The organism is Streptomyces sp. LBL, assembly GCF_029893585.1.
Taxonomy (GTDB): domain Bacteria; phylum Actinomycetota; class Actinomycetes; order Streptomycetales; family Streptomycetaceae; genus Streptomyces.
Window position 1 is genome coordinate 1 of sequence record NZ_JARXYX010000039.1, and the last position, 92,564, is coordinate 92,564.

Genomic DNA, 92,564 nt, shown 5'->3' on the forward strand with positions numbered 1-92,564 from the left:
AAGCCCGCCAAGCCGTCGGTCAAGTAGACGCCATCGGCGCCCGGGGCTGGGGAATTACGTGAACTCAGCCCCGGGGAAATACGTGAACGTCCACAGGACGGGCATCCCTGAAGGAGGGTGCTGGTTGAAAGAGCACTTACGGTTCTCGCTTCTGGGACCGGTCAGGGCATGGCGCGGCCCGGACGAGATCGCGCTCGGCCCGCCCCAACAGCGGGCGGTGCTGGCTGTGCTGCTGCTGGCCGAAGGCTCGCAGGTGTCGGTGGGCAGGCTCGTCGACGCGGTGTGGGGGACCGAAGCACCGGCCTCCGCTCGTGGCATTCTGCGTACCTACATCCACCGGCTCCGTAAGGTGTTGGAGCCCGCCGGGGACACCGCATCGTCCGTGATCCGTGCCGCGGCCGACGGCTATCAACTCACCTCGCCGGGCGAGCTGGATCTGAGCCACTTCCGGGAGCTGTTCGCCCAGGCCGAGCGGGCACGAGGTGCGGGAGACGCCCGAGGCGCGGCGAGGTGCCTGGGTGATGCGCTCGGTCTGTGGCGGGGAACGGCGTTGGCCGGTGTCCGGGGCGAGTACGCGGACAGCCAGCGGCAACGGCTTGACGAGTTGCGTCTGTCGGCGGAGGCGGTCCGGCTGACGGTCGAACTCGACCTGGGTAGCCATGAGAAGGCGGCCTCGGAGCTGACCGGTCTGGTCGCCGAGCATCCGCTGGACGAGCGGTTCCGGGAGATGCTGATGCTCGCCCTGTACCGCTCGGGGCGGCAAGCGGCGGCCCTCGCCACCTACCGCGAGGCGCAGACGCTGCTCGCGGACGAGCTGGGCGTCGATCCCGGGCCGGCGCTTCAGGCGACGTACCAGCGGGTTTTGCAGGCCGACGCCGGGCTCCTCACTCCGGCGGTCCCGGTCAAGCCCGCCCCCGTGCCCGCCTCGGTCCCGGTCGTTTCGGCCCAGCTGCCCGCCTCGGTGCCGGTCGTTCCGGCCCAGCTGCCCGCCTCGGTTGCTGCCGAGCCCGCCCCCATATCCCCCTCGGTCCCCTCCGTCGCGGCCCAACTGCCCTCCGGTCCTCTGGTGTTCGTTGGCCGGGACGCCTTTGGAGAGGAGGCCGGAGGTCCGGATACCCGTACCCGCCGGCTCCGCTGGACGCTGCTGGCCGGCTCCGGCCTGGCGATAGCCCTGCTCGCGTGCGTCTCCTTCCTCGTACCGGGCTCGGACTCCGACGAGGGCGGTACGACAGCGGATCCTTCGGCAGCGGGTCCTTCGGCAGCGGGCCTTTCCCCCTCCAAGCCTGCTTCAGGCGTGGCAATACAAAGTCACGCCTCCGACAGGTGTATTGACGGCGGCCCCCTTGGAGACGCGCCGCTGCAGATCCGGGACTGCTCGAGCAGCGACAGACAGTTCTGGCAGATCGTTTCGGAGGACAGGATCATCCGGATCTCGGGCAAGTGCCTGGACGTCGCGGGCGGTTCGACAGACAACGGCGCGGCCATCCATTTGGCCGACTGCAACGGCAGTGGCTCCCAGAGGTTCCGGCTCAACCCCGCACACGACCTGGTCAACCTTCAGGCTCACAAATGCGTGGAGGCCACGGATCCGCGTGGAAGCAACCGCACACCGCTCCGGCTCTGGACCTGCACGGGCGCCCAGAACCAGAAGTGGAGCGCGGTCACCTGATCCATCGGTCGTTCAGGTCACGTGTACGTGGTCGCGTATTGCCATGTCGGGGTCCCCTCGCGCCGTCCCGGGAAACAGGTACTGGAGCCCCGGTGAACCGACGCGAGTACCCAGGCCACGGCCGCCTGCGTGACTCGCTCACCGATCCACTCCGCCGCCGAAGCCGCCGTCCGCTTGGCGTCGAACGCACCCTTATGCTCGGCGCGGAGTCGCTTCTCGACCTCCGGGAGCACACCGAGTTGTGCGTGGAGATCGGCTTCGACCTGGGTGACCTGCGCTTGCAGGTCGGCGAGCAGCCGCGCGCGGTTGATCACTGAGCCACCAACATCTTGGTTGTTTGGTCACGGGAGGCGCCCGACGACACATAGGCGTCCATTTCACCACGAGGAAGCCCCGCCTCTCAGGTGAGTGACGGGGCTGGGGGTGCACGTGAGATTCAGAGGGCTTCGGTCTTGACCGCAGTCACGAAGGGTACCCATGCCTCGACAGCGATGGCGACCACAGGGCCATCGGCGCTTTTGCTGTCACGGACGGGTATAAAACCGGGGAAGCTGTCTGCGACCTCGACGCAAGCCCCACCCTCGCCGTTGCTGTAGGACGACTTGCGCCATACAGCCATGCTCAGAGCGTGTGCGGTGATCATGGTGTCGTGTAGTCCTTCGCCGCCGAATCGATCAGAGACAGGGACGCCTTCGGCGACAGAGCGGCGGCCCTGACGAGATCGTATGACCTCTGGAACTTCGCTACCAGCGCCGGGTCATCGATGAGTTGGCCCGTGTGGGCGCCCTCGGTGTATGCGACGGGCGGGGCATCCGTAAAGGTCATCAAGATGGCCGTGCCGTACATGAGGGGGTGCGGACCCGCAGCGAAGGGCAGTACCTGAACCATGACGCGATGGTGACCCCTCGCCGTTGCTGCCAGCTGTTCCAGTTGGTCCTGCATCACCTTGGGATCATCAACTGGCATCCGTAGCGCAGCTTCGTGGACGATTGCCCACAACTCCGGGCCGGTTGGGTTGTCGAGGCGTCGTGATCGTTCAAGCCGCGCAGCAACATGCTGCTCCACTACCTCGTCCGGAGCGAACGGGAGCGTCGCACGCGTGAGACCTCGTGCGTATGCCTCGGTCTGGAGCAGACCGGGGATCAGCATGGGTGTGTACTCGCTGATCGTCTGCGCCTGCTTCTCCAGTTCGGCCGCGTCCGCAAAATAGTCTGGATGCTTGGACTTCCGGGCGAGCTCGCACAGCCGCTGCAGATGCTCCCCCGACCCCAGCACCCCGTCCAGCTGCTTCGACAGATCCGGCTGTGGCCGTCTCGTCGCCGACTCGAACTGCCCGATGTATGTACCCGAGCAGAAAACGCGCTCGCCGAGCTGCTCCTGGGACCAGGTCGCTTCCTCCCGCAGGCGGCGCAGTTCCGCGCCGTAGAACGTCCTCGGTGAGGTGTACGGGTCCAGGTGCTTGGGCTGGGTCATGGCCAAACGCTCCCTCGGCGCAAAGGCGTTGCTGGGTGGATCTCTCTGGCGAGCCTAGCTCCGTACGGTCACGCTTTGGATGCGAACAGTGACATTCGCTCCGGTTGAAGCGAAGGCCGAAAGAAAGGCACCGTCCCTTATGAGCACATCGCAGGATCAAGACGAGCATCGAGAGCAGAGCCAGTGCCCGCGCCCGCCCCAGGCTCTTGACCCGCTCACCGCCGCCACCGAAGTCGTACGCGAGCTGAAACAAGCCCTTGCCGCCCTCGGGATCTCCTTGCCTTCCCTCGGTGTCGACCTCGCGTCCTGCACGGTCACGACGTCCACGCCTCGCCCGCTCGTCGAGCTGGGTCGCTGCAACCTGGAAACGGCTCAGCAGCTCACCGTCGCCTTCCGGAAAGTGACGGCGCCGTGAACGACGTACACCCGAACCCGGACGCGAATCCGGACCCGCACACACACCTCAGCCCTGGCACCGTCGTCCGCGACGAGCAGCGGGACCGTATCGGCGAAGTGATGGGATCCGAAGGGCCGTACCTGCAACTGCGCCCCCTCGGCGGTGGCCGGGAGTGGGACGCGGAGCCCACCCGGGTTCGGCCGGCCACGGTCGCCGAGCGGCTCAGCGCCGCGGTGGCCGCCGCCAATGCGGTGAGCCGGGGCGAGCGGGCGTAGCCACTGACCCCCGCCCGGAACCGCATGACCGTGCACCTGACCGGGACCAGCCGGCCACGCAACCGCGCAATCGAGCCTCCGACTACGCCGCCCGCCCGGCGCCATCCCGGTCGGCCCGGTGCTGGTTGGTGACCCAGGCGTCCACGACGCCTGACCCACTCCTCCGGGTCCTGCAGCGGGACAGCCGTACCGTCCAGCTTGGGTGCCGCGGTCGGGTCGACCACCGAGCACAGCAGCCACAGGCCCCGCTGTCCCGGCCCGCCGGCCCTCGCGGCGTCCGAGAGTCGTTGCAGGACGCCCATGCCGCCGTACCGAGCCATGACCGCGGCATCGTGGAGCAGCATCGGACGGCGCTCGCCGGAAGCGAGATCGGAAGAAGCATCAGCCTGGCCGGAGGTGAGCGCAGCCGTCAGCTGCTGCTCGACCGTCCCCCACGCCGCCGCCGTGTACTCGGCGAACTTCAGCGCCCCCCTTGAACCGGGCTCGGCAACGTCCGCCTTGAGCAGGGTTTCCCACGTCGGCTTCGGACGGGCGGACACCAGACGATGCAGCGAGCGCAGGTACAAAGCGCTCACATTCACGCCTTCGGCGACGAAGCGGCCCCGCTGGTCCTTCGTCCGTACCAACTCGTCCAGTGCCACCTGGTAGCGGTCCATACTCGCCGTCAATACCCGGAAGCCGGGCCGCTCCTTGGCGAGAAGCAGCTGATCCTCGGCACGGTGCGCGGCCTGCAGCTCAGGTGTCTGGTCAGCCCGTCGGGCCGCCCGAGTGCCTCGAGTGGGACTGCGCTGCGTAACGACGGACGTCTGGTTCGCCGAGCCCGTTTCGCGTTTCGGATAGAACTTCCCGCGCTTGGTCTTCGGATCCGTACGCCACTCCACATCGAAACCGGCCTGGCGCAGAAGCTTGCTCAGCGGGTTGTAGTGACCGGGAAGCGGTGTGCGGAGCTCCGGAAAGCGGGCCTTGACCCTTGCCTGGACGTTCTCGATGGTCAGGCCGTGCTGTTGGTCGTCGGTGGCGCCTGCCAGAGGCTGGATGAGTCCGGCCTGGGTCAGGCGCAGAGCCCGTACAGGTGGCAGGTCTCGCGAGTAGATCTCAAGCCGCGCGTTGGCGGCCGCGTTGCGGGCAGCGGCGGCGCCCAGGGTGACCATGCGGGCCTCGTCCAGCACGATACGCAGCTCGGGATTCCGGGCGTGGAACCCATCGCTCGCAGCCATCACCTGTTCCAGTACGGTGCTGGGACTGGCCAGGGTCCCGCGGCCCGCCAGGCTCTCCGCGGCCTTGCCGAGCCGGTCAGCGTAGTTGAGGAGGGAGGGTCCAGAGGGAGTGTCCGGGCTGTCGGTGTCCTCGTCGACCTCCAACGCGATGAGCATCACGTTGTCGCCGGAATCGCCGTGACGTCGCCCGCGCAGTCGTCGCGGGGTCAGAGCCCAGTCCACCTCGTACGCCGCACGTGCGGCGGCCATGCCCAGAGCCGTACGCACCACAGGGTCGGCCTGCATGGTGCCGCGCTTGGCAACCAGGGTCTCGGCCAGCTCGGCGGCGGATGCGACCCGGCCGAACTCGGCGAGCACCTCGATGACCTCATTGCGCAGCTCCACCAGCGCCTGGTCCCTGACCCAGCGTTTGCGCTGGTCGCCCAGGATCTGGGCGATTCGGCCCTCCGTGACCTGTTCGCTGGTGAGTGGGGCGACCGACGTGTTCAGGGGCCAGCTCGGCAGCCTGTCCGGAAGATTGCCTTGTTCGTCAGGGAGTCGTAGCAGCAGCCTGATGGCCTCTACCTCGGTCGCGTTGCGCCCCTTGGGGGCGGACTTCGGCACAAGCAGAGCGACCAGGGCGTCCAGGCTGAGGCGGCGCAATGGGAGGGTGCTACCGGCCTCCTGCTGCTCGGCCTTGGCCTCTGCGACCTCGTCCGCCGAGTCACTGCGCTCGGTCGACGAAAGCGGCGAAGGCTGCCTTGCGTTGAAGGCGATGCGCCACTGTTTCAGGCGGGCGTTGATCTCGTCGCGGGTCCGAGCACCCAGGCCCGGCTGGTTGACCAGCCGTCGGGTCGAGTAGTCGAGCAGATCGCCGACGGTGTTGAGGCTCAGATTGTTGAGGAAGGAGACGGCTCGCTGGGAGAGACCGGAAACAGCGAGACTGGTCTCCGGCTTCGCCTGTGCGGCGGCTTCCTCCCGTTGGGCGGCTTCGTCGACACCTTCGTCGGCAGGAAGCTCCCCGATCGCCTCAGGGTGCTTCGAAGGGCGGCCGACCGCAGGCTGATCCGCAAGGAGAAGGACCCGCTGCCACTCCTTCTGCATTTCCTGCAGATCGGGAAAGCGCTGCTGCACGTCCCGGTGCAGAGCCCGCTTGAAGAACTTGACCAGACCGTCACGCAGAGAGGGGTCGAAGGCCTCTGCGGCGACCAACGGGCAGGGCCACTCCTTGGCATCTGTCTGGCGCGGGATGCTCTTGCCGTCGCCCCACACGGGCAGCTCGCCCGAGGCCATCTCATGAAGTGTGACGGCGAGTGCGTATCGCTCGGCGTGAGCGTCGTAGCGGCCGCGCGTGATGATGCCGACGAAGGGGTCGAGATAGCCGTCGGTGCCTGAAGTGATCTGATCGACAGGGGCGTTGGCCAGCGAATAGTCGAAGAGGACCAGCTGCTTGGTGCCATTGGGGCGGACGCGGATGGCGATGTTGTCCGGCTTGAGGTCACGATGCCAGACACCCTCGCCGTCGAGGAAGTCGACGGCGGCGAACAGATAGGTGGAGTACGTCCTCAGCTGGTCCGGCAGCAGCCGGCCTTCCTCACGGAGCTGACGGGCCACCGTGCGGTCGCCCGCGTGATCGAGCACCAGCACCGTGCGCGGACCGATGACCACGGGCTCGGGCAGGGCGAGCCGGATCACCTTGGAGTCATTGCGTAGCTGGGCCAGGATACCGGCCTCACGCCGCAACACCTGGGCGTAGTCGTCCTTGCGAGCGATCTTCAGGACGACCAGGGCACTGTCACGTTCGGTGTCCTCGGCGAGCAGGGCACGGCTGGTCGAACCCGGGTGTGAGTAGTTGCGGTACAGGAAGTGCCGTTGAGAACGATCATGGTCAGGGCGTGAGTGTGCTGACCCGGTTCTCGTACTCTCGGCGGGCCTTGCGCTGGGCCGGGACTGCGGGGAGACCCTGGCCGCCGTCGAGCGGCTGGCAGCGGGCGAGGAGTTGGCGGTGTAAGGCGGGGACGGCGCTGACGCGCAGGGTGTAGCCCTGGCCGCGCCGTACGGTCGTCCCATGGTCGAGCGCGGCGCGCTCGGCGGGCTCCAGCTCGGTGGTCCGGAGGTAGTCCGCGACCTTGCCCGGCATGTCGAGGGTGACCGGCAGCTCCGGGGCGGAGGCGTCTTCCTCCATGGCGGTGCGATCGGGCAGGAGGTCGGCGACGGCGGTACGGATTGCACCGCGGCTGACGCCATGGCCACGGGCGAGGGCGGCGATGGAGCGGCCTTCCAGGTACGCGGTGCGCACCTCGGCGGTCTTCGCGGCCGCCACGGCGGGGCGGCGTCCGCCCTTGCTGCCCTTGGCTTCGGCGGCGCGCAGTCCGTCGTAGGTCAGCTCGCGCTGGAGGTCGCGTTGGAGTTCGCCAGCGGCAGCGAGGGTCTGCACCATGAACTTCACGGTGGACAGCAGCTCGCCGGTGCGCGGGTGGCGGGCGGTGAGGTCCATCGCGGAGAACGCGCCGTCGTGGATGCGCAGGGCGACCTGGTCGCGGTGGAGGACGTCGAGCACGTCGAGGATGTGGCCGGTGCCGCGTACGAGGCGGAACATCTCGGAGATGTGCACGGTGTCGCCCGGCCTCGCGTAGGTGAGCAGTTCGCGGAACTTCGGGCGCTGGAGCGGGTGGAGGCGGCTGGAGGTGCCCGGGTCCTCCTCGAAGACGACCGGGTCCTCGATGCCGGCTTCGTCGAGGACGAGGTTCTGCCGGGCAGTGGACTGCTGGTCGGTTGAGACCCGCTTGTAGACCAGGTTCGCCACCGAGGGCGCCTTCCGTACGGAGGAGTCGAACCCTATCTGTCGTCAAACCCTGTCAGCAATCACCATCGGATCTGATTGGATTCGCGCCGCCTCGAACCTCCGGATTGCACGGGGTCATTGGACGCCGCGCCCGCCTGTCGTCAAACGATCGTTTGACGACAGGCGCGCGCCGCCCCAGACTTCCCAATCTCGGTGTCAAGCCGCCTGTGAGCCTGTGGCGCCGTCCGCAGGCGGCGCCGAAGCTCGGGAGGGCTGGACGATGCCCTGGCCCGCGAGATGCACCGGAGAGGGGGGTCGGCCGTCTCCCTTGAGAAGCGCAGTTGCCTGCTCCGACGCGCTAGGATCACTCTTTGCAACAATCCCATTACTGCATGTCAAGGCAACCGAGGTGCCTGAGTATGACTGTCCGTGCCATCACGAGCCTCGACGAGTTCAAGACGATCGTTAACAGCGGCACACCGTGTGTCATCGACTTCTGGGCAACCTGGTCCGGTCCATCCAAGACGATCAGTCCCGTGTTCGAAAAGTTTTCGAACGATGAGGCGAATGGAGCTGTTGAGTTCTACACGGTTAACGTCGACGATCAGCCGGCTATCGCGGAGGAGGTAGGCATCAGGTCCATGCCGACCTTCATGCTCTACAAGGACGGGGAGAAGGTCGACACGGTGGTCGGAGCCAGCCCGACCAAGATCCAAGGTCTTATCACGAAGGCCGTGAACTTCGTCTGAGGGCAAACGCCGACTGTCAAGCAGCCCGAACGAGAGCGGGGGCGGTCTGGAAGGGGGTGTGGTCGCGGGTCATGGCCCACAGGATGTTGACGCGTCGGCGGGCAAGGGCGAGGACGGCTTGCTTGTGGCCCTTGCCCTCTTTCCTCTTCCGGTCGTAGTACGCCTTCGAGATGGGGCACCAGAACACGCTGACCTGGGCGGATAGGTAGAGGGCGCGTTGGAGGCCGCGGTGGTAGCGGCGGGGCCGGCGATGGTTGCCGCTGACTTTCCCGGAGTCCCAGGGAGATTCAGCCCTGCAGACAGTCGAACCGGCAACGCAGGCATGCCACGAGCGAGGCCAGGCAGTGCCGTTCCCGGCAAGGCCCAGCCTCCTCACAGGGCCTACAGGACGACGAGGTGGAAGGGGTTGTCGGTGGCGGCGCCGTTGGTGCCTGTCAGGACTTGCACCGTGTGGTTGTTGTTCGTGGTGTCGACGCTGTAGTACACCTCGGTGTTCCAGTTCGCGCCGCGGTCTGCGGTCACCTGGCAGATGGCGGTGGTCGTGTCGATGTGCGACGCCAGGATCACGGTGTACCTGCCCGGGCCGGTCCTGGTGACGTTGGTGACGTTCTTCCAGCGCAGGGGAGTCCCGTTCCCCTGAGCGTGGACGGCAGCACGGGCGTAGGGGGCGACGAGGTCAGTGGGCATTGCAGTCCTCTGCTGTTGGGTGCAGCGGGTTGGCTGCGTGGAGACGGGACGGGCAGCGTCGCGATGGCGTGATGATGCTGCCGTGCAGTGTCAGGGCACGATGACGTGGAACGCGGTGTCCTGGGCCCCCTTGGTGGGGTGCTGGCACATCACGGCGAAGGTGTTGCTGTTGTCCGAGTGGACGTAGAAGATGGCCGGCGGCAGCGGGGTCTCCGCCCTCATGACAGCGATCGGCACGGCATTCGCCATGTCGATGCTGGCGTCGACCTCGATCGAGTACGAGCCGAGGGCATACCGCTCCACATTGATCACACCGTGCGAGCGCATCACTGTGCCGTCGCTGTTCACCACGGCTGCGGCCTGTGCGTAAGGGGCAATGGCAGTGTTAGCCATATGTCCTCCGTAGATCCATGGCCGACCCCTCGGCGGGGCCAGCAGACCAGGACCATACGGTCCGCCGTACGCCCTCCGGAGTGAAGAAACGTCACCGCTCATCCCATGGTGTGAGAAAGCTGTCGGGGTGCATGGGAGGCACAGCAACCGGGAATTCCAGCGCGGGGATTGAGCCTGCGCAAGCACTCCGGAGGCTGTGCCGAAGCCGGAGACGGGCGGCTCCTGTTGGCGGAGCTGGGTGAAGTCGACGTTCAGCTTCGGGTCCTACGGTCTGGGCTAGGCGCCGGGCACGGGCCTCGGGTGCGCCCGGCCAGCCGTTAGTCGTCCTCGGTGGCGTCGGGGTTACGGAAGGGTCGCAAGCCCTGACCAGGGCCGTTGGCGGTGATGTTGAACAGGTAGCGGCCCAGGAAGTTGATGTGGCGCTCCTTGAGCGGGGAGAGGCGGGCGACGTCCTCGTCCTTGATGTCGTGGCCCCCTGCGCGGAGCCGGGTCACGGCGGCGTCCAGGTAGCGGGTGTTCCACAGCACGACGGCGTTCAGGACCAGACCCAGGGCAGCCAACTGGTCCTCCTGGCCCTCGCGGTACGCCTGTCGGATCTGGCCACGGCCGCCGTGGCAGATCGCGCGGGCGAGCCGGTGGCGGGACTCCTGGACGGTGAGCTGCCGGTTCATCAGCCGCCGGTAGGTGTCGTCCACGGGGTCGACCAGGGCGAGCAGGTGCATGGTCTTGTCGATCCGCCCGTACTCGGCGAACGCCGCCCCCAGCGGGGTCGGGTGCCCTTCGCGGCCGAACATCCGCAGCAGGTCGTAGGCCCGCACCTGGTTGGTGATGAGCGACCCTGCCACCCGCAGCATGTCCGGCCAGTGGGTGACGATCTTCTTGCAGTTGACCTTGTTGCAGGCCACGTCTTCCAGCGGGCCGTACCCGTCGGCCGGCTTCTCGCCGTCGGGCAGGTCGGCTCGCCAGAACCGCTGATCGTTCAGGTCGCGGAAGCGCGGGGCGAAGCGGAAGCCGAGCATCTTGTACAGACCGAAGGCCATGTCGGAGTAGGAAGCGTTGTCGGTCGCCACCATCTCCGGCTTCACCCCGCCATCCAGGTTCAGCAGGGTGTCCAGGGTGTAGAGGCTGTCGCGCGGGGTGTCGCGTACGACCGTCGCACCGATCCCGGCGACCTGGTCGTTGACGGCGTTGAGCCAGGTCACACCGCGTTTATAGCCGTAGTACTTGGGCGAGGGCCCCGTGTTGATACTCCGGACGGGGACGACGAAGCGCAGGCCGTCAACGGAGGCGAGCAGCCCGCCGCCCCGCATCTGGGCCAGCTCGATACGGGACTGCGCGCCGATCAGCGCGGCGTTCGCCGCGGCGATGGTGTCGGCGCGCACATAGTTCTGGTCGACGTGTGAGAGCCGCGAGCGGGTCAGCGCCTTGTTGTTCGGGTCGATTACCGGGGTCAGCCCGATGTTGCAGCTCTGGGAGACCAGCAGGGCGACCAGGGAGACGAGCAGCCCGTCCATGCGGGTGCGCCGGTCGGAGACATGCCCGAAGGAGTCGAGGAACCCGGTCCAGGAGTGGACCTCGAACAGCAGGTCCGGCAGGTCGATCCTGGGCAGCATGGCCTCCGTGGTGGCCTTCAGCCAGGTCAGCGACTCCGGCTCGCCCACCGCGCCGAGCTTGTCCACGCTCAGCCGGGCACGTCCCCCGCCCTCGGGCACGACGATCTCCACCTTCGCGTCGGCGCCGGCCTCCTCCAGGCGGTCGGCCATCTGCCGCCATGCCGCATCCAGCCCGCGGGTGAGGGCATACACCTGACTGGCCTGATCAGCGCCCCAGCGTAACCGCATCTACGGACAGGAGACTCGTAGCCGGCTGCTCCTGTGGACAGTGGGGGAGAAGGAAGGCAACAGGCCGGTTGCTGTCATGGTCTGAGGAGCTGGCCTGAGCGCGGCGCATAGGGTGAGGACATGCGTTTCAAGCTCTCTGAGGTGTTCATCGAAGGGTTCGCCTCGATCCGCTCCAGCGCGCTCACCCTCGGTGACGTGACTGTGCTGGTCGGCGCCAACGGTGCGGGCAAGAGCAATGTGGTCGGGGCCTTGGAACTTCTCGGACGAATGGCGGACGAGCAACTGGCACTGGAAGTCGGTCTGCGGGGAGGAGCAGGGGCCATGCAGTACGCAGGGCCGCGGGCCGGAGAAGGCATCCGCCTCAGGGTGACTGCGCCTCCCTACCGCTACGAGGCGCACCTCGTACCCGCCGCCAATGACTCCTTTGTCTTCGCCGAGGAGAAGGGGCACTTCCACGAGCCCGGCCATGGCAGGCCGCTGAACGAAGGCTTCGGGCAAGGACACCGAGAGTCACTCCTGCGGGAGAAGGAGATCGAACAGCTTTCGCGACTCGCAGGGCCGATGCGCGCGATCCTCGCCGGCTGCCGAGTCTTCCACTTCCAGGACACGAGCAGCAACGCGCCCGTCAAGAAACTCGGATACACCGCGGACAACGAGGCACTGCGACCCGACGCGAAGAACCTCTCGGCGTTCCTCCTGCGTCTGCATGACAGTGAGCCGAAGGCGTACCGCAGGATCGTGCGGGCCGTGAGGACTGTGGCGCCGTTCTTCCGGGATTTTCTGCTGGCAGAGGAGCCGGGGGGGAACATCCGCCTGCGCTGGCTGCAAGAAGGCGTCGACGCAATCTTCCCGGCAGAGGCCCTTTCGGACGGAACACTCCGTTACATCTGCCTCTGCGTGCTGCTCCTCCAGCCAGATCCGCCTGCTCTGCTCACCCTGGACGAGCCGGAGCTGGGATTGCATCCCTACGCCATCGTGCAACTGGCGGACATGCTGCGTTCCGCGGCGACGCGCAGCCAAGTTGTCATTGCCACCCAGTCGGTGACTCTGCTCAACCAGTTCTCACTGGACGACATCGTTGTGGTGGAACGGGAGGACGGGGCGACAACCCTGCACCGTCCCAAGCGCGAGGAACTCCGGGACTGGCTGGAGGACTACTCGCTCGGCGAGCTGTGGGAAAAGAATGTTCTTGGCGGTCGCCCGGTGCCCGAGCTGCCGTTGCGAGGGCGCACAGCATGATCACGGTGGGGGTGCTGTGCGAAGGGCAGACGGAAGAGACCATGGTCAGGGACTTCCTGGCCCCCGAACTCTTCAACGCCGGAATCATCCTCGTACCGACCATCCTGTTGACCGGGACGACCGCAGGCGGGGCATCCGGACGGGGTGGTGTCAGCAAATGGTCGAAGATCGAGAAAGACCTGCGAAACCGGCTGTCCAGCACACCACACTGGGCTGCGGTGACCATGCTGCTCGACTACTACGGACTGCCGCCGGACAGCCCTGGCATGGCGGACCGGCCGAACGGATCAGCCATCCGAGGTTCATCCCCTATCTCGTGCTTCATGAGACTGAGACATGGGTTTTCGCGGCGGCCGAGCAGCTGGCGGACTGGTACGACGATGCCGCGCTGGGCGGCGAGCTCAAAAGGCAGGTCGATGCAGCGGGGGGTCCCGAAGGCGTAAACGACGGGGCGGACACAGCTCCGTCGAAACGACTCCTACGTTTGCGTCCCGGGTACCTCAAGACCCAGGACGGACCAGTGGCAGTTACTGACCTCGGGCTGCCTTCCTTGCGTGCGGCATGCCCTCATTTCGACACCTGGATCGGCAAACTACTGGCCCTCACGAGCCTGTGAGCATGGCGTCTCCCCTCATGACATGCCGTGACTCCCACAACAAGCCGCCCGGCAGGATCCCGCTCGCCACCCTTGCGATCTTTTGTACAGAGCCCCCTAGAACTCCCGCTTGCGGGCCGTTCATGAATGAGGGCACACCTCTGGCACCCTCGGCTCGCAGGTACATCGCGTGCGCAATCGCGCGGAAACTCCCAGGCACAGCCGCAGGTAGCGGCAGACGAGTCGGGCTGTACGCCGGGGAGAATCACCGCAACGCTATGATCTGCGCAAACATGCAGGATGGCCCCCTCCATGGCTACCTTGGTGGCTACCTTGACGGCTTAGGCTTCCCGCCCCGTTCCATGCCTGCCTAGTAGCAACCCCGGCACAGCACCAACGAGGACCCGAGTATGCCAGGGAACCAGACACACGGGCGCCGTCATGCAGGCACGTCAGCCCGACACTAGGACGTCCAACATGTGGACACGGCCCGTGACGTGCATCACGCAGTCGCGGCAATCGGTGCCACAGGTGGGCATTTCGAGGGCGGGGCGCTCCAAAACCGAGAGCCCCAATCTGCGTCAGCCCACAATTCCCCTCAGACGAGCTACCGCCTAACAGTGACTCGCGCTGGCCAAAACACAGGCGGATCGGTTCCAACTCGCCCCCTGATGGACGCCAGCAGGTCTGCTCTGGGGGCATGTCCGACAACACGGCCCGACCCCAACTCCCGAGCTTGCGAACGGTCTCGGAGCCCGGACGCTCACCCCTCCTGAAAATGGCAAGTGGGCAGAAACGCCGGGCAACAAAGGACTAACGAGCCTTCGATCGAACCGGCACGGAAGCCCAGGTCGCATACCCGGCATCGTTACCGCGGTACTGCCCGATCTCGTCGGTGAGGCGGTGCACGATGTACAAGCCCGGCTCCTCCTCCGAGGAGGGCAACGCTCGATCCATCTCCCCGACGGTGATCAGGACATGATCCCCGTCGTACGACACCCGGCCGCTCAGATCGACACTGACGCGGTGCCGGGCGGTGACGTCGACGAGTTCGGTCAGCACAGCAAGCGTCGCCTCCTCGACGACTTTCACATTGGGCGCGCCAGCGAGCAGCGCCGGCAACACCTTCGCAACGAATCCGCGGGCGCGGCGCAGGCTCTGGACCGGGGTGCCCTCCGGACCGAGAAGGAACTCGATCGAGTTCTCAATGTCCGGCATCCCTTGCGGCGCGCCAGCACCTTGCCCGACTGCGGCGTTGTGCAGGCTGGAGACCCAAAGCGGAGACATGGCGTCGGAGATCGTCACTAGCTTTCCGTCTCGTCGAATGGCCGAAGTCGAATGTCAGTTCGATAATGATCAACGGGGCGAGCGTACGTCAGCAGACCCGGGGTGCCGACGGATTTACGCAAGCGGTTACCGGGCGGGCATGTTGGGGCATGGTGCACCTCTCACGCCGCCCGCGTGCGGGCATAGTTGGGCAGAGCGGACAGTGATGGCCTAACACCGGACGGTGTCGCTCCAAGGTCAATCAAAGAACGTCAACACCGCACACGTCAAACGATCTGGGTGGCCAATCGGAGTCGACCCCCCGATAGTTGGGTTCTGGGTATGGTGATCCCCTCACCACCCCGGCCAAGAGAGATCCGCCCGACGTGACGCCACCACATGCCCCAGCGCAGTCCTTCAAGGACCGCCTGAACCTCCTGTTCGCGGCCAGTGCCAGAGAGAACCCTGGCAAACCAGGCACGTACACCGAGTACACCCCCTCCCAGGTGGCCGAAGAGATCAACAAGAAATTCGGCCCCGGCAGCATCAGCGACGAGTACGTCCGCAAGCTCCGCCGTGGGGACATCAAGAGTCCAAGTGTGCTCATGGCGTCGTACCTGGCGTGGTTCTTCAAGATGCCGCTTGACGTCTTCCAGACGGCAACCGACGACGAGTCGAACGAGCCGAGTGAGATCGCTAACAAGGTGATGGCCGAGCTACAACGAATCGCGGCCGACAAGAGTCGTCAACACCAGGAACCAGAACCCAACGAGACCGTCCAGGTCCTCGCCCGGTCCGCTGGCCGTCTCTCGCAAGAGGGGCTCAGGCGCGCAGCCAAGTATGTCCAACAGCTCGAACAGCTCGAACAGATGGAAGGCCAGCTCCAGACAGACGGCCCGCCAGAGAACCACTGACCACTCCCACCCCCACAAGGTGCGCAACGCTGGTGATCCACCGCCCTGACAAACACGTCCAACAGGCGCTTCACGGCTTCCAGATACCTGTTCCTCTCACCCTCGAAGCCCTGTTCGCCGCCATCCAGGAGCACTACCCCCGCCCCCTGGAGCTGCTCCGCGGGGAGTCACCTCTCCCCGCAGTGCCGGCCAGTGGCCTCTGGCTCACACGCCCCGACCAGGAATCGGATGCTATGTGGGTTGACCCGGGCCTAAACGGGGCGGCCGCTGTGCACGTTCTCGCCCACGAGGGCGGCCACTTCTTCCTTGGCCACCAACCCGTCGAGCTTCCGGCGGCCCGGCAGACGGAGCCGTACGAGTTCATCACCGCTGACTTCCTCGACGGCTGTCTCCTCGGGCGAACTCGCTCACAAGAAGGTCCGCACGACGCGGAGTACGCGGAGATCGAGAGCCAGGCCGAAGCCTTCGCTTTCCTCCTGCGCAAGAGGGCCGACCAGCGCGCACGCGACACCCGCTACAAGTCCGACCCGCTGCTGGACCGACTCCACCGCGCCCTGTAGCCCTTCCACTTCCTGCTAGGAGCCTCGTTTCACCGTGCCCACAGACGATGTCATAGACCTCCTCACCACCGTCCCTCTATGGGCGGTGGTGGCCTTCCGCCTCTACGCCCGTCCCACGACCAGCGGCCAGTGGGCCATCATGTGGACGTTCGCGACACTCGCCGTCGGCGCCACCCTGCGCCTGACAGTCATCGAACACGCTCTGACCGACAGTACCGGCATCGATGACCTTGCGATTCTGCCCAAACACCTGCTGGTGATGCTGTCCTGCATACTGCTACTCGGCTGGGTTGAGTCGATCGTCCCGCCCCGCGACCCGGAGCCGGCCTGGCGCCGGTGGACGCAGTTACGCCCCCGCATGATCGTCTTCGCCGTCACCGGGGTTGCCGCCACCGTGGCGTTCCCCTTCGCCGCGCACTCGGTCACCGCCCCAGACGGCTCCACCGACTTCGCCACCCCGCAGTACGGCGACCTCGCCGGAACCCTCCATCTGACCCTGTATCTGCTGCCCATGGGCCTCGCGTTGACCGCGTCGGCCGCCCTCTGCTTCACGGCCGCCCGGCGCACACAGGCGCGCCTGTTCCGGCTGTGCATGGGGCTGATGGGCTCGGGGGCCGCATTGGGCACGCTGTACCCGGTCTACCGGTTCAGCTACCTCCTCTGCGGGCTGACCGACTGGAACTACCCACTCACTGAGCTGCAGTTCCAGCGCGGCGGCAGCCTAATCCAGTTCATGACGATTCTGATGACCATCGCCGGAAGCTCCGTGCGTGCGGCCGAGGTGGTCATCCGAGGTGTCCGCCATCGCCGCAGCCTGATCGCCCTGCGTCCTCTGTGGGAGGAACTCGTCTCGGTCCTCCCTCCGAACACCATCCTGCGACACCTCCAGACCGGCACGTCCCCCGCGGAAGACCGTCGCCGACTGCGCGACCTGTACGGACGCCTCGACGAACGTGTCGTGGAGATCGTCGACGCCTCCGTCACACTCCGCCCCTGGATCGACAAGACCCTCCCGGCCCGCGCTCTCGCAGCCACCCGCGCCACCGGCCTGCACGGCTCCGAAGCCCGCGCTGCCTGCGAAGCCCTCTGCCTGCACGTCGCCCGTACGAAGGCCGTTGAGGGCGAACCGTACGAGCGCAGCCCCGCTCTGGCCTTCACCCTCTCGATGCGGGATGACCTTGAGAGCAGCGCTGCCGGGCTGACCCGCGTGGCAAGCCACTACGCCTCGACCAGCATCGGCACTGCCCGCGCCCTCGCCAACCAGAACTCTCTTGAGGAAGTCTCGGCATGACCGTCACGGCCCTTCCCCACACTGAAAACGCCCTCGCTCGCCGGATCACCGACTGGATGGAGCCGAGCAACGTCATCATCTTGGTAAGCCTCGGCGTTGGCGTTGCCCAGGACAACCCGCTCACCGGTCTGGCATGGGCGCTGGAGGCCATCGCGTTCGCCGCCGCAATACCCATGGCCTACATCAAGTTCGGTATGCGGCGCGGCATGTGGGCTGACCGCCACGTGGGCCAGCGGCAGCGCCGCATGTTGCTCATACCCGTCATCATGGCGTCGGTCGCCATCGGCATCGGCCTCATGGCCTGGCTCGACGCGCCGAAGGCTATGGTCGCCCTCGTCTTCGCGATGCTCGCCACCCTCGCCGTGCTGCTTCCGGTCACTGCGTTCTGGAAGATTTCTGTGCACACCGCCGTCGCTGGTGGCGCCCTGGCGATGCTCGCCCTCACCTGGGGCCCGCGCGTCTGGATCGCCTACCCGGTCATCGCAATAATCGCCTGGTCCCGCATCTCCTTGCGCGACCACACCCTCGGCCAGACCATCGCGGGTGCGGTCGCTGGCACCGTGACAGCGGGTCTGGTCTTCGCCGCCCTCGGCGGAAGATGACGTAAGCCTCCCGGCCCGTGCACCTTCCGCCAATGACGATGACCACGGCTTCCACAGACCTGTTCTCCGCGCTCCCGCGGCACATCGCGTTCATCGCCGACGGCAATCGGCGTTGGGCCAAGGCGCACAGCACGACGGCCGAAGAGGGATTCCGCCAGGGCGCGGTTGCCGTACACCGCGTCCTGGCGCACTGCCGCAGCCTCGGGGTCGAGACCGCGAGCGTCTTCCTCATGTCTGACCGGAACTTCGAGCGTGACCCGGAAGAGGTCGCCGTCCTGGTCGACGTGATCGCGGACCTGGTCGACACCGAGGCAGCGGCCTCGACCGGCCCGGTCCGCATTCTGTCCAGCGGTGCAACCATGCCGGCGCGCGCCCCACAGTTCCTGAAGGACTCGATGCGCCGCGCCGAGGACCGGACGAGGCACCGCACTGGCATGACCGTCTGCTTCGGGATCGGCTACGACGGCCACGCCGACATCACCCAGGCCATGTACCAGGCCGCAGCCACCCCAGGTGACGGGCGCAAGATGCCGTCGATAGACGACTACCTGTGTACGGCAGGGCTTCCCGACCCGGACCTGATCATCCGCACGTCCGGCGAGCGCCGTCTATCCGGGTTCCTGTTGTGGCAGGCCGCGGACTCGACCTTGCATTTCGACGACCGGCTGTGGCCTGACTACGACGTAACTGCCCTCGTTGAGGCGCTGGCAGTCCACTCGACACAGATCCGCACGTACGGTGGCTGACGACTCACCACAGCGCGGGTTCGGGCGTAGCCACGGGCCAGCCTTGAGGCCACCGCGGAATAGGTTGGTGGACTCGTCCCTCCGGAGCCAAGACCACCGGCACGAACGGAAAGCTGCTGTGGTCTCAGTTCAGTCGGTAGCCGAGAACGGCGAGGCCGGCGGCGGCCGCGCGGTGTTGGTAGGCGCGCAGTCCGGGGGCGCCGGGCGGCGCGGGCTTGCGGGCGTTGCGGTGCCAGTGGCCGGTGAGCGCGGCGAGGAACGCCGTGGTGGTCTCGGGGCCGCTGGCGGTGGCGGGGTGGTCTTGGAGTAGGCGGGCGATGTCTGCGGGGCTGTGTCCGGCGAGGACGAGTTGTGGGGCGAGCGAGGCGGCGTCGATGCAGGCCGGGCCGGTGGTGGCGTGGGCCCAGTCCACGAAGGTGACGCCACGGTGGTGGTCGCGGACCATGTTGTCGGCCCGCAGGTCGCCGTGGACGACCCGGTCTCCGTGGGCGAGGGCGGGCCAGGCGGCTTCCAGCTCGGCGAGCTGCGGCAGGCGGTCACAGGCGGCGGGGACGAGGTCGTCCGGCGGGGCGGAGAGCAGTTCGTCCCAGCCGTGCAGGGCCGCCGCTGTGGAGGGCACGGTGCTCACTGCCGCGGCGTACGACGCCGGGGCGGGGCTGGAGGTGAGCTTGTCCAGGAGCGCCCAGGTCTGTTCGGCGTCGTTGGAGGCCGAGGAGAGGTCGGGATGGGGGCCGTCAAGGTGGGCGATGACGACGGCTGTCCAGTCGGCAGCGCGGTGGATGCCTAGCAGTTCCGGGGCCGAGGCACCGGATGGCAGTGCGGCGAGGACGGCGGCCTCATGAATGTTGGCGGCGGTCAGCGGGTCGCCGTCGGGGGCCGCTTTGACGAAGACCCGTCGGCCGTCGGCCAGGCGGAGCGCGGCGGCAAGCTGGTGGCCGAAGCCGCCGCCGGGGGTGACTGCGTCGGTGACGGGCGCGCCCAGGGCGTCTTCGAGGCGGGAGCGCAGGGGCAGGGGGACGTCGGTCCATTGCAGACGGCCGCTGGTGGGCAGTACAGACATCGGGGCAGCTCTCAGAGATCCAGGATACGAGATACGAGTGGCGGGGTGATGGGGTGCGCGCCGAGCCGGACCGCGAGTCGGGCTGAGGAACGAGGTCCTGAGTGCTCCAGCTCGCCGCCGGGTGCTCGACGCCGCATCACGCGCATTCGCCTGTGTCCTCTGAGTGCAGAAGTGCAAAGGGGCGCCCGCAGGGGCGCCCCTCCACTGTAGTCGGGCGTGGGGTTGATGCGGCTTCGTGAATTTCCCCAGGGCTGCTCTTCATTCCCCACTCGGTTGCCGTGGGCGACGGGGGCCGGGGCCGCCCGCTCGTGGAGTGTGCGGGCCGTGTCGGCCGGTCAAGGGCGCCTGCGGCGGCGCTACGCGCTGGGCTTCGCCCACCCTGGACAGTCCGCCCCGCCCCTGGACCTGGCTGGCTATCGGCCGGCCCCTCCCTTGTGGCGTCCGTCCGCAGGTCAGCGCGCCGGGGGTGGGGAATCTCGGTGAGCAGGTCCGTCCCATCCCCGAGCACGGGGTGGGGAATTTCAACGAGCCCCATCAGGCACGCACTGTCGATTAGGGGCAGGTGGCGCAGCAGGGACGGCCCAATGCTGATGGGCCCGGGTAGGAGGCGCGCTCCAGGTGGGACTGACTCCGCCGCCACTCCCTGCACCCGTGCCCCGGCAGGCTGGCCGCGGGGACCTCCCCTTCGGATTCCCGCGGTAGCCGCTGGCCTCAGCTCAGAACAGACCGAACTGGCCGACGCGTTCGCGGGACTGCCGCTCCTCCTCGGCCCGCTGCTGCGCCTCGCCCTGCCGCAAGCGGGCCTTGAGCGGGGCCTGACGCGCTTCCTGGGCCGCTTTGCGGGCCTGTAGCTCCGCAGACGTCGCCCACCGCACCAACAGCTCGTTGTCGGCGAGTCCGGGTGCCTCGCCGTCGACGTGGCACTTCACGTACGGCTGCTCCAGCCGGTGACGGACCTCGCGCATGGTGGTGAACCAGTCCGGGCCGTACGCGCCGACGATGACGAGCAGCGTGCGGGTGTCGTCGATGTGCTGTCGGGCGGAGAACCCGTCGGTCTCGTGCTGGGCGGGGTGGCCGGCCTTCTGCGTGGCCTCGCCGAGTTCGAGGTCGACGAGCCCACCTTCGACGAGGTGACGGCGGATCGTGCTGACGCGGGTGGGACGGGACATGGGGCGGTTCCTTCCTTCGGGACGGGGCCGGTGCTCTCCGGCCCCAGGTACAGACGGGCGCGCCGCCCACGACGCCGCTCCCGGGGGTTGGGGCGGGCCGTGGACGGCGCGGCGGTGCCTACTTTTGTGCGCGGGCCTCAAGGACGGCGGGAGCCCGCCGCACGGCCTCCTGCGCCATGGCCCGCACCATGCGGATGCCAAGGACGTCAGCGACCTGGCGAATGGTGGAGTCGGCGAACATGCCCAGCTCCGGCCAGTCGGCCTTGCACGCGGCGATCTGCTCGTCGGTGAGGCGGTCGATGGTCCACGCCGACGGGGCGGCGTTGTCGATGATCCGGCGCTTGGACAGCTCGGCGTCGATCGTGCCGAAGTACTCCACGATCTTCGCGGCGAGGTCGTCCCGCTCCTCCATCAGCTCGACGTCCCACGAGAGGCCCTTGCCCATGCGCTCGTCGGAGGCGTGCCGCGCGACGCTGGTCTTCCACGCCTCGGTGTTCGTCCGCAGGTTGGCGAGCGGGGTGTCCAGGTCGGGCTTCTGGTACATGGTGGTGTCCCTTCGTTCGGGTCGGTGGCGGGGTGCTCTCCCCGCCGGTGGGCCCGGGGCGCCCGTGGTGGACGCCCCGGAAGACTGGAGGATCAGGCGGTCAGCGTCAGGAGCTGCCGGTGATCGGGGAGGGAGTTCAGCAGGCGGTTCCGCCACGCCAGGGCGTACCGCGGGCAGTTGCCGCAGTGCTTGTGCGTGCACCCGGGCATCGGGGCCCGCTTGGTCGCGTTGAGGCTCCACGCGAGGGAGTCTGAGGAGTAGAGCAGGTGGGCGGCCTCACGGAGACCGGTGACCTTGAAGCCGAACCCGTGGAGGCGGATGCCCATGCTCCACAGGGTCTCGATGATCCGTACCGCTTCGTCCGTGGTCTGCCGACGGCACACGGAGCCGATGCCGACGACCGTCTCAAGGGTGAGGTCCACACCGGCCCGCTCGTACAGGTCCATGCAGCGCAGGTAGTCGTCGAGGGTGAAGCCCTGGAGGACGGGCATCCACGGGAGATCCGCGTCCAGCGTCATGAGATTGAGGAAGGACGCCACGGTCTTGTACTGGTGGAGCTCCACCGTCAGGCCGGTCTTCGCCAGGATCTCGTCCTCGCACATCCAGTCCTGGATGGCACAGACGTCCATCATGGAAATCTCGTCGTAGTACCGGCGCGCGGCCGCGGCGTACTCGTACGGGGTGACGGTCCACTGGCCGTACTTCGACAGCTCCGTGAAGCCGCCGGAGTCCAGCATCCACGGGGTGACAGCGCGCGGCAGGGTCTTGCGGCCGGAGAGACGGTGATTCGAGACGCAGAGCGGGACGCAGTCCTCGCCGAACTCCGGGCGGGCGAGCCACGACGGCTGATGCGTGCCCAGGTAGGTCACGCGGTCGACGTCGTCGAACGAGCGGCATCCGGGGTTCTTCGGGGCGGCTGGTCGCATGGCTGCACTGTTCTCGGCGGGTGCCGGAAGGTCGAAGAGGACGGCAGAAGACACGCGAGTTTCCTTCGTTCGGGACTCGTTGGCGGTGCTCTCCGCCAACACCTCAGATAGTACAGCAATGAGACGCGCATGGAAGGGGGACCCGCAGAAAAGCGGGGACCACCCGACCGGGCGGCCCCCGCAGCACTCCCACGGCGCTCAGCTCTCCTCGGCGCCGACCTGCTGGTGCGCCTGCACCTTGCGGACCAGGTTGGCCATCTGCCACGGCGCCAGCCCCAGCTGGGCCAGGGTCGCCATGAACCCGCCGAGGGCTTGCAGCTCGGGTCTCTTCTCCAGCTCCGCCGCGATCTGCTCCTCGGACAGCTCCCGGCTGATCCCCCACTCCCTCGGTGCACGACGGTCGGCCGTCGCCCGCTCGTCGAACTCGGTGAACCGCTCTGCCAGTTCGTAGCCCGCGGTCGCGCGCTCCTCGATGGCCTTCACCTGCTCCCAGGTCTCCGCGCGGGGCGTCATCGGCTTCACCACTGCGGCGGCGAGCCCGCGCAGCGCCGCAAGCCCGTCGTCCAGGGTTGGCTCGGGCGTCCTGTCGGTCATCGTCTTCCTTCGGTCGTCGGATCGGTCGGGCACGGTGGCCATGGGGACTTGGGGCGCGGGCCGGATCTGCTCGGCCGGCGCGGGCCGCTCCGCGCTCTCGGCGTAGCTCAGGCGAGCGCCCCTCGGCAGCACACGCACGGTGCCGTCGGCGAGCGGCCAGCCGAGGATCTGCACCGGCCGGGCGGTCTCCCCCTCCCGCTTCCACATCGCCCACGAGCCGACAGGGTGGCGCTTGGCGAACTCGGGAGCTGTCAGCGGCATGCCGACCAGTCTCCGGCCGCGCTCGGTGATGCGCAGGGAGTTTCCGCGCTCCCAGCGGTCAGCGACGGGCAGGGGGCGGCCGTCACTGTCCTGGAGGACGGCAAGACCGTCGCGGACCAGGGCGAGCATGTCGCTGTGCCCGGTCGTGCCCGGCAAGCGGCCCGTCTCGGGGTTGGCCCGCGCCAGGAGGGAGAACCGGCCCAGCGGGGCAACGGCGGCACGCCCCTCGGCGGTGAGGAACCGGCCCCCGGCCGCCACGTCGGTGCGGGCCCAGGACTCCGAGATGCCGTTGAGCACGCGCTGATTGGCGACATCAGGCAGTCGGCCGTCCGCGTCGACGGCGGCAAGCATGACGCGGCGCTGCCCCAGCGTGAGCTTGTCGGTGGTGTAGGCAGTGGTGGTGAACACGGACACGGGATCTTCTCCGGAAGTCGGTGGGTGTGCAGGGGGTCAGGACGCGAGGGCCAGGCGCTCGCGGAGGAGGTCACGGCGGCCCAGGTACATGGCGGTCGTCGACTTGCCGACGAAGCCGGCCATCGCCGTCCCGGCCGGCGGCCGCCGCACGGGTCCCAACTCCTTCTCCAGCTCGGCGGCGCGGCGGATGATCTCGGCCATGGACAAGCCGTGCTTGAAGTCGGCGCCGACTTGGACTTCCATGTCCGCGTACTCGGCGGCTTCTTCGGGCGCAGCCGCGCGGCGAGCACCACGTCGGCCTCACACCCGAGGACACAGAAACTGCAGCTCAGGCGGTGCATGCCCCAGTCGTACGCCTCGTGGTACGGCAGGCCGGAGCGGGCGATCTCCCGCCAGACCGCGGCGTCGCTCCATCCGTGGATCGGGCGCCAGACGGTGACGTGACGCTTGCCGTTGCTCGCGGAGCGGTCGATCTCCACCTCGGCGTGCTGGCGGCGAGCAATACTCGATTCCGCCAAATGCCTTCAGCGCATGAGTACAGACAGTGACCGCCGTGGGGATTGCCATCAGGCCTTGCCGATCTGCGCAGACTGGTGATCACGCCTAGCGTGGAGGTGTAGGGGATAGCGCAAGAGGCGCGAGCGGTGGTGTGTTGCGTAGTACTGCCGAAGGGTGCCGATTTTCGCCCCGAGGCCGAGGTGGTCGCGCGCTTCAGCCGCTCTCTCGCCGACCCGTCCGACCGACTAATCCTCGATGGAAGAGACGTTCTGATGGACACCGTCACCACCGTCACCATGCAAGCCGCACACTCCATCACAGCTGGCCAGGCGGTCCGCACCACAGGATCGCGCACCGTCACCCCTGCCGTCCAGAGCACCTCCGAAGTCGGGACGGTGCATACCCTTCCGTTCTTTGGGGTTGCTCTGCAGACGGTGGGTGTTGGGAACAAGGTCGACGTTCAAATAGGCGGTGTTCTCAGCGGCCTAGGCTCCGAAAAGCCTGGCGCGGTTGGCGTCAACAGTGCGGGAAAACTCGTCCGCGCTAAGGATAAAGCCTGCATCAGCGCTCCGAACTGGATCGGTGACTGTGATGCTTCGGGCACGGTGACAATTCGGCCCCGCCGCGACACGCGGCTGAACGTGCTCGACTTCGGAGCGGCAGGGGACGGCAAGGTCGACGACACGGACGCGCTCCAAGCTGCCCTGGACTGCGCAACGCGATTTGAAGCGGGCGAGCCGGTGCTCGAGGGTAAAGTGGTCTACCTTCCTCCGGGAGACTATCTGATTAGGAAACCTCTTGTCGTCAAGCACCATTGCATTCTGGAGGGAGCAGGGGGAACTGGGCTGGGCGTAACTGAAAATACTCGCATACTCGCAGATGTTGAAGCCGGAAATTTCGACCTCTCCGCTATCGGTCCAGTCGCAGGGGAGACCGTCTATTGCGCAATTGCCCTGGTGGGCGCTTGGACCTCCGGATCGGCTGTAGTGCCCTCTCGTGCTCGTGCGGACTATGCTGTGCTTCGCCAGTTCACCCTTGAGTCGTTCCCCGATCAAGGGATATTTGCCCCCGCCTTCTATCAGGCCCCGCAGATGGATGGCGTACGAATTCTGGCGCACGGCCCATTGATCGAGACGGTGGGTGTTTCTGGCTTCAGGCGTAACGGACTATCAGTAGATGGCCCTTTTGGGCAAGCCAATGCCAACCTCACGCAGATACGTGACTGCGTTCTCGATAACAATGGCCAACACGGGCTCGACATCGGCAGCCATGGCAACAGCGATGCCAATACCATGCTGATTATGAACGTTTCTGCCTCGACTAATGGCCGCGATGGAATTAATGACCATTCATTCTTGGGCTGCACCTTCGTCTCGTGTCATACTGCATCAAACCATCACCGAAACTACAGCTGCGATAACGTCGCTCCGAATTTCGCCACGTACATCGGCTGCTACGGCGAAGGCGATGCGCCATCGGTGTTCAATGGCAATGACAATATCGCTGTCATCGGAGGGGATATAGCCATTACTCCGGACTCGAAATATTGGGGTTTCGCCCCTGCCAGTAGTGGACCTTCTAGCCTTCGTGTGACAAACCACTATTCTGAAGTGCACCTGTATCCAGGCACGGGTGCGGGGCTCGGAATTCATATCGACAAGGGCGAGCTGCAGACGCCCGGGAACGGATTCAAATATAGAGCAATTCACGCCGGGCGCACTTATGGAGAACATCGCAGTCCCGTCGAGAGTCCGCCTAAAAGGTGGCCGGAAAAGGTCGGGGAGACGATGGAGGAGTTCGAGGGTTTGATATGGAGCTGTGAGGGTAAATATGAACGTCCAGTCTCAGCGTTCAATTACCTCGGAAGTTATGTGGATTCTATGATCATTCAGGATTACGGCTATGACAAGCCGGATATGGCAGACCAGAATCCCTTCTTCCGCACCCAGGTCTCGCCCACTACCGAGGTCAAGGGCAGGATTGAAACGTCCCTCACGAGCGGGACGGATCGCCACACGTACTATCAGAACTCGTACGAAAACGGGCCGGTTCCTGGTACGCTGCTGCTTCCGGATGCCTGGATCGGCGACTACTACTTCGGCGAGCGGCGAATCGGTGTTGTCTATAACGAATCTCCCTTCAAAGTGCCGCATAGCGACAGGAGCGTCGATTTCTACAGCCCGGGTGATCTGCTTCTCAATGCCACCGGAAGACCAACGGAGGAGCGCCAAGGTGGAGTCGGGTGGGCGGTGAAGGCCCTTTGTGGAAGGCGGCCAAAGGCTGATGGCTCTGACTGGGTTCCCAATCAGCACTACCGCATTGGGGAAGTTGTCAGGCCGGCGCAACCTAATGGCAGAGGCCACCTGTATCGGCTGACCGCCTACATCGGTGGCCCGACTTACCCGCTGCAGAAGGTCTCCGGTGAGCACGAGCCGGACTGGAGCAAGTCGGTTGGAGGCGTGACTTCCGACAACCACCTAAAATGGCAGACGCTCTATGACTTGGATGTTCCCGCAAATGCGTGGGTCATTGAACCGCTTCCTCAGCGCGCGAAAGGTCAGCCGGACTCGGCAGCGACGGACATTGCCGGGCTGAGGGAAGAGTTCAACGCACTTCTTGCCAAGATGAGAAAGGCGAATCTACTGGAATAAGCGGAGGCATGGTCGACGTGGCGACGGTGTCCGCCAGCATCGCCGACCACCGATCAAACAGCTGCCTGTTCCAGGCCGGTTCCCAGGGATACCCGCCGGCCATTGCCTGGACCTGGCGAGCGATCCGCGCTCTGGTGTTGACGGTGTCCCAGGACAGTCGGCGGGCCCGCTGGTGATCCGCAAATCCCTGCAGCGTCTTCTCGAAGACGGCCGCCTCGGGGAGGAGCATCGCCACGCCGGGCAGCACGTGCAGGGTCGCGACGCCGGGAACCGCCACCGATCTTCCCGAAGCTCCTCGACTCATCCATCACCCTCTGTGTCCGGCGCAGGGCCTCACCTTCGACGCGATGATGCGCTGCACGCAACACCGGTGCACTGAACACACCACTTTTGAGGGGATCGCAGGCCAAACCGCACACGACCCCAGCGGAGCGTGATAGAACTCGGCTCCAACGGGCACTGGCCGTCTTACTGGCCAGGAGGAACGCCGCAGAACTTTTGGTGCGCGCACCGCAACATTACTCGAAGAGCTTGGCCCGCGGCGCGGACTCGGCTGCCCGCTGCCCCATGCAGTTGAGGATGCGCACTGGGCGGCCCAGGTGCGACAGCTCCGCGGCGAGCTTGGTGAGCAGGGTCCAGATCGGCCCTCGCTTCACGTCACTCGTGCACCAGCGTGCTGCACTCGAAGGCCAAGCGGGCGCGACCTTGACCGTGGACGGGTCGAGGCCCGCCTCGGTCGCCTCGCGCTCCGCCTTCGCCTTCAACTTGCCGAAGCGGATCAGCACGCGCCCGAGGAGATCGGCGCCCTTGGCCTTCACCACCTCGAACCGGTGGACCCCGGCGAGACGGGCCTGCTCCTCGGCGAGGGCCTTCGTGCCGGCCCACTCGATGTCCCCCAGGTCCGCGGCAGCCAGGCGATGGTCTCGTACGTCGTCGGCCGCGCGAAGGCCCTCGGGATGCTGGACAAGGTGGTCGTTGGGGGGCGTGAGGCGGGCGGAGAGGGGCGGTACGGCCGGGGCGTTGTGGGCACCCCGGCCGGGCGGGCGGCTACCGGCGCTGCGGGCGGCCCATGCGCTCCTCACGCGGGAGCAGCGAGCGGTCGACCGGCGGGAAGGGCACCGGACGGCCGTACGCCGCGAAGCGGTACGCGGTCTCCCCCCGCTCCACCCGCGTCTTGAGCCACGGCATGGAACGACGCTCCCCGTACCGGTACGAGCGGGCGAGGCAGGCGCGGGCGGCACCGACGGTGGGGCTCGTTGACCGGATGCTGGCGGGGCGCGGGCGGCGGTCGGTCCAGTGGGGAGAGCGGGCCTTGCGGGCACGGTGGGCGCGGATCGTGGCGTGCATGGTGAAGTCCTCGAGGTCAGTGGGGCGGGCGGAGGGGCGGCGTTCGGCCGGGGCACAGTGGGAGCGCACCCCGGCCAGAGGGACTGCTACTCCCCGGGGGCGCGTCGATGTCGAGCGCCCGGAGGACGGCGTTCAAGATCGTCCCGGGGTCGGCTCCCTCCTCGCCGACGGCGCCTTCGATGGCGTGCCAGGCGGCGTGATGCTCGAGGGGCGTGAGCACTCGGCGGCCGGGCACCGTCTCGGCGGGCGGAGTGAGGATGAGACGCACCAGCCGGTATCCGTCGTACCGGTCGGTCTCCATGTACCGGTCCACTCTCCAGCCGCCGTCCTGGAACAGGTCGGCCCAGCGGGTCAGGACGCGTCCGCTCACCGCCCTTTCTGCCGCACGGACAGCGCGACTGGCCGGGGCCGGGGCGTCTTCGCGCAGGTACGTCAGGACCACCTCGCCGGTGAGCATGCGCGGGTCGAGGTAGGCGCCGCTCGCGACGCAGCGATGGCCCCGGAACGCCGCCAGGGGCGCACCGGCCGGCTCCAGTACGCGGATCGCGGCATCGACCTGGGGGGCGGTCAGGTTCTCGGCGAGAGAGCCGTAGACGATGGCGGTGGGGTGGTCGGCAGTGCTCATGATGTGGGTTCTCCCTTGTGCGGGGCGTATGGCGGTGGAGGTGGGCCCGGGGCGTGGGCGGCGCGCGCCCCGGGCCGGGGGGAGCTGCTACGCGGTGCGGGGCAGGCCGCGCAGCTCCCCCACGGGGGTCTCCAGCTCGGAGGTCCGCAGACGGCGGACGGCTACGCCGTTCTCCCGGCGGGACACGGGCCCGGCCTTCGGGTGGCGCTCGGCGGCGGCCCGCGCGGACGGGTCATCGGCGCCCTGGATACGGGCAACCTCGGCGCCGGTACGGTCGGTGACACTCCACCAGTCAGTGAGGTCCCCGGCGGGGGCGGCGGCCAGCTCGGGTATCGGCTGGAGGTCGACGAGCGGGACCCGGATGACCTTGCCGTTGTAACGGCCGCTGATCGCCTGAATCTTGCCTTCGGCGTCCGGGGCGCCCTTGAGGAGCACCACGTCCCGGTAGCCGGTTCCCCGGTCCTTGTCGTCCTGGGGCACGTACACGGCCGTCTCGGGCAGGCTCAGGGCGTCCGGGCCGATGGCGAGCGGGCCGACGTGGTGCACGGGCACGTAACGGGTGCTCTGGGTACTGACCACGAGGGCCTTGACCATGCCGTCCCGGCGGGGAACGCCCTGGATGGTGACCAGCTCCCGCGCCTTCACGGTGGGCGCGTCGTCCTGGAGCACGGCGAACCGCCCGGGGATGAACGACCAGTCACGCAGCGCCCGGACTCGGCGGGCGGCGTTGATGCCGTGGTGGGTGAGGCGGAAGTGCGTGAACCCGGGGTAGTCCCGGACGGTCGAGGCGAGTCGGCCGATCGCGGTGTACTCCTTCACCCACTGGCGGGCGTAGAACAGGTCCAGCGTGCGGCCGTTGGCGTCGCCCGGGATGCGGTGGCGCTCGGCGTCGAGCGCGGCCAGCAGGAGGCCGGCCTGATAGTCGGTGGGGACGGTGTTGATGCCGGTCTTGGTGCCCATGGCGGGGATCTCCTCGGTGAACATGCGGTGAGTTGGGGGAGGGTGCCGGGGCGCAGCGGTGAACGTCGCGCCCCGGCCGGCGAGGTGGCGCTACACGGTGCGGGGAAGGCCGCCGCGCAGCCGTACGTGATCGGTCACCGCGGCGTGTCCGGCCCGATGCACGTGCACTCCGCGCGTCGGGCGAGCAGCGTGCGTATCTCCGTCCAGGCGTCGTCACGCTCGCTCGTGAGGGCCTTGTGCCGGGCGTTGCGCTCCTCCGGGCGGGCGGCCCAGTAGCGAACCTCGGAGCGGGTGCCGGTCATCGAGCGCAGCGCGTTGTCGGCCTGCAATTGGGTCCGCTCGGCCCGGTAGATGCCGCGCGCGGTGATCCATGCGAAGCAGGTGGGGGCTTCGGGCTCCTGCATCCAGGAGCGGCGGCACTCCGGGTAGGTGGGGTGCTCGGCGGCAGCGGCGACGACGCTGGACATGTGGTTCCTCGGGAAGCGTGTGGCGAGTGGGGGTGGAGGCCGGGGCGCAACAGGTGCCACGCACGCCCCGGCGAGAGGGGACCGGACCGGTCAGATGACGTCGGTGACGTCGTAGAAGCTGGCCAGGCCGCGCGTGAACCGCTCCAGGGAGAGCGCCAGCGTCGGCTTCGCGAACTCGCCGCGCACGGCCTTCTCGTAGGACAGCTCCGCCAGGGCGCGCGTCCCGTGGTCACTCGCCCAGTAGCGCCGCACCGACCAGTAGTCGACGCCGTACCGGGTCTTCTGAGTGACGGGGTCGATGTACTCGACGCACCGGATGATCAGCAGCGCCGAACCGTCCGCGCTGTTGATGACGGACTCCCGCAGCGTCTTCCCGCCGAGGATGTTGAAGCGGTAGGCGTCGGCCTGTTCGCGCGGGGTGTCCGTGGGGGCCTCGGAATTGAGGACGGTGCGCATCTCCGCGAGATTCGCGGTGATCTGGGGCGCGGCCTCCATCACCAGGACAGCATTCATCAGCGGTGTTCCTTCCTTCGGGACGTTGGCGGTGCTCTCCGCCAACAAGGAAGACAGTACAGCAATGAGACGACCGAGGCTAGCAGTCCCTGTGGAAACACCACAGTTGACCTCCACGGGTCCCAGAGCTGCACTATCTGAGATTCGCGGGGGACTGCCGAAGGTGGTGACCGGTCAGGCTGCGGTGCCGTACCGCCCGGGGTCGTCCCTCCGTACGCCCGCCCGGACGGGAACGACAGACACCGGGACGGCCGCCCCCGGCTCGCTCGTCGTCGCGGTCCGCACGGACCGCACAGTGACGTCCTGGACGGCAAACAGCTCTCCCTGCTCCGGCTCCGCGGGCAGCATCCGGGCCAGGTGCGCGGCGACGTCCTCCTCCGGGGCCTCCGCCAGGTCGACCCCGCCGGCCTCCGCCCACACCTCGGCCGCCACGGCCCCGTACTGCTCCCACAGCGGCCGGGAGCTGTCACGCGTCTGGAAGTCCGGCACGCTTCCGCGCAGACCGCGCACCAGGGCGCTCAGGGCGTCCGCACGGAACTCGCGGGACCGCACGCGCATGGTGGACGCGTCCTCGTACTCCAAGTGCGGCTCAGCGGCCACGGAGCGCTTCCACACCCCGAACGCCCGGACAGCGCGGGTGGCGAGACCTTCCACGGCGTCCAACACCCGCGTCAGGGCCGCGAGGTACCGGGCCAGAGCACGCGGGGAGCCGTTGACGTGCAAGCGCCGCTCGTCCAACCCTCCGTGCCGCGCCCCGTTCCCCCAGTTCTCCTCATAGATCGACCACCGGGGGTTCACCTTGTACGGGCTCGACGCCTCCACGCCGTGGACGTCGGCCAGGTGCCACGCCACATGGTGGTGCTCGACGGCCCGACGCTTCGACGCCGCGGGGAAGTGCAGTTCCACCGTGAACCGGTCGGGGCCCGACTCGTACGGGCGGGGGATCTCTACGTACGCGCTCACGCGCTGGTTCCTTCCATCGGGACGGCGGAAGCTCTCCGCCGCAGGGAGGCCGGCCGCGGGACTGCGACCGGCACACTCAGGCGCCCAGCCGCGGCGCAGCAACCGGGCCAACAGGGACCGAAGGGACCGGACACGCCCGCGCCGCTCATACGCCCGGACCATCGCGGCGACGTCGGCCGGGTCCGGGGAGTTGCGCCACATCACCTTGATGACCAGGGCCTGGCGCAGCTCCCCCTGCGGGCGGTCCATCAGCAGCACCGCCCCGTACCGGTCGGACTTCCACAGCAGCCAGACGTGATCCGTCTCGGAACTGCGCTCGAACTCCCCGGTGCGGAGGGTCGGCGGCAGACCCAACAGGCGGGCGACCTCGTCGGCGAACGACTCGAACGTGTACGGCGACGGCGCGGCGGCGGGCAGGTGGGACTGGAGCCAGGACGGCAGAGGCATCGGGCTGGAACCTTCCTCGGAGCGACGACAGACCACGGCGGGCCGGACGCCTAGACAGCGGGCAACAGGGCAGACAGGCGGGGTTATGGGACTTCTGGGACCGTCCACGCGCGCGGGCGCGTAAGGGGGCTCGACGGCGCCGCCCGATCCGGCCGGGCGGCGCCGGGCTCGGTTCAGGGACGATGGTCGGTGACGTAGTAGACGGGGACGGAGATGCGGAACAGGCGGCCGAACATCTTGCGGAAGTTCTCGGCGGCGGCGTCGCGGCCGTCCCGCTTGCGGAACTTCACGAGGATCGGCGGGTGCGCGGTGATGTGCCCCATGGGCGAGTCCACCCCGGCCGTGATCGTCGCGGTGACGGTCCACCCGGTACCGGAGTCGCTACGGCAGTGCACGCGCACGCTGACCATGCCGGTCGCGATGGCGGACAGCTCCTCGGGTGTGCCCTCGACGGCGTTGTAAGCGAGGGCTGCCGCGCGGATGTCGGCGGCGGTCGCGGGCATGTCCGTGCCGTGCATCTGCTTGGCGTGCGGCTCGATGGCCAGGATGGCGGCACCGGCGCGTTGCACGGCGGCGCGGGCACGGTCCCATGCGGCGTTGCGGCCGGTGAGGCTCCGGGTGGTGCGCAGCGCTTCGCGGGCGTCGTCGATGTCGGCCTGCGCGTCGACGAGTTCGGCTTGGAGGTCGGTGGGGGCGGCCGGGCGCAGCGCCGTCAGGTGCGCGGCGAGGGTGTCCAACTCGCGGGGCGTGACGCCGAGTGAGGCGTAGGCGAAGGACTCGTACGCGGCCAGGGCAGTGAACAGGCGCGCGGTGTCGGGCGCGGCCGGTGCGGTCTCCTCGACGGCCGGGCGGCGCGGCTCACGCCAGAGGCGGATGGAGACCGGCTTGCAGTTCCACAGGCGGCGCGTCTGCTGACGGTGGGAGAGGCGGACGGAGATAGCTTTCGTCAGGACCGGGTCCCAGCCGCGCGGGTCGTCGTCGCCGCCCTCGGCGATCTCGTCGCGCAGTGCGTGCACCTCGTCGGTGGTCATGGCGTGGAGCTGTTCGCGGATGGCCCAGTACCGCTCATCCTCGGTGAAGATGACCCGGACGCTTTCGGACGCGGCGCGCTTGCGGATGATGCGGCGCACCATCTCCTTGTTGGCCTTGCCCTGCTCCTTGTCGGCGTCGCGGCTCATGACGGCGTCCACGAGGTCGTGAGTGATGACGTCGTGGTTCGCGCGGGAGGCAATGAAGATCTGCAGCGCCATCCAGTCGGCGCGCTCCGTGGCAGTGATCACGGCGGTGTTCCTTCGTTCGGGACGTCCCGGTTGCTCTCCGGGACTGGTGTGGTGGGGCGGTGCGGGTCTGTCAGGCGTTCTGCGAGCCCGTGACCTTGGCGTGGGCGTCGAAGCGGTCGATGGCGGTCACGTCGACGACGTTGAGGCAGTCGGCCAGCGCCCTGATGTCGTGCGCCTCACGGTCCTCGTCGTTCGGGGCGGGGTTGGTCGCGATGACCTTGCCGTCCTGGACGAGAGCGACGAACGGGCGGGGGGTCTTGTCGAGCGTGACCATGGTGTTCCTTCGTTCGGGATGGGGCCCGGTTACTCTCCGGGGCGGCGGGGTGAACCGCCCAAGAAGACAGTACAGCAATGCGACGATACGGCAATGGCGAACCCCCGAAAATCTGCAAATGCACAGATGAAACGGCACGCTCGTTCTCCCGTAAGTCTCATGGCTGTACTTTTCTGTGTCGGGTGTGTACGTTCTGGAGCCCCGCCACCCGGCGGCCCGGGGTCGAGCAACCCCGGGAGTCCCGAACGAAGGATCGCCACCATGCGCATGCCGCGCCTCCTCGCCCGTCGCCCCCGTCCCGCCGCGCTCCTGGCCGCTGGAGCCGCCGTGATCGCCCTCGGCACCCTAGGAACCCTCGGCGCCTCCGACGCCACCCCGACCGACTTCGCGACCGGCCCCACCAGCACGCAGGCGGACGTCGTGGAGGCGTACAACGACGGCTGGACCGACGGACGGGCCGACCTCATGGGCGACGACAACCGTGACGGCTACGTCGACGAGGACGAGAGCGGATGGGACTGCGCCACGATGAGCAACCGCCAGTGCGGCCCCGACCTTCCGCCGCAGTGCAAGGGGGAGGCCGAGTTCGCCGACCTTTGCGCGACGGTAGCCGGGCGCCCGGCGTACGCCTGGACGGACGTCGACGGCACCCCCCACACCGTGGCGGCCGGGCGGAAGCTGCTCGCCCGGCTCGACGCCATCCCGGGAACCGAGGAGTTCGCCGCCGCGCTGTTCGCCCTGGACACCCTGTGGGCACAGCACAACGAGGACTGAGCACCCGCTGAACCGGCCGGGGGGGCACTGCTCGCGCCCCCGGCCCCGGCCCCGGAACGGAGACCGCAGTGACCGCCGCCAAGCCCCCCGGACCCAACTGGCTGCGTATGGTGCCCGCCGACTTCGACCGCGACGCTTCGGACGCCCCGAACCCTGGAACCCGGCGCGTCCCCGCCGTCCCCGACGAGTGCGGCACCGTGCCGCTGTTCGGGGAGGACCCGACGACCGCGCACACCCCCGGCACCCGCATGCCGGCCCCGGCGTTCCCGGACCAGCCTGACACCCTCTTCTAGGCCATGCGAACGGTGCAGCCGCAAGACTCGGGGCGAACGTCGCACCCCTCGGCATATGGCTCACCGCCTGCGAGATCTTCGGTTCTTCCTAGGATCTTGTAGCGTCCGTAAGTCTTATTGCTGTACTATCAAGGGGTTGGCGGAGAGCACCGCCAACAAGTCCCGAACGAAGGATCATCACCATGGCTTCTGTCGCCGCCCGCCGCGTACTCCGTGACCGCGTCCGCGCCAACCGCGCCGCCTCCACACAGCGCCGCACCGTCGCCCAGGCCGCCCGCCGTGTCCGCACCGGCGCCCGCTCCCTGGCCACCCACATCATCGCCACCGGCGCCGACCGCAAGACCGTCGAAGGCGTCGCTGACGCCCTGCGCACCGTCGCGAAGAAGAAGGGCGTCAAGGGCCGCCGCGCCCGCATCCGCCGCTCCTTCAACGACGCCCGGAACGTCGTCAAGACCGTCTACCGCTACACCCGCGCCCAGGTCGCACAGATCGCCGCGCAGTACAAACCGCGCAAGGCCGAGTACAAGGCCGTCCGCGCCGCGCTGATCGCCGCCTGACCAGCCCCCAGACCGCCGGGGCGCGGCCATCCCCCGCCGCGCCCCGGCAACCCACCTCACCCTTCACACCCGTAGACGGAGACACCCATGCCCGCCACGCCCAACGCCCTCGCCGCCGCCCACCGCGCCCGCACCATCGCCACCATCGCCCGCACCCGCGCCGCCTCCCCCGCGCCCGTGCCGAACGCTGACGGCCGTACCGCCCTGATGGACATCGCCACCCTCCTCGACGACGCCGCCACGGCGCTGGAGACCGAGGACCCCGGCGCGTGGGACGGCATCGTCATCACGAACACGCTGCCCTTCGACACGTCGATCGCCCTGCACGCCGCCGACGACATCGCCGCCGCCAACCCGGCCATCGGCTTCCCGCCCCGCTTCACGCAGTACGTCACCGCCCCCGTGTACGGCAACGAGGTCGACCTGCCCCCGTCGCTGCTCCGCGGCGGCCCCGTGCTGATCGCCCGGGAAGGCGACCTGTTCGCCCGGCTCTTCGCGCTCCACGGCCACCTGCGGCTCATGCTCCCGGCCCGGGACACGACCGCGCTTCTGGAAGGGGTGTTCGCCCTGCACTGGAAGCACGCGCTCCTCGCCGCGTCCGCAGCGGTCGGCGCCGACCGCCCGTGCAACCGGCCCGCCGTCCCGTCCGCCGTCGAGATCCCGACCCCGGGCACTCCCATGGCGCTGCGCCGCGCCCACGAGGCGTACGGCCCGACCGTGACGTACGGGCTCAACGACCGGCGCCTGCCATGCCACGTCAGCGACCAGGGCGTCACGCACACGGCCGTCCGCATGGTGTCCCACCTCGGCGCCACCATCGCCGCCTGCGACGACCACCAGGACGCCGCCGCCATCGCCGCCCGGGAGCTGTACGGCTCCCTCGACTGAGCACCGCCCCTGCCGGGCGGACGCGACGCAAGCCGCGCCCGCCCGGCTTCCTCCCGGCGAGAGCAACGCCGGACACCCGAACGAAGGGACACCAATCGTGAACCTCCTTGCCATGCACACGCACGTCGCCACCGGCGGACAGCCGGAGGGCTGTACCTGTCCCCGAAGCGCGTGCGGCGGCTCCGAATCCGGGCCCGGAGTCCTCAACGACTGCACAGCCCACGGCACCATCGCCATCACCCACCACCACGCCTTCGACTGCCCGGCCCTCCCCGCCGACACCGACCTGTCCCGCCTGTGGCTCCTCGTCACCAAGTGGACCGAGACCGGCCCGGCCATCCTCCGCGCCTACCAGTTCGACCGCGTCTTCCTGGCCGACCTGCGCGGCAGTTCCACCCTGTGGGACGTCGCCGAGGGCAACACCGCCGAAGACGCCTCCCGCGCGTGGCAGGACCACATCGACGCCATGCGCGCCGACACTGCCCGCCGACAGGCCGCCGAGATCGCTGAGATGCAGCGCCGCCGACGGCTGCGGGAGCAGTCGCTCGCCGCACTGCGCCGCTCTGGCCAGCGCCGCGCCCACCAGATACTCGCCGCCCCCGACGTCGACGAGCCGTAGAGCGGTCGCGCTCCGGGGCCCGGACGTACGAGCCGCCCCGGGGCGCGACGCAAGCACCACCCGCATGACCTCATCTCCCGGCCGGAGAGCACCGCGCCGGAACGTCCCGAACGAAGGAACACCGCATGTCCCTGTCGACCACAGCGCCGACCGTCACGATCCCCGGAGCGTTCGGCGAGACCTTCACCGTCACGCCAGGCCGCATCGACGACGCTGCTCTCCGGGCGTTCAGGTCCGGCCAGTGCCACGCCCTCGCGCGTGCCGTCTCGGACACCACGGGGTGGCCCATGGCCCTGATCATCGACGCCGAGTGCGCGTACGACCCGGACCTGTGCGCCGACGACGACATAGCCGAAGGGCTGTGCACATGCCAGCTCCGGCACATCGTCGTCGTCCGCCCGGACGGACAGCACGTCGACATCACCGGCGCACACGCCCCGGGCACCGTGCCCGGCTACGAGGGCGCACCGGCCACGCCTCTGACCGAGGACCTGTGGCAGCACCTCCTCAACTCCGCGGACTGGCGGACGCCCGCTCTGCACGTCGCCCGCACGTTCGTCGCGCCGCTGATCGCCTCCCTGCCGTAGCCCTCCGCCGCCCGGCCGCGCCCCCGAACTGCTCCCCGGGGCGCGGCCCCCTCGAAAGGCCCTCGCCATGCCCCCGCCCGTCACTGCCCCCGCCCACCCCGTCTGCCCCGCCCAGACTCTCGCCGGACGCGTCGCCGCCCTCCTCCCGGAGCGGTCCGGTACACCGTGGACCGTCGAGCCCTGCACCGCATGGTGGACCGTCCGCTACCCCGCTGCTCGCCTCGTGCAGGGTGACCGCGCCCTGGTCCTGGTCGCCCGCACCTGGGACACGCAAATCGGCTGGCAGCTCCCCGACCGCGAACCGACCCGGCCCGACCTCCACCTCGAGAGCATGAGCCCGGCCGTGATCGCGCGTGAGGCGCTGCGCCTGGTCCTGCCCGTCCTCGACGACGAGGCCGCCGGGCACGCCGCGAAGGACGGCCCCCACGTGATGGGGCGGCTGGAGCTGCTGAACGAGATCGGGCACGCGATGCGCCTGCATGGCGCGGCGACGTACAACCGGATCGGCCTGCTCGTGAACTCGTCCACCCTGGCGTGGGGCGCGCCGTCCGGCGCCCGGTACTCCGTCACCCTCCACGGCACGAACCCCGTGGCCGACGTCCAGATACAGGGCCCAGTGCGCGCCGTCGAGAAGGCCGTGACCTACTTCCTGCCCCCGGCCGCCGATGAACGGCACGAGGTGCCTCGCGTCCGCGGACGTCTGCAGCGCCGCCTGGCCGCCGTTCTCGCCCGGCACGGGCAGGTCGAGCAGACCGAGCAGGGCGGACTCGCGTTCAGCACCGGCCCCGGCCCCGGGCCGTACGGGTACGCCACGCCCGCCCGCGACCCCCAGGCCCGCCAAAACCACACCCCCCGGGGGCCCGACGCCCTCCGGGGGGTGGGGGCGCACTCCGTTCCCCCCCGCCCCCCGCAGCTCGGCCGCTCACCCCCCCCGCGCCCCGCGGCCGGCCGGGGGGCGCACCCCACTGCTGGAAGGACACACCACCCGTGAGCACTGCCCCCCTGACCCCGATCTCCGCGTTCGAGGACGCACGGGCTTAGGCGCGCGCCGCCGCTGTCGTGATGCTGCCGCTCGTCGCCTACACGCTGCACGCCCAGTTCCCCACCGCGGCGTTCCTGGTCGTCACCCGGTCGGCCGACGAGGACGACTACGACGAGCTGAGCCTCGACTCCGTTCGGGACGCGGACGGCGGGATCGTGTGGGAATTCGCGCAGGACGGGCGCGGCACCGACCCGCTTCCGGCCGTCCCGGAGGACATCGCCGCCCTGTGGGGCTCGTACGACCCGCAGGACCCGGACGTCCTCCTGGAGCTGCTGCAGCGCGTGAAGGACACCGCCCCGTACGACTTCCTCCCGTTCCTGTCGCCCGAGGCGATGCAGGGCGACGAGGAGAACGCGGAGCGCACCCCGCTGGGCACTCCCCTCGTTCCAGCCGTCTGCCCGCTGCACAGCGACGAGTGCCCGCCGCAGGACCACGCCGAGCCGCCCGCGCCCCTCGACTGACCGGCCACCCCGGGCGCCGGTGTCACAGACCGGCGCCCCTGCCCGTTCCCTTCCACGCCCGGCACTGCTCGCCGGGCACGGCCCAACCCACTGGAGAGACCACGTGCCCAAGCCCGACCCGCAGCACGAGCCGGACTTCGTCGACGTCTACTCGAACCCGGACCTGATCGGTTCGGAGACGGGCGGCCCGGCCCGCATGGAGCAGCGCAACGGCCGAGTCTTGCGCTCCCGGCCGAAGCGCGAGCACCGGCCCGGCGAGGACCCGCTGCCCGACGAACGGCTGGCGGAGATCCGCGCCGCCGCGGACACGCCGGAGCTGCGCGAACTGCTCGGAGAGCTGGACCGCGTCCGCGCGCTACTGAGCACCACCCTGGAGGCGAACGGCACGCTCCTGGACAACTGGGCCCGGCTGGAGGGCGTGGCCCCGCACCCGTTCCTCGGTGTGTTCTGCCGAACGTGCCGCGCCGAGGTGCAGCCGGGCACGGAGGGGCCGCGGCACTCGCCCACCGTGATCAGGCGCGCCCTGTACGCGATGCACGAGGAGAATCGGTCGCCCCTGGACGCGGAAAGGCGATCCGGTGGCACGCCGAGGACCAGTGGGCGCGGCTGGTCGCCGAGGCCGGCCTCGGACCCAAGGGGTCCAACGCCGACGCCGAAGGCCCGCGGTGCGCGGTGTGCCTGACTCCGATCGCCGAGCACGCCGGGCGGTACTGCGAGCGCCCAGCCACCCGGTACTGCTGAGCGTGGCGCCCGGCCTCGTTCGTCTACAGGGGACCGGGCGTACCCGCCCGCGATAGTGCAGCCGCGAGACTTCCAGGACCTTTTTCCCTGACCACCCCTTCCATTCGTCTCATTGCTGTACTATATGGGGTGTTGGCGGAGAGCAGCCGCCGACAGTCCCGAACGAAGGAACGCCGCAATGAGGACCCTCCCAGCCAAGGTTCAGACCGCCGTCCACGTCGCCACGCTCGCCCGTAAGGCCGGTCGGCCCATCCCCGCCAAGGTCCTCCCGATCCTCGAAGAGGCCGCCGCCCCGTGGCCCGCGGAGTGGCTGCTCGCCCCGCTCCCCGGCGACCCGATCCGAATCGTCGAGCTGTTCGCGGGCCCCGGTGGTTGGTCGGAGGGCATCGCCACCGTCCTCGGCGTCGCCGTGGACGCCGTCGGCATCGACGTCTCCAAGGATGCGTGCGCCACCGCCACCGCCGCCGGGCACTTCCGCATCTGTGCCGACATCACCACCCTGGACCCCGAGCACTACGCCCTGCGCCACGTGCGCGGCCTCATCGTCTCCCCGCCGTGCCCCTGCTTCTCGCCCGCCGGGAAGCACTCCGGGCAGGAACAGGCCAACATCGACGTCCTGTGCAGGGTCATCGCCCAGACTTCCGAGGCGGGCGGGTTCCTCCCCGGCAACGAGCTCGACGACTGGTGTGAGGGCTGCGACACCTGCGACGAACTCGGCTACCACGACGGGTTCGCCCCGCGCTCCGGCGTCACCTGGGACGAACTGCGCGCCCAGCTCGCACCGCTCACCGACGCCCGCATCGGCCTCATGGCCGAGCTGCTGTTCTGGGCGTTCGGGCTCCAGGCCGGGGGCGCGCCGCTCCAGTTCATCGCGATGGAGCAGTCCAGCCGACTGCCTCAGCAGATCCTCGACGACATCCGCCTAGAGCTGCGCGGAGGCCAAGAAGAGGGAGAGTGGTACTGGAGCACCCAGGGCGTCCTCGAAGCCTCCGAGTTCGGTCTCGCTTCCCGCCGCGAGCGGGTGTTCTTCCTGGCCTCCCGCCGCCTGTCGTACCTGCCCGAGCCCGCCGAGAACGTCCGCCGGACCACGATGGCGCAGGCTCTCGGCTGGAAGGAAGGCGAGCGGATCAACACCCGTGGCGTCCGCCCGCTCGACCCGGCCACCGGCCGCCCCAAGGGCGGGAACGAGTTCTCCGCCGACAAGCCGTCCAACTGCCTCACCGGCAAGGCCCGCACCTGGAAGCGGGTCTCTGACGGCCTGCGCCTCACCCAGAACGAGGCCGGAACGCTCGTCGGGTTCCGCGCCTCCTACCCCTGGTTCGGATCCCGCACCAGCGCGTTCCAGCAGGAGGCCGACGTCGTCCCCCCGCTCATGGCGGCGTTGGTGCTCGCCCAGTTCTTCGGCGTCGACGGCACCGCACGGGCCGCCGACTACCTGTTCCAGCTCTACCGAATGGACGAGCTGACCGGCAACGCCGAGGACTTCGACACGGCCGCCTAATGGCCGCCCGGCCCCCGCCCACCCGGGCGGGGGCCGCCGTCGTTCCCGGACCCTGTCACAGCCCGGGGCCGCCCGACGTTCCCCCGGCATGAGCAACCAGACGTCCCTCCCGCGCCTCGACATCGGCCGCCAGCTCCGGGAGACCATCACCCCGTTCCAGCGCTGGCACACGTATTGCCCGGGCAACCAGTTCCGGGAGGCCGCCGCCGCGTTCCGTCTCCTCGCCGCGCGGCTCGAGGAGGGCCAGCGCGCGCCGTACTGGGTGGCTCAGGCTCCCCGCCGCCACCGCCGGGCCCCTGGCACGCCCCGCCGCCGTTCGACGGCTCGCCGCGCATGAGCGCCCCCGACCCGTCGCCCTTCGCGACCGGCGGACTCTTCCACGCGCTCGGCCCGTTCGTCGTCCTCACCGCGACGGTCACCGTGGACGGAGAGACCGTCACGGTTCAACAGCCGGTCGACCGCGCCGTCTGGCAGCACATCGCCGCCGACCCGGCCATGCGCGCCGCCTACGAACGAGGACTACGTCACCGTCTCGCCGTCGCCCTGGTGGCCCGCCTCGCCCCGGCCGTCACCGTGCACGACCCGACCCCGCCGGGCGAGGCCGTGTCCGGCGCCCTGGCGCGCGCCGACGCTGCGATGCGCAACCAGCCGGCGCCGGAACAGCGCACGCCGTCCGACCGCATCGAGGAGACCCGCTGATGGAACCCCGTCTCGCCGTCCACCGGGGCGTGAGCGCCCTCGAGGCCCTCTACGTCCTGAACGAGCGGGAAACCGTTCCCCTGAGCCGTCTCGGCTTCCTCGTGATCACGGGCACGTACACGCCGCACTGGAGCGAGCCGCGCCGGTGGCCGTTCACTCCCGGGGAAGTCCTCGTCGTCCACCACACGCCCGACGGGACGCACGAGTTCCTCGGTCAGGGTCGCGACCTGTTGGACACCCGCTGGGAAGACATGCACTGGTGCACCCACCGGGACGACAACCTGGGGTCTGCCTTGGGCGTCGCCGCCCTCGTCGCGAGCGACCGGCCCCGCGGCTACTACGAGTGGACCGCCGACGGCCTGACGTACTGCGCGGACCAGGCCGTCGGCGAGGAACTGTGGTGTTCCCGCCAAGACGGCAGCGTGGTGCGCGTCGCCGACCACGCCGGGCGTCGCCCCTGGCGGCTCGAACTAAGCTCCGAAGGATGAGCACCCCCACCCCGTCCGCCGAGGAGAAGCCGTTCGACTGCCTCACCGACTGGACTGCAATTGCATCTGTCCGGGGGTGGCCCTGATCAGGTGGTTCGGGCCCTGGCCGTTGACCGCCGCCCTCGTGACCTGGCGCCGGGCCATACGGTCGGCCCATGCGGATGGACTGGCCCGACGTGCCGGACTGGATGGCGGACTGCGCCGAGTGCTGCCGGATGTACCGGGGCGTGGTTGCCGCCCATGAGCTGTCGAATCTGTGCTTCACCCTCGATGTGCCGCTGACCGACCTGCGCTCCGGCCTGTTCGCCCGGCACGTTCTGCGGGAGCACCGCGGCGGTGTGCCGACGGAGCCGCACCGCGACTGTGAGCTGTGCGAGCAGTACGCGTTCGACGACTCGGACGTCTTGCTGTTCCTCCGCGCAGAGCACCAGGCCCGCGCCCTGTTCCTGCCTGCGGACATTGAGATCCGCGGCTGAAAGAGAAGGGCACGGCGCTCGCAGGGGATTCGAACCCCTCGGTGGCACCGGAGGCGGTGATCGTGGCGGCCCGCAGGCTCGCCCCGCCTCACTCCAGTGGTGCGCGCGCCGTGCCCGGCACAGCCTGGCCGGCCGGGACCCCGGCGGGCAACCCGATTCGGCACCGCGCGACGCAAGACGTCCCCGGCCTCCACGATCCGCGGCCTCACACCTCCGCCTGGAAGGCCCCGCCGTGAAGAACCAGTTCCCGCAGCAGCCGAACGACCGTCGCTCCCGCCTGATCATTGCCGTCGCGGTCGGCGTGTTCGCATGCGCCCTGGTCGTGCTGTTCGCGTTCCTGGTCGCTGACGTCGCCGACGACAGCGACAGCAGTTCCCGCCACTGTCCCGGCGTCGTGGGCACCGTCGACCCCGTGACGTGCCTGCCGTACGGCTCTGCGGGCGCGGCGCCCGCTGGTACCAACCATTCTGAGCGCGGCTCGAGCACCGCACGTAAGCCCGCCGCTCAGCCGAAGGCGCCCGCCGCGAAGGTCCCGGCCGCGCCGAAGGCTCCGGCCGCGCCGCCCCGCGTCTCCCTGGGCAAACGGTAACGGTCCCAGGACGGCAGCACTCGACGTAAGGCGCCCGGGGCCGACATGGTCCGGTCGCCCAGTTCCCGTACCGGAGGATCACCTGTGTCCGACCCTGTCTCCTGTGCCAAGCACGCTCCCTGCTCTCGAGAGACCCCCTGCCCGCGGTGCGCGCGCCTGCTGCGCGTGATGGTCGTCTGCTGGGGCCTCGCCCTGGTCCTGGTCGTGGCCGTGCTCGCGGTCGTCGTCGTGCAGAACCGCGACACCTCGAGCGGCCCGACGCCCGCCCCGTCGACCACGGCGCCCGCGGACCCGTCGCCTAGCGCTCCACCCACCAGCGAATCGCCGCGGCCGACCCCGTTGCCGACTGCGCCCATGCCGTCGGACCCGCCCGGCGGCGAGTGCAACATCTTCGACCCCGAGTGCTCGAGGGGCACCGGCGGCATCGAGGCCTGACCCATCCCGCGCGCTGCGACCTGGCTGAACGACTCCCCGGCCGGGGCGCAGTCGTTTCGCGGCGTGGGCCCGGATGGCAGCCGGCTGACCGGCCGGTAACTCTGCAGCGGACGCAAGGCTTCCGCCACGTGCAGGGTGCGCCCTTTGCCCGCGCCGTGTCCCTCGGCCGCCACCCGGTGGCCGCGCGCCGCGGGCGGAAGGGAGCAGCGTGCGACCGCACGTGACGCAGGCACTCGACAACTGGCGCATGACCTGGGACGACCAGCAGCTCGCCGCGCAGGAAGCGTTCACCGCGGCATTCCCCGCCCTGACCCCCGCCGACAGATGTCAGTGCTTCGGCCCCACCCTGCGCTGGAACAAGCCCGGAGAGGGATCGGGGAAGGCTTGCCTCGACGACCACGGGCGCGCCACGATCGAGTGCGAGGACGTCCCGAAGGAGGCCCTCGGCCAGGCCATGGCGGAGGTCTGGGGCGCCAACTGGTTCGATGAGGGGCCCGGAGGGTTCGCCCAGGCCGAGCCCGGCCAGTACAGCTACGAAGACGAGCAGACGTACGCCGAGTACTACGTCGACGTCCTCGATGGCGGCCTCACGTCATTCGCGATCTCCTATGTGAAGATCGACGACATCGTGACGATCCTCGACGCTCTCGAGCGGTCACTCGCCGAGCACCGCACAGCCTGACACCGGCAGGAGGAGATCGGCCACCACCGGAGCGGTGGCCGTCTCCAGTCCATCGGTCATACCTGGTCAACGACTGAGTAGCGCAAGTAGCACGCGACGCAATCGGCGCCCGCCCCTATGGTCCGCGGCCATGCTCATGACCGCCGCACCGCCCCGTACCCGGATCGCCCGCCTCGCGGCCCGCGCCCGGAACATCGTCGACTCCAGTTTGTGCACCCGCACCTCTGCCGTTCCCAACTGGATTGCCCGCCTCGATCAGTACGAGCGCCTGGCCACGCTACCCGCTGCCTACCGGCGCGCGACTCTTGCGATCCTCGACGACGACATCGTGGTCGACCTCCTGGTCCTGTCGTACCTGCGGCACGGCACCCCGTACGCCCTGTGGGCTGACACTCCGTCCGGGTTCGTCGAGGACGTCCTCGCTGTGCGCACCTGGTCCCGGCTCCGCGCCCTGCTGGACGCCACGGTGGAGTACCCGCGCGTCGCTGCCCCGGCCTGCTTCGGCTCGGGCGCCCGCCGCCATCTGGTGCCGCTCCTGGCGGTCTGGCACGTCGCGGTATGGCGCGAGGGCGCCGCCATGTCCGTGATCGTCAGCCCCTCGGCGGAAGTCGCCGACCACCCGCGCCGTCACCTGCCCCGCCTCGCCGAGCAGGCCGGGCTCCCGCGCGTCCCGGCCGTGTTCTCCGTGACTACGGGCACCGCCCCGGACGACGAGCATGCCCTGGCCGGCCTCTGCCCGCCGGGCACCCTGATCATTGCGACCGACGCCGGACGCCTCCACCCCGTCCAGGGGGCGGCCGTCGACCACGTCCTCGACGGCCGCGCCCGGCTCGTCGCCCTCGGCGTCCCGGAGACAACTTCGGGGACCTGGTTCGAGGACCTGGCGCAGCGGGCCTCCAGCCGCACCGTCCCCACGGCCGTGTCCGATCTCCCTTCGGTCACCGGCGAAGAACTGGGGCCGTGCACGTCCTGCCCTGCCGACCACGGCGTCCACTCCCCGGCCGTGCACCTGCCGGACACGCCGTGGGCAGCCCGCCAGATCGCCTGTACGGGCCGACGAACCCGCTCGTCGTCACCCGCATCCATGCCCGGTTCCCCGGGGCGCGAGACGGCTTGCACGCGACGTAAGCATCCCCGGCGGCTCATGGTCCTGGCTCGCTCCCGCCGTTCTCCCGCGGCCGCCGCTCCCGGCCGGCCCGACGCGCGGGGCAGGACGGAGACCCCGTGGCGGCAACGAACCTCGCCCCCGCAGGGCAGGAATCCCTGATACCCGTGGAGGAGCTGACGGGCCCTGAGCCGGTCGTGTACTGCGCGAACTCCCTCGATCTTCTCCCGACCCTCCCCGATGCGTCGGTGGACGCGATCGTGACCGATCCGCCGTACGAGCTGGGGTTCCTCGGGAAGTCGTGGGACGCCTCCGGCATCGCGTACAGCGTGGACCTGTGGGCGGAGTGCCTGCGTGTGCTCAAGCCGGGCGGGCACCTGGCCGCGTTCGGCGCGACCCGCACCTACCACCGGATGGCCGTGGCGGTGGAGGACGCCGGATTCGAGATCCGTGACTCCCTGCACTGGCTGTACGGCACGGGTTTCCCCAAGGGGCAGGACGTCGGCAAGCTCATCGACCGGCGCCGCGACGACCACCCCGCGCGCCGCCGGTTCACCGCCGAGTTCGCCAAGCTCCGCGACGCCGCCGGGTGGACGAACCCGCAGATCGACGCCCGGTTCGGCTTCAACGGCATGGCGCAGCACTGGACGACACAGACGAAGTCCGCCGCGGTGCCGACCGTCGAGCAGTGGCAGCGGCTCAAGGCAGAGATGGGGTTCGAGGCCCCGGCGGCGCTCGAGGACCTGGTGCACGAACTGAACGGGCGGAAGAACGCGCCCGGGGAGGCGTGGGAGGACCGGGAGGCCATCGGCAAGGGGCATCGGGCCCGCAACGGCTCCGGGGTGTTCCCACAGCTCCGGTCCGACACGTTCGACATGACCGCCCCGGCGACCGCCGAGGCCGCGCGCTGGGACGGCTGGAACACCGCCCTCAAGCCCGGCCACGAACCGATCGTGCTGGCGCGGAAGCCGCTCGAGGGCACAGTCGCCTCCAACGTGCTGGCGTACGGCACGGGGGCGATGAACACCGCGGCGTGCCGGACCCCGCCCGACGACCCGGCGGGACGCTGGCCGACCAACGTCCTGCTGTCCCACGCGTGGGCCGTCGACGAGGCGGGATGGCTCGTCGACGGATGCGCGAACGGCTGCGCGGAGGGGTGCCCGGTCGCCGAGCTCGACCGCCAGTCGGGGCTACTCACTTCCGGGGCGAACCCGCGACGCCGGAACGCCGACAAGTTCCGCGACGTCTACGGCGACTTCCAGGGACAGGCCGCGTGCAAGGTCGTGCGCGGCGCGGACTCCGGCGGCGCGTCCCGCTTCTACCCGGCGTTCCGCTACCAGGCCAAGGCCCCGACCAGCGAGCGGCCGCGCCTGCCGGACGGCACGGTGCACCCCACGGTGAAGCCGGTCGCACTTATGCGGTGGCTGGTCCGGCTGCTCACTGCGCCCGGCGGACTCGTCCTGGACCCGTTCGCCGGGACGGGCACGACGCTGGAGGCCGCCCGGCTGGAGGGCTTCCACTCCGTGGGCGTGGAGGCGAAGGCCGCGTACGCCGAGCTGTGCCGACTGCGGCTGCGCCGCGACACCGCTGGGGGTGCCTGATGCTGCTGAGGTCCTTCGAAACCGTCCGCCTCCCCGGTGGGGTGCACCTCATGTTCCAGAGGATCACCGACCGCGGCGTCACGATCCGCACCTGGTACACCGTCGGCCTGCCGGTGCGGCTGACGCTCACGGCCGTGGCGCAGACCCGGGATGCCTACTACGGGGCCGTGGGCAACCGGCCGCCGGGCCTGTGGAAGCGGGTCCTGCGCGCGGTCGCCACGGCCAACGGGCGCCCGGTCTCGTACTACTGCCCGGCCATCCCGCCGTCCCGGCGCGGGATCGCCCTGGCCGTCCCGCGGTACACCGCTGAACTCCGCTGGGAGACCCGCCGCTGGGACGAGGCGGTGACGGCGCACCTGCAACGGCCGTGCCCAGCCTGCACCGCCGCGGGGTGGCGCCGAGCAGCGGACGCGACGTAAGCGTCGGCCGCCGTTCACTCTCGCCGCCTCGCCCCGGGCGCGCCCACCAGGGCCGTGAACGACGCGGCCCGGCACCCGGGGCAGGCAGGAGACCAGTGCTGTGAAGGCACGACGGCGAACCGCGCCCACCGATGTGGTGAAGGCCATCGTCTTTGACCGGGACGGCGGCGCTTGCGTGCGCTGTGGGGCTCGTGACTCCCTGACCGTCCACCACCGCGTGAACAGGGGCATGGGCGGGGCGCGTGAGCCGTGGATCAACCAGGCCCACAACCTCCTGACTGCGTGCACCGTGTGCAACGGCTGGTTCGAGGACAACCCGCGGGAGTCGTACGAGGCCGGGTGGAAGGTGCGCCGGCCGCAGCTCCCCGGCGAGGTCCTGGTGCGCTACGCCGACGGCAGTGAGTACCGGCTCACGCCCGACGGGGTCCGCTCCACGACCGTGGCGGCCGCCCGATGAGGCGCCGTCGCCAGTGCCCCGCGGTCCCGGCGGCGCTCGTCGGCTCCCAGGGCTGGCGGTGCCAGCGGCTCGTCGACCACGACGGGCCGCACCGGGCCTCGTACTCCGAGCAGTCGACCATGCACTACTCGTGGGAGGACGGCGCCACCAGCATCTTCGGGTACCAGACGCTTCCCGGCACCGTGCGCTTCCGGTCGCCGTTCTGGACGCCGCAGCGGCAGTACCGCGCCGGCGAGTGGACGGTGTCCGTGCTGATCGCTCTGGCGCTGGGGTGGTGCTGGTCCCTGACCGCGGCCGCCGTGTTCCTCGTGCTGGAGCTGTTCACGTCCATCCGGCAGGCGCACTTCGTCGACGTCGGCCGGTTCACCGCCGGGGTGTTCCTCGTCCGGCGGGACAACTACCCGGCGTTCTTCGCGGTCGGCTTCGCCCGGTACGGGCCGGGAGCCGACGCCAAGAGGAACGGCCTGCAGGTCGTCGTCGGTCGTCTGGCGCTGATCGTGTGCGCGCTGCTCCCGCGGGGCGAGTGGGCCGACTTCCAGCACCGGGCGGCCGAGCGCGAGGCCCTGCGGAAGGACGGCGCCCGGTGAGTCCCCAGATCACGGTGAAGACCCGCGTACGGCGGCCGCGCGGGCTGCGTCTCGGGCCGGTGCTGCTGTTGGCCGTCCGCCTCCCCCACGGCCCGTACTTCGGCGTCGGCCGGATCGCGATCACGGACACCCCCCGCGACCCAGCTCCCGGCCAGACCTGGGCCCGGGACGGTCAGGGCCGGGTCCTGATCGTCGGCGGCGTGGCACTCGCTGTGCTCCGGTGCAGGTCAGTGCCCGTGCGCCGCGTGCCCACCTGACACGGGAGTCTCGCGGCTGTACTATTTTGGGCTGTGCACCGACGTGGGGCTATCCCAGTTGGCGCCGAGCCAGCAAAGGCGCCACAGCTTGAGATGGGAAACGACCCAACATGCCCCGCATCGCCAACAAGCTCGACCTGGCCGTCCCGAAGTACGACGACATCCGCAAGGCAGCGGCGGACGACGTCGACGAGCAGCTTCGCAAGCTGAAACGCATGGATGACCGTCTCGAACTGGCAGCGCACATCATCCGCCAGGCAGACGCGGAGATCGCCCTGCACGCCGGCGACCGGAACGGGGCCCTGGCGAGTCTGTACCTCTACGACCACTACGAGGGTCACCACCTCGGGCAGTTGGCCGGCCTCACCAAGAACGCCGTGCGCGAGATCCTGAGTCAGGCCGTCTACGACGATCCGAAGAAGCCGCTGCCGCCTCGGATGACCGAGGAGGAGATGACCCGCATCGCCCTCGATCACAATGTCCCCCACGTCACGGAGACGCCCGGGGACACCTTGCGCTCGACCGGGGAAGTCATCGAGGCAGCCAAGGCTCGTCGTGCCACCGCCGTCCGCTGGATGCAGGATGCGGCCCTGGCGCTGCACGAGGCCGACCGTACGCACGTCGAGATGGCCGAGCACGCCGGAGTGTCCCGGAAGCTGATCTGGCAGCAGGTACAGGCAGCCCGCCGGCGCCGCGGCTACTGACGCCAACCGCACGCACCCGGACCGGTCCCGAGCACCTTCGGGGCCGGTCTTCCCTTTGCCTCGCAGGTCAGACCGGGGCCTGAATATCAGGCCCCGGTCACCGGTGCCTGAAAATCCGGCTTCCGGTGAACGGGCCGCCGGGGGACCGGGTGCCGCTAGATCAGGCGCCTTTAGTAACAAGATCAAGCACCACAATGAAGTAAGAGTTCCGATGCCTTCGCTTCGCTCAGGCATCGGCGCGCATCGGCGTCCAGGAACCTCGAACCGACCACCAGCACAGCGGCAGCGAGAGGACGACGAAGCGCGGGGTGTCACAGAATCCGGCCGGCCGGCGTTCCCCCCGGCATGACGACGCGAATCCCTCGGACGATGCTCCCGCCGAACCTGACCCGCCACTTCTACGAGGCCCGCCGTACCTTCCTCAAAAACGCTACGGGCCAGGTGTCCACCCCGTGGTTCCAACTCACCCCGGAGGAACGCGCCGTGGTCGAGGCAGAGATGGAAATCTTCCGGCAGGCGATACGAGCGGCCGAGGAGGAGCAGGACCTGCTCGTCAGCCTCAACAAGACTGCCGAAGCCAGCAGGCCGACCGCCGAGGGCACCGCGGCCGCCGCAGACGACGGCGGGAACTGCGCCTGCCCCGGCTGCTCGGCCGTCGCCGCGATCTTCGCCCTCCTCGAACACATGGGCAGGCGTCTGGACGCCTCGACGCCGAACAGCGAGCGCGGTGGCCTGGTCGCGCTCAGAACCATCCCTCTCGACACTCGCCCGCAGGGCGTGCCGCTGGGCAAGGAGGAGAAGACCCGCCTGCTACAGGAAGCCATCGCCGACAAGATCGGCGTGTTCCTGACCGCGGGCATCGATCTCGACGTCGTCGATGACACCGCGCCCCGCGGCCCATGGACCTTCGACTCCCGCCCCATCAGCGTCGACCTGGACAGCCTCATGCGCCCGCGCTCCGCGTTCGACGACATCCGGATGGAGTTCTGGACCAGGCGGCCGCCCACCGTCGACAAGGCGTAACAGAATCCGGCCCCTGACGTACTACAGGGTGCGGCTGGCTCTCTGACCCCAACTCCCCCGGGGAAAGCACTCCGGCCGCCCCCGGCCGGGGTGCGGCCCCTGCTCCACCTCCCCGGTGCAGGGTCCGCACCCCGGCAAGACTTCCGGCACCGACCCACCAGCCCGTTGACTCCTCGGGTGCGCGTCGTCTGGTCGATGCCGGAATCCCGCGGCCTGGCCGGCGGTCTGGGCATGGGCCCCGGCCAGGCCGCGACACTAGGCCCCTGCGGGCGGCACCTTTCCCGCCATGTCCCGCAAGCAGCTCTCGCCTCCCGCACGCCCCCGCGTGGTCCCACCAGCCCGAGAGCTGCGCAACGGACGTCAGCCCGGCGTCATCTCCCGCGACGCCTCCAACGTCGCCGACCTCTTCCTCCGCGCCCCCGCGGCCGCCCGCCGCCGCGCCTTCAAGCACGACATCAGCGCCCGGGAGCGGCCCCACGTCATGCGGGAGGTCGAACGGGCCACCGGCTCGATGTACGGGCTCTGGCACGACACCCCGAGCGGCTTTATCGAGGACGTCCTGGGGGAGAGCATTTGGAGCCGTCAGCGCGACATCGTCGACGCCGTCCCCTTCAAGAAGCGCATCGCCGTCCCGGCCGGCTTCGGCGTCGGCAAGACGTGGATTGCCGGTCGGCTCGTCGCCTGGGCCGGAGCCGTCAACGCGCCCGGGACCATGGTCATCGTCACCACGGCGACCCGTTTCCGGCAGGTCAGAAATCAGCTCTGGCCCCACATCAGGAAGACCGTCGCACGCGCCGGTCTGCCCGGCTACTGCGACACCACTCAGTGGAAAATCCCTGATCAGTGGGGCAATGACGTCATCGTGGCGTACGGCTTCACCGCGCCCGAGAACGACGAAGCGGCCATGCAGGGCATCCACGGAACGCCCAAGCTGCTCATCGTCGTCGACGAGGCCGGCGGTATCGCCCGCACCATCGGCAACGGCACAAACAACCTCCTCACCGGCGACGCGAGGATGTTGGCCATCGGCAACCCCGCGATGGATGACCCGCGGAGCTGGTTCGAGACGCTGTGCGAGGAGGGCGAGGACCCCGAGGAGCAGGGAACGGTCACCATTCCCATCGCGACCTTCGACTCCCCCGCCATCACCCGCGAGCGGGTCCCGTACTGCAACGACTGCCCCGACGGCGTGCCCCCGCACTCCCTCGCGATCCACCTCCCAGACCAGGAGTGGGTGGATCGCACAATCCGCGAGTATGGCGAGGATCACCCGTACGTCATCGCGAAGGTGCACGCCAAGTTCCCCAAGGGCGGCGGCGGCCTCGCGATACCCGTGACCTGGGTCGAGGACGCCCAGAACAGCGACGACCCCACCGGGCCCGGCTGGCACCGCCTGTGCGACCTCGGCCTGGAGGGCGAGACCGCCAAGCACACCGTGAAGGAGGGGGCGTGGATCAGACTTGGCGTCGACGTCGCCGCCGACGGAGGCGACGAATTCACGATCTACCGGTGCGTGGGAGACGCAGTCGAGATACGGCACGCCTCCTCCGGCACGGCCAACGACAACCAGGTGAAGGTCGCGGAGAAGGTCCTCGAGGAGATCCGCGCAGCGCAGCGCCTCGCGGTAGCCCTGAACTCCCCGCATCCCGTCCGCGTGAAGATCGACAAGAACGGCATCGGCCACGGCGCCACCAGCATGCTGGAGGTCTGGGCGGAGAACGGCACCCACCAGGCACAGATCGTCGGCGTCATGGTCTCCGAGTCGCCCACCCAGGACGACCCGGGCGCAGTCATGCGCCCGTACCGCAAGCGCGATGAAATGTGGCTCGCCACCCGGGCGCTACTCCAGCCGGACCCGTCGACCGGTACCGGTCGGCTGCGTCTCCGTGTCGACCGACAGGCTGGTATCCAGCTCTCCACGCCCAAGCTCGGGTCCAACACCGCGGGGTACAGCATCATCGAGTCGAAGAAGACCATGAAGAGCCGCGGTATGAAGAGTCCGGACCGGGCCGAAGCCGCCCTTCTGGCCGTGTACGAGCCGGAGCCGCTAAACCAGCCACGCCGCCGCGGCCTGCTCAGCTAGTTGTCTCCCCAGATACGACCGCAATTGGTGCAGCTCAGCGCTAGATCGAGATCCCAGCATTTCCAAAAGACGCGAGCGCGTCACTGTTACTGCGAGAAGCGAAGAAATAGAGAGATCTCTCGCCTTGACTCAACCTATACTCCGACCCGTGCATCAAGTAGGTTTCTGCAACTTTTCGAAACCCTCGCTGCAACGAATCTGCAGTATGACCTAGCGTAATACCATGCAGAAACCCAGAAAGACATAGCTCATACATCATGTTCATTGGCTCAGCAACACGCGGAGGATGGAATAGCTTCTCATTGAAGCCCAGAAATACCCGATTCAAGCAACCGTGAAAACTTTGAGGCCCAAGCTCGGCCCCCGAATTACAAGCGAGCGCGATCAGCACAGAGCTGACGTTCGCAACATTCTCCGTGTCAATCAGCCTCTGCGGTGGCCGTTTATGACCAAGCGAATTCTTTTCTCCGTGACCTAGATAGAACACTATGTCGTGCTTCAGCAAGGCCTCATCCACCTCGGAACGGCTTGCCATTGCACCGTCGAGAACTGTCGCATTGTGACGGGTACTGCAGTAGCTTCTCAGAGCGTAGGCCAGCGGTGCGATATCGCGAGCCCGCCCCGAGTCGCCAGGCGCAATAAATAGGCAGGTAGCCATAGTTGTCCCCTCTAGCCCTTACGCCAGGCGTCTACGTCTTGAGAGAGAGACGCGCTAAGCTGATGGAGCGCCTCAGGCAGACCCGACTCAAAGCCGCACAGCCCTACAGAGAACAAGCGCACCACTTCACCGTGCCACGGTGAAGACTCGTCGGTGAGCGCTTGTGCGAGGTGCCGTGGAGTGAGGCCGCTTGCGTCCTCTTGAGAGGAATCACCGGAGGGCTCGACCAAGAGGACTGGGGCGTCTGCACGCGGGTTCGCTCCAGCCCAGTACTCGAACATCTTGGCCAGCTCTAGCAGGTCGTCACTACTCAGCCGCTCAGGCCTAGCCTCACCCCAGGATGACCCTCGCCAGAAATCACTCATTGCGCCTCCATCAACCTACCCAAGAGGTAAAGAAGTTGGTTACTCCAAGACGTCGAAGTCGCCAGCCGAATCGAGATTAATCTTGATTCTATGCACCGTGGAGTCCCCATGCTCCAACCCCACCTCTGCCCCGAACCCCACCCCGAACGCCCTTAGATTCAAGCCACTCTCCCCCTTTTTTCTGCGTTCGACCGTGAAGGCTATTTCTACCTCAGCGCCCGCAAGCTTCATAATGGGGTCGCCATCAGAATCCATCAGGTACTGCTTCGCCTTGAGGAGGTCGCCTCGCAAAGCCTGGAAAACATCAGGCAGACCGTAGCCCAACTCTGAATCGTTGGCTTCGACTTCCTCTTTGTTTGCCATATATCGAGCGTACGCCTCCCATGCGGACCTTGCCAGTCAACACCGATGGATGCGGATGGACCGAATACAGCTCGCCGCGGCCGCCGCTGAAAGACAGTCGACGAGTTCATGCGGGACGTGGCCCTCGACGCCGCGCACGATCCGTTCCTCGATGCGCTCGAGCAGGCCGCCACCAGCGCCGGCCGCGCTCAGGAGGAGCGGATTCAGCACGACCACGCAGGCTGAAGAGATCGCTGCTGCCTCATGAAGCACCGTAAGCGGGTGGCGCCAAGGGCCAGGCCTACACAGCCACGCCCCGTCTCCCCTCATACACCACGCCGCCCGCCTTGGACGTCACGGTCACCCGGGCCGACGGGACAGCGGAAACTGTGCCGGCCATGAAGCCGAAGAAGGCCATCACAAGGTCGCCTCAACGATCCCGCCCTCGGGGCCCCTTCACCTGCGCGTTCTGCGGGTACGCCATCAAGGGACAAGTGGCCACCAGCAACGAGTACAAGACCCAGGGCAAGCCGATCCACCCGAAGGGGACATGCCCCGAGCAGGAACCCCCGAAGGTGACTACGAAGCCCGATCCTGCGTCGACGCTCCCGCGTAGCCGCGGAGGCCGTGGAAACCCGTACAAGAACCCGAACACGCGCGCTGTCGGCAAGGATCAATGGTCTAAGGTCACTTGCCCCCGCTGCAGGGCGGTGCCAGGCGCCCTGTGCACCGTCCGGAAACCGGGCGGCGGAGACACTCTCTCGGAAGTGCCGCACCAGGCGCATCCAGATCGTGCGCCGTGCCATGGCCGCCCAGCAGCGGAAGAGCGCGCCCTGATCCACCAGCAGGCGCACGAAGGGCCCGGTACCGACGGGGGATGCGGTACTGGTCCTGTGATGACCGTACGGACAGTGCTGTTCAGTGGTGTTGGCACATTGCGGTCAGGCGATCTGCTCCTCTATCCGCCCTGGAGGCAACGGTCGCGTGCGGCCCCAGTGGACTCAACTGCTTTGCCCTGAGCGAGGAACAGTTGGCGCATCTCGCCGAAATCGGGGAGACCGTCATCTGCACAGTGGGTGGCATCACCACGAACCCCCTGGTTGCGGGGCTCATTGCCACCAGGCACTGGCTGCCGGTAACGGCGGGAGTCGTATACGCCGTGGCACTCTGCCGTCTGGAGAGTGAACTGCAGGCTCCACTCCTTCAGACCCTCCCTGGGACAGTACCGGCGCCGGTCGAACCGAGTGGGTTCGAGCAGGCATAAATAGCGCCGCACGCGCGCCCCGGCTCGAACCCTCCTGGGCAAGGCTGCCGCAGTACATGCCGGTTGTACTGCGACAGCGCCGTACGCTCCCCTCCGCCAGTTCAAACCGGAATACGCGCTACCGCCATACGCTGTACCGCTGTTCCCCGACACCGGGGCCCTTCGGGACGGGCGGATCACTCCTGCGCCTGAGCCTCCGGGTTGTGCACCGGGACCTTCTTAAACGGGTCCTTGTTGGCGTCCTTGGTCGGGCGCACGTACCTCTCCCGAGGGATGCGTGAGCCCTTCTTCCATCGCCCGGCTTCTTCGAGTTCTTCGTCCGTCGCGCCGTTCATACCGAGGTCTGTGGCGCCGCCGGCGCGAAGACTGTGCGAGGACACGGGGCGGCCGTCGGTCTTGAGCCCGGCCGCCGCGAACCACAGCTTCACGCGCTCATTGACGGTCTGCGGACGCAGGTAGGCACCGCGCTTGGTGGCCCCCCGCCTCGCCCGGGTCTCCGGCGAGGCCACCTTGCCGCTCCGTAGGACCTCCCGGAACATGGGGCCGGTTGTGATGCCCTGCTCGGCGAGGTAGCCAACCCAGCGACGCAACCGGAAGACCAGGTTGAGGTCCGGCCGATCATGAAGGACGAGCGTCTGTTCCTCGCCCTTGTGGGTTTTGTCCTCGGCGAGCCACACCAACACCCGGTCGTCGAGGATGGTCACGTCCTCGAGCTCCAGGTCGACGTCCTCGACGCTTCGGCCGAGGAACCGGTACCCGAAGGCGAACATCGCCGAGTCGCGCCAGCCGATCGATCGGTCGTCAGTCTCCGCCTTCTCCATCATCGGGACCAGGTACGGCAGCGTGATGGGGAACGCTTCCTTCCTGCGCAGTGCCCGCTTGTTCTTCTTCCGGTACTGCGTCAGGAGCAGCAGGAACAGGCTGTTGTCCGGCTTCTTCCCGGGCGGCATGGACGTCCGGATCAGCGACATGTAGTGCCGGATCGTGGTGACCTTGAGCCCTCTCGCCATCAGGTGACGGCCGTACTCGGTGTACGTCGCCGTTGTGCACGGCTCCGCCACCCGCCCCTGCGCTGCACACCACGCTTCGAACAGCCCCATGGCGGTACGGCGCTGGGGCGATCCCTCCTCCTTCGCCTCCTTGAGGGCCTGGGCGGTCTCCTCGCTGACGTACAGGTCCCGCTCTGTGTACGTCGTGCGCGGGTCCTCGCTGGTTGGGATGGACTCGCCGGGCATCAACACCGTGTGCTCGTTGACGAGCGGGCGGGGAGCTGGCGCGGCGCGCACCAGCTCCCCGTCCTCGACGATCTCGGCGTCGACGATCTCCTCGTCTGCAGCGTCGACACTCACAGGTTGATCCAATGCCTGATACTCCGGCCGCGTGTCCCGCGCTCGGTGAACTGCCAGATGTTCGGCGCCAGGGCCAGACGGCTGTCCTCCCAGCGCCATTCGTACTCGCGGCCGAACAGCACGGTGATCCGACGATGGTCGCGGTTGGACCCCGTCATTGCTGCGCCTTGGGGTGCTCGGGATCCGGCGCTCGCCGTATGGGCAGTGCCTGTCGCGATCCTACGGGCTTCGATCCCGCCCGGGGGAGCGGCCCCGGGTCAGTGCTGGCCATCGATTTTCGCCTCGTGGGTGTGGGCGCAGTTGAAGCAGATGGCGAGGTTCGCCGTTTTCTGAGCGGCCGTGCTGGCGCCAATCACCAAAGTGTCAGTGGCCCCGCAGGCTGGGCAGTGCTGAACGGTTCCGTTGTTCTCGCCAGTGACGCGCCACACGTATTGAAGTGCCGCCATGTCAAGGTTGTATGAAGCCAGACAGAAGCGGCAGGTGATCGGGTTCCAGCTCATATCATCGTTAACGACCAACGCCCATTGGCGGCAGTCTGGGCATCGCACTGTGTGATATGCGGTGGACGCCAGATCGCCGGAAATGGCTTGCATGCGCTTTTCGACAAGCTTCCGAATGCGCCCTAGCTTCATGCGTAGCTCGTCCATGGTCCGGTCGACCTGCCTGAGTTCCCCTCGGGCGCTTCTGAGCTCACGGGAGTGGGGTCCCTGTTCGACCGCCACCATGGACGGAGCGAGGAAATCGACAGGTTTGCTTGTATGCATCCTCTTGTGAAACTCAGCGTTGAGCATCGGGCGTAGATGCTCGGTGATGAAGTTCAACAAGAAGTCGAGGACTCGTGCCGCCCTGGCTTCGACCTGGAATGCGTTTGCAGTATGGCCGTAGTGAGTCAGTGCGTTTCTGTCGTCCGCCAGTACTTTGATAGCAGTGCGGTCCGTGGGTGATATTTTCACCTGGGCAATGCTTTCGAGCCTGTCCATGGTTGCGTCGATAGTGCAGCTCTCGAATTTACCCTTCTTGAAGTCTTCGAGGCTTGCGCCGCCAGGATTTTTGAAAACCAAACTCCAGTGTTCGCCGACCAGCCGGGCCTTGAGTAGTACCTCGGTCGCGGCTTGGAGGTGGAGCACGGCGTACTTCAGGTCACGCTCGCTGGGGGTCGTGGTTCCCGCGGTCAGGTCGTCGACCGCCTTGGCGAGGTAGTCCATGCCGTTGCGGACCGGGGTGAAATCCAGGTCGGGGCGAGGGTTCGGTCGAGAGGCCGGAGTAGGCAGGTCCTCAGCCACGTACGTCACCACCGGCGAGGAACGGGGCGACCTGGTCGAGCACGATGCCGCCCGTCTCGCCCTCGACCAGGACCACCGGGGCACCGTGCCCGATGGTCCAAGCGACGGACCGCGTGACGGTGTCCAGCCTCTGGCACGGGTCGGTGTCCCAATCGCCGAAGAGGCGCCCGGCTTCGGCGCTCTTCTGGTACACGGCCGCCAGCGGGTCCTCCGGCCACCCACTGGGGTAGGCCATCACACGCGTGCCGATCGGATAGCGGGCGTTCCACTGTTCCGCGTTCACCGTCACTCTTCCCTCTCGAGCGCATGGTCGACGTTGCTCGAACGGCCGTCAGTCCGGCCGGTAACTCGCGTCAACGCACTGATGCCGTTCAGCAGCGACTCCAGCTGATAGACCGTCGCGTTCTCGCCATCGGCCGGTTCCTGGGTGGCGAGTTGGTGGACCAGGCTGAGGATGTAGCCAAGGCCCACATGCTCCTTGCTGTAGAGGAGCACCCGGCGCGTGCTGTCGGTCGGGAGCCTGGTCGGCAGATGGCCGATGTTTTTCTCGGCCAGTTTCTCCTCAATGCGCTCGATGACGCGGGCGCCGGCCTTCTGTGACCCGATGAGACGCACCAACTGCTCGACGTCCCATGCGGCGTACCCCTTGATGAACTTGAGGGTGGCCGCCAACCGACCCCACTCGTCCAGACCGTCCCACTCGTTCTCGCGCACTTGCTCCCCCTCGGTTGGTTCTCTGACGTCTCGCCACAGATTACCGACAACAATCACAGTTGTTGTCGGCTACTCGCTAGTAACACCGTAGAGTCTTCTCCGAGGGCGGAGAGCACCGCCCGAGTCCCGAATGAAGGAGCACCCCTGTGCACGCCCTGCGTCTCGCCGCTGCCGTACGCGTCCGCCTGGCACAGCTCATGACGACCCACCGATGCCCTGAGCCGGGTTGCCCCACGAGCATCCGTATCCGGTTCACCAGCGCAGAAGAAGCCCAGCGGTTGCGGAAGCTGGCCGAGGACCACAGCCGGCACCAGTCGCTGGACTCGAAGTGACGGCCATGCGCGCGAAGTTGAAGCTGCTCGCGTATGCCTTCCTTCTCCTGGCCCTCGCGCACCCAGCCGTCGTCCCGCCCCTCCTCGGCACACTCGGTGTCCTGGTCTGCATTGGTGTCGCCGTCTCGGGCTGGGCCTTCGCGAACCTGTCGCTCACCCTCACCATCGCCGCCGGCGTCACGCTGGCCCAGGTCTTTCCCGGTGCCCTCGGCCGAATGAGGCGCTGGCTTGCCCGGGCGTTGGTCGCTTCGGTTGCTGCCGTCGCTCCGAGCAAGGCGTAACACGACCGCCGTTCGAGACGTTCGATTCTTTGCTGAGAGCGATTCTCCGCTCAAACCCGCCGAGGAGCAGAATCTCCATGCCCGACTTCACGCCCGCTGTCGAAACCCTGCTGCGCACCATCCACGCCCAGGGTGCCCCCGGCGCAACCTTCCAGGTGATGCCTCGCGCTCGCTACCGGCTGGCCGGTACTGATTATGTCGTCAGCCAACGCACGTTCTACCCGCTCACCGGCGACGGGTACGTCACCGACGGCGGCGACGACTCCGCACCAGTGCGGCTCACCGCCAAGGGCCTCGAGTGGACGGACGACCACCCCGTGCCCCGCGGCGGCTCCCGCGGCCCATACTTTCCCGACCGCGCGCGGCGGCCTCGGTCCCCGCGCTGGACACCCGCCTCCGAGCAGCGCACCGCGTACAGCGTGGTGAAGGACCAATTCGAGGAGAACGGCATGCGGTTTGCCCTCTCCCCTGTATACGCGCGCGCCGTGCTGGCCATGCACGACCTGGAGACCGCCAACCGGCTCGAGGAGGACGGCTTCCCGGAGGCCGCCGCATCGCTCCGGGTGGGGCGTCAAGCACTCGTCGACGAGGCGTTCGGCCCCGAAGGCCGTTAGCCCTCAACTCCCTTGCAGGGCACGGCCGTACGGCGCCGCTGTGGCGCCATCCGGCGGAGAGCACCGCCGGAGTCCCGAACGAAGGAACACCGCGATGCCCTCGCGCACTCCAGCCCCCTGCCGTCTTTCCACCCTCACCCCGAGGTGAGGTGACCTGTTTCGACCTGCGGATACGCATGATCACGTCACCTCACCCGTTGAGAAGATCCCTGCGGGGAACCGCGCCCGCCAGGCCCTCGGCGCCGTGTGCCGGCTGTGTGGCCGTCTCCGGTACGAGTTGGTCCCGGCTGCGGCCACCGCCGGCATGACGTGCCTGGGCTGGCTGCACCACGCCGTCGGCGTCGGTCTGGAGGGCTGGGGCGGATACGGCCTTGGCCTCGCGGCCGCCGGTGCCCTGACGTACGGCGGGCTCAAGTTCAAGAACGCGCCCGCCGCGTCCCTCGGCGTCGCTTCCACCGGCGCCCTGATCAACACCGCGGTCGGCGCGATGACCGGCCCGTCCGTTCCGTCGCTCATCGCGGGCGGCGTTGTCACGATCGCCTCGTATGGCGTCTACGTGCCGTGGCTGATCAAGACCCGGCACGAGCGGATCGCCCTGCAGATCAAGGCCGCGAAGACCGCCCCGCTGCCCGACGGGATGGGCGTCAACGTCAGCCAGCCCGGCGTGACCGGCGACAGCGTCGAGGAGACCGCCCTGCGGCGTGCCCTGGTCGCCCTCGGCGTCCCCGCTCAGGACGTCTCCCGGATCGTGTTCACCGACACCGGATGGCACGCCGCGGTGACGCTCCCGCCCGGCAAGAACACTTCCGCTGAGGCCGTCATCACGAAGCAGACCCAGCTCGAGGCGAACCTCGACCTCCCGGGGAAGCTGCGCCTGGCCGTCGGCGCGCAGGCCAACCAGCTCATCGTCCGCATGCAGACGAACGACCCGCTTGCCGAGACGATCGCGTGGCTGGGGCCCGCCATCACCTCGGTGGAGCAGGCCCTGCCCATCGGCATCTACCCGGACGGTTCGCAGGTCTTCATTGACCTCGTGGCCGGGCACGTCCTGATCGCGGGCGGCACGGACATGGGTAAGTCCGGCGTCATCAACTGTGTGATCGGCAACCTCGTTGCGTGCGAGGACGTCGAGGTCCTGGGCATCGACATGAAGCCCGGCGCGCTGGAGTTGGGCCCGTGGCTCCGGAACATGCTCGCCCTGGCCGACTCCGCCGACGGCGCCCGCCAGGTACTCACCATGGTCAAGACGGAGATGATCCGCCGCGGCAGGTACCTGTCGACCCTCCGAGGACCGAACGGTGAGCCGGTCAGGAAGTGGACGAGTGAGCACGGCCCGTACTGGATTCTCGTCGTCGACGAGCTCGCCGAGCTGCTGCGCCAGGCCCCGGACGTCGCGTCCGAGCTGGTCACCATCAACCAGGTGGCCCGCGCCATGGGTATCCGGGTGATCGCGGCGACGCAGTCCCCCAGCGAGCAGGCATTCGGCGGGAAGGACACGGACGCCCGGCAGCAATACAGCACCCGCATCGGCCTGCCCGTCTTCGAGACCGAGCCCATCAACATGATCTTCGGACGAGGGGCGTACGGGCGTGGGTGGCGCCTCGACTGGCTCGACCTGCCCGGCAAGGTCATGGTCTCGTCCCGGCGGTACGAGAAGCCCCGCGAGGGCCGCGGCTACTACGTCACGGACGGCGACATCGTCGTCGTGTCCACGGAGCACGCCCGGTACGAGGACGACGTACCGGCGGAGCCCACGCGACCGCACCCCCAGCCAGACCCTGACCCTGATCCCGAGCCGCCCAGCCCGCCGTCCAGGGGTGGCCCGCGCGGTGGCCGGCCGGTCCTGCGCGCCGTGCCAACGTTCCCTGACGGGTCCCGCATCCCTGAGAACCGACAGGTGCTTTGGAAGGCCCTTGAGAAGGCCGGACCCGACGGTCTGACGAAGCCGGAAGCGGTCCGCCAAGGCATCTGCAATCACCACACGTCCATCGGCCCGTGGCTGTCTCAGTGGGTCGCCAAGGGGTGGGTGGAGGAGGCCGACAGGCGCGACAGGGCCGTCGTCTACACCCTCACCGCCGCCCATTACACCCCCGCCACCGAAGCCTCCGCCACCGACGAGGAGACCCCTGCATGTCCCGCAAGTCTGTGATTCCGACAAACGTCTACCCGGGCCACATCGCCCCGCACGTACCTGCCGAGCAGTACCAGGCCGCGGTGTGCCAGTGCGGCCACGGGCATGGCCACGGGCAGGCACCCGTACAGCAGATCATCATCAAGCAGGCCGACCCCTGGCTGAGGTACATCAGCATCGGTTTCGCCGCAGCCACCATCGGCCTCCTGGTGCTCGCCGGCGTCGTGGCGGCACTGATCGCCGCGGGCGCATGCGCGCTGTGCGTCGCCGTGGCCGTGAAGGCGCTCCGCAGTCTGTTCAGCAGCAAGGAGGCCAAGAAGTAGGCCAGTGCGGGGAGTTGCGGGAAAGGGCCCCTCGAATTCGCCGTCGGCTAGGGCCCTTGTCGTGTCCGTGTCGGTAGGCCATGCGATGATCCTTCGTCATGGGGAGACACACTTGGGGGAAGACGGCCGGCGCGCTGCTGCTGGCCACGACCGTGGCGGCCGTGAGCGGCTGCAGCAGCTCGAGCGACGCGGACGCCGCGAAGCCGGCTGCGAAGGCGAAGACAGTGAGCGTGGAGGACGCAACCACCACGTTCCAGGCCGCGGTGACCACGTTCGACACTGACGGCGGCTGCCTCGAGCAGAAGCCCGGTACATGCTGGGACCAGATGCAGTCGCTCATGGAGCCCGCCCGCACACTGCGGAAGGCGATGAACGCCGAGAAGGCCGTGGAGCCGGAGTTCTGGACAGACGCGTACGCGCTGATCAACACCATGGAGAAGGGCATCGCGGTCGGCGAGGACCGGGGGACCACACCCGGCGTCACGAACCGTCCCGACATCCTCGGCTCCGCGCATGACCTGTCCGACTGGCTCGACGAAAACCCGATCAAGTAGGAACCAACGAGGCCTTGTCTCGTGTGCAGGCGAGCCCGGCCCGGACCGCACAGCACGACCAGGTTCAACGAGATTCCAGGGCTGAGCGGCTCTCGAACAATCGAGCTGGGCAGTCCTACACTGTGTTACGTACTGTCGCCCCGCCGGTTGGGGAGACGGGTAGAACGACGATGCGCCCCCCTCAACAACCTTGAGGGGGGCCCTCTCTTTTGAGCGGAGTGCTCGTCAGCCGGTCAGGTGACGGGTCTCGGACTCGTTTGACTGCACGCCGGTCACAAATGCGGCCCAAGAAGCGGACGGCACGATGAGCGCCGGACCCTGCTTGTCCTTGGAATCACGGATGCCGACTTGATTTGTCAGTGCTGCGATTTCGAGGCATGAACCTCCGGTGTCGTTGCTGTAGGAGGACTTGCGCCATGCAGACTCTTCGGCCACGTTGGGGGCCATGATGGGTGTTTTGATGGCTAATTCCACTCTCGTGCTAGTTGGTACAGAAACCCGGCTGTGCTAGCCGGCGGCAGGGCGCTGTCTCGCATCGCGTCAAATCGGCGGAGGTTCCTCTGAACCTCTCGGTGTGCGTCCGTGACGCTGATGGTGTTGGGCATGTCGACCTGCACGATCGGGTCGAGCGCTTCGGAGAAGTCGAGGATCGCGAAGTTGCTTTCCGAGCGGTATGTCACGACATCATGAGTGAGGATCTGGATGGTTACGTTGTCCAGCTTGCCCAGCTGCACGATCTCGTCGTACTGCTCTCGCATGACCTCCGGGCCGCCCACCATGCGTTTCACTGCTGTCTCGTCCATGATGACGCGCAGTTCCAGGGGGTTCTCCGACCTGGTGATCAGCTCCTTCCGTTCCAGACGGAGCCGTACGTTCTGCTCTATGTACTCGGTGGTTGTCTCGTCTACCGGCTTGGCGATCCGGTAGAGAGCCGTCGCGTATGACTCCGTCTGCAAGAGGCCGAAAGCGAAGTTCGGTTGGAAAGCGCGCATCACGGTCGCGTCCTGCTCGAGGCCCCGGTACGTCGGCATCTTCGAGGGCATGAACGCCTTGTAGGGGGTCCAGGGCTCGTCGCTCAGGGAGTCGCGATGCAGTTGGAGCAGCGTCTCACGGTCCCCCTTCGGCATGTCCGGGTCGTAGAGGTCCATGAGATTCTCAAGATCGCTAACCCGGGGCAGATCGTTCTCCCCGTTCTCCACCCGCGCGAGTTTCGTGTGCGAGAAATTCAGCTTCCTGCTGACCTCCTGCTGGGTCAGGCCCTTGTTCTCGCGAAGTTTTTGTAGCTCCTTGCCGAGTTCTCTGCGCCGGAATGTGGCTCCGCGCTTCGCTGCCACCGTGCCGTCCTCTCCCCATGCGTGTCGGTGCTCAACGAGCCCCCTGTCCGGTGCCGACTTACCTCATGCCCCTGAGTGTGACACTCCCTGCCCCCTCTTGAACAAGCCCTTGCTGGTGATCTGGCATGTGCCACTTACTGAGCGTTCGCCATTGAGCTTGCACAGTAACTCGCACATGCATCACGGTAGTTGAGTCAACGCAAGCCGTGACAGGCGAGTGGATAAATTTCGCATTCCAGTGCGATGTTGCTCCACCCTGCCACTTCGTCACGCACTGGACGCCCGGAGGTCTTCGGTATGACACCACCTGCGTACGTCGTGCAGCAGGAAGGCATCCGGACGCCCCTCGAACTGTCCATCGAGCGGCGGCCCGATCCCGAGGCTGACGGACTGTCGAGAGCAGACGCCGCATGGCCGCGTCGGCTCCGCCGCATCGTCCGCGCCGGCCTCACCCACTGGGGTCGCCCGGACCTCACCGAGACCGCGGAACTGCTGCTCACGGAGCTCGCGACCAACGCCCTCCGCCACGGCCAGGGCGACGTCATCGGCGTACGCGTGTACCTCGATGGCGCCCGCTGCGTGATCGAGGTGACCGACGGCTCCCCCCTCCGGCCCGAGCTGCGCCAGGCCGGCCCCACCGACGAGGGCGGCCGCGGCCTCTTCCTCGTCGAGGCCATGGCCGACGCGTGGGGCACGAGCCCCGACGGCACACGGACCTGGTGCTCCATCTCCCTCTGTAAAGGACCCGACGACCCCATGCATCCCGCCCCTGTTCCCGCGTTACGGACGTACCCCCAGTTCTCCATCCCCGGAGACCCCAGCGCCCCGTCTCGCGCCCGCGCGATCACCCGATCCGCTCTCAGCATCATCGGGTGGCAGGGGGACCTCGACGCCGCTACGGCAGTCGTGTCTCACCTCGTCGAAAACGCGGTCGCTCACGGCGTGATGCCCGACTTCCCCGGCGAGAGCGTGACCGTACGCCTCTGCCTCAACGCGGACGGACAGCTCGTCATCGACATCGATGACCCCCACCCGAAATTCCCCGACTTCGAGGCCGCCCTGGCGGGAGAACTCGGCCGCGGCCTGCGGGAAGTTCGGCGTAGCGCAGAGGTCAGCTGGTTCACTCCGCCGGATCTCGGCGGCAAAACGGTCCGCGCCATCATGACGCCGGGGGAGGCGGACCTGTGACCGCCACCGCGACCCTGATGCAGGAACCGATCAGCTCCACGGCATCCGCCCACCACCTCGCTGAGGACATGGCCGACCTCGCCGAGCTGATCCGTACTCTCCTCGACATCGACCGCGGGCAGGACACCCGCGTACGCCTGGGCGGCACCCTCTTTGACGTCGTCATCACCAGCTCCGGCCTCCAGGCCTGTGCCGCCGTTGACCTGATGGACGCGGTCCAAGACGGCTGCGGGCCCGTCATCGAGGACCCCGAGAGCGGATGGCTCTACTGGCTGGTCCCGCCCGGGTCATACAGCCGGTGGGCGCCCCACTCTCACGCCGTGTGCCTCGGCGCTCCCCACACGATCACCCTGCCGTCCCTGACCCGCAGCACACCCCCGGGACCGTACTGGGTTCGACCTCCGGCGAGCGACCGACTGATACCGACCGGACCGCTTCGTGAGGCCCTGGCGCAGTTCCGGCCGGAGCCGACACCGCATGCCGCGCTCGCGGCCCGGTTCGAAATCACCTCCTGAGACTCCGTGCTCGTCGGCGCTGTCTGGACGTCGGCGGGCACGGGCCCCAACTCCCTGGTGCCGGAACGGATCCGGTTCCGGCACCAGGGGCCGACAGCAGTTGTGCAACCGACATACGCGGGGGGACCACCGTGGACCGACCGATAGCGCCGTACGTGATTCCGTGGAAGGGGGAGACCACCTTGCCCGGGGACATCGCGGTCACCTCGGCAGGCGTCGCCTACGCCGACCCCGTCCAGGATGCGCTCCACCGCGACCTCGACGGGGTGCTGTGGGCGATGTGCGGGGGGACTGCCACCGGTGGCCCCGCGTACGCCGCAGAGCTCCACCCCGAGCGGCAGAAGACCACCATGGAGGGACTCCTGTGCGCCGGGTGCAAGGAGCCGGGCGACCGCGATGAACGCGGGATGCTGTGGATTCTCCCTCTCCTCGACGACGCCGCGGACACGGTCTGGGAAGGCGTGCACACAGCCATCCCACCCATGTGCGCGACCTGCGCGGACAGAGCCCCGCGTCTGTGCCCGCAGCTGGGCGACGGACACGTCGAGCTCCGCGTCCGTGAAGCCGACCAGATCGGCGTCCGCGGCACGCTCCACCCCCGCCCCGGCGAGCCGGGTGAACCCGACCCGAACGCCCTGGCCCTCTACGACTCCCCAGACCTGCCATTCGTCATCGCCCGCCAGGCCGTGCGCGAGCTACGCCGCACCACCGTGGTCGCCTTCGCCGCAGCCTTCCCTTAGACCCCTGTCCGGTGGCTCGGGCCACCGGACAGGTACGACTCCGGCGCCGGCCATGGCGTCGGAAATCACGCCGGGCCGCGATGACCACGACGTGGCGTGTACTTCCGACCCTTAGACCTGAGAGGACAGCGTGCGCAGCTACTGGACGCGACCACCCGTTTACGACCGGACCAACCCGACCCACACGGGGCCTCTGGTAGTCAACTACGACTTGGACCAGCTCGAGGTCGGTGAAAACCGGGTTGTGGTAGGCCACAAGGACGGCTACGACCTTCACGACCGTGACATCGCGCCGGGCGACGGCTGGTGTCGGGCACTGTATGCGCCAGAGTGCACCTGGCCACGGGGCGCGCACGTGTGCGTACTGGTCGAGTGGCATCCGGACCACAAGGTCGGATCGGACTGGGATGCACGTCTGGAAGCCGTAACGACCAGTCTGCGCTCGATGGACTACGTCGTCGAACGAGCGGGCCAGCCAATCAACCCGGCGCAGGACTTGCGGGCCACCCTGCTCGTCTACCGCATGGAACCGGGCAAAACACCGCCTCAGCGCTCTGCTGACGCGTGGACACACGTGCCGCCCCTGCACACGTACACCTGGCGGGAGACCAACCCTCTGACCCAGATCGGACACTCGCTGCGGAAGACCAAGGCAGCTCAGGCCGGCTCGCGTTTGGTGGTACGGGATATCGCCAGCGCCCTGTGGCCTCCGGAGGCATCCTTCTGCGCACATGTGCGCTGGTGGCCGGCCCCCGGCACCTCCAGCGCAGAGGTCCACGCCGGGCTCAGCGAATTCACTTCTGTCGCGCGAAATGCCGACTTTCGGACCCGGTTGCAGGAGCGCCCCGTTCCTGACGCCGTGGAATCCGTCGACCTGCTCGCGTATCGCGAAGCCGAGGTCGCCCCAGACAGAAACGGCCTCGATACCCGCCCCTAGAACACGCCACATCAACGGCCAGTTGAGGCCTGGCCCTTGAACAGACCGAAGAGCACTGTCAAAGCCGACAAGACCGGCGCACCACGCGTACCGGCGAGGAGGAGCCCATGGCGCCACCTGAGGACCCGCGACTGACCTCCCTCTTACTCACCTTCTACACCACCCCTCGCCTCGGCCAGGAGCAGCTGAGCGACGGCGGAGGACCGTTCGGATTCGACATCACAACTGCCCTCCAGATCGATTTCCTGATTGACGCGTACGACTGCGACGGCATCGTCGAGACCGGCTGCCACCTCGGTGACACCACCGAGTACCTGGCGAACCGTTACCCGCATCTGCCGGTCCGCACCTGCGACATGGCCGCCGACCATGCCGCCTTCACCAAGCAGCGGCTCGCACGCCACCAGAACGTGAATGTTCTGCACGGTGATTCCGCGGCCCTACTCCCGAGCCTCATCCACGGCCTGAACCGGCCCCTGGTCTACCTGGACGCCCACTGGCAAGAGCGGTGGCCGCTGCGGGACGAACTCAGGGCCATCCACGACGGTGTGGTAGCCATCGATGACTTCTTCATAGGGCACGAACGCTTCGGATACGACCACTACAACGGCGAACTGTGCGGGCCCGGCCTCGTCGCGCAGGCACTGCCGGAAGCGGACGAACTGTTCGTCGGGAACCCCTACGGCAACTACCCGGTTCCCTGCCTGCAGACCGGCCGCCGCTCCGGGACCGGCTACCTCGCCCGCGACCTCGACTCTGTCCTCATGGCCCGCTCCGACTACTTCGTACGAGTTCCCCTGCGGCCGGAGATCATCATGCCGCCGTGGGAGATCTACGGACCCCGACGACGCAAGCCCGCCGAGGTGAGCGCCTGATGTCCGCTGACACCCAGGTCGACGTCACCGTACTGAACGGAGTCCCCTTCCTCGACCACGGGTTCTCCGTGCCGCGACTGTTCGGAGGCGTGGTCGCTGTGCGGCAGAGGCACGGGGAACAACTGCACGCCGAAGACCTGCCGGCGAAAGAGGACTTCCCTGCATGGCTCACCCCGGAGGTCGCGGTCAAGACCCGCCCGAACGCTTTCCCCCTCCCGGTTCGGCCGATGCCGGTGGCACGATCACGGCGCATCCGACGCGCCGTCCTACGGCTCGCGGATCTGGCCCCGTCCTGGCGGCCCTTGATGGGGCTGCCCGTCAGGTATCACCTGCTGGAGCAGGGCGACCCGTCGCTGTCGGCCTCCACCTACCTGTGGCCGCAGCACGTTCTCCTCTCGGACTCCGCGTTCGACAGCGGCCAGGCTCTCGATGAGCTGCTCGTTCACGAGACATGCCATCAGTGGCTGTACCTGATCGAGGAACTGTGGCCTTTCGATGTGCCCAATGCACGCCGTGTCGCGCTGCCCTCAGGAACCCCCGACCGAGCGCCGCGCGAGGTGATCGGCGCCGCCCATGTGGCAGCCGCCACCCTCCGCATGTACCAGGACCTCAACGTCCACAGTGACCGCGTCGACTTTTTCACGTCGTACGGCCGCGGCTGCCTCGAACTGCTCAACGACATCGACGAAGACCTCACCCCGGCCGGGCGCATCATCGCCGGCCAACTCCAGGAGGCGATATGACGACTGAGACCCGGGCGACCACATTCACGGCCTGGCCCACCGGTTTCTACCAGGCCGACCTGACCGCGATGCACGGCCCCGAGACCGTCGCTGAGATGAACGGCCAGCTCCGCACCCTGATCCTGGACGCCGAAGCGCGCCAGCCGGAGTACCGGTTCGGCGTCATCGGCGCGCAGAAGTCGAGCCTGGACATCCTGCGCTGGGAGCACCCGGCAGTCGACTGGCTCCGTGGATGCATCCTCGGCGCGATCCGGGACCTCACCGTCGACGCCCTGTCCGACAAGGAGGAACTGGCGGAGCGGGTGTTCGAGAAGTCCGAGATCCGTGCCGAGGGCTGGGCGGTCGTCTACCACCAGGGCGGCAGCCACCGGCAGCACACCCACCACGACTCGGTGTTCTCCGGCACGTACTACATCGAGACCGGCGGCGTCGGACCGGACGGCGGGCACCTCCAACTCCTCGACCCGCGGCCGGCGGCCTGCGCACGACGGGCATCCCCGGGCGTCTACACCGTGAAGCCCAAACCGGGCCTACTGGTTGGCTTTCCGTCCTGGCTACCGCACAGCGTTCAGGCCACCCTCCCACACGGCGGAACCCGCATCTGCATTGCCTGGAACGCCGGCTTCACCACCACGGAGGCCCTTTCATGAGCACGCTCCTGGAGCCCGGACGGAAGACCGTCACCCGACTGTGGGAGACCGCGTGCGCGGTCCGCACCATCGACCTCGCACCGATCACCCGGATCCGCGACATCCCCATCGACGGTCCGCAGCAGGAGTTCGTGCCGCTCGACACCCTGCTTTCCGATCCGGAGGCCCTGCGGGCGGAGTTCGCGGCCTCGATGGACGAACTGGACGAGGAGTACGGGCGCCGCGGCGGCGTGCCGAGCTACGCCGTCGCCGACGAGATGCGCCTGATCGAGGCCGCCCCCCGCGGGCGTGAGATCAAGATGACCGGCCAGGTCTGGCGGCGCGGCTTCGAACTCCCCCAGTACTGCTCTCCCTCCGATCTCCTCGGCTGGTGCTTCTTGCACGCCACCGAGCCGAGGCACGAAGACTCCGGGTCCGTAGCCCTTCTCGACCCGCGCGCGGGGAGCGAAGGAACAGCGATGCCCGGACTGCCCTGGGGCAGGGAAGTCACCTTCCGCCCCGCCCCAGGGTTGCTGACGGTCGGACCGGGCTGGCTCACCAGCACGGTCCGACCAGTCGAAGACGGCCAAGCGGTCGTCGTGGTGGTCGCAAGCGCGGCCGCCTGACCTATCCCGTCGCACAAGAGGAGACCCTGCATGAGCGACAACACCAGCACCACAGCCCCCGTCAAGTCGAAGAGCCTCGCCCTGGACGCGCCCGGCATGGGCGTGGACGCGGCATCGGTCGAGGAGTTCACCAACCTCGCGGCGGCCGGCCTGGTCGGCACCGGCGCGAACAACTGCGGCGCGGTCCAGAACAACCAGGCCCTGCGCCCGGACACCACGGTGACCCTGAAGCCGTCCACACCGGCGACCTCGGTCTGACCTGCTGTGGGGCGGGGATCGCCGGCGGTCCCCGCCCCACTCTCTGGACGATGAGTCCCGGCACCGCCTTACTTGGTGCACGAGGACTGATCACCAGCCCCCTCGATGGGTATGCACAGTTCGAACTCAACGCGGCAATCGATCTGTTCAGGAGGACACTTGAACGCCGAAGCCAAGCTCCGCGAGCTGGAGGAGATGTTCACAACCTCGGCGCGCACCGCCGTGCCGACGGCCGCTGCCCGGCACCGCAAGCCGTCAGGTAACGGCGACCAGCGCACCAACGAAGACGAGTGAGCCTGTCCTCTCCGTGAAGCAACGGGGTCCCTCCCCTGCGGGAGGGGCCCCGCCTCCGTCGTCCCGAGGAACGGCTGATGCTGAGTATCCGGATAGACACATCGCCCGGCAGGTCCTGGGAATGGAACGGCGTCCGCTGGCACAGCGGCTCATCCTGGATCGAGCCCTACGATCACCCCGCGCTGGAGACCTGGTCCGGGCATGCCTCCACCCGGACCTTCCTGATGGTCCGTGAACGGCTCCCAGGCCACGCCCTCCTGCCCCCTGGTGCCCCGCAGGAGATGAACGGCCGGGCCTACGAAGCGGCCATTGCCGGAGCACGCGAGTGGGCCGGGGCTTATCACCTCATCGAGAGCACACCGGCCGGCACGAGCATCACGACGGGTGTCCGTGGTACGGCACCCATCTATCTCACCGTGAACGGGACCACCCTTCACGGTCATTGGGACATAGCCAGACTGCGCCCCCAATTACTAAACGATGATCTCGACCCCATTGAAGTCGCCCGGCTCTTGGCACTGGCTGGTCACTACAGCACCCGCACCGCATGGTCCCGGATATGCCTGCTCACCGAGCGGTCTACCGCAGACTTCCATGACGGAGACTTGACAGTCCGTCTGCCCCAGCCTGCCCAGCACGACGAGGCCCGTGAACTCGCCGCGGACGCACCCGTCATTGCGGCCTATGAACAGCTCCTCGACGCTGTCCTGGCCGATCACCACTATCTGCCCGACCGGATCGCGGTTGAGCTGTCTGGGGGAATGGACAGCAGCAATGTGGCCTTGTCTCTGGAGCACTGTCACGGCCGAGGGCTCGCCAGTGGCGCACTCATGCAGGGAGGGGAAGCTGGACAGCAGCAGAAGCGGCGACGCGAGACGCTGATCAACTACGCCGGGTTCCGAGACACCACTCTGCTCGCTGCGAACTACCTACCGATTGATCCCCGGCACCAGCCATTAACCCCGCTCGGCCCGCACGAAGAGATCTACATTGCCGGGCACAGCACGCTGCTCGCCAGATGGAAGGCCGACGGAATCCTGTGGGCCGCGACAGGAGTTGGGGGCGACGAAATGCTGAGCCTGCCACCGCTCTCTCTTCCCCCACCGTTGACTGTCCACGACGTCCCGCCGTGGCTCACTGCGTTCACAGTTGAGGCCCTGGGAGACCAAGAGGCCGGTGTACCACCGGCCCCGCCGATCTCTGACTCCACGCTGAGGGCAGTGGCCTGCGGCACACCGATGTACTTGCGCGCGGGGATCTGGCCCCTGTACCCGCTCGCTGATCCCGCGATGTGGAGGTTCGGGCAATGGCTGCCGGCAACATGGCGTGAGAACAAGCGCTTGGCACGCTCCAGGCTGCAACGGCTGGGGTTCCCCCCTGAGGTATCGCACCCTCCGCTGCGGGAAAACTTCCATGCGGTGCTGTACGAAGGGCTCATCCGCTTCGCCCCGCGCGCGCTGCGAGAGGTGCTGAGTACCGGATCTCCGCTCGTGGATGACGGGTACGTCGATCCAGAAGAGCTATCGAAAGTGGCTGACCGACTGGAACGGCAGCAACTTGAGAAGGGGGACGTAATGGCGGCGCACGTTTTGCGCCTGCACAACGCGCTCGTTTGACGCCTGTGGGGGCTTCCCGGCGTCTAACTGGGAAGCCCCCATGGCTTACATCAGAGCTCTCCGCGGCACCACAGCTCGTGCTGCGCGGCGAGGAGTGCTTCATCGACCGTTCGCTGACGGACTGACTCCACCCAAGCGGCCGCTAGTCCGCCGAAGGTCTCCAGGTTCTCAGGCGTCACTTGCTCATCCACGGTGAACAGGGCTAGCAGCTCAGCAGCTTCAGGGTCCGTCTGATCGCAGCCACGGCACAGCACCGCTTCCTTGATCCCGGGGACATCCTCGCCTCGGTTGTTCTTCCAACTGTGCTGATACCGAGCGAGGAGCACCGTGTCGCTGCCGCAACGCGGGCATTGGGGAGTTCCATCAACCTTGAGCAGGATCTCGTCCTGGCCCTGCGGATCAATGTGCTGGACGTCGTTCATGCCACGCCTTGCCATGTGTCCTGCCCGAAGGAACCCTTGATGTCAGAGGCGATAGTCGCCGCGTTCACCATGGGTTGCAGCCGGAACACGGTGGTTTTCTGAGGTCCACGCACCGACAGGAGAACCGGGTTCTCCCCCGGATGGGCCCCCATGATCCGCTTGAGCTCCTTCACCGTGGGCTCGTTGATGCGGTGGTAGGGGAATGTGAGTTGGACTGGGGCTACGCCGCTGCGCTCTGCCGAGGTTACGTCGAGCACCTGCAATTCCCTAGCAGCGACATTTAGAGTTCCATCACGGTCTTGGATACGGCCTTCCAATGACACGACGCTGTCCTCGACCAGCGCACTTGAGATGAGCTGATATACGGCCGGGAAGCACAGCACTTCGAGCGTGCCGTCGCGGTCGGCTAGGTTGATGATTGCCCAGTTGTTGCCCTGCTTGGTCATCTTGAGCTGGACGCTGGTGATCAGCCCGGACAGCCGAACAAAGCCCTCGGTACGTCCTGACGACACCAGGTCGACGATCGTGGTGTCTCGATTGGCGGCAAGGATGTGCTCGGTGCCGTCCAGAGGATGCGCGGAGACGTACATGCCGAGCATCTCCCGCTCAATCGACAGGAGTTGCTTCCGAGGCCACTCACCATCATCGATCTGCACATCGAGACCGAACGCGGTCTCATCGCCCCCGGCATCGCCGCCCATCGCCGCGAAAAGATCATCTTGCCCGTAGGCGGCAGCCTTCTTCAGAGGCACGACCGCGTCGATAGCCATTTCATGCGCAGCGGACAAACCCTTGCGGGTATGACCAAGGGAGTCGAATGCACCCGCTTTGATCAGCGATTCGATGGCCCGCTTGTTGAGCGCAGGCAAGTCGACCTTGTCGAGGAAGTCACCGAAGGAGGTGAACTTACCCTTGGCCTTGCGGCCTGCGATGATCGACTCAATTACGTTGTCACCGACGTTGCGTACCGACAATAGGCCGAATCGCACGTCGTCGCCGACGGCCGCGAACTCGGCCAGCGACTCATTCACGTCAGGCGCCAGGACGGTGACGCCGAGCTTGCGGGCATCGGCAAGGTAGACGCCGGCCTTGTCTTTGTCATCACCGACAGAGGTGAGCAGTGCGGCCATGTACTCGGCCGGGTAGTTCGCCTTGAGGTAAGCGGTCCAGTAGCTGACCAAGCCGTAACCGGCCGTGTGGGACTTGTTGAAGGCGTACCCGGAGAACGGGAGCATGACGTCCCAGATCGCCTTGATGGCCTCTTCCGAGTAGCCGTTGGCCTCCATGCCATCGTGGAACTTCTGCCACTCGGCCGCCAGCACCTCGGGCTTCTTCTTGCCCATAGCGCGGCGCAGCATGTCGGCGCCGCCCAGGGTGTACCCAGCCAGGGTTCGGGCGATGGCCATGATCTGCTCTTGAAAGATGAGCAGATGGTGGGTCGAGCCCAGGATCGGGTCGAGGACTTCCTTCAGATCCGGGTGGATGGGGTCAGGATTTTGTTTGCCGTTCTGGCGCAGCGCGTAGTTGGTGTGCGCGTTGGCTGCCATCGGGCCCGGCCGGTACAGGGCGAGGGCAGCCGCGATGTCCTCGAATCGTGACGGCTCCATCAGCTTGAGTAGAGCGCGCATGCCGCCGCCGTCGAGCTGGAACACACCGAAGGTGTCGCCACGGCCGAGGAGTTCGAAGGTCTTCTTGTCGTCGAGCGGGATGACCGTGACGCTGTTGTCGCCGTCACCGGGGTCGACCGTGGCCAGCTTGACGCCGCGGTTTTCTCGGATGTTCTTAAGCGCGTGGTCGATGACGCCCAGGTTCCGCAGACCCAGGAAGTCCATCTTGACCAGCCCCATGTTTTCACAACTGGGGTAGTCGAAGCCGGTGATCTTGACGCCGTCCTTGGCGCGCATGTGCAGCGGAATGCGTTCGGTCAGCTTCGTCTTTGACAGGATGACCGCGGCCGCGTGCACACCAGTGCCGCGGGTCAGACCCTCGACGCCCTTGGCGGTGTCGATGACCTTCTTCACGTCCGGCTCGTTCTCATACATCTGCCGGATCTCGCCCGCCTCCCCGTAGCGGGGGTGCGCCGAGTCGAAGATCCCATCGAGCGGGATCGACTTGCCCATGATGTCCGGCGGAAGAGCCTTGGTGATCCGCTCCCCGTGGGAGAACGGGTAGCCGAGAATACGCGAGCTGTCCTTGATCGCGTTCTTGGCCTTGATTTTGCCGAATGTATTGACCATAGCTGTGTACTCGTCGCCGTACTTCTCGGTGACGTAGCGCACCATGGTGTCGCGCTGGCGGTCGTCGAAGTCGAGGTCGACGTCCGGCGGGTTGATGCGCTCGGGGTTGAGGAACCTCTCGAACAGCAGGCCGTGCTCCAGGGGGCACAGCTCGGTGATGCGGGTCGCGTACGCGACGATCGAGCCCGTGGCCGAGCCACGGCCGGGGCCGACCGGGATTCCGTTATCGCGGGCGTACTTACAGATGTCCGCGACCACGAGGAAGTAACTGGAGAAGCCCATGGGGCCGATGACCGACATCTCGATCTCGAACCGCTCCGTCACCTCGGCGGGAAGCGGGACGCCGTAGCGCATCTCCAGGCCCTTGCGACACTCCTTGCGCAGCCACGACTCCTGGGTCTCCCCCTCTGGTACGTCGGGGAACTGCGGCATCTCGTCGACGTTCTCGAAGACGCTGTCGTACGACTCGATGCGCTCAGCGATCAGCAGCGTGTTGTCGCACGCTTCCGGAAGTTCGGAGAACAGCGAGCGCATCTGTTCTGCGGTTTTGAGGTAGTAGTCAGCGCCGGAGAACCGGAACCGCTTCTCGTCGGCCTTGTTCTTGCCAACGCCGATACACAGAAGGTTGTCGTGTGCGTCGGACTGGTCTTCGTGGATGTAGTGCGCATCGTTGGTCGCCAGGAGCGGGATGTTCAGATCCTTGGCCAAGCGCAGCAGTCCGTCGCGAACTTGCTTCTCGATGGACAGGCCATGGTCCATCAGCTCTAGGAAGTAGTTCTCCCGGCCGAAGATGTCCTGGTAGGCCGCGGCGACCTGCTTCGCCTCGTCGTACTGGTTCAGTCGCAGCCGGGTCTGGATCGCACCCGAGGGGCAGCCGGTCGTGGCAATGATGCCCTCAGCATGCTCACTGATCAGCTCCATATCCATGCGGGGCTTGCCCGCGGGGAACTGTCCGGTATAGCTGGCCTCGGTAGACAGGTAGAAGAGATTGCGCAGGCCCTGAACGTTCTGGGCCCACATCGTCATGTGAGTGAAGCGGCCGCCGCCGGAGACGTCCTTCGATCCCTCGCCGTCGTCCGACATGGCGCGCTGCCCGCCAGGCCCCCAGAACTCTTGCTTTCGGTTCCGACGGGAGGACGGGGCGACGTACGCCTCGATCCCGATGATCGGCTTGACGTTCTCGAAGCCCTGGCTCACCTGATGGAACTCGTACGCACCGAACATGTTGCCGTGGTCACTCATGGCGACGGCTGGCATGCCTTGCCGGGCGACCTCAGCGAACATCGGCTTCAGCTTCTGAGCGCCGTCGAGCATCGAGTATTCGGTGTGGTTGTGCAGGTGAACAAAGCTGTCAGCCACCGGGAGGGCACCTCCGATATGGATCGTGGAATGCCACAGCCTATCCCTCTCGGAAGATCAGCTTCGGAGGCCTCGCACTCCCTTCAGACGCGTCGGGACTGGCCACCTCCTTGACCTCCACAGATCACGCGAAGGCGTCAATCCACTCCAGTGAGTTGCCTCAGGCGGACCAGGTGTAACAGAACGCAGCCGTTGACGTTCGGGCAGTGAATGGGGTTGCGCTGCACGTCAACCCCGCAGCGATCCGGAGGAACGGTGACAACCGCGACAGCCCCCCTTTCACCCGAGACCAGCTGCTCTCACCTGCAGGAGAGCCTTTTCTCCTGGCTCAAGCCCGAGACGACGCCCGAGGCTCCGGCACCCGAACCCGAGCAGAAGATTGCTCCCCCGCCGGAGCCACCGGCCGTCAAGGAAGAGGCGCCCGACCTCTCCCACGTCTGGGTTGCCGCGGCCCAGGTGGAGGTCACCCCGAAAATCGCGAGCATCGCCGACTACCGCGGCAGCTTCAAAGCCTCCGAGGGCATGCGCATCGACGCGCTCGAGGTCTATTGCAAGGGCTGCCGCCGCCCGTACGACGAGGTCAAGGCCAGCGACTGCGCCGCCAAGATCGACAACACGCACTTGATCGGCGGGGACCAGAGCAAGCGAGCGAAGCGGAAGATCCCGACACCGCCCGCGAACGCGCGGATCATCGCCGGCGGCACGATCAACCGGCGCGGAATCACCGCCTACGTCTCCGGGGTGTCCCGCCCCAAGCGCTGAGCGCGCGACACTAACGCCGCCCACTGTTCATGGTGCGCGGCGTGACTACTCAGCGAACCTCCTGGGCGCTCGCGCGTGAAGCCGCCGGCCTGATCCTCACCGCGTTCGGCCTCCTCGGCGTCCTCGTGGCGTTGGGCGCACTGCACTGGGCCGCCGGACTCTGCGCCGCGCTGGCCGGCCTCCTCACCACGGGCGTCCTCATGCGCCCGAAGCCCGACGCCCCGCCCTGGGCGCACGCCGTCCGCGCCGCGGCCTGCATCGCCGGGTACGGCGGCCTCACAGGCTGCGCGTTCGCCCTCTCCACCCCCCTCGGCTGGATCGGCGTCTCCGTCGCGGTCGTCCTCGTCGGCCTGGGGCTCACCACGCGTGAGCACGAAGGCGAGGGGGCTTCCTGATGCCTCGCCAGTTCCTCCCCACCCTCCGGGGACTCCTCGTCCCGCGCTCCGCCGCTCCCCCACCGTCACCCGCCGAGACGAAGGACCTCCTCGCGGGCAACGCGTACATGTCGATGACGTACGCAGGCGTGACCAACGTGTGGGGCACGCCCGGCCGTGCGGACGGCTGGGACATGGAACGCGTCATCATCGAGGGCTACGAGCGTTCCATCTGGACTTTCAAGTCCGTTGAGGCGATCAGCAAGCACGCCAGCACGCTACCGATCCAGATCGGCCGAGGCGGCGACGAGCGCCGCTTCAAGGAAACCCTCGACACGCACCCGCTACTCAAGCTGCTCAACAAGAAGGCCAACCCGCTGGAGAGCGGCGACGTCTTCAAGAAGCGGCTCAGCGCACAACTCCTTCTGTCCAAGAAGGGCGTGTTCATCGAGAAGACCTACAGTCGCGGCGGCACCCTCGTACGTCTCGATCTGCTCCCGCCGGACCGCGTCCAGATCATCCCGGACGACCGGAACGCCGACTACGTCAAGCACTTCGAGTTCACGGACTACAGCGGCCAAGTCCGGGAGCTGCTGCCCAAGCACGTCATCTGGATCAGAGACCCCCACCCCACCGATCCGTTCTGCGGCGTCACCCCGCTCGAGGCCGCGGGCCTGTCCATCGACCTGGACGTCAAGGCACGTACCTACAACATCAGTTTTATCGACAATGACGGCAGACCGGGCGGAATTGTCGGTATCGACCTGGACGGCGTCGACCAGCGCGAAGTCGACCGCATCCAGAAGCGTCTGGCTCCCGGCGCCCACAACGCCGGCCAGCTCACGCTCGTCGGCACCGGGCCCGGGGGCGTCACCTACGTCGACACATCCGCCCGCCCCCGCGAGATGGCCTACGAGACGCTGGCCAGCACCTCCAAGGGCGAGATCCTGGCGGCGTTCGGCGTCCCCGAGAGCATCGTCGGCAACGCGTCGGAGCGCACGTACGCCAACGCGGACCGCGAGGAATGGACTTTCTGGGACCACACGGAGCTGCCCCACCTCAACCTGATCGCGTCCGGCTTCGACCCGGACTTGGATGACGAGTGGATCGTCCGCTTCGACACTTCCAGCGTTCAGGCGCTGGAGTTCCCCCGCCGCCAGGCCCGCGAGGAAGCCCGGAAGGAGTTTGAAGCCGGGCTCATCACCATCGACGAGTACCGGGAGATCGCCGGCCGGGCCGCGTTCGGCGTCCCGCAGTCCCGTGCCCTGTGGATCAGCCCGCAGAAGGCCCCCGTGCCCGCCAACCCGCAGGACGCCGCAGCCCTGGGCCTGGGCCCGGACCCGGCCGCCGGAGGCGCGCCTGGCGGGGCACCGGCTACCGGCGCCCCGCTCCCCCCGGGCACCGCTCCGGAGACCGCGGCCTCGGATGTAGCCGCAGCCCGCGCTCTCGGCACCGGCCCGAGCGCCGCGGCAGACGTCGCAGCCGCCCGCTCCGAGGGCGACCCCATCGCGCTGCCCGCCGGGACGGCCACCGACGCCGTCGCCGCGGCCCGCGCTGCCAGTACCGAGACCGGCCCCGGTGACGCGGCCGCCGACGTCGACCGCGCCCGCAGCACCCAGAACACCGCACTGCCCGACGACGCCGCCGACGACGTCGCAGCCGCCCGCTCCTCGGTCGAGACCAAGACCCTGCCCCAGGACGACGACGGGTACGAAGTCACCGACGACGACTTCGACGCCCTGTCCATGGCCGTAGCCGCGGCCGTCACCGCGCTCCTGGCGCGCCAGGAAGGCGTCATCCTCGCCCGGCTCCGCGCCCCGAAGATCCGCAAGTACACGCGGTACTGGGAGCCCGAGAACGACGACGACGTCCGGCACGTCGACGCCGACCTCGACCAGGACCGCGTGGTCAGCGCCGCCCGCTGGGCCGAGGAGACCAGCCAGACCCTGACGCCGATCCTGCAACAGGCCGCCATCGCCACCGCCCTGAAGATCGGCCAGGCCCTCACCGGCACGGATACGGTCCCCCCGGCCGCGGCCGCGGCCGCCATCGTCACCGCGGCGTACGCCGGCGAGGCCATCACCGGCTTCCTCGCCGCACTCGCCGACGTCCTCAGCGCCGCGCAGCACGACGCCAAGGACGTCGGGGACCTGGAGCACGCCGTCGTCAGCTACTACCACTCCGCGGAGCCCGCGCTGATCGCACGCGTCGCCGAGACGTGCGCCGTGGCGACCGTCAACGGCGCCGCGGACGCCGCGGCGGAGCACGCCGGGCTCGACGTCGTCCGAACCTGGGTCACCCGCGGGGACACCCGCGTACGGCCCGCGCACAAGGCCCTCCACGGCAAGACGCTGCCCGTAGGCACCCCGTACACCGTCGATGGCGCCAGCCTCCGCTACCCCGGCGACCCCTTCGCCCCGATCGCCCTGACCATCAACTGCCGTTGCCGCCTCCGCTACGCCACCGACCCGAAGGAGTGACCCGCCATGTGGGCAGGCATCTGGATCGCCTGGACCGCCGTGTTCGCCGTCGCCGAGGGCATCGCCCTTGCCAACAAGCGTGACGGCGACACCCTCTCCGAGAACTTCCGCCGCCTGTTCCGCACCCGCACCAGCAAGGTGGGCAGAGCCGTCTTCGCCGTGGGCTGGTTCGGATTCGCGGGCTGGCTCGCCATCCACATCCTCACCGAGACGATGTAGCCAGCCCGGCCCCGGCCACGAGGCCGCGACGCTAACCACCTGCACTGTGCATGGTCCGCGCCATGCTGAATCGCCCCACTGCACAGGCTGAGTCGCAGGACCTGAGTCGCGACCTCGAGGTCAAGGTCACGCGGCAGCCGTGGAACCCTGCCCTGCACCCGCGCGATAGCAAGGGCCGCTTCATTGAGACCGGCGGAACGGTGCGGTTGTGGGGCGGCAAGCTCGCGCGCGTCGTCCGAGCGCTCCCGAACGACCGCATCCTGGTCCAGGACCAGAGCGGCCCGAACGAGTTCCGCGGCCGCAGGCACACCACCAGTGCCAAGTGGGTCAGCATGGTCGCGCGCCCCGACGGCACCGCGCCCACCGATGTCGAAGAGAAGGTCGTAGCCGAGGACGAGAAGCGCCGCGTAGACCCGCGGCGTGGCAACGGTGTGGCCCGGGATGACGACGGTGACCCGGACACCCCGAACGACCCGCACGACCAGGACGACCAGGGCCGTCCCATCGGGGACGATGACGGCGACGGCCCGGACGACGATGACGACCAGGACGAGCCCGAGGACGGCGCCCACCCGGTCAACGTTGATGCCCTCCCGAACCAGCACCACGCCGCCGGGGCCCGGTATGCCGATACCGCCGCCGTCCGCCGCCACTTCACGCAGGTAGCCGCCCAGCCCAGCACGAGCCCGGACATGGCCACCTTCCTACGCTCGGTGGCCCACGACGACGACCTGCGGACCACTCCGTCGGGCCGACTCGCGATCCTCCGCGACGACCGGCCCGGACATGCTGGCCGCTGGTACCTCACCGCCACCGGCTCTGGACAGCGCGTCGACGCCGCCGGCGACTTCGACACCGCCGAGGACGCCGCCCGATTCGCCGAACACCTCGACAAGACCGCCGTCAACGGCCAGCTCACCCAGTTCAACCAGCCGTTCGACTTCTCCGACCCAGAACTGGACCGGGCTGCCCGCGTCTGGCGTTCCACCAAGGGCGAGAACATCCAGGGCGCTATCCAGCGGGCCCGTAAGGAGTTCGACGGCACGGACACTGCCTCGGTTTCCCCGAAGCCCTCGCAGGCCCCTTCTGCCCCTGCCGCGGACGGACGGCGCTTCACCACCCTGCAGGACGTTCGCGCGCACTGGACCGACATGCGTACGCGCCTGAGCCAGGGCGGCCCCGCGACGCAGAACGCCGTGCGGATTCTGGACACCCTGATCAACGACGACCGGCTCAAGCTCGTTGGCCGTGGGCAACTCGTCACGCGACGAGACGAAAACGGCGACTGGCTACTCGTCGCCACCGGCAGCGGCTACACCCTGCGCGGCGACAACCTGCACCCCCGCTTCGAGTCGCAGGAGGAGGCGCAGCGCTTCGGCCGCTTCCTCGTCGCCTCCGGCATCAAGGGAGAGGACGGTGAGCCGCTGGACCTGTCCCACGGTGCCATCAGCCGATGGCGCTCCGAGGACAACCAGTCCTTCCGCGAGGTCGCCGACGAGGCTCTCGCCAAGTGGCAGCAGGAGCGCGGCGGAGACGCCCCGGCCGGACAGAATGCACCAGCGCCGGACGCGCCGCAAACCCAGGACGAGACCGGCGCCCCTGCGCAGCCGGAGGCAGAGCCCGCACCGGCCCCGGCCATCCCCGAGGGTGCTGAGCCTGTTGAGGGCGTTGACGGCTACCGCTACGTCAACGACGGCGGATCAATCACCCTGTACGGCCCGGACGGTCAGGTCGCCGCAACCAGCGAGCGCGGCTACCCGCCGAAAGCCAAGATCGACGGCGTCACCGTGCCCGTGCCGCAGTACCCGAAGCAGGGCGCCGCGGTGATGGCGCGGCTGCACCGCGCCGCCCAGAATCCGGACCAGCGTGACCGGATCACCGCGGCGTGGGTGATGAAGCCCGGCAAGGACGGCAAGCCCGCCAAGCGGGTCATGGTCTTCCGCGGCACGATCAAGGGCGACGAGCGAGACTACGACGCTGTTGGCTCCACCCGCGCCATCAAGTGGGCCCCGTCCATGCGGGCCTACTCGACCCAGTCGAACATGACCGAGGCACTGCGGGATGAGCGGATCTCGGAGGTCCTGGCCAAGCTCGCCCGTCAGGGCCGCAACATCCACATCACCGACGAGACCGCCGCGGGCACCCCCGACTCTCCGGCCAACGCCGTCGACGAGACCGAGGCCCTGCGCAAGGCCAACGACACCCGCCTGCATCAGATGAAGAACGAGCGGTGGGCGAAGTCCTCCCGCAGCCGCTCCGAGCCCAACCGACGGCGCATGAACGAAGAGGTCGCGCTGATCGACGAGGAGCTGAAGCGTCGCCGAAAGGAACGGGACGAAGCCGCCGCCAACGACGCCACGTCACTCAGCGACGAGGACATCGCCGCGCGCATCGAGGAGTCGCAGAAGGAACGCGGCATGTACGGCGCCCGCAAGGGCCAAGAGGCCAACGACGTCGAGCGCGCCGTGTACGGCGAGCGCCGCCGCCGCTCTCAGGCCCTCGTCGACGACGACACCGAACTGACGACCATGGCCGAGGACGACCTGACGCAGGCCCGCGAGGCCATCGCCAACCGGGTCCGCATGCACCAGGCCGCCGGCGACGATCCGACGGCCGAACAGACCGTGCGCCAGGCCCTGCAGGCGCGGCACGACGCTGTCGTGGGCGAGCAGCAGAACCGCCGCGCCGCTCAGATCGCCGACCGGCCGCCGGTCGCGGACCTCGACGACACCGAACTGTCCGAGGAGTACAACGACCTCCTCAAGCACGACTTCCGGAAGGCACCGCCGGAGGCGCAACGAGTCCTTGAGGGCCGCTTGGAGGACGTCAAGCGGGAGCGCCGCGACCGGGAGAAGCGGGCCATCACCGACCGGAACGCCCCCGAGAACCTGAGCGTGAAGGAGCTGGCCGAGGAGTACACCGAGCTACGCCGCGCCCATTCGTCGTACGAGACGGACGACGTCAAGGCAGCCCGCAAGGAGCGCATGACGGCGCTGGAGGCCGAGCAGAACCGCCGCGACAGCACGCCGGAGGTCGAGCAGCTCGTCGCCCGCGTCGACAATCCGAACGACAACGGCATGATCAGCGTCGGCGGCGGCAGCGGGTACGGCTACGTCGACTACAACGTCAATCCCGGCGGGGGCAGCAACACACGCGAAGTCGGCTGGACCTGGGGCCGGCACTCCTGGGGCCACGGCGACACGGCATACCCGTCCCGCGCCGCTGCGCTCGCTGCACTGGTCCGCTCGTATGACAGCGACCCCGAGACCCGCGGAGAGCGCACGTGGGGCCGCAAGCGCCGCGTGTTTGTCCCGAAGATGTTCGCGGAGCTGTACCAGAACGAGCGTCTGAAGGACCGGCTCGCCAACGCGAGCCAGGAACGGCAGTACCTCTACAGCCTGTTCAAGGACCGGTACGGCTGGGACGACGGCGTGAACCCTCTCGTGCCCGATGGCAAGAAGGGCCGCAACATCAAGGGCCGAACCCTGCACATTCCCGAGGGCCTCCTCGCCGAGTTCAACCGGGTGACGGAGGAGCTGTCGCGGGAGGTGTCCGTACGGGCCACGGACCGGGACGCGGACAGCACGGACCGGCAGAAGGCCAAGACGCGACTCGCGTCCATCAATGTGGCTCTGCACGCGATTGAGGCGACGCGCGAGCAAGTCCGCAACAATGGCGGGAACGACGACCAAAAGGTCATCTCCCGCGAGGAGATCGAGGCACAGCAGGCCGCGCTCCGTGAAGCGCTGGGAGGCGACGAGGATGAACATGTACAGCCCGACGGTCCGGGATCACTGGCGGACGTACCGGCCGCAGGAGTGGGCGGCGATGACCGATCCGGAGGCGTTCGTGGAGACGAAGGCCCGGGAGATCGAGACGCGGATTCTGGTGGCCGAGGAGGCGCTGGAGAAGACGGTTCCGGAGCCGACGGCGTACGAGGATCAGGTCGGCCGGATCAAGCAGATCAGGGCGGACGCAACGGCAATGGTTCTGGCGGAGCTTCTGCCCGAGCCGGAGCCCGGGGCGGAGACAGCGCCGGAGCAGACGCCGATGGAGCAGCACCTGCAGGAGATCAGGGACCTGATGTACGACGCGTAGCGCGGTTCCGGCCTGACCCGGCCGACGCGCCCAAGGGCCCGCGCGCCCGTGCAACCTCCAACGTCGAGGCCATCCGCGTCCTCAAGACGCTGGAGTCCGAGAACCGGCCAGCAACCGACGACGAAAAGCGCATCCTCGCCCGCTGGTCCGGGTGGGGCTCGGTACCGATCCTCTTCGCCACCGAGCCGAACGAGAAGGAGCCCCGCTACCAGCAGGGCGGTGTCCGGTACGGCAAGTTCGCCCGGGACCATGAGCGCTGGTCCGAATACAGCGACATCCGCAGTGAGCTGCAGCGCGTGCTCACGCCGGTGGAGTTCCGGCAGGCCTCCCGCGGTGTGCTGTCCATGCACTACACGCCGCAGCCCATCGCCGAGGCGATGTGGGACGGACTTCGCGCGTTCGGCTTCGACCGCGGAGACGTCCTGGAGGCCGGTTCCGGCGCGGGCACCTTCTTCGGCGTCGCGCCCAATGGTGCGCGCCTGACCGGTGTCGAGCTGGACCCGACCACCGCCCGGATCGCCCAAGCGATCTACCCGCACGCCAACGTCCTTACCGAATCCTTCGCGGAGACCGATGCCCGGCCGGGCACCTTTGACGCCGCAATCGGCAACGTCCCCTTCGCCCGGGTCCCGTTCGACGACAAGCGTTACCCCGCCGAGAACCTGCACAACGGGTTCGTCACCAAGGAGATCGCCCTAGTCCGGCCCGGCGGCATCACCGCCGTCATCACCTCCCGCCAGACCCTCGACTCCAAGGGCGACAAGGCCCGCCGCCAGATGGCCAAGTACGGCGACCTGGTCGGCGCGGTCCGCCTGCCCTCCGGCGTCTTCAACGACGCCGGCACCGGCGTCACCACCGACGTCCTCGTCTTCCGCCGCCGGGAGGACGGCACCGAGCCGGCCGACACGTCATGGCTGGACGCCCCCGAGCGGGACCTCAACGGCACGCCGCACCACATCAACGCCTACTTCGACGAGCACCCCGAACACATCCTGGGCACGCTGACCACCCAGTCCGGCCCGTACGGGCCCGAGGTGACCGTCAAGGGAGACCCGGCGAAGGCCTCCGAACAGCTCCGCGCCGCCCTCGACGACATCGCCACCAAGGCGAAGGCCGACGGCCGCGGTTACGAGCCGCACCCCGACGGCGACAACCGCCCGGAAGTGCAGCTCCAGACCGCCCGGGAGAAGCACGCGAACGACTGGACCGGCCGCCTCTACGAGGGCGACGACGGCCAGTTCTATCAGCACGTCAACGGCGCCGAGCCGGTCTTGTTGAAGCCGGCCGACGGCAACACCGCCCAGCTCCGCGACCTCATGCAGCTCCGCGACGTCGCCGCCGAGCTGCGTGAACTGGACCGGAAGAACGACGAGGAGGAGCGCGCCGAGGCCCTGCGCGCCCAGCTCCGCGACCTCCACGTCGCCTACGTCGAGAAGTACGGCCCCCTGTCCAAGCCGGGCCAGCACCGCACCAGGGGTGGCCGGCCGACTGCGTGGGGCTACTTCCGGGCCGACCCGGACGCCGCGGCGGTTCTCGCCCTGGAACGGTGGGACGCCGGCAAAGGCGAGCCGGTGCTCTCCCGCATCTTCACCGAGCGGGCCGCCGCCCGGCGTCAGCCACTGTCGTCCACCGACGACCCGAAGGCGGCCCTGGCCGCAGTCGTCGCCTCACACGGCGAGGTGGACCTCGGGGAGATCTCCCGCCTCCTCAACCTCGACCCCCAGGAGACGGTGAAGCGCCTCGGCAATGAGGTCTTCGTCGACCCTGCGACCGGCCGCCTCGAGCTGGCCGGCGCCTACCTCTCCGGTGCCGTCCGCGACAAGCTCGACGCCGCCCGGAAGGCCGCCGAGACCGACCCGGCATTCGCGGTCAACGTGGCCGCGCTGGAGGCCGTGCAGCCGCCGGACCGCACCATCGGCCAGTTCACGCCGGAGATGGGCGCCCATTGGACGCCTCCAGAGCTTCTGCAGGGCTTTCTGCGCGAGTACCTGGGCGACCGCACCCTGAACGTCGCGCACGATGACCGGTACGGCTGGATTCTCAACACGGGCCGCGTGCCCGAGGCCAACAACCTCATGTACGGCGTCCCGGCCGACCCGAAGAAGGGCACCCGGGGCAAGAACGCAGTTGAGATCGCCCGCGCGCTCCTCGGCTTCGGTTCGCTGACCGTCTACGAGGACGACAAGCGCAAGGAAGTCGACGAGGCGACTTCCCGTCTGATCCGGCAGAAGGCCGACCAGATGCGGGCCGAGTTCGCCAAGTACGCCACGGCGAACGCCGAGCGGCTGAGCGTCCTGACCGACTCGTACAACCGCATCATGAACGGGCACGTCGTCCGTTCATACGAGGGCATGTCGCCCACGCTCGAGGGCTTCACCCCCGACCGGAACCCGCACCCCTGGCAGCGCTCCGGCGCGGCCCGGATGCAGTTCGAGCGGGGCGTGATCCTCGCCCACGAGGTGGGCCTCGGCAAGACGTCGACGCTCGTTATGGGCACCCAGGCGCTCAAGGCATCCGGGCAGATCGAAAAGCCCATGGCCGTGGTGCCGAACCACCTGGCACGGCAGTGGTACAACGAGGCCCGGTTCCTGTACCCGAACGCCGATGTCCACCTGATCACCTCGGCGGACCTGGCCGGTGACCGGCGCGGCAGCACGCTGGAGTGGCTGCGCGCCAACAGGCCGGACCTGGTCATCTTCACCGAAGAGGCGTTCGGCTCGATCAAGATGAGCCCGGAGGCTCAGGACGACTACGAGTTCCGGGAGCTGGAGGGGCTGCGCGAGCAGCTTGACCGCCAGTACGAGGACGCCGACAACCCGAGCCACCCGTTCATCGTCGCGAAGATCGAGCAGCGCATCGCGACGGTCAGCAAGAACATCAACAAGAACGCCTCCCCGATGCGGAAGCCGGGCGAGACGTACTGGGATGACCTCGGCTTCGACTACTTCGTCGTCGACGAGGCTCATCGGTACAAGGGCGTCGGTTTCCGCTCGAAGGAGGCCGGCGGCGACCCGGCATCCATCCGCGGCGTCGACCTGCATCAGAAGACCACCGACCTGCACCGGCGCCGCCAGGGCCGAACCACGATCACGCTCGCCACCGGCACGCCGCTGTCGAACTCGATCAGCGAGCAGTTCACCATGCTCCAGTTCGCGGCTCCGTGGGTGCTGGACGCCTACAAGGCGGGCGCCCCGGACCTGTGGGCCAACACCTTCGGCCGCAAGACCCTGCGCATCGAGAATGCCCCTGACGGCTCTGGCCTCCGCGTCGTGGAGCGGTTCTCCGAGTTCCACAACAAGCGCGCCATGAAGACCATGTGGGGCCTGGTCGCGGACACCAAGCGCGGTGACGACGTCGGCATTCCCCGGCCGAAGGTCAAGGGCGGCGCCCCCAACCTGGTCATGGTCGACGCGACGTCCGACCAGAAGAAGCGTCTCAAGGGGCTCGTCGCCCGCGGCCGCGCGATCCATAGCGGTGAGGTCGACCGCCACGAGGACAACATGCTCGCGGTGTCCAACGAGGGCACCAGCGTGGCCTTGGACCCGCGGCTGGTCGACGCCAAGGCACCGCCCGGCAACAAGCTCAAGGCCGTCGCGGACCGGCACATCGAGCGGTACCACGCCAACAAGAACCGGGTCTATCCGGTCGCCTACGACAGCCTCGTAAACCACCCCGTCCCCGGCGCCCTCCAGATGGTTTTCCTGAACGAAGGCGTCCCGGGCGGCAAGAACAAGGGCAACTTCGACGCCTACGCCGAACTCAAGCGGCTCATGGTGGCCGGTGGCATCCCCGAGGACAAGATCGCCTTTGTCCAGGACGCCAAGAAGTCCGGCAAGCCCGAGGACATGACGGAGCTGTTCCGCCGCGCCCGTGAGGGCGAGATCGCCGTCATGATCGGCTCCAGCGCCGTCGCGGGCACGGGCATGAACGCCCAGGACCGCATGATCTCCCTCTCGCACGTCGACCTCGACTGGGGCGCCGCGCAGATGGAGCAGCGCAACGGCCGCGTCCTGCGCTACGGCAACATGAACCCCGAGGTCGAGATCGACATCTTCGCGACCAAGGGCTCCATGGACGGCTGGAAGGCCGGATTCGTCGCCACGAAGGCCGAGGGCCTGATCGACATCCAGCGGCCGGAGCCGGAGGACGGCGACTCCAGCGACGTCGTCCAGGAGATCGACGGCGCCGAGTTCGACTACGAGACGATGGAAGCCGAGATCGGCGGCAACCCCTACATGAGCCAGCTCATGAAGGCCCGCCGCAAGCTCAAGGACCTCGAGATCGACCAGCACAACGAGACCGCCGAGCGCATCCGCCGCTCCGAAGCCCTCACTGAGCTGCGCGAGGAGGCCCAAGCCACGCGCGACGGCATCCAGCGGCGTGAGCAGGCTCTGCCCCGCATCCGCGAAGCCGGCGACCGGTTCAGCATGACCATCGGCGGCTCTCCGTACGGCGAGCGCTCCGACGCGGGCAAGGCCATGCACCGGCAGATCACCACCCGCCTCCTGGAGCACGACCGCGAGGGCATGAGCGACTGGCACGTCCTCGGCCAGTTCCGGGGCCTGGACTTCGGCGTCCGTACTGAGCGTGACGCGGAAGGGAAGCTCATCGCTCACGTCGGGTTCCCCGACCTGCGGAACTCCGACTTCGAGCGGACCGTGGAGGACCTGAAGAAGAAGGGCGCAGGGTCGGGCATGATCACCCGTCTCGGCAACGCCCTCGACAAGGCCCCCATGCTGCAGGACTCGGACCGGGCCAAGGTCCCGGAGCTGGACGAGCAGATAGCCCTCCTCCAGTCCGCGCACGCAGCCGCGGACCTCACGCCGCAGATGGACCACGCTCGTAAGCGGTCGCACCTGCTCGAGGAGATCGTCGCCCGCATCACCGATCTCGACGCGAAGCCGGAGATCGATCCCGACGAACTCGACAAGGAGCGGTACAAGAATAAGGAGGACCGCGAGAAGATCGCCAAGGGGCGGCGCGAGGAGCGCGAGCCCCTGCAGGCCGCGGTCGACGAGGCCGTGGCCGAGCTTGAGCGATGGGACCGGGAGAACCCGGCGCCGGAGCAGGACGACACCGTTCGCCTCTCCGAGGACGAGGTACGCGAAGCCCTCGTGCGTCTCCGCCCGGAGTCAAGCACCGCCCCGGCCGCCAACTCCCCGGGGACAGACGGCAACAACCGTGACGCCCCGCCGGCGGACACCGACGTCGAAGCGCCGGACACCGACGAGGCGGAGGCCCCGGACACCGTCAGCACAGGTGGCGGAGGCGACGACGAGCCGCCGGCCGACGCCCTGAGTACAGCAGAGCCCGGAGACGAGGACGACGACCAGGACCAGGGCGGCGATGACAGCAACGCTGACGACCAGGCGGACACCAGCACCGTCACCCTGGCCCCGGACGAGGTGTCCGACCAGCTCGATGCCGTACGCCCCGAAGGCTCCAAGGCTCCCTCCTCGATGAGTGGCCCCGAGATCCGTGACGAGATAGTGGACCTGATGGGCCGGGAGATGGCGGGAGAGGTGTCCGGAGCGGACCGCACGCGCCTGCAGGTCCTGGAGGCGGAGGAGGCCCGCCGCGCCGGCCGCGCCCCGAAGCTGGAGCCCAAGCCGAAGCAGACTGCCCCGGAGCCCGGCGGACTCTTCGACGTCGACGAGCCGACCACCCGTCAGGCCAACAGCGCCGCGGACCCGGACAACCCCGAGGACAAGCCCGCCGACGAGTTCGGTACGCCGGACATGTTCGCCGCCGCAGAGGGCCGCGACACCAGCGGCCTTCGCCCGGCGCGCATGCGCAATGCCGCCGAGCTGGAGCCGGGCGACCGGTACACCGACGCCGACGGCCGTACGCACACCGTCGCGGAGGCGCCCGTCCGTACGCCCCGCGGCCGGACCCGCGTTGTCACCGACGACGGTGAGGAGCGCTTCTACAACGGCGACGCTCAGGTGCGCGTGCGCTACCCGGACCAGGAGATCCCAGACAACGACACCGAGGAGCGCACTGCCCCCGACGTCGACGAGCCGGACAGCACTTCCGGTAGCGACGTCGACGAGCCGGAGGCCACCCCTGACGGCGACGCCGACGAGCCCGCGGTCGACGAACCGGAGGCGGCCCCGGACGCCGACCGCAGCAGCACCAAGGACCGCACCGCCCGTATGTCCGACCTGGTGGACGAGGCCACCAATCTGGCGGACGCCAACGAGCTGCCCGAGGTCCGTGAGATCACGGACGCCATGCGCCGGGCGGAGGACTCCGACGACCCGGACGCCGAGCTGCGCGCCGCCGCTGACCGCCTCGACGAACTTGCCGAGACGTTCGAGTTGGGCGGGCCCGACGGGGAACGCGCTGCCGAGCTGTTCCGGCGGGCCGCCCGCATCGGGCGCGACGAGGACGACAGCCGCGACAACCGTGACGAAGACGAGAGCGCGGCCGCGGCCGACGACACCGAGGAGAACCGGGACGACGACGAACGACGCCGGCAGCGCCGGGACGGAGGCGCCGACGGTGGCGCAGCCAACCCGGGCGGCTCCCCGGACAGAGGTGGCGCCGGTACCCCGGATGCCCCCGCCGCTCACGACGAGGACAGCCCCGACGATGCGCCCGACAACGCCGACGACGAGCCGGAGGCCGAGGAAGACGACGAGCAGGACGACCGCAACCGCCGTCGGCGTCGGCGTCGCCGCAACAATGGTGGTGGCGGCAGCGGTGGCCCCGTCGGGCCTGGCCTGCCGCACCTGAACCTGCCCGACCTCAACACTCCGGACGCCGGAGGCGCTGACGGCAACGACGGCGGGGACGGCCGCGGTACGCGCGACCGCGGCCGGACCCCAGTGCGGCACCGCGACGTCGATTCGCTGCGCCGCGCGTGGAAGAACGGCGAAGGGCTCACCCCTGCCGAGGACACTTCGCAGCGGCGCGAGGCCCTGGCGCAGGCGGCCGACCGGGACGGCTTGGTTCTGTCGCCGGGCGGGGGCCTGGTGACGTGGCCCGAACGGCAGGAAGACGGCACCGCCCTGTGGCGCTTCGCTCAGGCCCGGAACGGCGCCAACCTGACCGGCCTGACGCCGACCACCGAGGACCCAGAAGAGGCCCGCGCGCTCGCCGGCCGCTTCGAGGAGATCACCGGTCGCGACGGCCAGCCCTTCGACTGGCAGCAGGCGTGGGGCCCGAGCACCGTCGGGCAGTGGCGCGACGGGCAGGGCCGCAACCTGCACCGCGCACTCCAGGCCGTCCTCGACGACTTCGAGCAGCAGCGTGCCGCCTCCGCCACGTCGGAGCCCACGCCGGAGCCGGAACGGAGGGCACTGCCGGACGACCTCACCGACCTGGACGACGACGAGCTGGTCGACGCGTGGAGCAACGACCTCAGCGACGAAGACCAGAAGCGCCTTATGGCGGAGATGGACCGCCGTGACGGCTACACCGACCAGCGCGTTCGTGACGTGCTGCCGGACACCCCGCCGGCCGACGCCGAAGAGGCCGAGCGCCGTGCCAAGGCCGTCGACGAGGCCCTCGGCTTCGGGGGCGCCGACGTCCCGCGCGTGCGCCGCACCCGTGAGGAAATTATCCGTGCGGAGTTCGCCGACTTCGACGAGGCTCGCTACCAGGCCGCCATCGAAGCCACGAACGGCTACTTCTACGCCCGGAAGTACAAGTACGGCAGCGGCGTCAACGAGCGAGACCTGTTCTCCGGCGGTCAACTGGCGAAGTTCGGCCGTTGGGAGGAGTACGCCAGTGAGGAACTGAAGGACTGGTACAAGGCCAACGGCGGCCGCATCACGTACAACCAGTTCCGGCAGACCTACCGCGACAGCGACCGCAGGGACCGCAGGGACCGCAGGGACCGCAGGGACCGCAGGGACCGCAGGGACCGCAGGGACCGCAGGGACCGCAGGGACCGCAGGGACCG

General features: G+C 68.3%; 91 protein-coding genes and 4 pseudogenes. 59 read left to right on the top strand and 36 right to left on the bottom strand.

Features of this window, described 5'->3' with window-relative positions; translation table 11 throughout:
- The first annotated feature begins 124 nt into the window (after positions 1-124).
- Positions 125-1,669, top strand: coding sequence for a BTAD domain-containing putative transcriptional regulator (locus tag M2271_RS35605; protein ID WP_280891585.1), 1,545 nt, complete (start codon positions 125-127; stop codon positions 1,667-1,669).
- Between the two features lie 17 nt (positions 1,670-1,686).
- On the opposite strand, the gene M2271_RS35610 is transcribed toward M2271_RS35605, so the two are convergent.
- The 3 genes from M2271_RS35610 to M2271_RS35620 all read right to left on the bottom strand — a co-directional run bounded on the left by M2271_RS35610 (position 1,687) and on the right by M2271_RS35620 (position 3,142).
- The gene (locus M2271_RS35610) at positions 1,687-1,983 is read right to left on the bottom strand and encodes a hypothetical protein (protein WP_280891586.1); all 297 of its coding nucleotides are present in this window, start codon (positions 1,981-1,983) and stop codon (positions 1,687-1,689) included.
- Between the two features lie 122 nt (positions 1,984-2,105).
- Positions 2,106-2,312: a DUF397 domain-containing protein gene (locus M2271_RS35615; protein WP_280891587.1), complete on the bottom strand. Its 207-nt coding sequence runs from the start codon at positions 2,310-2,312 to the stop codon at positions 2,106-2,108.
- A complete protein-coding gene (locus tag M2271_RS35620) occupies positions 2,309-3,142 on the bottom strand; it encodes a helix-turn-helix transcriptional regulator (protein ID WP_280891588.1) in 834 nt (277 codons plus the stop codon). The genes M2271_RS35615 and M2271_RS35620 overlap by 4 nt, the downstream gene beginning before the upstream one ends.
- 139 nt (positions 3,143-3,281) lie before the next feature.
- On the opposite strand from M2271_RS35620, the gene M2271_RS35625 reads away from it, so the two are divergent.
- Positions 3,282-3,557: a hypothetical protein gene (locus M2271_RS35625; protein ID WP_280891682.1), complete on the top strand. Its 276-nt coding sequence runs from the start codon at positions 3,282-3,284 to the stop codon at positions 3,555-3,557.
- 2,251 nt (positions 3,558-5,808) lie between these two features.
- Here M2271_RS35625 and M2271_RS35630 read toward each other — a convergent pair.
- Both M2271_RS35630 and M2271_RS35635 read right to left on the bottom strand, forming a co-directional pair.
- Positions 5,809-6,873: pseudogene (locus M2271_RS35630) on the bottom strand (DNA-directed RNA polymerase subunit alpha C-terminal domain-containing protein); the annotation flags it as partial.
- Between the two features lie 25 nt (positions 6,874-6,898).
- Positions 6,899-7,816: a recombinase family protein gene (locus M2271_RS35635; protein ID WP_280891589.1), complete on the bottom strand. Its 918-nt coding sequence runs from the start codon at positions 7,814-7,816 to the stop codon at positions 6,899-6,901.
- Positions 7,817-8,214: 398 nt separating this feature from the next.
- Between M2271_RS35635 and M2271_RS35640 the strand changes: the two genes are divergently transcribed.
- A complete protein-coding gene (locus tag M2271_RS35640; RefSeq protein WP_280891590.1) occupies positions 8,215-8,544 on the top strand; it encodes a thioredoxin family protein in 330 nt (109 codons plus the stop codon).
- Positions 8,545-8,560: 16 nt separating this feature from the next.
- Here the strand turns inward: M2271_RS35640 and M2271_RS35645 are convergent.
- The 4 genes and pseudogenes from M2271_RS35645 to M2271_RS35660 form a co-directional block, all read right to left on the bottom strand.
- A pseudogene (locus M2271_RS35645) lies at positions 8,561-8,827 on the bottom strand (transposase); the annotation flags it as partial.
- A 98-nt stretch (positions 8,828-8,925) separates the two neighbouring features.
- A complete protein-coding gene (locus M2271_RS35650; protein WP_280891591.1) occupies positions 8,926-9,231 on the bottom strand; it encodes a hypothetical protein in 306 nt (101 codons plus the stop codon).
- 90 nt (positions 9,232-9,321) lie between these two features.
- Positions 9,322-9,624, bottom strand: coding sequence for a hypothetical protein (locus M2271_RS35655; protein WP_280891592.1), 303 nt, complete (start codon positions 9,622-9,624; stop codon positions 9,322-9,324).
- 317 nt (positions 9,625-9,941) lie between these two features.
- Positions 9,942-11,408, bottom strand: a pseudogene (locus M2271_RS35660) (transposase); the annotation flags it as partial.
- Positions 11,409-11,585: 177 nt separating this feature from the next.
- On the opposite strand from M2271_RS35660, the gene M2271_RS35665 reads away from it, so the two are divergent.
- A complete protein-coding gene (locus tag M2271_RS35665; protein ID WP_280891594.1) occupies positions 11,586-12,704 on the top strand; it encodes an AAA family ATPase in 1,119 nt (372 codons plus the stop codon).
- Positions 12,701-13,147, top strand: coding sequence for a DUF4276 family protein (locus M2271_RS42655; protein WP_348539222.1), 447 nt, complete (start codon positions 12,701-12,703; stop codon positions 13,145-13,147). The genes M2271_RS35665 and M2271_RS42655 overlap by 4 nt, the downstream gene beginning before the upstream one ends.
- 965 nt (positions 13,148-14,112) lie before the next feature.
- Here the strand turns inward: M2271_RS42655 and M2271_RS35675 are convergent.
- Positions 14,113-14,604 carry a hypothetical protein gene (locus M2271_RS35675; RefSeq protein WP_280891596.1) on the bottom strand — a complete coding sequence of 164 codons (492 nt, stop codon included), beginning with the start codon at positions 14,602-14,604 and terminating at the stop codon, positions 14,113-14,115.
- A gap of 467 nt (positions 14,605-15,071) precedes the next feature.
- On the opposite strand from M2271_RS35675, the gene M2271_RS35680 reads away from it, so the two are divergent.
- The 5 genes from M2271_RS35680 to uppS are packed head-to-tail and all read left to right on the top strand — an operon-like array spanning position 15,072 to position 18,678.
- Positions 15,072-15,479, top strand: coding sequence for a hypothetical protein (locus tag M2271_RS35680; RefSeq protein ID WP_280891597.1), 408 nt, complete (start codon positions 15,072-15,074; stop codon positions 15,477-15,479).
- A gap of 32 nt (positions 15,480-15,511) precedes the next feature.
- A complete protein-coding gene (locus M2271_RS35685; RefSeq protein ID WP_280891599.1) occupies positions 15,512-16,039 on the top strand; it encodes a hypothetical protein in 528 nt (175 codons plus the stop codon).
- 34 nt (positions 16,040-16,073) lie between these two features.
- Positions 16,074-17,330, top strand: coding sequence for an MAB_1171c family putative transporter (locus tag M2271_RS35690; protein ID WP_280891600.1), 1,257 nt, complete (start codon positions 16,074-16,076; stop codon positions 17,328-17,330).
- Positions 17,327-17,932 carry a phosphatase PAP2 family protein gene (locus M2271_RS35695; RefSeq protein ID WP_280891601.1) on the top strand — a complete coding sequence of 202 codons (606 nt, stop codon included), beginning with the start codon at positions 17,327-17,329 and terminating at the stop codon, positions 17,930-17,932. Before M2271_RS35690 ends, M2271_RS35695 begins: the two co-directional genes overlap by 4 nt.
- 32 nt (positions 17,933-17,964) lie before the next feature.
- On the top strand, positions 17,965-18,678 hold the full coding sequence (gene uppS, locus M2271_RS35700) for a polyprenyl diphosphate synthase (protein WP_280891602.1): 714 nt from the start codon (positions 17,965-17,967) through the stop codon (positions 18,676-18,678).
- A gap of 124 nt (positions 18,679-18,802) precedes the next feature.
- Here the strand turns inward: uppS and M2271_RS35705 are convergent, their stop codons facing one another.
- The 6 genes from M2271_RS35705 to M2271_RS35730 form a co-directional block, all read right to left on the bottom strand.
- A complete protein-coding gene (locus tag M2271_RS35705; protein WP_280891603.1) occupies positions 18,803-19,738 on the bottom strand; it encodes a phosphotransferase in 936 nt (311 codons plus the stop codon).
- A 716-nt stretch (positions 19,739-20,454) separates the two neighbouring features.
- Entirely contained in the window at positions 20,455-20,907 is a 453-nt protein-coding gene (locus M2271_RS35710; RefSeq protein ID WP_280891604.1) for a hypothetical protein, read from the bottom strand.
- Positions 20,908-21,025: 118 nt separating this feature from the next.
- Positions 21,026-21,451 carry a hypothetical protein gene (locus M2271_RS35715; RefSeq protein ID WP_280891605.1) on the bottom strand — a complete coding sequence of 142 codons (426 nt, stop codon included), beginning with the start codon at positions 21,449-21,451 and terminating at the stop codon, positions 21,026-21,028.
- Between the two features lie 92 nt (positions 21,452-21,543).
- Positions 21,544-22,431: a hypothetical protein gene (locus tag M2271_RS35720; protein ID WP_280891606.1), complete on the bottom strand. Its 888-nt coding sequence runs from the start codon at positions 22,429-22,431 to the stop codon at positions 21,544-21,546.
- Between the two features lie 144 nt (positions 22,432-22,575).
- Positions 22,576-23,646, bottom strand: a complete 1,071-nt coding sequence (locus M2271_RS35725; RefSeq protein ID WP_280891607.1) for a hypothetical protein — start codon at positions 23,644-23,646, stop codon at positions 22,576-22,578.
- Positions 23,647-23,682: 36 nt separating this feature from the next.
- Positions 23,683-23,889 (bottom strand): hypothetical protein, encoded by a 207-nt coding sequence (locus M2271_RS35730; protein ID WP_280891608.1) that lies wholly within the window; start codon positions 23,887-23,889, stop codon positions 23,683-23,685.
- 527 nt (positions 23,890-24,416) lie between these two features.
- On the opposite strand from M2271_RS35730, the gene M2271_RS35735 reads away from it, so the two are divergent.
- Complete coding sequence (locus M2271_RS35735) at positions 24,417-26,795, top strand: glycosyl hydrolase family 28-related protein (RefSeq protein ID WP_280891609.1); 2,379 nt, start codon at positions 24,417-24,419, stop codon at positions 26,793-26,795.
- Here the strand turns inward: M2271_RS35735 and M2271_RS35740 are convergent.
- From M2271_RS35740 to M2271_RS35785, 10 genes are all read right to left on the bottom strand, one after another.
- Positions 26,749-27,072 carry a hypothetical protein gene (locus M2271_RS35740; protein ID WP_280891610.1) on the bottom strand — a complete coding sequence of 108 codons (324 nt, stop codon included), beginning with the start codon at positions 27,070-27,072 and terminating at the stop codon, positions 26,749-26,751. The two genes, M2271_RS35735 and M2271_RS35740, sit on opposite strands and share 47 nt — an antisense overlap.
- Positions 27,073-27,313: 241 nt before the next feature.
- On the bottom strand, positions 27,314-27,877 hold the full coding sequence (locus M2271_RS35745; RefSeq protein WP_280891611.1) for a hypothetical protein: 564 nt from the start codon (positions 27,875-27,877) through the stop codon (positions 27,314-27,316).
- Positions 27,843-28,142 carry a hypothetical protein gene (locus M2271_RS35750; RefSeq protein WP_280891612.1) on the bottom strand — a complete coding sequence of 100 codons (300 nt, stop codon included), beginning with the start codon at positions 28,140-28,142 and terminating at the stop codon, positions 27,843-27,845. Before M2271_RS35750 ends, M2271_RS35745 begins: the two co-directional genes overlap by 35 nt.
- A 16-nt stretch (positions 28,143-28,158) precedes the next feature.
- Positions 28,159-28,767, bottom strand: a complete 609-nt coding sequence (locus tag M2271_RS35755) for a hypothetical protein (RefSeq protein ID WP_280891613.1) — start codon at positions 28,765-28,767, stop codon at positions 28,159-28,161.
- 87 nt (positions 28,768-28,854) lie between these two features.
- Entirely contained in the window at positions 28,855-29,751 is an 897-nt protein-coding gene (locus tag M2271_RS35760; RefSeq protein ID WP_280891614.1) for a hypothetical protein, read from the bottom strand.
- A 110-nt stretch (positions 29,752-29,861) separates the two neighbouring features.
- On the bottom strand, positions 29,862-30,194 hold the full coding sequence (locus M2271_RS35765) for a hypothetical protein (protein WP_280891615.1): 333 nt from the start codon (positions 30,192-30,194) through the stop codon (positions 29,862-29,864).
- Between the two features lie 90 nt (positions 30,195-30,284).
- A complete protein-coding gene (locus M2271_RS35770) occupies positions 30,285-30,707 on the bottom strand; it encodes a hypothetical protein (protein WP_280891616.1) in 423 nt (140 codons plus the stop codon).
- Positions 30,708-30,881: 174 nt separating this feature from the next.
- Entirely contained in the window at positions 30,882-32,117 is a 1,236-nt protein-coding gene (locus M2271_RS35775; protein WP_280891617.1) for a hypothetical protein, read from the bottom strand.
- A gap of 173 nt (positions 32,118-32,290) precedes the next feature.
- Complete coding sequence (locus M2271_RS35780) at positions 32,291-33,397, bottom strand: hypothetical protein (protein WP_280891618.1); 1,107 nt, start codon at positions 33,395-33,397, stop codon at positions 32,291-32,293.
- 70 nt (positions 33,398-33,467) lie between these two features.
- Positions 33,468-33,671, bottom strand: coding sequence for a hypothetical protein (locus M2271_RS35785; protein WP_280891619.1), 204 nt, complete (start codon positions 33,669-33,671; stop codon positions 33,468-33,470).
- Positions 33,672-33,932: 261 nt separating this feature from the next.
- On the opposite strand from M2271_RS35785, the gene M2271_RS35790 reads away from it, so the two are divergent.
- From M2271_RS35790 to M2271_RS35915, 26 genes are all read left to right on the top strand, one after another.
- Positions 33,933-34,445 carry a hypothetical protein gene (locus M2271_RS35790; protein ID WP_280891620.1) on the top strand — a complete coding sequence of 171 codons (513 nt, stop codon included), beginning with the start codon at positions 33,933-33,935 and terminating at the stop codon, positions 34,443-34,445.
- A 68-nt stretch (positions 34,446-34,513) separates the two neighbouring features.
- Positions 34,514-34,738, top strand: a complete 225-nt coding sequence (locus M2271_RS35795; protein WP_348539223.1) for a hypothetical protein — start codon at positions 34,514-34,516, stop codon at positions 34,736-34,738.
- Positions 34,739-34,920: 182 nt separating this feature from the next.
- Positions 34,921-35,295, top strand: coding sequence for a hypothetical protein (locus tag M2271_RS35800; protein WP_280891621.1), 375 nt, complete (start codon positions 34,921-34,923; stop codon positions 35,293-35,295).
- An 87-nt stretch (positions 35,296-35,382) separates the two neighbouring features.
- On the top strand, positions 35,383-36,183 hold the full coding sequence (locus tag M2271_RS35805; RefSeq protein ID WP_280891622.1) for a hypothetical protein: 801 nt from the start codon (positions 35,383-35,385) through the stop codon (positions 36,181-36,183).
- A gap of 112 nt (positions 36,184-36,295) precedes the next feature.
- A complete protein-coding gene (locus M2271_RS35810; RefSeq protein ID WP_280891624.1) occupies positions 36,296-36,802 on the top strand; it encodes a hypothetical protein in 507 nt (168 codons plus the stop codon).
- 125 nt (positions 36,803-36,927) lie between these two features.
- Positions 36,928-37,389 carry a hypothetical protein gene (locus M2271_RS35815; RefSeq protein WP_280891625.1) on the top strand — a complete coding sequence of 154 codons (462 nt, stop codon included), beginning with the start codon at positions 36,928-36,930 and terminating at the stop codon, positions 37,387-37,389.
- 67 nt (positions 37,390-37,456) lie between these two features.
- Entirely contained in the window at positions 37,457-38,380 is a 924-nt protein-coding gene (locus tag M2271_RS35820) for a hypothetical protein (RefSeq protein ID WP_280891626.1), read from the top strand.
- Positions 38,381-38,451: 71 nt separating this feature from the next.
- Positions 38,452-38,892, top strand: a complete 441-nt coding sequence (locus M2271_RS35825) for a hypothetical protein (protein ID WP_280891627.1) — start codon at positions 38,452-38,454, stop codon at positions 38,890-38,892.
- Positions 38,893-38,995: 103 nt separating this feature from the next.
- Positions 38,996-39,574 (top strand): hypothetical protein, encoded by a 579-nt coding sequence (locus M2271_RS35830; protein ID WP_280891629.1) that lies wholly within the window; start codon positions 38,996-38,998, stop codon positions 39,572-39,574.
- A gap of 237 nt (positions 39,575-39,811) precedes the next feature.
- A complete protein-coding gene (locus tag M2271_RS35835; RefSeq protein WP_280891630.1) occupies positions 39,812-41,134 on the top strand; it encodes a DNA cytosine methyltransferase in 1,323 nt (440 codons plus the stop codon).
- An 88-nt stretch (positions 41,135-41,222) separates the two neighbouring features.
- Positions 41,223-41,471, top strand: coding sequence for a hypothetical protein (locus M2271_RS35840; RefSeq protein ID WP_280891631.1), 249 nt, complete (start codon positions 41,223-41,225; stop codon positions 41,469-41,471).
- Positions 41,468-41,833 carry a hypothetical protein gene (locus M2271_RS35845; RefSeq protein WP_280891632.1) on the top strand — a complete coding sequence of 122 codons (366 nt, stop codon included), beginning with the start codon at positions 41,468-41,470 and terminating at the stop codon, positions 41,831-41,833. The genes M2271_RS35840 and M2271_RS35845 overlap by 4 nt, the downstream gene beginning before the upstream one ends.
- Positions 41,833-42,321 (top strand): hypothetical protein, encoded by a 489-nt coding sequence (locus M2271_RS35850; RefSeq protein WP_280891633.1) that lies wholly within the window; start codon positions 41,833-41,835, stop codon positions 42,319-42,321. Before M2271_RS35845 ends, M2271_RS35850 begins: the two co-directional genes overlap by 1 nt.
- A 155-nt stretch (positions 42,322-42,476) precedes the next feature.
- On the top strand, positions 42,477-42,797 hold the full coding sequence (locus tag M2271_RS35855) for a hypothetical protein (protein ID WP_280891634.1): 321 nt from the start codon (positions 42,477-42,479) through the stop codon (positions 42,795-42,797).
- A gap of 232 nt (positions 42,798-43,029) precedes the next feature.
- Complete coding sequence (locus tag M2271_RS35860) at positions 43,030-43,386, top strand: hypothetical protein (protein ID WP_280891635.1); 357 nt, start codon at positions 43,030-43,032, stop codon at positions 43,384-43,386.
- Between the two features lie 84 nt (positions 43,387-43,470).
- The gene (locus tag M2271_RS35865; protein ID WP_280891636.1) at positions 43,471-43,821 is read left to right on the top strand and encodes a hypothetical protein; all 351 of its coding nucleotides are present in this window, start codon (positions 43,471-43,473) and stop codon (positions 43,819-43,821) included.
- Between the two features lie 208 nt (positions 43,822-44,029).
- Positions 44,030-44,503, top strand: a complete 474-nt coding sequence (locus tag M2271_RS35870) for a hypothetical protein (protein ID WP_280891637.1) — start codon at positions 44,030-44,032, stop codon at positions 44,501-44,503.
- Positions 44,504-44,633: 130 nt separating this feature from the next.
- The gene (locus tag M2271_RS35875) at positions 44,634-45,770 is read left to right on the top strand and encodes a hypothetical protein (RefSeq protein WP_280891638.1); all 1,137 of its coding nucleotides are present in this window, start codon (positions 44,634-44,636) and stop codon (positions 45,768-45,770) included.
- Complete coding sequence (locus M2271_RS35880; RefSeq protein ID WP_280891640.1) at positions 45,728-47,209, top strand: DNA methyltransferase; 1,482 nt, start codon at positions 45,728-45,730, stop codon at positions 47,207-47,209. Before M2271_RS35875 ends, M2271_RS35880 begins: the two co-directional genes overlap by 43 nt.
- A gap of 50 nt (positions 47,210-47,259) precedes the next feature.
- Complete coding sequence (locus M2271_RS35885) at positions 47,260-47,628, top strand: hypothetical protein (RefSeq protein WP_280891641.1); 369 nt, start codon at positions 47,260-47,262, stop codon at positions 47,626-47,628.
- 100 nt (positions 47,629-47,728) lie between these two features.
- Positions 47,729-48,085 carry an HNH endonuclease signature motif containing protein gene (locus M2271_RS35890; RefSeq protein WP_280891642.1) on the top strand — a complete coding sequence of 119 codons (357 nt, stop codon included), beginning with the start codon at positions 47,729-47,731 and terminating at the stop codon, positions 48,083-48,085.
- Positions 48,082-48,672 carry a hypothetical protein gene (locus tag M2271_RS35895; protein WP_280891643.1) on the top strand — a complete coding sequence of 197 codons (591 nt, stop codon included), beginning with the start codon at positions 48,082-48,084 and terminating at the stop codon, positions 48,670-48,672. Before M2271_RS35890 ends, M2271_RS35895 begins: the two co-directional genes overlap by 4 nt.
- Entirely contained in the window at positions 48,669-48,929 is a 261-nt protein-coding gene (locus M2271_RS35900; protein ID WP_280891644.1) for a hypothetical protein, read from the top strand. The genes M2271_RS35895 and M2271_RS35900 overlap by 4 nt, the downstream gene beginning before the upstream one ends.
- Before the next feature lie 110 nt (positions 48,930-49,039).
- Positions 49,040-49,633: a hypothetical protein gene (locus M2271_RS35905; RefSeq protein WP_280891645.1), complete on the top strand. Its 594-nt coding sequence runs from the start codon at positions 49,040-49,042 to the stop codon at positions 49,631-49,633.
- Between the two features lie 345 nt (positions 49,634-49,978).
- Positions 49,979-50,656 (top strand): hypothetical protein, encoded by a 678-nt coding sequence (locus tag M2271_RS35910; protein ID WP_280891646.1) that lies wholly within the window; start codon positions 49,979-49,981, stop codon positions 50,654-50,656.
- Positions 50,657-50,942: 286 nt separating this feature from the next.
- Entirely contained in the window at positions 50,943-52,739 is a 1,797-nt protein-coding gene (locus tag M2271_RS35915) for a hypothetical protein (RefSeq protein WP_280891647.1), read from the top strand.
- Positions 52,740-53,801: 1,062 nt separating this feature from the next.
- Here the strand turns inward: M2271_RS35915 and M2271_RS35920 are convergent.
- The 6 genes from M2271_RS35920 to M2271_RS35945 all read right to left on the bottom strand — a co-directional run bounded on the left by M2271_RS35920 (position 53,802) and on the right by M2271_RS35945 (position 58,714).
- Complete coding sequence (locus M2271_RS35920; protein ID WP_280891648.1) at positions 53,802-54,125, bottom strand: trypco2 family protein; 324 nt, start codon at positions 54,123-54,125, stop codon at positions 53,802-53,804.
- A 1,419-nt stretch (positions 54,126-55,544) separates the two neighbouring features.
- Positions 55,545-56,717 carry a tyrosine-type recombinase/integrase gene (locus tag M2271_RS35925; RefSeq protein WP_280891650.1) on the bottom strand — a complete coding sequence of 391 codons (1,173 nt, stop codon included), beginning with the start codon at positions 56,715-56,717 and terminating at the stop codon, positions 55,545-55,547.
- Complete coding sequence (locus M2271_RS35930; RefSeq protein ID WP_280891651.1) at positions 56,714-56,875, bottom strand: hypothetical protein; 162 nt, start codon at positions 56,873-56,875, stop codon at positions 56,714-56,716. Before M2271_RS35930 ends, M2271_RS35925 begins: the two co-directional genes overlap by 4 nt.
- 99 nt (positions 56,876-56,974) lie before the next feature.
- Positions 56,975-58,000 carry a hypothetical protein gene (locus M2271_RS35935; protein ID WP_280891652.1) on the bottom strand — a complete coding sequence of 342 codons (1,026 nt, stop codon included), beginning with the start codon at positions 57,998-58,000 and terminating at the stop codon, positions 56,975-56,977.
- Positions 57,993-58,283 carry a hypothetical protein gene (locus M2271_RS35940; protein ID WP_280891653.1) on the bottom strand — a complete coding sequence of 97 codons (291 nt, stop codon included), beginning with the start codon at positions 58,281-58,283 and terminating at the stop codon, positions 57,993-57,995. Before M2271_RS35940 ends, M2271_RS35935 begins: the two co-directional genes overlap by 8 nt.
- 2 nt (positions 58,284-58,285) lie before the next feature.
- Positions 58,286-58,714: a hypothetical protein gene (locus M2271_RS35945; RefSeq protein WP_280891654.1), complete on the bottom strand. Its 429-nt coding sequence runs from the start codon at positions 58,712-58,714 to the stop codon at positions 58,286-58,288.
- Positions 58,715-58,860: 146 nt separating this feature from the next.
- Here M2271_RS35945 and M2271_RS35950 point away from each other — a divergent pair, with 146 nt between their 5' ends.
- From M2271_RS35950 to M2271_RS35975, 6 genes are all read left to right on the top strand, one after another.
- Entirely contained in the window at positions 58,861-59,046 is a 186-nt protein-coding gene (locus tag M2271_RS35950; protein ID WP_280891655.1) for a hypothetical protein, read from the top strand.
- 5 nt (positions 59,047-59,051) lie between these two features.
- Complete coding sequence (locus M2271_RS35955) at positions 59,052-59,327, top strand: hypothetical protein (protein WP_280891656.1); 276 nt, start codon at positions 59,052-59,054, stop codon at positions 59,325-59,327.
- Between the two features lie 77 nt (positions 59,328-59,404).
- Positions 59,405-59,941 (top strand): hypothetical protein, encoded by a 537-nt coding sequence (locus M2271_RS35960; RefSeq protein WP_280891657.1) that lies wholly within the window; start codon positions 59,405-59,407, stop codon positions 59,939-59,941.
- Positions 59,942-60,245: 304 nt separating this feature from the next.
- Complete coding sequence (locus M2271_RS35965) at positions 60,246-62,090, top strand: FtsK/SpoIIIE domain-containing protein (protein WP_280891658.1); 1,845 nt, start codon at positions 60,246-60,248, stop codon at positions 62,088-62,090.
- Entirely contained in the window at positions 62,072-62,395 is a 324-nt protein-coding gene (locus tag M2271_RS35970; protein ID WP_280891659.1) for a hypothetical protein, read from the top strand. Before M2271_RS35965 ends, M2271_RS35970 begins: the two co-directional genes overlap by 19 nt.
- A gap of 98 nt (positions 62,396-62,493) precedes the next feature.
- On the top strand, positions 62,494-62,949 hold the full coding sequence (locus tag M2271_RS35975; RefSeq protein WP_280891660.1) for a hypothetical protein: 456 nt from the start codon (positions 62,494-62,496) through the stop codon (positions 62,947-62,949).
- Between the two features lie 225 nt (positions 62,950-63,174).
- Here M2271_RS35975 and M2271_RS35980 read toward each other — a convergent pair whose 3' ends face one another.
- Positions 63,175-63,396 (bottom strand): DUF397 domain-containing protein, encoded by a 222-nt coding sequence (locus tag M2271_RS35980; protein WP_280891661.1) that lies wholly within the window; start codon positions 63,394-63,396, stop codon positions 63,175-63,177.
- A gap of 17 nt (positions 63,397-63,413) precedes the next feature.
- Positions 63,414-64,283 (bottom strand): helix-turn-helix transcriptional regulator, encoded by an 870-nt coding sequence (locus tag M2271_RS35985; RefSeq protein WP_280891662.1) that lies wholly within the window; start codon positions 64,281-64,283, stop codon positions 63,414-63,416.
- Between the two features lie 297 nt (positions 64,284-64,580).
- Here M2271_RS35985 and M2271_RS35990 point away from each other — a divergent pair, with 297 nt between their 5' ends.
- The 11 genes from M2271_RS35990 to M2271_RS36040 all read left to right on the top strand — a co-directional run bounded on the left by M2271_RS35990 (position 64,581) and on the right by M2271_RS36040 (position 72,704).
- Positions 64,581-65,471, top strand: coding sequence for an ATP-binding protein (locus M2271_RS35990; protein WP_280891663.1), 891 nt, complete (start codon positions 64,581-64,583; stop codon positions 65,469-65,471).
- A complete protein-coding gene (locus M2271_RS35995; RefSeq protein ID WP_280891664.1) occupies positions 65,468-65,986 on the top strand; it encodes a hypothetical protein in 519 nt (172 codons plus the stop codon). The genes M2271_RS35990 and M2271_RS35995 overlap by 4 nt, the downstream gene beginning before the upstream one ends.
- 131 nt (positions 65,987-66,117) lie before the next feature.
- Positions 66,118-66,726 carry a hypothetical protein gene (locus M2271_RS36000; RefSeq protein ID WP_280891665.1) on the top strand — a complete coding sequence of 203 codons (609 nt, stop codon included), beginning with the start codon at positions 66,118-66,120 and terminating at the stop codon, positions 66,724-66,726.
- A gap of 130 nt (positions 66,727-66,856) precedes the next feature.
- Positions 66,857-67,663, top strand: a complete 807-nt coding sequence (locus M2271_RS36005; RefSeq protein ID WP_280891666.1) for a hypothetical protein — start codon at positions 66,857-66,859, stop codon at positions 67,661-67,663.
- A gap of 107 nt (positions 67,664-67,770) precedes the next feature.
- A complete protein-coding gene (locus tag M2271_RS36010) occupies positions 67,771-68,538 on the top strand; it encodes a hypothetical protein (protein WP_280891667.1) in 768 nt (255 codons plus the stop codon).
- Positions 68,538-69,281: an HEXXH motif-containing putative peptide modification protein gene (locus tag M2271_RS36015; protein ID WP_280891668.1), complete on the top strand. Its 744-nt coding sequence runs from the start codon at positions 68,538-68,540 to the stop codon at positions 69,279-69,281. Before M2271_RS36010 ends, M2271_RS36015 begins: the two co-directional genes overlap by 1 nt.
- A complete protein-coding gene (locus M2271_RS36020) occupies positions 69,278-69,931 on the top strand; it encodes a putative 2OG-Fe(II) oxygenase (protein WP_280891669.1) in 654 nt (217 codons plus the stop codon). The genes M2271_RS36015 and M2271_RS36020 overlap by 4 nt, the downstream gene beginning before the upstream one ends.
- Positions 69,928-70,536: a hypothetical protein gene (locus M2271_RS36025; protein ID WP_280891670.1), complete on the top strand. Its 609-nt coding sequence runs from the start codon at positions 69,928-69,930 to the stop codon at positions 70,534-70,536. The genes M2271_RS36020 and M2271_RS36025 overlap by 4 nt, the downstream gene beginning before the upstream one ends.
- A 30-nt stretch (positions 70,537-70,566) precedes the next feature.
- Positions 70,567-70,794 (top strand): hypothetical protein, encoded by a 228-nt coding sequence (locus tag M2271_RS36030; RefSeq protein ID WP_280891672.1) that lies wholly within the window; start codon positions 70,567-70,569, stop codon positions 70,792-70,794.
- A gap of 159 nt (positions 70,795-70,953) precedes the next feature.
- Positions 70,954-71,088 carry a hypothetical protein gene (locus M2271_RS36035; protein ID WP_280891673.1) on the top strand — a complete coding sequence of 45 codons (135 nt, stop codon included), beginning with the start codon at positions 70,954-70,956 and terminating at the stop codon, positions 71,086-71,088.
- Positions 71,089-71,165: 77 nt separating this feature from the next.
- The gene (locus tag M2271_RS36040) at positions 71,166-72,704 is read left to right on the top strand and encodes a hypothetical protein (RefSeq protein WP_280891674.1); all 1,539 of its coding nucleotides are present in this window, start codon (positions 71,166-71,168) and stop codon (positions 72,702-72,704) included.
- Between the two features lie 50 nt (positions 72,705-72,754).
- Here the strand turns inward: M2271_RS36040 and M2271_RS36045 are convergent, their stop codons facing one another.
- Positions 72,755-73,126, bottom strand: coding sequence for a DUF6300 family protein (locus M2271_RS36045; protein WP_280891675.1), 372 nt, complete (start codon positions 73,124-73,126; stop codon positions 72,755-72,757).
- Positions 73,123-76,722 (bottom strand): DNA polymerase III subunit alpha, encoded by a 3,600-nt coding sequence (gene dnaE / locus M2271_RS36050; protein WP_280891676.1) that lies wholly within the window; start codon positions 76,720-76,722, stop codon positions 73,123-73,125. The genes M2271_RS36045 and dnaE overlap by 4 nt, the downstream gene beginning before the upstream one ends.
- A gap of 255 nt (positions 76,723-76,977) precedes the next feature.
- Between dnaE and M2271_RS36055 the strand changes: the two genes are divergently transcribed.
- The 5 genes and pseudogenes from M2271_RS36055 to M2271_RS36075 all read left to right on the top strand — a co-directional run.
- Positions 76,978-77,484, top strand: a complete 507-nt coding sequence (locus M2271_RS36055) for a hypothetical protein (RefSeq protein WP_280891677.1) — start codon at positions 76,978-76,980, stop codon at positions 77,482-77,484.
- A gap of 41 nt (positions 77,485-77,525) precedes the next feature.
- Complete coding sequence (locus tag M2271_RS36060) at positions 77,526-77,879, top strand: hypothetical protein (protein WP_280891678.1); 354 nt, start codon at positions 77,526-77,528, stop codon at positions 77,877-77,879.
- A complete protein-coding gene (locus M2271_RS36065) occupies positions 77,879-80,338 on the top strand; it encodes a phage portal protein (protein ID WP_280891679.1) in 2,460 nt (819 codons plus the stop codon). Before M2271_RS36060 ends, M2271_RS36065 begins: the two co-directional genes overlap by 1 nt.
- A 6-nt stretch (positions 80,339-80,344) precedes the next feature.
- Positions 80,345-80,557, top strand: a complete 213-nt coding sequence (locus M2271_RS36070; protein ID WP_280891680.1) for a hypothetical protein — start codon at positions 80,345-80,347, stop codon at positions 80,555-80,557.
- 62 nt (positions 80,558-80,619) lie between these two features.
- Positions 80,620-92,564 (top strand): annotated as a pseudogene (locus M2271_RS36075) (hypothetical protein); the annotation flags it as partial.

Excerpts from the sequence above, each read along its gene's own strand:
- M2271_RS35615 (WP_280891587.1), bottom strand. The coding sequence starts at position 2,312 with ATGATCACCGCACACGCTCTGAGCATGGCTGTATGGCGCAAGTCGTCC.
- M2271_RS35620 (WP_280891588.1), bottom strand. The coding sequence starts at position 3,142 with ATGACCCAGCCCAAGCACCTGGACCCGTACACCTCACCGAGGACGTTC.
- M2271_RS35625 (WP_280891682.1), top strand. The coding sequence starts at position 3,282 with ATGAGCACATCGCAGGATCAAGACGAGCATCGAGAGCAGAGCCAGTGC.
- M2271_RS35640 (WP_280891590.1), top strand. The coding sequence starts at position 8,215 with ATGACTGTCCGTGCCATCACGAGCCTCGACGAGTTCAAGACGATCGTT.
- M2271_RS35650 (WP_280891591.1), bottom strand. The coding sequence starts at position 9,231 with ATGCCCACTGACCTCGTCGCCCCCTACGCCCGTGCTGCCGTCCACGCT.
- M2271_RS35655 (WP_280891592.1), bottom strand. The coding sequence starts at position 9,624 with ATGGCTAACACTGCCATTGCCCCTTACGCACAGGCCGCAGCCGTGGTG.
- M2271_RS35665 (WP_280891594.1), top strand. The coding sequence starts at position 11,586 with ATGCGTTTCAAGCTCTCTGAGGTGTTCATCGAAGGGTTCGCCTCGATC.
- M2271_RS42655 (WP_348539222.1), top strand. The coding sequence starts at position 12,701 with ATGATCACGGTGGGGGTGCTGTGCGAAGGGCAGACGGAAGAGACCATG.
- M2271_RS35695 (WP_280891601.1), top strand. The coding sequence starts at position 17,327 with ATGACCGTCACGGCCCTTCCCCACACTGAAAACGCCCTCGCTCGCCGG.
- uppS (WP_280891602.1), top strand. The coding sequence starts at position 17,965 with ATGACGATGACCACGGCTTCCACAGACCTGTTCTCCGCGCTCCCGCGG.
- M2271_RS35705 (WP_280891603.1), bottom strand. The coding sequence starts at position 19,738 with ATGTCTGTACTGCCCACCAGCGGCCGTCTGCAATGGACCGACGTCCCC.
- M2271_RS35710 (WP_280891604.1), bottom strand. The coding sequence starts at position 20,907 with ATGTCCCGTCCCACCCGCGTCAGCACGATCCGCCGTCACCTCGTCGAA.
- M2271_RS35715 (WP_280891605.1), bottom strand. The coding sequence starts at position 21,451 with ATGTACCAGAAGCCCGACCTGGACACCCCGCTCGCCAACCTGCGGACG.
- M2271_RS35730 (WP_280891608.1), bottom strand. The coding sequence starts at position 23,889 with ATGGAAGTCCAAGTCGGCGCCGACTTCAAGCACGGCTTGTCCATGGCC.
- M2271_RS35735 (WP_280891609.1), top strand. The coding sequence starts at position 24,417 with ATGGACACCGTCACCACCGTCACCATGCAAGCCGCACACTCCATCACA.
- M2271_RS35750 (WP_280891612.1), bottom strand. The coding sequence starts at position 28,142 with ATGCACGCCACGATCCGCGCCCACCGTGCCCGCAAGGCCCGCTCTCCC.
- M2271_RS35755 (WP_280891613.1), bottom strand. The coding sequence starts at position 28,767 with ATGAGCACTGCCGACCACCCCACCGCCATCGTCTACGGCTCTCTCGCC.
- M2271_RS35760 (WP_280891614.1), bottom strand. The coding sequence starts at position 29,751 with ATGTTCACCGAGGAGATCCCCGCCATGGGCACCAAGACCGGCATCAAC.
- M2271_RS35765 (WP_280891615.1), bottom strand. The coding sequence starts at position 30,194 with ATGTCCAGCGTCGTCGCCGCTGCCGCCGAGCACCCCACCTACCCGGAG.
- M2271_RS35770 (WP_280891616.1), bottom strand. The coding sequence starts at position 30,707 with ATGAATGCTGTCCTGGTGATGGAGGCCGCGCCCCAGATCACCGCGAAT.
- M2271_RS35775 (WP_280891617.1), bottom strand. The coding sequence starts at position 32,117 with ATGCCTCTGCCGTCCTGGCTCCAGTCCCACCTGCCCGCCGCCGCGCCG.
- M2271_RS35785 (WP_280891619.1), bottom strand. The coding sequence starts at position 33,671 with ATGGTCACGCTCGACAAGACCCCCCGCCCGTTCGTCGCTCTCGTCCAG.
- M2271_RS35790 (WP_280891620.1), top strand. The coding sequence starts at position 33,933 with ATGCGCATGCCGCGCCTCCTCGCCCGTCGCCCCCGTCCCGCCGCGCTC.
- M2271_RS35800 (WP_280891621.1), top strand. The coding sequence starts at position 34,921 with ATGGCTTCTGTCGCCGCCCGCCGCGTACTCCGTGACCGCGTCCGCGCC.
- M2271_RS35805 (WP_280891622.1), top strand. The coding sequence starts at position 35,383 with ATGCCCGCCACGCCCAACGCCCTCGCCGCCGCCCACCGCGCCCGCACC.
- M2271_RS35810 (WP_280891624.1), top strand. The coding sequence starts at position 36,296 with ATGCACACGCACGTCGCCACCGGCGGACAGCCGGAGGGCTGTACCTGT.
- M2271_RS35815 (WP_280891625.1), top strand. The coding sequence starts at position 36,928 with ATGTCCCTGTCGACCACAGCGCCGACCGTCACGATCCCCGGAGCGTTC.
- M2271_RS35820 (WP_280891626.1), top strand. The coding sequence starts at position 37,457 with ATGCCCCCGCCCGTCACTGCCCCCGCCCACCCCGTCTGCCCCGCCCAG.
- M2271_RS35825 (WP_280891627.1), top strand. The coding sequence starts at position 38,452 with ATGCTGCCGCTCGTCGCCTACACGCTGCACGCCCAGTTCCCCACCGCG.
- M2271_RS35835 (WP_280891630.1), top strand. The coding sequence starts at position 39,812 with ATGAGGACCCTCCCAGCCAAGGTTCAGACCGCCGTCCACGTCGCCACG.
- M2271_RS35840 (WP_280891631.1), top strand. The coding sequence starts at position 41,223 with ATGAGCAACCAGACGTCCCTCCCGCGCCTCGACATCGGCCGCCAGCTC.
- M2271_RS35845 (WP_280891632.1), top strand. The coding sequence starts at position 41,468 with ATGAGCGCCCCCGACCCGTCGCCCTTCGCGACCGGCGGACTCTTCCAC.
- M2271_RS35850 (WP_280891633.1), top strand. The coding sequence starts at position 41,833 with ATGGAACCCCGTCTCGCCGTCCACCGGGGCGTGAGCGCCCTCGAGGCC.
- M2271_RS35855 (WP_280891634.1), top strand. The coding sequence starts at position 42,477 with ATGCGGATGGACTGGCCCGACGTGCCGGACTGGATGGCGGACTGCGCC.
- M2271_RS35875 (WP_280891638.1), top strand. The coding sequence starts at position 44,634 with ATGCTCATGACCGCCGCACCGCCCCGTACCCGGATCGCCCGCCTCGCG.
- M2271_RS35885 (WP_280891641.1), top strand. The coding sequence starts at position 47,260 with ATGTTCCAGAGGATCACCGACCGCGGCGTCACGATCCGCACCTGGTAC.
- M2271_RS35895 (WP_280891643.1), top strand. The coding sequence starts at position 48,082 with ATGAGGCGCCGTCGCCAGTGCCCCGCGGTCCCGGCGGCGCTCGTCGGC.
- M2271_RS35905 (WP_280891645.1), top strand. The coding sequence starts at position 49,040 with ATGCCCCGCATCGCCAACAAGCTCGACCTGGCCGTCCCGAAGTACGAC.
- M2271_RS35910 (WP_280891646.1), top strand. The coding sequence starts at position 49,979 with ATGACGACGCGAATCCCTCGGACGATGCTCCCGCCGAACCTGACCCGC.
- M2271_RS35915 (WP_280891647.1), top strand. The coding sequence starts at position 50,943 with ATGTCCCGCAAGCAGCTCTCGCCTCCCGCACGCCCCCGCGTGGTCCCA.
- M2271_RS35920 (WP_280891648.1), bottom strand. The coding sequence starts at position 54,125 with ATGGCAAACAAAGAGGAAGTCGAAGCCAACGATTCAGAGTTGGGCTAC.
- M2271_RS35930 (WP_280891651.1), bottom strand. The coding sequence starts at position 56,875 with ATGACGGGGTCCAACCGCGACCATCGTCGGATCACCGTGCTGTTCGGC.
- M2271_RS35955 (WP_280891656.1), top strand. The coding sequence starts at position 59,052 with ATGCGCGCGAAGTTGAAGCTGCTCGCGTATGCCTTCCTTCTCCTGGCC.
- M2271_RS35960 (WP_280891657.1), top strand. The coding sequence starts at position 59,405 with ATGCCCGACTTCACGCCCGCTGTCGAAACCCTGCTGCGCACCATCCAC.
- M2271_RS35965 (WP_280891658.1), top strand. The coding sequence starts at position 60,246 with ATGACGTGCCTGGGCTGGCTGCACCACGCCGTCGGCGTCGGTCTGGAG.
- M2271_RS35970 (WP_280891659.1), top strand. The coding sequence starts at position 62,072 with ATGTCCCGCAAGTCTGTGATTCCGACAAACGTCTACCCGGGCCACATC.
- M2271_RS35975 (WP_280891660.1), top strand. The coding sequence starts at position 62,494 with ATGGGGAGACACACTTGGGGGAAGACGGCCGGCGCGCTGCTGCTGGCC.
- M2271_RS35980 (WP_280891661.1), bottom strand. The coding sequence starts at position 63,396 with ATGGCCCCCAACGTGGCCGAAGAGTCTGCATGGCGCAAGTCCTCCTAC.
- M2271_RS35990 (WP_280891663.1), top strand. The coding sequence starts at position 64,581 with ATGACACCACCTGCGTACGTCGTGCAGCAGGAAGGCATCCGGACGCCC.
- M2271_RS36010 (WP_280891667.1), top strand. The coding sequence starts at position 67,771 with ATGGCGCCACCTGAGGACCCGCGACTGACCTCCCTCTTACTCACCTTC.
- M2271_RS36015 (WP_280891668.1), top strand. The coding sequence starts at position 68,538 with ATGTCCGCTGACACCCAGGTCGACGTCACCGTACTGAACGGAGTCCCC.
- M2271_RS36020 (WP_280891669.1), top strand. The coding sequence starts at position 69,278 with ATGACGACTGAGACCCGGGCGACCACATTCACGGCCTGGCCCACCGGT.
- M2271_RS36025 (WP_280891670.1), top strand. The coding sequence starts at position 69,928 with ATGAGCACGCTCCTGGAGCCCGGACGGAAGACCGTCACCCGACTGTGG.
- M2271_RS36030 (WP_280891672.1), top strand. The coding sequence starts at position 70,567 with ATGAGCGACAACACCAGCACCACAGCCCCCGTCAAGTCGAAGAGCCTC.
- M2271_RS36040 (WP_280891674.1), top strand. The coding sequence starts at position 71,166 with ATGCTGAGTATCCGGATAGACACATCGCCCGGCAGGTCCTGGGAATGG.
- M2271_RS36045 (WP_280891675.1), bottom strand. The coding sequence starts at position 73,126 with ATGAACGACGTCCAGCACATTGATCCGCAGGGCCAGGACGAGATCCTG.
- M2271_RS36065 (WP_280891679.1), top strand. The coding sequence starts at position 77,879 with ATGCCTCGCCAGTTCCTCCCCACCCTCCGGGGACTCCTCGTCCCGCGC.
- M2271_RS36070 (WP_280891680.1), top strand. The coding sequence starts at position 80,345 with ATGTGGGCAGGCATCTGGATCGCCTGGACCGCCGTGTTCGCCGTCGCC.